116 protein-coding genes and 1 pseudogene (2 of these 117 running past the window's edge) are annotated in these 115343 nt (G+C 49.0%); 57 read left to right on the top strand and 60 right to left on the bottom strand.

Annotated features, from left to right (window positions below; all coding sequences use genetic code 11):
* A protein-coding gene (locus ASC40_RS06580) for a peptidylprolyl isomerase (protein WP_483826413.1) crosses the window boundary here: on the top strand, positions 1–66 show its end. 252 nt of this gene lie to the left of the window's left edge; 66 of the gene's 318 nt are visible here — the last part of the coding sequence; its start codon lies beyond the left edge, outside the window; it ends in the stop codon at positions 64–66.
* A 4-nt stretch (positions 67–70) separates the two neighbouring features.
* Here the strand turns inward: ASC40_RS06580 and ASC40_RS11950 are convergent, their stop codons facing one another.
* Positions 71–613 carry a DUF805 domain-containing protein gene (locus tag ASC40_RS11950; protein ID WP_211256870.1) on the bottom strand — a complete coding sequence of 181 codons (543 nt, stop codon included), beginning with the start codon at positions 611–613 and terminating at the stop codon, positions 71–73.
* Positions 614–809: 196 nt separating this feature from the next.
* Between ASC40_RS11950 and ASC40_RS06590 the strand changes: the two genes are divergently transcribed.
* The 3 genes from ASC40_RS06590 to ASC40_RS06600 are packed head-to-tail and all read left to right on the top strand — an operon-like array spanning position 810 to position 2092.
* Positions 810–1415, top strand: a complete 606-nt coding sequence (locus tag ASC40_RS06590; RefSeq protein WP_055438998.1) for a hypothetical protein — start codon at positions 810–812, stop codon at positions 1413–1415.
* A 1-nt stretch (position 1416) separates the two neighbouring features.
* On the top strand, positions 1417–1623 hold the full coding sequence (locus ASC40_RS06595; RefSeq protein ID WP_055438999.1) for a helix-turn-helix domain-containing protein: 207 nt from the start codon (positions 1417–1419) through the stop codon (positions 1621–1623).
* Between the two features lie 10 nt (positions 1624–1633).
* Positions 1634–2092: a VOC family protein gene (locus tag ASC40_RS06600; protein WP_245622228.1), complete on the top strand. Its 459-nt coding sequence runs from the start codon at positions 1634–1636 to the stop codon at positions 2090–2092.
* A gap of 1 nt (position 2093) precedes the next feature.
* Here ASC40_RS06600 and ASC40_RS12085 read toward each other — a convergent pair whose 3' ends face one another.
* From ASC40_RS12085 to ASC40_RS06620, 5 genes are all read right to left on the bottom strand, one after another.
* On the bottom strand, positions 2094–2180 hold the full coding sequence (locus ASC40_RS12085; protein ID WP_072243407.1) for a DUF1653 domain-containing protein: 87 nt from the start codon (positions 2178–2180) through the stop codon (positions 2094–2096).
* A gap of 93 nt (positions 2181–2273) precedes the next feature.
* The gene (locus tag ASC40_RS06605; protein WP_055439000.1) at positions 2274–2720 is read right to left on the bottom strand and encodes a YaiI/YqxD family protein; all 447 of its coding nucleotides are present in this window, start codon (positions 2718–2720) and stop codon (positions 2274–2276) included.
* Positions 2717–3931 (bottom strand): type II toxin-antitoxin system HipA family toxin, encoded by a 1215-nt coding sequence (locus ASC40_RS06610; protein ID WP_055439001.1) that lies wholly within the window; start codon positions 3929–3931, stop codon positions 2717–2719. Before ASC40_RS06610 ends, ASC40_RS06605 begins: the two co-directional genes overlap by 4 nt.
* Positions 3921–4211: a helix-turn-helix domain-containing protein gene (locus tag ASC40_RS06615; protein WP_055439002.1), complete on the bottom strand. Its 291-nt coding sequence runs from the start codon at positions 4209–4211 to the stop codon at positions 3921–3923. Before ASC40_RS06615 ends, ASC40_RS06610 begins: the two co-directional genes overlap by 11 nt.
* Before the next feature lie 116 nt (positions 4212–4327).
* Positions 4328–6187 (bottom strand): DUF885 domain-containing protein, encoded by a 1860-nt coding sequence (locus ASC40_RS06620; protein ID WP_055439003.1) that lies wholly within the window; start codon positions 6185–6187, stop codon positions 4328–4330.
* Positions 6188–6399: 212 nt separating this feature from the next.
* Here ASC40_RS06620 and ASC40_RS06625 point away from each other — a divergent pair, with 212 nt between their 5' ends.
* The 4 genes from ASC40_RS06625 to ASC40_RS06640 all read left to right on the top strand — a co-directional run bounded on the left by ASC40_RS06625 (position 6400) and on the right by ASC40_RS06640 (position 9877).
* Complete coding sequence (locus ASC40_RS06625) at positions 6400–6819, top strand: secondary thiamine-phosphate synthase enzyme YjbQ (protein WP_055439004.1); 420 nt, start codon at positions 6400–6402, stop codon at positions 6817–6819.
* A gap of 109 nt (positions 6820–6928) precedes the next feature.
* A complete protein-coding gene (locus tag ASC40_RS06630; protein ID WP_055439005.1) occupies positions 6929–7828 on the top strand; it encodes a hypothetical protein in 900 nt (299 codons plus the stop codon).
* A gap of 36 nt (positions 7829–7864) precedes the next feature.
* Positions 7865–9031: an HNH endonuclease gene (locus tag ASC40_RS06635; protein WP_055439006.1), complete on the top strand. Its 1167-nt coding sequence runs from the start codon at positions 7865–7867 to the stop codon at positions 9029–9031.
* 117 nt (positions 9032–9148) lie between these two features.
* Positions 9149–9877, top strand: a complete 729-nt coding sequence (locus ASC40_RS06640; RefSeq protein WP_211256871.1) for a PmeII family type II restriction endonuclease — start codon at positions 9149–9151, stop codon at positions 9875–9877.
* Between the two features lie 33 nt (positions 9878–9910).
* On the opposite strand, the gene dcm is transcribed toward ASC40_RS06640, so the two are convergent.
* The 4 genes and pseudogenes from dcm to ASC40_RS12090 form a co-directional block, all read right to left on the bottom strand.
* Positions 9911–11182: a DNA (cytosine-5-)-methyltransferase gene (dcm, locus tag ASC40_RS06645; protein ID WP_055439008.1), complete on the bottom strand. Its 1272-nt coding sequence runs from the start codon at positions 11180–11182 to the stop codon at positions 9911–9913.
* Between the two features lie 390 nt (positions 11183–11572).
* Entirely contained in the window at positions 11573–13354 is a 1782-nt protein-coding gene (locus ASC40_RS06650) for a HEAT repeat domain-containing protein (RefSeq protein WP_055439009.1), read from the bottom strand.
* A 53-nt stretch (positions 13355–13407) separates the two neighbouring features.
* Positions 13408–13521, bottom strand: a pseudogene (locus tag ASC40_RS12010) (DUF4172 domain-containing protein); the annotation flags it as partial.
* 42 nt (positions 13522–13563) lie between these two features.
* The gene (locus tag ASC40_RS12090) at positions 13564–13716 is read right to left on the bottom strand and encodes a type II toxin-antitoxin system RelE/ParE family toxin (protein WP_141656123.1); all 153 of its coding nucleotides are present in this window, start codon (positions 13714–13716) and stop codon (positions 13564–13566) included.
* A gap of 517 nt (positions 13717–14233) precedes the next feature.
* On the opposite strand from ASC40_RS12090, the gene ASC40_RS06655 reads away from it, so the two are divergent.
* Both ASC40_RS06655 and ASC40_RS06660 read left to right on the top strand, forming a co-directional pair.
* Positions 14234–14557, top strand: a complete 324-nt coding sequence (locus ASC40_RS06655) for a type II toxin-antitoxin system RelE/ParE family toxin (RefSeq protein ID WP_055439010.1) — start codon at positions 14234–14236, stop codon at positions 14555–14557.
* A complete protein-coding gene (locus ASC40_RS06660) occupies positions 14554–14829 on the top strand; it encodes a helix-turn-helix domain-containing protein (RefSeq protein ID WP_055439011.1) in 276 nt (91 codons plus the stop codon). Before ASC40_RS06655 ends, ASC40_RS06660 begins: the two co-directional genes overlap by 4 nt.
* Here the strand turns inward: ASC40_RS06660 and ASC40_RS06665 are convergent.
* Positions 14826–15407, bottom strand: coding sequence for an SOS response-associated peptidase (locus tag ASC40_RS06665; RefSeq protein ID WP_055439012.1), 582 nt, complete (start codon positions 15405–15407; stop codon positions 14826–14828). The two genes, ASC40_RS06660 and ASC40_RS06665, sit on opposite strands and share 4 nt — an antisense overlap.
* 225 nt (positions 15408–15632) lie before the next feature.
* Between ASC40_RS06665 and ASC40_RS06670 the strand changes: the two genes are divergently transcribed.
* Both ASC40_RS06670 and ASC40_RS06675 read left to right on the top strand, forming a co-directional pair.
* Complete coding sequence (locus tag ASC40_RS06670; protein WP_055439013.1) at positions 15633–16460, top strand: putative RNA methyltransferase; 828 nt, start codon at positions 15633–15635, stop codon at positions 16458–16460.
* 147 nt (positions 16461–16607) lie between these two features.
* Positions 16608–16829, top strand: a complete 222-nt coding sequence (locus ASC40_RS06675) for a hypothetical protein (protein ID WP_141656118.1) — start codon at positions 16608–16610, stop codon at positions 16827–16829.
* Positions 16830–16833: 4 nt separating this feature from the next.
* Here ASC40_RS06675 and ASC40_RS06680 read toward each other — a convergent pair whose 3' ends face one another.
* The gene (locus tag ASC40_RS06680; protein WP_055439015.1) at positions 16834–17697 is read right to left on the bottom strand and encodes a YicC/YloC family endoribonuclease; all 864 of its coding nucleotides are present in this window, start codon (positions 17695–17697) and stop codon (positions 16834–16836) included.
* A gap of 116 nt (positions 17698–17813) precedes the next feature.
* On the opposite strand from ASC40_RS06680, the gene rph reads away from it, so the two are divergent.
* Together rph and pyrE are read left to right on the top strand one after the other, a co-directional pair.
* A complete protein-coding gene (gene rph / locus ASC40_RS06685; RefSeq protein ID WP_055439016.1) occupies positions 17814–18527 on the top strand; it encodes a ribonuclease PH in 714 nt (237 codons plus the stop codon).
* A 117-nt stretch (positions 18528–18644) separates the two neighbouring features.
* A complete protein-coding gene (pyrE, locus tag ASC40_RS06690) occupies positions 18645–19286 on the top strand; it encodes an orotate phosphoribosyltransferase (protein ID WP_055439017.1) in 642 nt (213 codons plus the stop codon).
* Between the two features lie 96 nt (positions 19287–19382).
* On the opposite strand, the gene ASC40_RS06695 is transcribed toward pyrE, so the two are convergent.
* On the bottom strand, positions 19383–21065 hold the full coding sequence (locus ASC40_RS06695; RefSeq protein ID WP_055439018.1) for a type 1 glutamine amidotransferase family protein: 1683 nt from the start codon (positions 21063–21065) through the stop codon (positions 19383–19385).
* 123 nt (positions 21066–21188) lie between these two features.
* Between ASC40_RS06695 and ASC40_RS06700 the strand changes: the two genes are divergently transcribed.
* Positions 21189–22616 carry a hypothetical protein gene (locus ASC40_RS06700; protein ID WP_055439019.1) on the top strand — a complete coding sequence of 476 codons (1428 nt, stop codon included), beginning with the start codon at positions 21189–21191 and terminating at the stop codon, positions 22614–22616.
* A 92-nt stretch (positions 22617–22708) separates the two neighbouring features.
* Here the strand turns inward: ASC40_RS06700 and ASC40_RS06705 are convergent, their stop codons facing one another.
* Positions 22709–23173: a tRNA (cytidine(34)-2'-O)-methyltransferase gene (locus ASC40_RS06705; protein WP_055439020.1), complete on the bottom strand. Its 465-nt coding sequence runs from the start codon at positions 23171–23173 to the stop codon at positions 22709–22711.
* Between the two features lie 80 nt (positions 23174–23253).
* Between ASC40_RS06705 and fieF the strand changes: the two genes are divergently transcribed.
* A complete protein-coding gene (gene fieF / locus ASC40_RS06710) occupies positions 23254–24225 on the top strand; it encodes a cation efflux pump FieF (RefSeq protein WP_072243408.1) in 972 nt (323 codons plus the stop codon).
* On the opposite strand, the gene ASC40_RS06715 is transcribed toward fieF, so the two are convergent.
* The 11 genes from ASC40_RS06715 to ASC40_RS06765 form a co-directional block, all read right to left on the bottom strand.
* A complete protein-coding gene (locus tag ASC40_RS06715) occupies positions 24158–25132 on the bottom strand; it encodes an alpha/beta hydrolase (RefSeq protein WP_055439021.1) in 975 nt (324 codons plus the stop codon). The two genes, fieF and ASC40_RS06715, sit on opposite strands and share 68 nt — an antisense overlap.
* The gene (locus tag ASC40_RS06720; RefSeq protein ID WP_055439022.1) at positions 25133–26524 is read right to left on the bottom strand and encodes a sensor histidine kinase; all 1392 of its coding nucleotides are present in this window, start codon (positions 26522–26524) and stop codon (positions 25133–25135) included.
* 12 nt (positions 26525–26536) lie between these two features.
* Entirely contained in the window at positions 26537–27214 is a 678-nt protein-coding gene (locus tag ASC40_RS06725; protein ID WP_055439023.1) for a response regulator transcription factor, read from the bottom strand.
* A gap of 151 nt (positions 27215–27365) precedes the next feature.
* On the bottom strand, positions 27366–28841 hold the full coding sequence (gene ntrC / locus ASC40_RS06730; protein ID WP_055439024.1) for a nitrogen regulation protein NR(I): 1476 nt from the start codon (positions 28839–28841) through the stop codon (positions 27366–27368).
* Positions 28838–29953, bottom strand: a complete 1116-nt coding sequence (glnL, locus tag ASC40_RS06735; RefSeq protein WP_055439025.1) for a nitrogen regulation protein NR(II) — start codon at positions 29951–29953, stop codon at positions 28838–28840. Before glnL ends, ntrC begins: the two co-directional genes overlap by 4 nt.
* Positions 29937–30521, bottom strand: a complete 585-nt coding sequence (locus ASC40_RS06740) for a DUF4124 domain-containing protein (RefSeq protein ID WP_055439026.1) — start codon at positions 30519–30521, stop codon at positions 29937–29939. Before ASC40_RS06740 ends, glnL begins: the two co-directional genes overlap by 17 nt.
* A 23-nt stretch (positions 30522–30544) precedes the next feature.
* Positions 30545–31957 carry a glutamate--ammonia ligase gene (gene glnA / locus ASC40_RS06745; RefSeq protein WP_072243409.1) on the bottom strand — a complete coding sequence of 471 codons (1413 nt, stop codon included), beginning with the start codon at positions 31955–31957 and terminating at the stop codon, positions 30545–30547.
* 347 nt (positions 31958–32304) lie between these two features.
* Positions 32305–35442 carry an efflux RND transporter permease subunit gene (locus tag ASC40_RS06750; protein ID WP_055439027.1) on the bottom strand — a complete coding sequence of 1046 codons (3138 nt, stop codon included), beginning with the start codon at positions 35440–35442 and terminating at the stop codon, positions 32305–32307.
* Positions 35435–36394 carry an efflux RND transporter periplasmic adaptor subunit gene (locus tag ASC40_RS06755; RefSeq protein WP_055439028.1) on the bottom strand — a complete coding sequence of 320 codons (960 nt, stop codon included), beginning with the start codon at positions 36392–36394 and terminating at the stop codon, positions 35435–35437. Before ASC40_RS06755 ends, ASC40_RS06750 begins: the two co-directional genes overlap by 8 nt.
* A gap of 122 nt (positions 36395–36516) precedes the next feature.
* Positions 36517–38217, bottom strand: coding sequence for a PepSY domain-containing protein (locus tag ASC40_RS06760; protein WP_055439029.1), 1701 nt, complete (start codon positions 38215–38217; stop codon positions 36517–36519).
* Positions 38214–38942, bottom strand: a complete 729-nt coding sequence (locus ASC40_RS06765) for a hypothetical protein (RefSeq protein ID WP_055439030.1) — start codon at positions 38940–38942, stop codon at positions 38214–38216. The genes ASC40_RS06760 and ASC40_RS06765 overlap by 4 nt, the downstream gene beginning before the upstream one ends.
* Before the next feature lie 165 nt (positions 38943–39107).
* Between ASC40_RS06765 and ASC40_RS06770 the strand changes: the two genes are divergently transcribed.
* A complete protein-coding gene (locus tag ASC40_RS06770) occupies positions 39108–40136 on the top strand; it encodes a CNNM domain-containing protein (RefSeq protein WP_055439031.1) in 1029 nt (342 codons plus the stop codon).
* Between the two features lie 106 nt (positions 40137–40242).
* Positions 40243–42081 carry a translational GTPase TypA gene (gene typA / locus ASC40_RS06775; RefSeq protein ID WP_055439032.1) on the top strand — a complete coding sequence of 613 codons (1839 nt, stop codon included), beginning with the start codon at positions 40243–40245 and terminating at the stop codon, positions 42079–42081.
* Positions 42082–42206: 125 nt separating this feature from the next.
* Here typA and ASC40_RS06780 read toward each other — a convergent pair whose 3' ends face one another.
* The 3 genes from ASC40_RS06780 to ASC40_RS06790 form a co-directional block, all read right to left on the bottom strand.
* Entirely contained in the window at positions 42207–42539 is a 333-nt protein-coding gene (locus tag ASC40_RS06780) for a GreA/GreB family elongation factor (protein ID WP_141656119.1), read from the bottom strand.
* Between the two features lie 271 nt (positions 42540–42810).
* A complete protein-coding gene (gene trhA / locus ASC40_RS06785) occupies positions 42811–43467 on the bottom strand; it encodes a PAQR family membrane homeostasis protein TrhA (protein ID WP_055439034.1) in 657 nt (218 codons plus the stop codon).
* Between the two features lie 12 nt (positions 43468–43479).
* Positions 43480–43764 carry a DUF3081 family protein gene (locus ASC40_RS06790; RefSeq protein WP_055439035.1) on the bottom strand — a complete coding sequence of 95 codons (285 nt, stop codon included), beginning with the start codon at positions 43762–43764 and terminating at the stop codon, positions 43480–43482.
* A gap of 155 nt (positions 43765–43919) precedes the next feature.
* On the opposite strand from ASC40_RS06790, the gene ASC40_RS06795 reads away from it, so the two are divergent.
* A complete protein-coding gene (locus ASC40_RS06795; protein WP_055439036.1) occupies positions 43920–44543 on the top strand; it encodes a TetR family transcriptional regulator in 624 nt (207 codons plus the stop codon).
* A 44-nt stretch (positions 44544–44587) separates the two neighbouring features.
* On the opposite strand, the gene ASC40_RS06800 is transcribed toward ASC40_RS06795, so the two are convergent.
* The 3 genes from ASC40_RS06800 to ASC40_RS06810 all read right to left on the bottom strand — a co-directional run bounded on the left by ASC40_RS06800 (position 44588) and on the right by ASC40_RS06810 (position 46510).
* Positions 44588–45100, bottom strand: coding sequence for an NADPH-dependent FMN reductase (locus ASC40_RS06800; RefSeq protein ID WP_055439037.1), 513 nt, complete (start codon positions 45098–45100; stop codon positions 44588–44590).
* 2 nt (positions 45101–45102) lie between these two features.
* The gene (locus ASC40_RS06805; RefSeq protein WP_055439038.1) at positions 45103–45753 is read right to left on the bottom strand and encodes a DUF2959 domain-containing protein; all 651 of its coding nucleotides are present in this window, start codon (positions 45751–45753) and stop codon (positions 45103–45105) included.
* 64 nt (positions 45754–45817) lie between these two features.
* The gene (locus tag ASC40_RS06810) at positions 45818–46510 is read right to left on the bottom strand and encodes an SDR family NAD(P)-dependent oxidoreductase (protein ID WP_055439039.1); all 693 of its coding nucleotides are present in this window, start codon (positions 46508–46510) and stop codon (positions 45818–45820) included.
* 123 nt (positions 46511–46633) lie between these two features.
* Here ASC40_RS06810 and ASC40_RS06815 point away from each other — a divergent pair, with 123 nt between their 5' ends.
* The 4 genes from ASC40_RS06815 to ASC40_RS06830 are packed head-to-tail and all read left to right on the top strand — an operon-like array spanning position 46634 to position 49158.
* A complete protein-coding gene (locus tag ASC40_RS06815; RefSeq protein ID WP_342666847.1) occupies positions 46634–47530 on the top strand; it encodes a virulence factor BrkB family protein in 897 nt (298 codons plus the stop codon).
* Positions 47527–47976, top strand: coding sequence for a D-aminoacyl-tRNA deacylase (gene dtd, locus ASC40_RS06820; protein WP_055439040.1), 450 nt, complete (start codon positions 47527–47529; stop codon positions 47974–47976). The genes ASC40_RS06815 and dtd overlap by 4 nt, the downstream gene beginning before the upstream one ends.
* A 2-nt stretch (positions 47977–47978) precedes the next feature.
* Positions 47979–48896, top strand: a complete 918-nt coding sequence (locus ASC40_RS06825) for a bifunctional GNAT family N-acetyltransferase/hotdog fold thioesterase (protein WP_055439041.1) — start codon at positions 47979–47981, stop codon at positions 48894–48896.
* 13 nt (positions 48897–48909) lie between these two features.
* Positions 48910–49158: a TraR/DksA family transcriptional regulator gene (locus ASC40_RS06830; protein ID WP_055439042.1), complete on the top strand. Its 249-nt coding sequence runs from the start codon at positions 48910–48912 to the stop codon at positions 49156–49158.
* Here the strand turns inward: ASC40_RS06830 and hutH are convergent.
* From hutH to hutC, 3 genes are read right to left on the bottom strand one after another with little or no spacing between them, the layout of a single operon-like run.
* Positions 49155–50696, bottom strand: coding sequence for a histidine ammonia-lyase (hutH, locus tag ASC40_RS06835; RefSeq protein ID WP_055439043.1), 1542 nt, complete (start codon positions 50694–50696; stop codon positions 49155–49157). The two genes, ASC40_RS06830 and hutH, sit on opposite strands and share 4 nt — an antisense overlap.
* Positions 50696–52372: a urocanate hydratase gene (gene hutU, locus ASC40_RS06840; protein ID WP_055439044.1), complete on the bottom strand. Its 1677-nt coding sequence runs from the start codon at positions 52370–52372 to the stop codon at positions 50696–50698. Before hutU ends, hutH begins: the two co-directional genes overlap by 1 nt.
* Positions 52373–52420: 48 nt before the next feature.
* Entirely contained in the window at positions 52421–53119 is a 699-nt protein-coding gene (gene hutC, locus ASC40_RS06845; protein ID WP_055439045.1) for a histidine utilization transcriptional repressor HutC, read from the bottom strand.
* Positions 53120–53205: 86 nt separating this feature from the next.
* Here hutC and hutI point away from each other — a divergent pair, with 86 nt between their 5' ends.
* Positions 53206–54414: an imidazolonepropionase gene (gene hutI / locus ASC40_RS06850; protein ID WP_055439046.1), complete on the top strand. Its 1209-nt coding sequence runs from the start codon at positions 53206–53208 to the stop codon at positions 54412–54414.
* Here the strand turns inward: hutI and ASC40_RS06855 are convergent.
* The 9 genes from ASC40_RS06855 to rpmE form a co-directional block, all read right to left on the bottom strand.
* On the bottom strand, positions 54396–55442 hold the full coding sequence (locus ASC40_RS06855) for a formimidoylglutamase (RefSeq protein WP_055439047.1): 1047 nt from the start codon (positions 55440–55442) through the stop codon (positions 54396–54398). The genes hutI and ASC40_RS06855 overlap by 19 nt on opposite strands.
* Positions 55443–55448: 6 nt before the next feature.
* Positions 55449–55934 carry a ribonuclease E activity regulator RraA gene (rraA, locus tag ASC40_RS06860; RefSeq protein ID WP_055439048.1) on the bottom strand — a complete coding sequence of 162 codons (486 nt, stop codon included), beginning with the start codon at positions 55932–55934 and terminating at the stop codon, positions 55449–55451.
* 99 nt (positions 55935–56033) lie between these two features.
* Positions 56034–57374 (bottom strand): ATP-dependent protease ATPase subunit HslU, encoded by a 1341-nt coding sequence (gene hslU / locus ASC40_RS06865; protein ID WP_055439049.1) that lies wholly within the window; start codon positions 57372–57374, stop codon positions 56034–56036.
* Positions 57367–57903, bottom strand: a complete 537-nt coding sequence (gene hslV, locus ASC40_RS06870) for an ATP-dependent protease subunit HslV (RefSeq protein ID WP_055439050.1) — start codon at positions 57901–57903, stop codon at positions 57367–57369. The genes hslU and hslV overlap by 8 nt, the downstream gene beginning before the upstream one ends.
* A 68-nt stretch (positions 57904–57971) precedes the next feature.
* A complete protein-coding gene (locus ASC40_RS06875) occupies positions 57972–58541 on the bottom strand; it encodes an SPOR domain-containing protein (protein WP_055439051.1) in 570 nt (189 codons plus the stop codon).
* Between the two features lie 2 nt (positions 58542–58543).
* Positions 58544–60286: an arginine--tRNA ligase gene (argS, locus tag ASC40_RS06880; protein ID WP_055439052.1), complete on the bottom strand. Its 1743-nt coding sequence runs from the start codon at positions 60284–60286 to the stop codon at positions 58544–58546.
* Between the two features lie 148 nt (positions 60287–60434).
* Positions 60435–62609 carry a primosomal protein N' gene (priA, locus tag ASC40_RS06885; protein ID WP_055439053.1) on the bottom strand — a complete coding sequence of 725 codons (2175 nt, stop codon included), beginning with the start codon at positions 62607–62609 and terminating at the stop codon, positions 60435–60437.
* 158 nt (positions 62610–62767) lie between these two features.
* The gene (locus ASC40_RS06890; RefSeq protein WP_055439054.1) at positions 62768–64012 is read right to left on the bottom strand and encodes a malic enzyme-like NAD(P)-binding protein; all 1245 of its coding nucleotides are present in this window, start codon (positions 64010–64012) and stop codon (positions 62768–62770) included.
* 235 nt (positions 64013–64247) lie between these two features.
* A complete protein-coding gene (gene rpmE, locus ASC40_RS06895) occupies positions 64248–64469 on the bottom strand; it encodes a 50S ribosomal protein L31 (protein ID WP_055439055.1) in 222 nt (73 codons plus the stop codon).
* Positions 64470–64786: 317 nt separating this feature from the next.
* On the opposite strand from rpmE, the gene argC reads away from it, so the two are divergent.
* The 7 genes from argC to ASC40_RS06930 all read left to right on the top strand — a co-directional run bounded on the left by argC (position 64787) and on the right by ASC40_RS06930 (position 71305).
* Positions 64787–65806: an N-acetyl-gamma-glutamyl-phosphate reductase gene (gene argC, locus ASC40_RS06900; protein ID WP_141656120.1), complete on the top strand. Its 1020-nt coding sequence runs from the start codon at positions 64787–64789 to the stop codon at positions 65804–65806.
* On the top strand, positions 65803–66570 hold the full coding sequence (argB, locus tag ASC40_RS06905; RefSeq protein ID WP_055439056.1) for an acetylglutamate kinase: 768 nt from the start codon (positions 65803–65805) through the stop codon (positions 66568–66570). Before argC ends, argB begins: the two co-directional genes overlap by 4 nt.
* Positions 66571–66618: 48 nt before the next feature.
* Complete coding sequence (argF, locus tag ASC40_RS06910; RefSeq protein WP_055439057.1) at positions 66619–67533, top strand: ornithine carbamoyltransferase; 915 nt, start codon at positions 66619–66621, stop codon at positions 67531–67533.
* Positions 67530–68762, top strand: coding sequence for an argininosuccinate synthase (locus ASC40_RS06915; protein WP_055439058.1), 1233 nt, complete (start codon positions 67530–67532; stop codon positions 68760–68762). Before argF ends, ASC40_RS06915 begins: the two co-directional genes overlap by 4 nt.
* Before the next feature lie 3 nt (positions 68763–68765).
* On the top strand, positions 68766–70607 hold the full coding sequence (gene argH, locus ASC40_RS06920; protein ID WP_055439059.1) for an argininosuccinate lyase: 1842 nt from the start codon (positions 68766–68768) through the stop codon (positions 70605–70607).
* Between the two features lie 105 nt (positions 70608–70712).
* Positions 70713–71003: a hypothetical protein gene (locus ASC40_RS06925; RefSeq protein WP_055439060.1), complete on the top strand. Its 291-nt coding sequence runs from the start codon at positions 70713–70715 to the stop codon at positions 71001–71003.
* Positions 71000–71305 (top strand): HigA family addiction module antitoxin, encoded by a 306-nt coding sequence (locus ASC40_RS06930; protein WP_055439061.1) that lies wholly within the window; start codon positions 71000–71002, stop codon positions 71303–71305. Before ASC40_RS06925 ends, ASC40_RS06930 begins: the two co-directional genes overlap by 4 nt.
* On the opposite strand, the gene metJ is transcribed toward ASC40_RS06930, so the two are convergent.
* Positions 71302–71619 (bottom strand): met regulon transcriptional regulator MetJ, encoded by a 318-nt coding sequence (gene metJ, locus ASC40_RS06935; RefSeq protein ID WP_055439062.1) that lies wholly within the window; start codon positions 71617–71619, stop codon positions 71302–71304. The genes ASC40_RS06930 and metJ overlap by 4 nt on opposite strands.
* A gap of 235 nt (positions 71620–71854) precedes the next feature.
* Between metJ and metL the strand changes: the two genes are divergently transcribed.
* On the top strand, positions 71855–74305 hold the full coding sequence (gene metL, locus ASC40_RS06940) for a bifunctional aspartate kinase/homoserine dehydrogenase II (protein WP_055439063.1): 2451 nt from the start codon (positions 71855–71857) through the stop codon (positions 74303–74305).
* A gap of 3 nt (positions 74306–74308) precedes the next feature.
* On the opposite strand, the gene ASC40_RS06945 is transcribed toward metL, so the two are convergent.
* Positions 74309–76774, bottom strand: coding sequence for a penicillin-binding protein 1A (locus ASC40_RS06945; RefSeq protein WP_245622232.1), 2466 nt, complete (start codon positions 76772–76774; stop codon positions 74309–74311).
* A gap of 213 nt (positions 76775–76987) precedes the next feature.
* On the opposite strand from ASC40_RS06945, the gene pilM reads away from it, so the two are divergent.
* The 13 genes from pilM to ASC40_RS11860 all read left to right on the top strand — a co-directional run bounded on the left by pilM (position 76988) and on the right by ASC40_RS11860 (position 87473).
* Entirely contained in the window at positions 76988–78055 is a 1068-nt protein-coding gene (gene pilM, locus ASC40_RS06950) for a type IV pilus assembly protein PilM (RefSeq protein ID WP_055439065.1), read from the top strand.
* A complete protein-coding gene (locus ASC40_RS06955; RefSeq protein ID WP_055439066.1) occupies positions 78043–78633 on the top strand; it encodes a PilN domain-containing protein in 591 nt (196 codons plus the stop codon). Before pilM ends, ASC40_RS06955 begins: the two co-directional genes overlap by 13 nt.
* Positions 78630–79220: a type IV pilus inner membrane component PilO gene (locus ASC40_RS06960; RefSeq protein ID WP_055439067.1), complete on the top strand. Its 591-nt coding sequence runs from the start codon at positions 78630–78632 to the stop codon at positions 79218–79220. Before ASC40_RS06955 ends, ASC40_RS06960 begins: the two co-directional genes overlap by 4 nt.
* Positions 79217–79750, top strand: coding sequence for a pilus assembly protein PilP (locus tag ASC40_RS06965; protein WP_055439068.1), 534 nt, complete (start codon positions 79217–79219; stop codon positions 79748–79750). Before ASC40_RS06960 ends, ASC40_RS06965 begins: the two co-directional genes overlap by 4 nt.
* On the top strand, positions 79750–81867 hold the full coding sequence (locus tag ASC40_RS06970) for a type IV pilus secretin PilQ (RefSeq protein WP_055439069.1): 2118 nt from the start codon (positions 79750–79752) through the stop codon (positions 81865–81867). Before ASC40_RS06965 ends, ASC40_RS06970 begins: the two co-directional genes overlap by 1 nt.
* Before the next feature lie 124 nt (positions 81868–81991).
* Positions 81992–82510 carry a shikimate kinase AroK gene (gene aroK / locus ASC40_RS06975; RefSeq protein WP_055439070.1) on the top strand — a complete coding sequence of 173 codons (519 nt, stop codon included), beginning with the start codon at positions 81992–81994 and terminating at the stop codon, positions 82508–82510.
* 30 nt (positions 82511–82540) lie between these two features.
* A complete protein-coding gene (aroB, locus tag ASC40_RS06980; protein WP_055439071.1) occupies positions 82541–83629 on the top strand; it encodes a 3-dehydroquinate synthase in 1089 nt (362 codons plus the stop codon).
* On the top strand, positions 83622–84488 hold the full coding sequence (locus tag ASC40_RS06985) for a Dam family site-specific DNA-(adenine-N6)-methyltransferase (RefSeq protein ID WP_055439072.1): 867 nt from the start codon (positions 83622–83624) through the stop codon (positions 84486–84488). Before aroB ends, ASC40_RS06985 begins: the two co-directional genes overlap by 8 nt.
* A complete protein-coding gene (locus ASC40_RS06990; RefSeq protein WP_055439073.1) occupies positions 84485–84928 on the top strand; it encodes a GNAT family N-acetyltransferase in 444 nt (147 codons plus the stop codon). The genes ASC40_RS06985 and ASC40_RS06990 overlap by 4 nt, the downstream gene beginning before the upstream one ends.
* Positions 84928–85596 (top strand): class I SAM-dependent methyltransferase, encoded by a 669-nt coding sequence (locus ASC40_RS06995; protein WP_055439074.1) that lies wholly within the window; start codon positions 84928–84930, stop codon positions 85594–85596. Before ASC40_RS06990 ends, ASC40_RS06995 begins: the two co-directional genes overlap by 1 nt.
* Complete coding sequence (locus tag ASC40_RS07000; protein ID WP_055439075.1) at positions 85589–86065, top strand: peroxiredoxin; 477 nt, start codon at positions 85589–85591, stop codon at positions 86063–86065. The genes ASC40_RS06995 and ASC40_RS07000 overlap by 8 nt, the downstream gene beginning before the upstream one ends.
* Complete coding sequence (locus ASC40_RS07005; RefSeq protein ID WP_055439076.1) at positions 86066–87256, top strand: BaiN/RdsA family NAD(P)/FAD-dependent oxidoreductase; 1191 nt, start codon at positions 86066–86068, stop codon at positions 87254–87256. It abuts the gene before it with no gap.
* Positions 87257–87329: 73 nt separating this feature from the next.
* On the top strand, positions 87330–87473 hold the full coding sequence (locus ASC40_RS11860) for a hypothetical protein (RefSeq protein WP_157558844.1): 144 nt from the start codon (positions 87330–87332) through the stop codon (positions 87471–87473).
* A gap of 9 nt (positions 87474–87482) precedes the next feature.
* On the opposite strand, the gene ASC40_RS07010 is transcribed toward ASC40_RS11860, so the two are convergent.
* From ASC40_RS07010 to ASC40_RS07035, 6 genes are all read right to left on the bottom strand, one after another.
* Positions 87483–88232 (bottom strand): DsbA family protein, encoded by a 750-nt coding sequence (locus ASC40_RS07010; RefSeq protein WP_055439077.1) that lies wholly within the window; start codon positions 88230–88232, stop codon positions 87483–87485.
* A 13-nt stretch (positions 88233–88245) separates the two neighbouring features.
* Positions 88246–88740, bottom strand: a complete 495-nt coding sequence (locus ASC40_RS07015) for a protein disulfide oxidoreductase (protein ID WP_055439078.1) — start codon at positions 88738–88740, stop codon at positions 88246–88248.
* A complete protein-coding gene (locus tag ASC40_RS07020; protein WP_055439079.1) occupies positions 88727–90715 on the bottom strand; it encodes a protein-disulfide reductase DsbD family protein in 1989 nt (662 codons plus the stop codon). Before ASC40_RS07020 ends, ASC40_RS07015 begins: the two co-directional genes overlap by 14 nt.
* A gap of 59 nt (positions 90716–90774) precedes the next feature.
* Positions 90775–91155, bottom strand: coding sequence for a hypothetical protein (locus tag ASC40_RS07025; protein ID WP_055439080.1), 381 nt, complete (start codon positions 91153–91155; stop codon positions 90775–90777).
* 58 nt (positions 91156–91213) lie between these two features.
* Positions 91214–91984, bottom strand: a complete 771-nt coding sequence (locus ASC40_RS07030; RefSeq protein WP_055439081.1) for an SDR family NAD(P)-dependent oxidoreductase — start codon at positions 91982–91984, stop codon at positions 91214–91216.
* A gap of 96 nt (positions 91985–92080) precedes the next feature.
* Positions 92081–92638, bottom strand: coding sequence for a TMEM165/GDT1 family protein (locus tag ASC40_RS07035; protein WP_055439082.1), 558 nt, complete (start codon positions 92636–92638; stop codon positions 92081–92083).
* Between the two features lie 175 nt (positions 92639–92813).
* Between ASC40_RS07035 and ASC40_RS07040 the strand changes: the two genes are divergently transcribed.
* The gene (locus tag ASC40_RS07040) at positions 92814–93380 is read left to right on the top strand and encodes a hypothetical protein (protein WP_055439083.1); all 567 of its coding nucleotides are present in this window, start codon (positions 92814–92816) and stop codon (positions 93378–93380) included.
* A 71-nt stretch (positions 93381–93451) separates the two neighbouring features.
* Positions 93452–94387 carry a surface lipoprotein assembly modifier gene (locus ASC40_RS07045; RefSeq protein ID WP_055439084.1) on the top strand — a complete coding sequence of 312 codons (936 nt, stop codon included), beginning with the start codon at positions 93452–93454 and terminating at the stop codon, positions 94385–94387.
* Here the strand turns inward: ASC40_RS07045 and ASC40_RS07050 are convergent.
* Positions 94377–95807, bottom strand: a complete 1431-nt coding sequence (locus ASC40_RS07050; protein ID WP_055439085.1) for a S8 family serine peptidase — start codon at positions 95805–95807, stop codon at positions 94377–94379. The two genes, ASC40_RS07045 and ASC40_RS07050, sit on opposite strands and share 11 nt — an antisense overlap.
* A gap of 182 nt (positions 95808–95989) precedes the next feature.
* On the opposite strand from ASC40_RS07050, the gene ASC40_RS07055 reads away from it, so the two are divergent.
* The 4 genes from ASC40_RS07055 (at position 95990) to fnr (ending at position 98578) form a co-directional block, all read left to right on the top strand.
* A complete protein-coding gene (locus tag ASC40_RS07055) occupies positions 95990–96490 on the top strand; it encodes an RNA polymerase sigma factor (RefSeq protein WP_055439086.1) in 501 nt (166 codons plus the stop codon).
* Positions 96481–97221: an anti-sigma factor family protein gene (locus ASC40_RS07060; protein WP_055439087.1), complete on the top strand. Its 741-nt coding sequence runs from the start codon at positions 96481–96483 to the stop codon at positions 97219–97221. Before ASC40_RS07055 ends, ASC40_RS07060 begins: the two co-directional genes overlap by 10 nt.
* A 2-nt stretch (positions 97222–97223) precedes the next feature.
* Positions 97224–97748, top strand: a complete 525-nt coding sequence (locus ASC40_RS07065) for a CC0125/CC1285 family lipoprotein (protein WP_055439088.1) — start codon at positions 97224–97226, stop codon at positions 97746–97748.
* Between the two features lie 125 nt (positions 97749–97873).
* On the top strand, positions 97874–98578 hold the full coding sequence (gene fnr / locus ASC40_RS07070; protein ID WP_245622234.1) for a fumarate/nitrate reduction transcriptional regulator Fnr: 705 nt from the start codon (positions 97874–97876) through the stop codon (positions 98576–98578).
* Between the two features lie 5 nt (positions 98579–98583).
* Here fnr and ASC40_RS07075 read toward each other — a convergent pair whose 3' ends face one another.
* Complete coding sequence (locus ASC40_RS07075) at positions 98584–99120, bottom strand: hemerythrin domain-containing protein (protein WP_055439089.1); 537 nt, start codon at positions 99118–99120, stop codon at positions 98584–98586.
* Positions 99121–99298: 178 nt separating this feature from the next.
* Between ASC40_RS07075 and norR the strand changes: the two genes are divergently transcribed.
* Together norR and ASC40_RS07085 are read left to right on the top strand one after the other, a co-directional pair.
* Positions 99299–100858, top strand: coding sequence for a nitric oxide reductase transcriptional regulator NorR (norR, locus tag ASC40_RS07080; protein WP_055439090.1), 1560 nt, complete (start codon positions 99299–99301; stop codon positions 100856–100858).
* Between the two features lie 20 nt (positions 100859–100878).
* The gene (locus tag ASC40_RS07085; protein ID WP_055439091.1) at positions 100879–101298 is read left to right on the top strand and encodes a YbaN family protein; all 420 of its coding nucleotides are present in this window, start codon (positions 100879–100881) and stop codon (positions 101296–101298) included.
* Here the strand turns inward: ASC40_RS07085 and ASC40_RS07090 are convergent.
* Genes ASC40_RS07090 through ubiU form a run of 3 tightly spaced genes read right to left on the bottom strand, consistent with a single transcriptional unit; the run spans position 101295 to position 104414 of the window.
* Complete coding sequence (locus tag ASC40_RS07090; RefSeq protein WP_055439092.1) at positions 101295–102500, bottom strand: NnrS family protein; 1206 nt, start codon at positions 102498–102500, stop codon at positions 101295–101297. The genes ASC40_RS07085 and ASC40_RS07090 overlap by 4 nt on opposite strands.
* Positions 102501–102527: 27 nt before the next feature.
* Complete coding sequence (locus ASC40_RS07095; RefSeq protein WP_055439093.1) at positions 102528–103406, bottom strand: U32 family peptidase; 879 nt, start codon at positions 103404–103406, stop codon at positions 102528–102530.
* Between the two features lie 12 nt (positions 103407–103418).
* Complete coding sequence (ubiU, locus tag ASC40_RS07100) at positions 103419–104414, bottom strand: ubiquinone anaerobic biosynthesis protein UbiU (RefSeq protein ID WP_055439094.1); 996 nt, start codon at positions 104412–104414, stop codon at positions 103419–103421.
* Between the two features lie 87 nt (positions 104415–104501).
* Between ubiU and ubiT the strand changes: the two genes are divergently transcribed.
* Positions 104502–104999: a ubiquinone anaerobic biosynthesis accessory factor UbiT gene (gene ubiT / locus ASC40_RS07105; RefSeq protein ID WP_055439095.1), complete on the top strand. Its 498-nt coding sequence runs from the start codon at positions 104502–104504 to the stop codon at positions 104997–104999.
* 141 nt (positions 105000–105140) lie between these two features.
* Entirely contained in the window at positions 105141–106520 is a 1380-nt protein-coding gene (hemN, locus tag ASC40_RS07110; protein ID WP_055439096.1) for an oxygen-independent coproporphyrinogen III oxidase, read from the top strand.
* A gap of 39 nt (positions 106521–106559) precedes the next feature.
* Here hemN and nrdD read toward each other — a convergent pair whose 3' ends face one another.
* Both nrdD and nrdG read right to left on the bottom strand, forming a co-directional pair.
* Positions 106560–108395, bottom strand: coding sequence for an anaerobic ribonucleoside-triphosphate reductase (gene nrdD / locus ASC40_RS07115; protein ID WP_055439097.1), 1836 nt, complete (start codon positions 108393–108395; stop codon positions 106560–106562).
* A gap of 61 nt (positions 108396–108456) precedes the next feature.
* Complete coding sequence (nrdG, locus tag ASC40_RS07120; protein WP_055439098.1) at positions 108457–108906, bottom strand: anaerobic ribonucleoside-triphosphate reductase activating protein; 450 nt, start codon at positions 108904–108906, stop codon at positions 108457–108459.
* A gap of 416 nt (positions 108907–109322) precedes the next feature.
* Here nrdG and ASC40_RS07125 point away from each other — a divergent pair, with 416 nt between their 5' ends.
* Entirely contained in the window at positions 109323–111602 is a 2280-nt protein-coding gene (locus tag ASC40_RS07125) for a nitric-oxide reductase large subunit (RefSeq protein WP_055439099.1), read from the top strand.
* A gap of 95 nt (positions 111603–111697) precedes the next feature.
* Here the strand turns inward: ASC40_RS07125 and tmpT are convergent, their stop codons facing one another.
* The gene (gene tmpT / locus ASC40_RS07130) at positions 111698–112333 is read right to left on the bottom strand and encodes a thiopurine S-methyltransferase (protein ID WP_055439100.1); all 636 of its coding nucleotides are present in this window, start codon (positions 112331–112333) and stop codon (positions 111698–111700) included.
* A gap of 104 nt (positions 112334–112437) precedes the next feature.
* On the opposite strand from tmpT, the gene ASC40_RS07135 reads away from it, so the two are divergent.
* Positions 112438–114243, top strand: coding sequence for an ATP-binding protein (locus tag ASC40_RS07135; protein ID WP_055439101.1), 1806 nt, complete (start codon positions 112438–112440; stop codon positions 114241–114243).
* A gap of 6 nt (positions 114244–114249) precedes the next feature.
* Here ASC40_RS07135 and ASC40_RS07140 read toward each other — a convergent pair whose 3' ends face one another.
* A protein-coding gene (locus tag ASC40_RS07140) for an MFS transporter (protein ID WP_055439102.1) crosses the window boundary here: on the bottom strand, positions 114250–115343 show its 3' portion. The gene runs 223 nt beyond the window's last position; only the last 1094 of its 1317 coding nucleotides appear in the window; its start codon lies beyond the right edge, outside the window — the gene reads right to left on this strand; the stop codon is at positions 114250–114252.

The raw sequence follows: 115343 nt of genomic DNA on the forward strand, positions 1-115343 counted from the left end.
GAAGTGCATGGGCCGATTAAAACCAAATTTGGTTGGCACTTAATTAAAACGCTTTCGCGCAGCTAAAGAATTACGGATCAGAGGGCTGTTCAGTATTTGGCGGCGCCTCTGATCCTGGCATGGCCCAATAGTACATCACTACCAAGATACCAAAAGGCACTAACATCATCAGTTGCCACCATGGGCTTGTTCCAGCATCACGAAGTCGGCGCGTAGATACCGCTAAAAATGGCAACAACAGAACAATAGCCACCATGCTCATTAAAACCGGGTGGATGAACTCCACTAAACCCAGCACCAGCACAAAAAGCACAAAGAACCACCAAAATTCATAGCGCGCAGCGCGACCACTGAAATCATCAAAGTTCTGCAAACTTGCCCAAACGCTTTGTAGCACAGCATTTTTTGCAGGGGCACTATTGCTACCGGCCAACGCATCAACCGACACTTCAAACACAGCGGCCAAGGCTTTAGCGGTTTCTAACGAAGCAGTACCACGTGTTTCTATGCGCTGAATAGTGCGCAGGTTAACACCGCACATTTCACTGAGCTGTTCCTGTGACCAATTACGCTCGGCGCGTAATTGCTTTAATCGGTTTGAATTAATGTTCATGATGCATATTCCACGAAATGGTTAGCCACAAGTTACCACATTCAATGAAATTCACTACGGCATCTTTACGGCACACAAGGTGACGGCTGGTTTTGTATAAGCAAAAAGCTATTTATTTTACGTTTATCATAAATTATTTATTGCAAAACATTTATTCAACGGCTATTTTATAAACACATCAATTTGGAGATAAATCATGGATAACACCAAATACAAACTCGCTGGCATGGCAGCGATAGCCCTCGCGGTATTGTTTCCCATTTATTGGATAGCCACTTTCGGATTGATGATCGATAACGCTGAAATGACCTTCAGCACTGATTTTCTTGAATTGAGCGGTTGGGATATTTTGTTTGTGACCATCGGCGCACTTGAGATTTACGTGTATTTCAGCCTCAGCAAGTACTTTCGTGACCAAATTGGCGGCGGTTTCATTGCCAATATGCTGTTGGCCATGGCGTTTTTTGTTGCGCTTTTTCATAGCACGGTGGCCGTCGATATTTTGCTTGGCCTGGGCCTATTTCCCAGCATAGCGGAAACCATCATTGACGTGACGTTAGTTGCCGGCATCGTGCTCTTACTACTGTACAGCTTTGCACTTATTGCTATGTGTTCAGCCATGCTTGCACGTTTTATTGCGCTACCAAACACGCTCAAACTATTTGCTGTCGGTATGCTTATTGCCGCAGTATTGCAATTAACGCTTGTACTTGCCGTGGTTAACATCGTTTTGTTTCCGGCGCTGATGTTACTATTAGCTTATCACTTTTTAACCGACGAACACGCTGTCGAAGTGGTTTAATATGGCCATTCAAATTAACTTAGATGTTGAGTTAGCCAAAAACAAAATGTCGCTTACCGAACTATCTGAGCGCGTTGGGGTGTCCATGACTAATCTGTCGCTGCTGAAAACAGGCAAAGTGAAAGCCATTCGATTCAGCACATTGGAGGCAATTTGTCGTGAGCTTAACTGCCAGCCTGGTGATATTTTGGTGTATCTTGACCAGTAAAGGACGAAACATGAACAAACTCAAAAATACCATCACTGCAGCGCTAGCTGCGGGCATGTTAACCACCGCAGCCGCAGCCGAACGTGAAGCCGTATTAGGCTTTGGTGGAGTATTTTTTAAAGCAGAAAACCCAGCCGAGTTAGCTAAGTGGTATGAAGAGCACTTAGGTGTTAAACAAACCCCAAAAACCTACGAAGAACAGCCATGGGTGCAAGCCGGCGGCAGCACAGTGTTTGGTGTGTTTAATAATAAAACCAAATATTTTGGCGCTGACGATCAGCAGTTTATGTTTAACTTTCGAGTGCGTGACTTAGATGCCATGGTTAAGCAGCTAAAAGCTGCCGGCATTGAAGTTAAAATTGACCCAGAAACATATCCAAACGGCAGGTTTGCTCGCCTAGCAGACCCTGAAGGCAACCCCATTCAGCTTTGGCAAGAAATGACGCCCGAAGAAGCCGCAAACCAATAGGCTATTCGGTTTCCGAATGGCGCACGGTGTCGATCACCTCATACATGGGACCTTTGTAGTGCTGATATTTACCGGGTTTCATTTTCATAAAAGCTACTTTTCCTACACTTTTCTGCGCGTAAAAATGTAAAATCCCGCACTTTTCTGCGCGTAAAAGTGCAATAACGAGCGCAATCAGGCTTTAGCGAACGCGCGCCAGCAGCTTGTCCAGCTCGTTGGCAAAGGCCATGCGATCACGCTGATGCAGCGGCGGTGGCCCGCCGGTGTGTTCGCCGCTACTGCGCATGGTGTCCATAAAATCACGCATGTTCAGACGGCTGCCAATGTTGGCGGTGGTGTACAGCTCACCACGCGGGCTAAGCGCCTGCCCGCCTTTTTTAATCACATCAGCCGCAAGCGGAATATCGGCGGTAATGACAATGTCGCCGGCCTCGCAGCTTTGCGCAATAAAATCATCTGCTACGTCAAATCCTGACGCAACTTGCTTGGTTTTTACCCACTTTGACGGCGGCACACGTAGTATTTGGTTCGCCACGAGTATCAGCTCAAGCTGCTTGCGCTCGGCCGCCCGGTACAAAATGTCTTTGATCACCGTCGGACACGCATCGGCGTCCACCCAAATTTTCATACTGGAATAATCCCTTTTAGGCGTTCAATGTCGCCATCTCCCACACCAAAGCGCGCCATATATTGTGGCCACTGCGCTACCAATTCTCGCACTTGGCTGACAATAGCTTTGGCTTTGAACTCTTGTAAACCAAAGCGGCTGGCTTGCGAAAGCACATTCTCAACCGAACCAAGTCGCCCTAGCTCACCAATACCCAACCCGTGAAGCTTAGACCTACTATTGGGCAATACGTCATAGGCCGGTGCCAAATGCCATGCCGGCTCGTGCCCCCCAGCCGCGATAGGTCGCAACCATGCATGATTACGCGCGTGATCATCGGTATTACCAATAAATACGTTGAACACCATTCGCACGAACAACTCGTGTGCATCGGCTGCCACCACGCTATGCAAGCGAAGCAATTCTGCAAGCCGCCCATAACTATAACCAGCCGTTAGGCTACGCTCACTTACCGCACCTTCAAGCAACAAGCTATTTGCACTTATAAAATGATGGCTAACACGTTGCTCGGCACGGTCGAAGCGCTTAACTAACAAGACATCTTCGCTACCACCAATGCCTTGTAATACCTCAGTTTCGGCTACACGCACGCCGTCTAACTCGGCCAACATACGCATGGTTGCATGTTCAACACGAGCTACATTGTACAAGTCATCAGGCTTGTTAAATTTAACCAAGTACTCTTCGTTATTGTGCGTTAGCAGCGTTTTGGGGCGCGCGCCCCCCATTGATGAGCCATATACAAAAGCTTGCTTTACTTCGTCAGAAACAGTTTCGGCGGCTAATATCGCGTTTTTGCCTTGTAATAATAGTTCGAGATCATTGATGGCATTGCGCGAATGCTTGGTTTTCGTTTTCTCGCGCGACAAGCTAAAAGTTAACGCGCCAACACCCATGGCAGCGCCAGCAATAAGATATTCAAGCTCGTTTTGGGGTTTGGTTTGGTGTAACTGTAAAATTAGTTTACGCCCCCAAGCATCGGCGCCAGCGTCAGCAAGCACGCCAAACAAGCCATTATTCACGTGACAATGCTGAATGGTGTCGGTTAGCGGCAGGTGTACGGGGTCTAATGCGAAGGCGTCTGCACGTTCTAAATAAGAACGCCCATATACAAAGCGGCCGTGTTTGGCTTGGCTGTCTAGCTCAAACCGCCCACAAATAACGGGCTGCTCGGCCAAGCCTTCAATAAACACATAAGCGCTAGAAGTCATTATCGAATGTCTCGCTGTCAGGCTGGCGTTTACGCTCGGGTAAATGCTTGGCAGCACGAAGCTTGTTGTCTGCTAGCGCAATAAAGTCATCTAATAGCCCCAATACAGCTAGCGCGTTAAACAAAGTTTCGGAGTTAACCGGCTGGCCTTGCTCAATGCGTGTCAGCGTGCGCTGGCTGCAACCAACACGCAATGCAAAGTCGCGCTGCGGCATGGTGAGTGCCCGCTGGCGTTTAATTAATTCGCCAAGTGTGGCATGAAAGTCGTCAACTGATTGCATGTATTCAGCCTTAGGTTGCACTATCGATTAAGAAACACACAAACAGAATAGCAAAATATGGCGAATTAGCAATTAAATCGCCATATTTTGCGTAGGTTAAGACTGACTGATTGGCGTTAGCCCTGTTTGTCAGAAATATAGTTGTCAACAAACTGCTCAAGCACGTTCAAAGGCACCGGCCCGTTGGCAAGAATCACGTCGTGAAATTCACGAATATCAAACTTGTCGCCAAGTGCGGTGCGCGCTTTTTCGCGTAGCTCAAGAATTTTCAGCATACCAATTTTGTACGCCGTGGCTTGGCCAGGCATGACAATGTGGCGCTCAACCATTTTGCGGGCATCGGCTTCAGCGTTTGGCGTGTTGCTTACGTAAAAATCGATACCCTCTTCGCGGGTCCATTTTTTCGCGTGAATACCGGTATCCACCACCAAACGTACCGCGCGCCATAGCTCCATGGCTAAACGGCCAAAGTCTGAGTATGGGTCTTTATAAAAGCCGTATTCTTTCGGAAGCATTTCGGTGTACAAACCCCAGCCTTCGCTGTACGCGGTGTAGCGGCCGAATTTACGGAACGACGGAATACCTTCAAGCTCTTGCTGAATAGCAATTTGCATATGGTGGCCAGGAATACCTTCGTGGTATGCCAAAGCTTCCATTTGGTAAGTTGGCATCGAGGCCATGTCGTACAAGTTAGCGTAGTAAACGCCCGGACGGGTGCCGTCCATAGAAGGCTGCTGATAGAACGCTTTACCGGCTGACTTTTCACGGAACGGCTCTACCGCTTTCACAATCATGTCGGCTTTCGGTTTAGTAATAAACAGCTCGTCTAAAAACTCGCGCATGGTGTCAATCAGCGCGGTGGCCTCGTCTAAATACTGCTGACGGCCTTCGGCGGTGTCTGGGTAAATAAAGTCTTGGTTGTTGCGCATGTGCACAAAGAACTCTTGCAACGTACCTTCAAACCCAACTTTTTCCATAATCACGCGCATTTCGTCGTGAATACGTGCCACTTCGCTTAAGCCAATTTCGTGAATTTCATCGGCGGTTAAGTCAGTGGTGGTGGTGCGTTGTAGCGCGTTGTTATAAAACGCTTCGCCTTCTGGGAACTTCCACGCGCCGTCTTTGGTGTCAGCTTGCTGCGCAAGTTCTTCTACCGCGCTAATTAAACCTTCGTAAGCAGGCTTCACTGACTGTATTAACGCTTGCTCTGCGGCGCTAACAAGTTGGTCATACTGCGCTTGCTCAATGTCTAGGTTGCCAATTTTCTTGGTGAAGTCTTCTAGCAATACGCTTGGCTCGCCGTCTTCAAACGGTGCGCCTTTAATAATGTTTTGGCTGTCGCTAATAACGTACGGGTACACAAACTTCGGCGCAATAATGCCTTTTTCAGCACGAATTTTGAGGTTTTCTTCAAGCTGCGCGAATAGCTCTGGCAGGCCGTTTAAGCGCGAAATATAGGCTTCTGCGTCGGTGGTATCGCTAATGCGGTGCTGGTTAATTAACAGCGAAACAACGCTTGAGTGCAAGCCAAACATTTGGTTAACCGGGTAGTTGTAATGGCGCCATTTATGGTCAGCAATTTGCTGCTCAAGCTCTTGCTTCATAAGTTGCCAGCTTAGGTAGGTTTGCTCATTGAGTTTGTTTTCATCAATGGCTTCAACTTTTTCTAGATTGGCTTTGGCAATGGCTAGCTCTTCTTCGGCTTTTGCGTCTGAAATGTCGTCCCACTTGTCTTGGTCTTGCTTAATGCCTAAGTACGACTGATACATAGGGCTGCGCATAACCGCTTCCATGAAGATGTCTTCAAACAGCTTATTGGCTTTTTCAGACTCGGCTTGGCGTTCTGCTTCAGTGACTTGTTGAGTGGCCGCTTGCTGTTGTGGTTGCTCGCTTGGGGCTGGGGCCTCTGAGCACGCGGCGGTGCCAAGCGCCAGCGCAACGGCTAGGGCTAAATGGGTTTTGGTGATGTTCGCCATGGGTGTTCTCCTTATTGTTGTATGGCGATAGATTAGCACTGTCTGCGCTTGGTGGTCTATTTGCTGCTACGCGGTTGGGGTGAATGGCGCATTTCGAGGGGTGTATGTGCGTGGGAGGTGTGAAAAATTTTTGTGTTCAGTTGCAGCAGAAAAGTTACAAATGAACGATAAACACTATAAGCTGAAGGCAATATGTAACATTAGGAGTCGGTATGCCGGTAAAACAAACCACCATAACCATTGCGCCCAAGCCGCGCGGATTTCATTTAATAACCGACGACATTGAGCGCGCGTTATTTGGGCTAGGCACGGTGGATGCCGGCATTTTGCATGTGTTTATTCAGCACACCTCGGCCTCACTCACCATTAACGAAAACGCCGACCCCACGGTGCGCCAAGACTTTGAAAGCCACTTCAACCACATGGTGCCAGAGAACGCGCCCTATTATCGGCATACCTTCGAGGGCCCTGACGACATGCCGGCTCATTTGAAGGCCAGTTTACTAGGCAGCTCGGTGACCATTCCGGTAACTAACGGGCGCCTGAACATGGGCGTTTGGCAAGGGGTGTACCTGGGCGAACACCGCGACCATGGCGGGGCGCGGCGGTTGGTGGTTAGTTTGAGTTTTTAGCTGAACAGGATTATTGTTGGATTAGCTTACAGATTAAACACTCCATCTTATTGGCGTAAAACATATAGGGAACATTAAGTTAGCGTTCTTTCGTGGGAAGGGTCTAGTCGTGACGAATCAGAAAACTTTAAGCTTCAGAAAGAGGATAGCACTTCGTCAAAAATTGGCTCGAGGCGAAAATAGAAAATTACTTGTTAATGAGTTAATTGGTGAAGGGTTGCACCCCATAGCTGCTGAGAATGAAGTCTTGTTTCAGCATGTGCGCCTTAAGAATCCTCTCGGTAATTTTCTTTTCCACTTGGTCGCCATTTATATATTGACTGTAAGTATCACCGCTTGTGCTTTTTTGTATTTTGGCGATATTAAAATGGTTTTACTGAGCTCAATAATTAGCAGTCTATTTGCATTGGCGTTTATGACTTCTTCCCCAAATAGCGACTCCGACTATTCGAGCATCGGCTTTGTCACCCTAAGGTGGTTGGCCTACGCAATTCTTCTGACGGCCTCTATTGCACTAATCCTAACTGAAGATTGGGACTTAGGTGCTCGCCCGAACGACAAACATATCATCATTTGGGGGATCCTGTATGCGGCGATGTTTATAGGACTGAAGTTAATCGGTGTAATTGTATTCATCCTGGTTCATATAAGCATTTTGTCGTTTTATCACAAACTTCGGTTAGCATTTATTCAGGAAGAGGCACAACGCCAACGCAACAATTACATGCTTCTACTAGCCTCTCAGCTGTCGTTAAAGCTAAAGTTGCCTTTCGAGAAATCTTTAGAACTAGGGAAAAAGGTTATGGATTCGTTAAATGGATATTCCCCACTTAAGGCTATTCAAGTTGACTTCGAAAACTATCCCCCGATAAGGGTTCATCTCGAGGATGAATCTTTAAGCTTAGGCGTATTGAACAATCAATCAGAATTGATTGAGGCGCTTACACCATTAACTGAAAAATCATGGAAATGGCGAATTAAGATACCTAGCACACCATATTTTTATTAGGCTATTCAATAATCAAGGACGAGGCGACAACGGCGTATGTCAACATTAGAGCAATACTGTCAGCAATTTAAAGACATTCGGCCGAACCGCGCAGGTGGCAACACTAGCCCCCATAAAATCTGCATGCTATTTGCGGTGATTGACCTCATTCAAGACGGACTAATTACCGATTCGCGCATTTATTTTAATGACACACTGAAGAACCGCTTTGCGCTTTATTTTGAGCAACTAAAAACCTCTCGCGACAAACTTAACGCTGCATTTCCGTTTTATTATTTGCGTTCATCAGCTTTTTGGCACCACTACATTAAACCTAGCGCGCAGACTCAGTACGACGCCATAAAAACGCCATCTGAAACATCTTTAGCCAATACCGTTGAATATGCTTTTATTGATGTTGAGCTGTTTGAATTTCTGCAAAACCCAACAACAGCCAACAAACTTAAAGCTGCCGTTGCTGAGAACCTCGATACACATGAGGCCGGATTTAAGATCTGGGCTAAAGCTATTGGCCACTCAGAAACAAAATTAGTCGAGTACGTGCTCGCTTTAAAAGAGAAAGTTGCTGATTTAATGATATTTGATGGTCTTGAACAGCCAAACATATTCGCTGTAAATGACTATTTTGATGTCGCGCGAATGATTAATAAATTACGCGGTATTAGCGATGCTACCAACGCAACTTACGGTGACCCTGCGACAGATTATGTCGCAACCTGCGTCAAAGCTTTAGAGTTGTACCGCGCATATTTAGACCAACTTAGCGATGTTGAAGCGCAACTAGACATTGACCATATTCAGCATGATGACAGCATAGCCGAAACGACCAAAGCGGTATTAGTACAAGCTCGCCGTGGCCAAGGTAAGTTCCGCGAGCGCTTGATTAAACAATGGGGAGGGTGTGCGGTAACCGGCTACAGCAATATTTCTCTGCTAATGGCGTCGCACATTAAACCGTGGTCAACGAGCGACAATGCCGAACGGCTAGACCCATATAACGGCTTATTATTAACACCCAACCTAGATAAAGCCTTTGATTTGCACTTTATTTCATTCAATGACAAAGGCGGTATTTTGATTTCTGATGCGCTTGGCGACTATTACGCACTTGGCATTCATAAAGATATGCAGGTGCCGCTGAGAGAGCAGCACCTGCCGTTTATTGAGCAGCATCGAGATGTTTATTTTGAGAAGTTGGGTTAGCAGTTGCGATTATAACAACTATGTGTTTTTAATAGTGCTTGGTTTTAATAGCTAAACGTATGTATTGCGGAATTTAATTGAAAGTGATTATGAAAATTTAACCTAGGGATGACCATAGTGATAAGTCATGAAAAAAAACAAGAAATTCTTGAAGCTTCCAAAGAATGGTTCCGTGAAAAAATCGCAAAAGGACATATACGAAATACATTGAAGCTAACGGATCCAAAGCACTTTAATATAAATCCATTTTTGGCTGCTTATTTAGCTAACTTTATTGAGGGTAATTCAAACCCCACCAGTATAGCCAGAGCTCTATTATTACCTCGCGTACTAGGTACATCTATTACGACATCATTTGGAAACCATATACAAGACTTCACGAATATTTTACTGGATGCCTTTGGTAGTACTACCGCCGGTATTGATATTGAATTTGAAGACCAAATTGACCATCAAAGAAAATATTGTCAGCTAAAATCGGGACCTAATACTATAAATAAAGATGACGTAGAAACAATAGCCGGTCACTTTCGCGGTGTGATCAATTTAGGCCGAACTAATAACCTGAGAATCCCTCACGATGATATGATTGTTGGTGTTGTCTACGGTGTACCTTCGGATTTGAGTAGCCACTATAAAAGAATCACAAGCCAATATCATCACCCAGTAATAATAGGACAAGAATTATGGCACCGAATCACTGGTGACCCGGGCTTCTATGATGATTTAATAGAAGCTATAGCATCAGTAGCTGTAGAATCTGACTTCAAACAAGAGTTTGAAGACGTTGTGAATCAACTGGCTCAATCTGAAGTCATTAAAGCACTCTCCGACACTAATACATGAAAGTGCTTTATATAACGACTTAATCAATACTAATCAGGCTGCTACAATTTCATTCTGGATATGATGTTGTTCACAAATCTCTAATAAATTTAAGGCAGTAACAACAGATTTTGCTACAGCTGTTGCTAAATTAACAGGAACTGCGTTCCCGATTTGTTTATATTGAGCTGATAAGGGACCAGAAAACTTCCAGTCGTCCGGAAAGGTTTGAATTCGTGCATATTCGCGAACAGTCAGTGGTCGAGTTTCATCGGGGTGACAACGTTCTGTTTGCTTTTGAGCGGGAGCACACGTCAATGTCAAACTTGGCTCGTCCCATGCCAGACGACGAGCCATTCCTGTCTTGCCGCCGCCAAGAAAATAGCTTTTTTGCATATACTCCCGCTGCAATTCATCTGGTAAATCACGCCAATAGCCTCCTGGGGGGATTAGATCAAGTACCCTTTTCTTTTTGTCTGGATATTTCTGCCCAGCTGAATCAGGTACATCTGATTCATAAAGCTCTCCAGCTTTCAAGGCATCTTTCAAAGTCAAAATACGTTTATAGGGCGACGGCCACTTAAACTCAAAATGTTTCGCCAAATCATTTCGAACACCAATCAAAAACAAGCGCTCCCGCTTCTGTGGTACACGGAAAAATATAGCTTTTAATACTCGAGGTTCGACTAATGTATAACCCAACTCATCAATTACATTTTTAATTGCTTCAAGCGTTTTCCCGCCTTCATGATTTAAAAGACCACGCACATTTTCCGCGATGAAAATTTTTGGTTTAATTTCCTTAATCGAACGAGCAAATTCGAAAAACAGCGTTCCTCGAGTATCTTCAAATCCCATTTTCTTTCCAGCGTAAGAAAATGCTTGGCAAGGAAAACCACCAGATACAACATCGGCTCCATGATATTTAGTAAAATCCACCTCACTAATATCAGAGTGGCAAACGTTCCACTTCGGACGATTAAAACGTAAGGTATCGCACGCGTGTTTATCAATTTCATTTAACAACAATGAGTTGAACCCAGCTCTTTCCATCCCTAGTGCGAGTCCTCCCGCGCCAGCGAATAATTCTACTAATGTATATTTTCTTCTGGGTTGAACTGCATGTTCTTGATCCCATGTGCTGCTAAATAACAACTTTGCTTGTTCAAACTCTTCTAGCTGCCCTCGATGATACATACGATAATTATTACCATCATTTCGAGTGGGTTTTAATGTGCCATTTTTATCCCATCTCCTCAGAGTTTCTTTAGAAACTCCTAGAATATCAGCAACCTGGGCAATACTGAAAAGTTCATTATTTTTCATTTTTGTTCCCTTTAAATGCTTGGCTACAAGACACATTACATCAAACATGTCGCAACAAATTTACAACTTGAAAGTACTGTATAAACACTTAAAACACTGTATATCCATACAGCTTAATTGTCAAACATTGGTCATGGTTATTAAACGGCTATTTTGCCACTAGGTCAACACCCTTCTGGGACTAAGCATCTAAAAAGAATTCAATAAAATCATCAGATCATTATCTATCGATCATTTTTTGAACACCTCGATAAGAGCTTATTATTGAGCTCTACTGACGTTGGCATCTAAGTGACGAAAGAATGGACGTGGTCGTACGATGGCAATCGCTAACGAGAAGGTTTACTTATATTCGAAGTCAAATCTCATCAGCCAATATGTAATTTATTGTTATCTGTAGCCACTCTCACACCCATCCGGTGTCCGCAGCCCAGTGGCCGGGTTAAAAATAACGGGCCCAGAATAGGTGTTAATCAATATTTCCTGGGGGTTAATTTTCCATGAGCTCATGGGCGCGCCAGGCAGGCGGTATATGGGTTCTATGGCGAAGCCTTTGGCTATTTCGGTGGTGCGGTACAGCACGCCGTTATTCATGCCTAAATGCGCCAGCCCGGTAGGAACATACGCAGTCGAGCCGTAGCTGTATATGTCTTCAATGTTTTCGTTCAAAATCAGCTCGGTGCTGCCGTCTTGGTACTGCGCCATCATTTCGCCGCCCCATTCGCCGCGGTTGGTGCCGGTTAGCCAGCTGTCGCCTACTTTGGCGGCTACATTGGGCTGTACGGTGCTTTCGGGTGATGCGCAGAATTGCGCTAAGTCTTGCGCTTCGCTGGTTGAATCTTCGGCGCACCACGGGTGTTTGTAACTAAATTGGTTTAGGCTCTTAAATTCGCGGTCGTAAATTTTTATCTGCTCGGGCTCTGCCATGATGGCAAATTGCTCGGCACTGCAATTGCGAGCGCGGTGTGAGTAGTAATGCTGAGCGTCTTTTTCTAATGGCGGTTGGTCTGCGCGCAGTCGTTGTGCGGTCACTGCGGCAAAGTCACGTACCAAGGTATACCAATGGCTGGTCGCAACATGTTCAATGTCGTCTATTGCTGGCTTGTGTTGCAACCAATGCAAGGCTTGCAAGGCGGCGTGCACCTGTAGCCAGTCTTGGTCGTTTTGCAGCATGGTTTGTAGCCGTGGCGTGGCTTTTTCATAACCAATAAAGCCGAGGGCTCTGGCTACGGCGGCGCGGGTGTTCCAGTCTTCTGCATTTAGGTAGTGCTCAAGTTCGGCGCCCACGTGCTTCGCGGTATGGCCAAGGTGGCCAATGTCACGCAGTATCCACTCGCGGTACAGGCCCTCGCCTTGGGCTAGTTTGGCCACTAACAAGTCCGCCGCATAGGGGCTTTTCAGTACTTTTAGCGAGGTGAGTACGTGCTCACTCAGCTCGGGGTTGGCTTTTACCATGCGTATTAACTCGGCTTCAACGGGCGCGCTTTCGGCGGTTATGTAGCCTACCCACCCTAATGCTAGCTTGCGCATGTCTGGGTGAATGGCGTTGTTTTTGGCCATGGCTAAAAGCTGAAGTGCGCTTTGTTGATCGGCAACGTCGCGTTCATACAGGTTTTCAAACACTTCATTAAAGCCGCCGTAACTTTCGGGGTTGCAGTTTTTCTTACAGGCTATAGCGTTAAGTAAGTGCGGTATGGCGGGCTGGCCAATGGCTGCTAGCGCAAACACAATTTGGTTGCCGCCGCGCTCAACACGTAACAGCTCGCTGACTAAAAATGCCGCGGCTTGGTCACCGCCCATGCGGCCTAGCAACCGGTATGTCCAGCCGCCACTGCCATCTAATTTTACGTGGTTCTGAATAACCTGGCGCACCAGCTCAAAGTCGCTTTGGCGTATGTCTTTAATGTCGGCAATAAGGGTATCGGCTAACTGGCGTTTGTTGCTGTTGGGGTGTGCAGAAAGCTTGGCTAAGGGCTCTAGAGCGTCGCGACCAAAGGCGCGCAACTGGGCTTTAACGGCTTCATCGGCTTCGCCGTTGCTATAACTAGGCACGTCTTTTTCGGGAATCAGCGCAATGCAGGCGTCAACGGTGGTGCAAGGGCTGGCTTGGTCGAGCGCGTGCGACAGCGGCGTGGCTAGGCCTAAAAAAATAGCAAACAGTGCTCGTTTCATGGGTTCCCTCTTTTTGATTTGTTCCAAGTACCAGTTGTGCTGGTGGCGGTATTATTAAACCACTTAACAAACTGCGCTAACTCGCTTTTTAGTGTTGCACGTGGTGGGGCTTCAAAGTGTATTTTGGGCTTGAGTATAGGCCCTGAAACAATTTGCATGGGTGCATTCTGGATATTGCCAAAGCCATTGTTGTACGTGCACTTTGGTCGCTATATAAGCGCTTCTATGGTTCTATTTGAATCTCTTTTACTTTGCCCTGGAGAGGCAATTCGCTTCTTGTAAAGTTTTCCCATATCTAAGTTGCCATCGTGCAACCCTTGAGATAACTCTGTAGCAGCTACAATCGACGCTAAATCGTCGATTTTGCCTTACACATAAAACGATCAAAATCGTCCGTTACATAAATTTTCATTTCGGATATCCCTTCCAAAACTATGGTGCATATTACTACACTTTTTTGTTTTCTAATCAATAAATGAGAATAGCCTACTTTTTATCCTCGAGTGCGCAATTAGCTGTATGTATTACGATTGAACTGCATCATGACTTACGTCGGTGAATTTAATGGTGGTACATTAGAGCTGGCCTAACCAACTGGAACGCCCCTGATGCACCAACCTTCTATTTTCGTCACTGGCGCGGCAACCGCGTGCATTGGGCAGTTGGCCTACAAACTAAGCTCATGGTCATTGCTAGCAAGCTTACGCCAGCCTGGCTGTTGCGACTAAGCAACAAGTGGATTGCCGGCTAAGTTATCAATCCTTATAGTCAATTATTACTATTTCCTACCCAAAACAAATGACATTTCGTACATGTTTATAAATTAGACAACCTTAACTATCAGGGTTATCATAAATGATAACAAGGAGGTTGTTTAATATGTCGTGGATGATCACGTTTTATCGCGGAGTGGACGAAGATTTATTAAGTATTCCGCCTAAAATTCAGGCGAGAATGATTAGGCTTTTAGAGTTGATGGAAACGCACGGTCCTAACTTAGGCCCGCCGCATACAAAATCCTTAGGAAATGGGTTATTCGAGTTACGAGTTAAGGCTCAAGAGGGTATTGCTCGAGGGGTGTTCTGCTACTTAAATGGGGAACGGATCTGCGTACTTAGCGTATTTGTAAAAAAGACACAGAAAGTACCGCAAAATGAAATTAAGATTGCTCGTAAAAGGCAAGCAGAGGTAAAAACATTATGAACTTAGAACAGCTAAAAAATCAGGCTCTTAAAAACCCAGAAGTCAAGGCCGAGTACGACAAGCTTGAAGATGAGTTCAACCTTATACATCAGCTGTTAAGCATGCGTGCCCAGGCAGGCCTTACACAGGAGCAGTTGGCCAAACGAATGCACACAAGTAAAAGCAATATCAGCAGGCTTGAGCGGGGTAATACTAACCCAAGTTGGGCTACGTTAGTGAAATATGCACAAGCATGCGGCTTTGAGCTTTCGTTGACGACACACAAAGCCTAAACAGAAATAACCAGCTCAATATCCGCCGGCGCTTGCAACAGTGGCGCCAGCGCTTCGGCTTCGCTATTTAGCCAAAATTCTACTTCGTTAGGGCGAATAAGCAGTGGCATGCGGTGATGGTATTGAGCACACTGCGCGGTAGGGGCGGTGGTAAGGGTAACAAGCTGTGCGTGATGCACAACGTGCGGAAAGTAAATGCCAGCCATGTAAAGTGGCTGATTATGCGCTTGCGCAAATAGGTATTTGGTTTTTCGGGGTTGCCCCTCTTCTTGCTGCCACTCATACCAACCACTGCACGGCACCACGCACCGAAACTCTTTAAACGCGCGCTTAAACGTGGGCTTGCTTGCCACAGTTTCGGCTTGGGCATTAATGATAATGCGCTTAGACCATTCCGGCTGAATACCCCATAGCGTGTTGAGTTGGTGCAAGCCATTGTGGTTTATGGGCGTGGTAATGGTAGCGACCATTTGCGTTGGCCGCAGATCGTGGTTGGTTGGCGTGTTGAAGTTAAAGCCCAACTGCTCGGTGACCAGTTGGCATAACGGGTCACTGACTACGTTAAGTCTTCCGCACATGGCATCCCCCCTAGAAAAATAGGACTATATTCCAGTTAATGCTTAGAAAACAGGATAATCGTCCAAGGTGTTTATGGCAAAGCGCGACTTACATAAAGTTTTTTCCGGCGACCCTGGTGTGGCTATTAGCTCATACTTAAAAATAATGGCGGTACTTGGCATGGAGGATAATGATGCAGTGAAATGGTATAGTTCGTGTATTCGAACTCACAATGATTTATCGAAATGCTAACTCTTAACTGCCCTATCTGTGCACAACCACTGCGGTGTGATAATTCCCATCGAACATGGTGCTGCGACGACGGCCACAGCTTTGATGTGGCGAAGCAAGGCTACGTTAATTTGTTGCCGGTGCAGAACAAACGTTCAAAAGACCCCGGCGACAGCAAAGCCATGGTGCAAGCTCGCGCCGAGTTTTTACGCGCCAAGTATTATCAACCATTGGCCGACAAAGTCGCTCAGGTGGTGCTAAACGGCAAGCCGCAAACCGTGCTAGACGCCGGGTGTGGTGAAGGCTATTACCTACGCGAACTTTTGGCTGAAGCCGATTTGCGCCAGCAGCCATTGCGCTGTGTTGGCTTAGATATTTCCAAGTGGGCGGTGCAGTTGGCGGCTAAACAAGATCCGCGAGTCACTTGGCTAGTTGCCTCAAACAGCCAAATTCCGTTACCAACAGACAGTGTGGACACGCTACTGTGTTTGTTTGGGTTTCCGGTATCTGCTGAATTTAACCGCGTTCTGAAGCCCGATGGCCGTTTAATTATGGTCGACCCAGCCAGTGAACACCTGCTAGAACTCAAGCAAATTATTTATCCGCAAGTACACACGAAGCCTGAGCAATTGCCAGTGCCGAGCGACACTTGGCAATTGACGGACAAACAGCGACTAACCTTTACACTAGAGCTCACCGAACGCGAGCATATACAACATTTACTCACCATGACACCGCACCTATACCGCGCCAGCAGCGAAGGCCGCGAGCGGGCTGCTGCGCTAGAGCACCTTACCGTAACTGCCGACATGTGGGTGCGAACTTTTGTGTCGGTGGAATAGCATTGCTGAAGGCTAAAAATTAACTAGAATGGATTTATCTTTGCTGGAGGCGGCGGCATTGCCCTGCTTATTATTGCAGTGAACTCTAGCTCAACGCTTATTCTGCACTATGTATTCGGCGGTTTAGGGGTGTTTATTGGCGCTAGCATGGGCCATTTTGCATTCAGGAAAAATCCACCGCGCAAAGTTTGGTTAACCGAACACATTGGCGCCATTCTTGGCTCTGGCATAGCCGCCTACACCGCATTTTTAGCCTTCGGCGCACGCCATTGGCTCAGCTTTTTGGGCGACTGGCAGTTGGCCGCCTGGATACTTCCCAGCATTGTCGGCACCGCAGGCATTATTTGGGCAACCCGCCGCTGGGGGTGACGGGTTATTCGATATTTTGGATCTGCTCGCGCATTTGCTCAATCAACACCTTCAGTTCCACCGCAGCAGCGGTGATGTCGGCGTTAATTGACTTTGAGCCCAGAGTGTTCGCTTCGCGGTTAAACTCTTGCATCATGAAGTCTAAGCGGCGGCCGCAGGCGCCACCTTTGCGCAGTATTTTGCGGGTTTCTATAACGTGGGCGTTTAAGCGGTCTAGCTCTTCGGCCACGTCCACTTTTTGCGCTAGCATCACCATTTCGGCTTCAAGGCGGGTTGGGTCCAGCTCTACGCGGGCCTCTTCAAAGCGCGCTAGCAGCTTGTCGCGTTGCCACTGCAGCACTTCTGGCATGCGGCCGCGCACAAAAGTAACTTGCGTAGAAATGCCTTCAAGGCGCTCTTCAATCATGCGCTCAAGGGCTTTGCCTTCGCTGCCACGGTTTTCAATAAACTCGCTCACGCAGGCTTCAAAAGCGCCGAGTACGTCGGCTTGAATCACATCCATGTCGTCTTCTTGCTGGGCCACTACACCTGGCCAACGCAACACGTCTAGCGGGTTCAACTGGGCACTTGAGCTTTGGTTGGCCACCCAATTGGCCGAAGAAATAACGCTGCGCGCTAACTCTTCGTTCAAACTCAAACCACCTTCGGCTTTTTGCTCAATGTGTAGGCGCAAGTTGCACTCTACTTTGCCGCGCTGCAGCTGCTTGCGTAAGCGATCTCGCAGGCTGTTTTCTAATGAACGAATTTGCTCTGGCAAGCGAAAATAGGTTTCTAAAAAACGTTGGTTTACCGAGCGCATTTCCCACGTGGCGGTGCCCCACTCGGCTTTGAGTTCGTGACGCGCGTAGCCGGTCATTGATTGAATCATTGCTATTCCTCAAGTTTGTCATGCGTGTAGTTTAGCACCTCTCGCAAAGCAACGGAATTTCACATCCATATCTGATATAATTGCCGCCAATATTTTGCGCAGCAGAGGAATTCAACATGCGTCCAAGTGGTCGTACAGCCCAACAAATTCGTCCGGTAACTATTACTCGGAATTTTACTCGTCATGCCGAAGGTTCGGTGTTAATTGAATTCGGCGACACCAAAGTATTGTGTACGGCTAGTGTTGATCGCAGTGTGCCGCGCTTTTTGAAAGGCAAGGGCCAAGGCTGGGTCACGGCGGAATATGGTATGTTGCCGCGCTCTACCCATTCGCGCATGGACCGTGAAGCAGCGCGCGGCAAGCAAGGTGGCCGCACGGTTGAAATTCAGCGTTTAATTGGTCGCTCGTTGCGCGCTTGTGTCGACATGGCGGCGCTAGGCGAAAATACCATTACCATTGACTGCGACGTGTTGCAGGCTGACGGTGGCACGCGTACAGCTTCAATTACCGGCGCTTGTGTGGCCTTGGTTGACGCCCTGAACTGGATGCGCAAAGAAGGTATTGTTAAAACCAATCCTTTGAAGGGCTTGGTGGCTGCGGTTTCTGTGGGCATGTACAAAGGCAACCCGGTAGCTGACTTAGACTACCCGGAAGACTCAAAGGCCGAAACCGACATGAATGTGGTGATGACCGAAGCTGGCAAATTCATTGAAGTTCAAGGCACCGCAGAAGGCGAACCGTTTTCAAGCGAAGACATGAACGCCATGTTGGACCTAGCCAAGCACGCCATTCGCGAGCTAATGGACTTACAAAAACAAGCCCTGGCGTAACCCGGCGTTTTACGCCGGGACGGCGCAGCCGGTGAATGTTGGGGCATGGTTTGAGGATTGGAAATGACGGCGCTTTGCGCCACCCGGCGTGGAACGCCGGGCTACGGGTGAGTTGAAATGAAACAATATCAAAAAGAATTTATTGAATTTGCCATTGAACGTGGCGTATTAAAATTTGGTGAGTTTACCTTGAAGTCGGGCCGCACTAGCCCGTATTTCTTTAACGCCGGCTTGTTTAATCAGGGCTCTGACTTGGCACGTTTAGGCCGCTTTTATGCGGCGGCGTTGCAAGACAGCGGCGTGAATTACGACGTGCTGTTTGGCCCGGCCTACAAGGGCATTCCTATTGCCACGGCGGCCGCCATTGCGTTGTATGACACCTACCAAAAAGACGTACCCTATTGTTTTAACCGCAAAGAGAAGAAAGACCACGGTGAAGGCGGTAACTTAGTGGGTTCGCCGCTGCAAGGCCGCGTGATGTTGGTTGATGACGTGATCACGGCGGGCACGGCTATTCGTGAGTCGATGGATATTGTGCAAGCCAACAATGCTAGCTTGGCTGGGGTGCTGATTGCGCTTGACCGCCAAGAAAAAGGCAAGGGCGAGCTGAGTGCTATTCAAGAGGTTGAGCGTGACTACGGCGCAACTGTTATTAGCATTGTGAAGCTAAATGATGTGATTGAGTATTTAAAAAACTCGCCCGATTTTGCGCAGTACTTAGATAAAGTGACTGCGTATCGGGCGCAGTACGGGGTGTAGCCCGGCGTTGTACGCCGGGACATGACGAAGTCATGATTATTGCTGATGGTATCGGAGATTTACGGCGCGTTGCGCCACCCGGCGTAGAACGCCGGGCTACCAGGTGTCGGGTTGCCAAGAAATGCCAATGCGAGCATTGGTGACCTGACATTCACCGCCGGCTTTCACCCGTTTGGTGGCTTCGTCGCCCACAACCATTAAGCGGAAGTCTTTTTGCAGCAGGTTAAAACTGTTGCGCTGCTGACATAACAAACGTAATGAGTCGACCATGCCACGGTTGTTTAAAAACTGCGTGGTTGGCTCTTCAAGTACCACTTCGTCGCCGCTTGCTAGCTTCATGTCTACCACGTTGTTGTCACTAAAACGTCCACTGGCGCCAGCCACTAAGTAATGGAAGGTTGCTGCCACGGCGTGCTCGGTTTGCTGTGCGCCAAGACCAAAGAACACGCCTCGTTCGCCAATAATTTCAAATGCCCCCGTTAACACATTCACGGCAAGCGCTGTGCGGGTGTCTACCCCCACGGCTAATGGCGTGTTGGTGGTTGCGGCAACGCGCAACAGGCGGCCATGGCGGCCAAGTTCAGAAAACTGACCATCTAGACTGGCTGGCGTGAACAACCCAACGCCGCCAAGTGGGTGGTATGTGGCGCTTTCAGAGTTCATGTTGCGCGGGCAGGTGGCGTCTTTTTCGCAACCAAACGGCGGCGCCTCTCCGGCAATCACTTCAGCGCGTAACGCTTCAGCACTGCTACCGCTGGCCACCATAGAGCGTGCGGTCATGGCATTCATGGCGTCGCTGGTGGCGCCGACAACTAATTTATTGGCACGCATTTTTAAATAAATGCTGGTCATTAGGTCGGTAGGTTGACTCATGGGGTCTAACAGGGCTTGGCGCACCAAATTGGCGTCGTTACCCACCATAAATACTGCGTCGGCCCAGTCAACAATGCGTGGGCCTTCTAGTTTGTCTTGGCAAAATGCCACTTGCTGTTTGTGCAGCTCTGGAAACACCCGAGCGCGCTTCCAAGTACCTAGCTCTTGCTCACGCAAGGCGTCTAACTCGGCACATTTGCCAGTACGTTGGGCGGCATTCACAGCGGCATCTATAGGTAGCCAGCGCACCTGTGCGCCTAAGCTTTCAAAGGCACTCATAAACGGCTGCGCAGCGGTTAATGGGTCACGTGCACCAACCGCAGCAATGGCAATACGAGGCATGTCATCGCCACTGCGAACCAAGTCGGCTTGCTGCAAAAATGCCTGCAAAATGTCGCGTTTGGCTTCTATTTTCGTCAATTTAATGCGTGCTTGATCGGTTTTGCCTTGCGGCGCTGGCATTTCTAAGTGATCAACAATTAAGTTCCATTCGCGCTCAGACAAACTGTCGTATAAGTGGCGCGTGGCACGACGGGTGAATTCTTCTTGAAAACTGCGCTCTGGCACTACGTCTGAGCGCATGCGTTCGTATAAAATTTCAATAGCCATTTTTACATCGTCACGAGCTTTGCGACGGTGAACCGGCCATAAATCGTCGTTGAGTAATGGCGTGACATAGCTGTCGGTTAAATTAATATAACGGTCGGTGCGCATTTGAGTACCGTCTAACCAGTCGGTATCGCTGCAGTGCGTCCATGCCATACTTGAACACAGCGCCATTTCGTCGCCCATTAAAAATAGCTGATAGTTTGGTTTGCTAGCAGGTGCTGCAGTTTGTGCAATGGCCGTATTCGCAACCACCCACAGGGCAGCACTGACAATAATTTTAGACAACGATTTGTTCATGATTCACTCCTACAACTTAAGCGCTCAACCTAACGGCAATAGGGGTTTGAGTCAATTTAAGTTTCACTTCAATTAGAGCTTTGACCTGATATACTGCAAAAGGTTTTATGTACTGAGGTTGCCATGTTACGTCATAAACTAGGTGTTACCCGTTTTAACTGGGTTTTGATTGGGCTGCTGCTTTTGGCAGTGCAACCGAATGTGAGCGCCAAACAAAGCACCCTAACCTTTCGTGCACCCGATCCTGGCCCTGTTGGCGACGCGGTTAAAGAAATTCTTGAAGAAGCGTATCAAGAACTCGGCATTTCAATGCAATATGTAGATATGCCTCGCAACCGTAGTTTGGTTGAAGCTAATAACGGCCGTATTTCTGGTGAACTTGGCCGTCTACCCGACCTTGAAGCGCGCTATAACAATTTGCAACGCGTACCCTTTGAGTTATTTGCATTTGAAACGGTTTTAGTGGCCGACCGCCGCGACTGCGGTTTATGCACACTAGACGACGTTGAAAACTTAGCCTTTGTTAGCGGTATGCAGACTATTCTGCAGGCTTTAGAAAACGCCAATTTTAAACGCCCATCGGTGCAAGCGATTGACATTAACCAACTTCATTTAATGTTCAGCAACCGCCGTGTGCAAGCGGTGTTAATGAACGACTTTGAAGCACGCCAGTTAGGTTATTACGATGAACCACATCTCATCATTACACCCATTCGGCAACAACTTGGTTACCATTATTTGCACCAAAAGCACGCACATTTAATTGAACCGCTGGCTGAAATATTGGAGGTCATGCATGATCGTGGGCGAGTTACCGACATTTATCGCGCTTATGGGGTTCGTTTTCAGCGCACCAACGCTTTTGAACAGCCGCCTTTCTTTAGTCAAATTTCTGCCACCGCTGGGTTATGGCGAACGCTGACCCATGTCGACGGCAGCGGGCGCTACTGGCAGTTAGTGAAGCGAATTTTTGAGCCGGTAACCGACAGCCTTACCCTAAATACCAATAGTTACCAACGTGCTGTGCTTGGCTTAAACGAACAGCGTTTTGATTTTTTAGTTGGAGGAGTAAAAAACCAAGCTTCTATTCAAGGCATTGAGTCGCTTACCCACTTAGACTATGACCGAGACCTGTACGCTTTCACCATGGATCAAGCTGCGATGGATGCCCTACTTGAGGGCGAGTTAAAGCTACCGGTATGTTACGTGGCAGGCTACGGCTATCATGCGTTGTTTAAAGGCGAAATGGTGTTTTACCAAGCCGACAGTAGCTTAGACTGTTTTGCGATGCTGGATATGGGCCGCATGGGCGCGGTGGTGAATTACCGAGAAAACATGCCCGACTGGATAGCCACCCCATATGTGCAGCACAAGTTGCGCGCGGCGGTGCCAGTGCATCTTATTTTTCACGACACCCCGCGCGGGCGTGAGCTACGTGACTGGTTTGACTACCGTATGCGCCAGCTAGTTAAAAGTGGCGAAATTCAAGAAGTTTTCACTGACACTATGTTAGAGCGTTCACACCTTATAAAAAACGTGCCGCAAGATTAGTCACCTATCGTTGCCAATACGCACGGCAAGAAAAAAGAAGTCAAAGCCATTACGGTACATGATTAAACGAATGGCCTTGATTGTATTGTTTACTATAACCCGCCAGCGAAATTGTGCTGCCGCCAAGCCTCGTAGCTAACCAACGCCACGGTGTTGGATAAATTTAATGAACGATTATTTGGCATCATGGGCACGCGCAAGCGCTCGGTGGGTTGTATTTGCGCCATGACCTCAGGCGCTAACCCGCTGGTTTCAGAGCCAAATAACAACACATCGTCAGCCTTAAATGGCGCCTCGGTGTAATTTCGCGTGCCTTTGGTGGTTATGGCATAAATAGTGCGCGCCCCCATGGCTTGCTTAAACGCATCAAAATTTGGATAACGCTCAACTCGGCTAAGATCATGGTAATCTAGCCCCGCGCGCCGTAATTTCTTTTCTTCTAAGTCAAACCCGAGTGGCTCAATAAGGTGCAGTGTGCAGCCATTGTTGGCACACAACCGAATAATATTGCCGGTATTAGCGGCCATAACTGGGTTGAACAAGGCAATATGAAACATTGCTTTAAATTCCTTAACCAATAAACTAGTGCTTGAACGTTAGGCGCTATTATCAACTATTCACGCAGGCAACACCAACCATGACGCAAGCAAAACAACGTGATTATGCTTTTTGGGTAAAACTAGCCACTCGTGCGTCGGTGTCGGTGGCGTTTATTCTTATTGCGGTGAAAACGGCGGCTTGGTTGCTCACAGATTCCGCCAGTATGCTGGCTTCGTTAACCGACTCTATGTTGGACAGCTTGGCCAGCCTGTTTACGTTTTTTGCGGTGCGTTACGCGGTACAACCCGCCGACAACGAACACCGTTTTGGCCACGGCAAAGCGGAAGCTATGGCGGCCATGGTGCAGTCAGCGTTAATTACCGGCTCGGCCTTGCTGCTTGCCGTACATAGTGTACAGCAGTGGATTCAGGGCACACCGGTGCAGCAAGCTGAAGTTGGTGTGTATGTGTCACTGTTTGCAATTGCGTTAACTTTGGCGCTAGTAGTACTGCAGCGTATTGCCGTTAAAAAAACGGGGTCGCAAGCCATTACTGCAGACGCCTTGCATTTTTCGTCTGACTTATTGCTCAATAGCGCTGTTATTGCCGCGCTTGTATTGAGCGCTTATGGCTGGTTGTGGGCCGACAGTGTATTTGCAATATTAATTGCCGTGTTTTTAGCGCAGGGTGCTATTCGCATTGGTTGGGAGGCGTTTCAGTCGCTGATGGACCGTGAACTGCCCGACGCTGAGAAGCAGCAAATTGTTGACACCATAAAAGCGGTGCCCGGGGTGCGTGGTTTACATGGCTTAAAAACCCGTTCAGCTGGGCCAACGCGTTTTGTGCAATGCCATATTGAACTGGATGACTTTCTGAATTTACGCCAAGCCCATGACATTGCCGACTCAGCAGAAAAACGCGTTGAGGCGTTATTTGAGCAAACCGAAGTGATTATTCACATGGACCCCCTTTCGGTGGTGCCCCAAGAACTTCACCAAGAAGTTACTCAGGCTGAAACCAGTGTAATAGAGCCTCAAGTGCCGGCTGACGATAACGGTCCGACTCAATAAAAAGCTCGTGGCGCGCGCCGTCTATTTGCTGAATGCGGCTTTGCGCGTTGCCCAGTTTGTTAAAAAACGCCAGTTGCCCCTGGTTGTCTACCACGGTATCTGCGCCTGACTGCAAAATTAACACCGGCACTGCAATTCTATCCGCCTGCTGGTGCGCTGCATTGATGGCTGAAAACGCCTGCGCTAACCAGTTAAATGTGGGTCCACCTAACTGCAGGTCTGGGTTACTCTCATAAGCATCACGAAACATTTGATAACGCGCTTCGCTGTGGGTGAGTTCGTTTTCGTCAAACGGTACGTATCGGTAGTCTTCCATACCAATGAAATACCACGGCTTGCGTGGGCTAAATAAACGGTTCAGCAAAGCACCACCCACCGCAATAGTGCGCGCCAGCCATTTGGGCGTAGTACCGGTTTGAATACCGAGCATAGGCGAAGACAGCACGGCTTTTTGAATGCTGTGCGGGTGTTGCGCAAGGTATAGTGCGGCAATGGCACCGCCCATTGAATGAGCCAACAAATACTGCGGCAATCCTGCGACATATTTTGTCGCATGCTGCACCACAGCTTCAAGGTCATCGACAAAGTCTTGAAACTGATCAATATGACCATGATGCGGATTATTACTCAAACGGTCTGAAAAACCTTGGCCTCTATGGTCTACCACCACCACGGCATAGTTTTCTTGGGCAAACTGCCACACCAGCTCTTGGTACTTGAGTGCAGCTTCAATGCGGCCGGGGCAGATAAACACCACGGCTTTTGGCTGTTTGGGTTGGTGCAAATACCAATGCAAAAGCACACCGTCGGGGCGTCTTAAATGGTGAATGGTCACTTGCTGTTGCCAAAATGGCTGCACTTGGCGAGTAAAAAACGTGATCCATTGCGGATGATCGTCGGCGTACATCTACGCGGGCTCCTGCTGCTCCTGCTCGGTTTCTTGAAGGTGCTGTATGGGTAGGTTTATCGACACTTCTAGGCCACCATCGGGGTGGTTGCGCGCCGTTACTGAGCCACCGAGCACATTCGCTGCCCTTAAGCTTAAAGCCATACCTAAGCCAACGCCAGCTTTATGATTGCGCGAGGGGTCACCGCGATAAAAGGGTTCAAATAATTGTTGCAGCTGCTCTTCGGGTACGCCATCGCCGTGGTCACGCACCAAAATGGTGCAGCGGTCGTTGTCATGTCGCACACAGCTAAGCTCAATAATGCCGTCGGTGTACTGTAAGGCATTACGCACTAAGTTTTCGATAACCAAACGCAGCAGCTCGTCGTCGGTTGCGGTAACCGGCCATTCGCCTTTTAACACCAACACTCGTTTGCCTTGCTGTTCATCGACGTACGTTAGGTCGGCCGCTAGCGTTTGCGCCAACTCGTACGTATTCACCGGTTCTGGGTGCAGCTTCACTAGGCCATTTTCAAGCCGCGACAACGACAAGATGCGTTCAATAATAGTGCCTAAACGGTCAACATCGCGGCTCATTTGCACCAGATGCGGGTTAGCATCAGCGTTGGCATCCGGGTCATCGTCTTGGCTGAGCATAAGCGCCACTTGCATGCGCGCCAGCGGTGAACGTAATTCATGAGAAACGTCACTCAATAAGCGGCGTTGGGCGTCGCGTGATACTTTCAAGTCATGGGCTGCGGTTTCTAGTGCGCGCGCCAACTCACCAAGTTCATCGTTACGTTTGGGTAAGCGTTTCAAATGTAGCTTATCAGCGCCTGCAGCAATTTCGCGAGTAGCGCCAATGAGTTTTTTCAATGGCCGCACTAGCCAAAAACCAAGCAGTACCGCAATAAGTAACGAGCCAAACAACAGTACCAATGTTTGGGCGTCTTCAGCTTGTTTGGCTGATATTTGCTGTTGTTCACGCTCTGCTTCGGTTAACGGTCGAATTAATAAAATGCGCTGCGCTTCAAAGCCAAACGGGCCAAGCAGCATGCCGTTGGGAAGCCGCAGCTGTTGCGGTTCGTGCGCATCTAACAAGCTGAGCAGTTCACGCCGGTGAGTATTGGCCAAGTTAGGCTCTAACTGCAGCCGCGTGGGCCCTTCTTCTGGGGTTACCGCGGCGGCCACCCGGTAGTTTCCGGCTAGAATGCGCCCAGGTGTTAACGAGCTAAAAATAGAAGGGTCGCTGAGTATAGGCGACAGGCTGTTGGAAATTTCTGCCGATAATGGCTCAGGTGTTTCAGGTTGTGAGTACCATATTGCTAACAAGAAACCGCTGCTGGCCACTGCAAATAACAGTGCCCAGAACAGCAGTAGTAACCGTAAGGTTAGCGAATGGTACCAACGCATACGCTCAGCGCCTTAGGCAAGCTGAAGTAAACGATAACCTCGACCACGAACGGTTTGAATACGCTCAGGGTTATGCTCAATTTTCTTGCGGATATTACTTATGTGTACGTCTAGGCTGCGATCAAACGGCGCTAACTGGCGACCCAGTGCGGCAACCGATAGTTGATCTTTGCTGACCACTTGGCCTTTGCCTTGTACGAGTGCACGCAAAATATCAAACTCTGTTGGGGTTAGTTCAAGAGTTTGCTCGTCGCAACGTACTTCGTTTTGCAATGGATTTACATGAAAACCGGCAAATTCCAACGGTTCTGGGCGCACTGAGGTATTTGGGGTGCGACGCAATAGAGCCTTCACACGAGCAACTAGCTCACGTGGGTTAAATGGTTTTGGCAAGTAGTCATCAGCGCCAAGCTCAAGGCCTTGCACGCGGTCATCGTCGTCACCGCGAGCTGTTAACATGAGTACTGGCGTGCTACGCAACTGCTGGCGCAAACGTTGTAATAACTGAAAGCCGTCGATACCCGGTAGCATAACGTCAAGCAAAATAAGGTCATAAGAGCCACTCAGCGCGCGCTGAAGGCCGGTTTCACCATCTGGGGCAAGGGTTAACTGGTAGCCTTCTTTGGTGAGAATTTGCTCTAACATACTGCTTAATTCTGCATCATCATCTACAAGTAGAAGCTTAGTCATGTTGTTGTCCTGCATTTTGTGGAACAGCGATGAGTTCATGTTCTTAGGTAATGTTCTTACTTAATGTTCTTAATTATGTAAAGATTCGAGACGGTAATGAACCCTGTTTACTGAACTTTTACCTCCAGTAAACCCTCAGGCTATTACTGGCCTACTTGTCGCTGCTCTTGTTTTTACTCTTGTTGTCATTATTTTGGCTGCCATGAAACTCGGTTATTTTGCGGGCTAAAGTATTACGCCCCCAACCGAGTAGCTCGGCAGCATTTTGCTTGTGACCGTTGGTGTGCGCCAAAGCGGTCTCAAGCGCAAGTTGCTCAATGCTTGGCAATAGGTCATCTAAGATGTGGGTATGCCCTGCTTCGCAACGTTGTTTTAGTTCGTTGCTTAATAGTGTATACCATTGGGCGGAATTTGCCTGTGTTAAATCGCGGTAATTGGGGGATAAATCTTTCGGTAAATCAGCAACATCGATAACTTGCCCTGGTGCCATGACGGTTAACCAACGGCAGGTGTTTTCTAGTTGTCGCACATTTCCTGGCCACGCTGCATCCACTAATCGTTGCTCTGCAGCAGGGGTTAGCCGTTTGGGCGCACCCCCGAGTTCGGTTGCTGCAGCCTGCAAAAAATGCTGCGTTAGTTGCGGAATATCTTCACGCCGCTCGGCTAAACTGGGTAGCTGCAAGCGAATAACATTCAAGCGGTGAAATAAGTCTTCACGAAAGTCGCCTTGCTTCACCCTGCTTTCTAGATTTTGATGGGTGGCTGCAATAATGCGCACATCGACAGTGGCCGGTTGATAGCTACCTACCGGATAGAATTGCCCTTCGGCCAATACCCTCAGTAAGCGCGTTTGCACGGCGAGTGGCATGTCACCAATTTCGTCTAAAAATAAGGTACCGCCGTGCGCCTGTTCGAAACGCCCTTGGCGTTTTTGGGTGGCGCCCGTAAATGCGCCTTTTTCATGACCGAACAACTCAGACTCCACCAAGTCAGCAGGAATAGCGGCCATGTTCAGCGCAATAAAAGGCTTTTCTGCACGCGGACTGTGCTGGTGTAGCGCGCGCGCCACTAACTCTTTACCGCTACCCGAGGCGCCAGTAATCAATACCGTAACACTAGAGTGCGAAAGCCTGCCAATAGCGCGAAATACGTCTTGCATGGCCGGTGCATTGCCAATAATTTCGCGCACCTTGGTTGCCGTTTGCGTCGCTTCGCTCTTTGCTGCTGGAGTTTCACGCGCCAGTGCACGGCTGACCGTGTGCACCACTTCGTCTATATCAAATGGCTTCGCCAAATACTCAAAGGCCCCGCCTTGAAAGGCATTTACCGCAGAATCGAGATCAGAGTGAGCAGTCATCACTATCACAGCAATATGCGGAAATTCTTTATTGAGTTTACGCAGCACCGCCAAACCGTCTTCACCAGGCATACGAATGTCGGTCATGAGCACTTTGGGCTGCTGCTTGCTCAGCTCCGCATACAAAGTTTGTGCATCGGCGAAGCTGCGACTATTCAAATTAGCCCGCGCCAGCGCTCGCTCGAGCACCCAACGAATGGAGCTGTCGTCGTCTAGTAACCAGATGTCACTAGCCGACCGGCCGTTCTCATGGATATCCGTGTCATTCATGACAAACTCCGTTCGGTAACTTGGCCTGGGGTGTGACATATGGTGTCGCTATAGGGCAAGTAAACATTAAATTCAGTGTGACCTGGCTCTGAGCGTACCTCTATTTTGCCACCATGTTGGTGTACCAAGTTCTGCGCAATAGAAAGGCCTAAACCCGTACCACCAGCACGACCGCTAACCATAGGGTAAAACAAGGTGTCGCGAATAGTGTCGGCAATACCAGGGCCGTTATCTTGCACCGTGACAACGGCGCAGTGACGATAGCGCTTGCCATGAATGGTTTGCTGCAACGCTATGCGCGTGCGCACTGTTATTTGCGGCTGTTTGGTTTGGTTTTCTAACATTGCGTCGCAAGCATTCATGACCAAATTAAGCAGCACCTGCTCCATTTGTTCTGCCGCCATATTCAGCTCAGGCAAGCTAGGATCATAGTCGCGCACCCAGTCAATGCTCGGCCCCACGCCAAGACGCACCACGTCGATGACATGTTCAAGCAACTCGTGAATATTGCTTAGTTTGCGTTTAGGGAGTTCGTGCGAGCCTAACAAACGATCAACCAGCAGACTCAAGCGGTCGGCTTGGCGAATAATTAAGTCGGTATATTCTTTTAAAGACGGGTCTGGGAACTTTAAAGAAGGGTCTACCAATTCAGATGCCAATAGCTGTGCCGCCCCGCGCAAACCACCCAACGGGTTTTTTATTTCATGTGCCAACCCACGTACCATGCTTTGTGCCGCATGCAACTGCTGTTGCTGGTTGTTTTCTTGATTAATACGACGAATTTGATCAATTTGCCGCAGCTCTAACAAAATACTCAAGCTACCATCGGCTTGGCGAAGCGGCTGCGCAATAAACTCAATGGTAATGCGTTGACCGTCGTGCAAAATTAAAGTGACGTCGCTATCTGACACCGACTGCTCGTCATACAACGCGTGTTGAATAACCAGTGGGTCAAGACTGCTGAAATGAAATAAACTGAAAAATGGCTGTAACTGAAAACGCCGCAGACTGCCATCCAAAATGGCCTCTGCGGCAGCATTCATAGACCGAATACGAAGCTGATCGTCTAACAGCACGACGGCTGTTAATAATTGATCAAGATTGGGTTGCATTCGGCTGCACCACACTGGCGCGCAGCACAAATACCGCCACAGTATCTGAACGCGCCACTTGCTGATTATTGACGTCGACAATGCGCACAAATAGGCGCCGTTCACCGCGATCAATTTCAGCTAAGGTGACTTGTTGACTGTTGAAGCCACGCCATGCAGTAGCACCGTCAACCACCAGCTCGTAGTTGTAGCCGTCGGGCAGCTTCGATGGCTGCGACTGCCAGCTAACTTGCAGTTGGCCGTCGTTTGCTCGAATCGCTTGATTATGCTCAGGCGCTGTTATACTCACCCCAAACTCAACCGCTTTAGCGCTCGCCTCAGCGTTTTGGCTAATGCCAGCTTCCGCTTGCATAGCCGTGCTTGCAGCAGGCCCTGTCGGCTTCGCAAATTCAGTCACCGGAGCCGGCTCAACATCCACCTTCTCAGCACCACTAATGGGTTTATCTGAATAGGTTACCGTGCCATCGGCATTGCGCTTCTTATAAACTTGCGCTTTGCTTGAGTCAATGTGCAAACCGACGCCCACAAGGAACGTCAGCAGCACAGCAAGAATAACTAATGGTTTCATCGCTTCTCACTTCACCCGCGTAATTAAACGCTGTAATAAAGATCAAACTCAATTGGGTGCGTGGTCATTTTAAGCTTCATCACTTCTTGGTGTTTCAGCTTAATGTACGCATCAATCATATCGTCAGTAAACACACCACCGGCAGTTAAGAAGTCACGATCAGCATCCAACGCTTCCAAAGCCATTTCTAATGAATGACACACTGTTGGAATTTCTTTCGCTTCCTCAGCTGGCAAGTCGTATAAATCTTTGTCCATAGCATCGCCAGGGTGAATCTTGTTTTTGATACCGTCAAGACCAGCCATCAACAACGCCGCAAAACACAAGTACGGGTTCGCTGCCGGGTCAGGGAAACGCACCTCAATACGACGAGCCTTCGCACTAGCCACCACAGGAATACGAATTGACGCCGAACGGTTACGTGCAGAATAAGCCAACATTACTGGCGCTTCGTAACCAGGAACCAAACGCTTGTACGAGTTAGTCGTTGGGTTACAGAACGCATTCAGAGCACGAGCATGCTTGATAATACCGCCAATGTAATACAACGCCATTTCGCTTAAACCACCATACTGGTCGCCAGCAAACAAGTTCTTACCGTCTTTACTAATCGACATATGCACATGCATACCCGAACCGTTATCACCCACAATTGGTTTTGGCATAAAAGTTGCGGTCATACCGTATGAATGCGCCACATTGTGCACAACATATTTGTAAACTTGAATCTCGTCGGCTTTCTTAACCAACGTGTTAAAGCGCGTCGCAACTTCGTTTTGACCAGCGGTCGCTACTTCATGGTGATGTGCTTCGACCACTAAGCCCATGTCTTCCATTACGGTGCTCATGGTGCTACGAATATCGTGCGCTGAGTCAACCGGTGGCACAGGGAAGTAACCGCCTTTCACACCAGGACGGTGCGCCAAGTTACCTTCTTTGAACTCTTTACCCGAGTTCCATTTCGCTTCGTCTGCTTCAATTTTGTAGAACGAGCCACTCATGTCGGTGTGGAAACGTACGTCGTTGAATAAGAAAAACTCTGGCTCTGGACCAAAAAACGCCATGTCGCCAATGTTCATGCTTTGCAAATACTCTTCTGCACGACGTGCAATTGAGCGTGGATCACGGTCATAACCTTGCATCGTGTCTGGCTCAAGAATGTCACACACCACATTCATGGTGATTTCGTCAGTGAACGGGTCAAGCACCACAGAGCCACAGTCTGGCATGAGCACCATGTCTGACTCGTTAATGCCTTTCCAGCCGCTAATGGACGAACCGTCGAACATTTTGCCTTCTTCGAAGAACTCTTCGTTGATCTGCGAAACCGGAATGGTCACATGTTGCTCTTTACCTTTAGTGTCGGTAAAGCGTAAGTCCACGAATTTGACTTCGTTTTCTTCAATAAAAGCCATAACGTCTTGTGGTGTTGCCATGTGATCCTCCGCGATCGTACAGGTGCTTGAATGCAAGCGTGTAAAAACAATTTGGTTAGTATAGCAGCAAAAATAGTTGCTGATAGCGTCTTTGCCTAAATTTGCAACTTTTCGCCATTAATTGCACCAGAATAAAGCAAAAATAATGCCAACAATTTATTCTTCTTTTATTTCAGTTATTTGAGTGTTGAGCGGGGTTGGGATCGGCGCTTGAAAGTCATATCTTTGCACCATTATAGTGCATTTTATTGCGCCATACTGGTGCAACGGCCTGCCCCGGCGTGAAACGCCGGGCTACGTGCTTGGGTGATGACGGCGCTGCGCGCCACCCGGCGTGAAACGCCGGGCTACGTGCGTCGCAGTTGCGACGCGTATAGCAGCGGGATGACTACGAGGGTGAGAGCGGTGGAGACGGCGATGCCGAAGATAAGGCTGACTGCGAGGCCGTTGAAGATGGGGTCGTCTAAGATAAAGAACGCGCCCATCATGGCGGCGATGGCGGTGAGCGTTATTGGTTTCGCGCGTACGGCGGCGGCTTCAATAACGGCGTTATTGAGGTCTTTGCCGGCGGCTACTTCTTCGCGAATAAAGTCCACTAACAATATGGAATTGCGCACAATTATACCGGCCAGTGCAATCATGCCAATCATTGAGGTTGCGGTGAACTGCGCACCTAGCAATGCATGACCTGGCATTATGCCAATTAGTGTGAGCGGTATTGGTGCCATAATCACTAGTGGTGTCATGTAGCTGCCGAAGTGGCCAACGACTAACAGGTAAATTAGCAATAGGCCTACTGCATAAGCTAAGCCCATGTCGCGGAATGTTTCATAGGTGATTTGCCATTCGCCGTCCCATTTCATGGCGGTTTGGTTCCAGATGTCGGGCTGGCTGATAAAGGTTTGGGTTAGCTTAATATCGCCGGCTGCGTCGAACAGGCCATACAATGGGCTGTCGAGTTCGCCGGCCATGTCGGCGGTTACGTATACTACCGGGCGTAGGTCTTTGTGATAGATTGGCTGGGCAAATGGTACTTGCTTGCGTTCAATTAGCTCGGCAATTGGAATAGGCTGGCCGCTGGTTTGGCTAGTAACGGTTAAGCTTTCTAGTTGGGCTAGCTGTCCTTGCCAGTTGGCTGGTAGGCGTATTTTTACTGGCACGGGTTGAACTTCGTTCGGTAGGGCTAAATAAGTTACGTTCATGCCGCCTAGCGCGGTTTGCAGTACGTGCACTACTTGGCCGGCGCTGACGCCTAGTTGGGCGGCGCGCTCGCGATTTACTTGCCAGGTTTCTTGGCGTGCTTGGGCGACTAATGTGCTGTCGATATCAACCACGCCTTCGGTTTGTGCTAGCTGGGCGAGCACGTTGCGTGCGCCCTGCTCGCGCTGTTCGGCCGTCGGGCCATATACTTCGGCGACTATGGGCGCGAGTACTGGCGGGCCAGGTGGCACTTCGACAATTTTAAGCGACGCGCCAACGGCTTCGGCTATTGGTGTCAGCATTGGGCGTATGGCCAGGGCGATTTCGTGGCTTGCGCGATCTCGTTCGCCAAGTGCGGCTAGGGTCACTTGAATGTCGCCCATATTGGGCCCTTCGCGTAGGTAATATTGGCGCACTAAGCCGTTGAAACCAATGGGTGAGGCGGTACCTGCATATATTTGCGTTGCTTCTACTTCTTCCACTTCATCGAGCTTTTGTGCCAGTTGCATCAGCACGGTATTGGTTTGTTCGAGGGTGCTGCCTTCGGGCATGTCTAACACCAGCTTAATTTCGCTTTTGTTGTCAAACGGCAGCATTTTCATCACTACGGCTTGCACTACGGCTAAACCAAGCATAGCGACAATAAGAACAATTAAGCCGAAGCCCATGAAGTAACGACGCTTGCGGTGTGTCAGCAGCGGCCGCATAAGTTTTTCAAAGAAATTATGCAGCTTGCTAGCTTTGGCGGAGCTGCCGTGTTCGTCACCATGCTGCTCGTCTTTCAGCAGGTGTCGTGCTAACCATGGGGTTACGGTTAAGGCAATAACTAATGAGAGCAACATGCCCAACGACGCATTAATTGGGATAGGGCTCATGTACGGGCCCATCAGGCCGCTTACAAAGGCCATGGGTAGCAAGGCGGCAATTACGGTAAAGGTGGCAAGTATGGTTGGTCCGCCAACTTCATCTACGGCTGCGGGAATACCGTTTTTTAGTGACTTACCTAAGCCTAAATGGCGGTGGATGTTTTCTACCACCACAATGGCGTCGTCTACCAAAATGCCGATCGAAAAGATTAATGCGAACAGCGACACGCGGTTCAGGGTAAAGCCCCACGCCCACGAAGCAAACAATGTCATGGCAAGAGTGAGCACCACGGCGCTACCCACTACCACGGCCTCGCGCTTACCTAGCGTTAAGAGTACAAGGGCAACCACAGAAATTGTTGCGAAAATAAGTTTTTGAATAAGCTTCGAGGCTTTGTCGTCTGCTGTTTGCCCGTAGTTTCGTGTTACTTCTATGCTGATTTCTTCCGGCAGCCATTGTTGCTTCAGCGTATTAAGGCGCTGCAGCACTTGCTCGGCCACAACCACGGCGTTCTCGCCCGCCTTTTTGGTAATGGCCATAGTAATAGCTGGTTGCGCTTCGCCGCCGGCAGGGCGTGACCATACATAACGCGACGGCACCACAGCGCTGTCATGAATTGTGGCTACTTGCTCTAAGCGCACCGGTTTGCCTTCAACGTGCGCAACAATAAGCTTGCGAAGGGTGTCGGCACTGTCAATAAAACTGCCTGCTTGCACAGGAATGAGTTGGCCATCGCTAAACCGGTAGCCGGCTTGGCCACTTTGGTTTTGGCCTACAAGTGCTTGCGCTACCGCGTTGAAGTCTATGCCAATACGGCTAAGAGCGGTGTTGTCTAAAGCTACGTTAATTTGTTCTGGCTCGGCGCCAATCACTTGAATGCCGCGCACACCACTGACGTTTTGCAATGGCTCAACTAAGGTGTCGGCAACGGCTTTTAGGTTTTGCGATTGGGCTTGCGTTTCCAAAGTAATGGTTAGCCCCAAAATGGGCACGTCGTCTATACCGCGAGCTTTCACTAACGGCTGTGAAAAGCTAGGGTGCTGGCCTTGCCAGCTTGCTAGCGTGTCAAACAATTCAACCAAGGCTTTTTCGCGCGGCACACCCACTTCAAACTGTACCGTCACTAACGCTTGGCCAGGCTGCGACACCGAGTAAATATGCTCAATACCACTCATGCGAGCAAAATGCTGTTCTAACGGGGTGGCTAACTGGGCTTCAACTTGAGCCACTTCAGCACCCGGAAAGGCCACCATCACGTCGGCCATGGTGACATCTATTTGCGGCTCTTCTTCGCGTGGGGTAATTAGCGCCGCCATAATGCCTAGAATAAGCCCGAACACGGCTAACAGTGGGGTTAACTGCGAGCGTTCACCCCAGGCCGCAAGTTTACCTGCTATGCCTAAGGGTTTATTACTCATGGATGATCACCTCACCATCTTGTAAGCCACTAACCACTTCGGTCATACCGTTTGAGCTAGCGCCTAGTCGCACTGCACGCCAGCTATTGTTTTGCATACGCACTAAGGTTAATTCGCCTTGGCGGTGAATAGCTTGGTATGGCACTAGCACGCCAGGGTGCTCACCTACTTTAATTTTTACGGGCTGCCACTGGCCCGGAATAAAGTTGCTTTGTTGCGGTAACACTAAACGTATGCGCACTGTACCTGACTGGCTATGCACGGTTGGGAATACTTGCAACGAAGTGGGTTCAACGCCGTTAACACGGGCCCAGTTGAATTGTTTTACCGCACGGGCATAGCTAGCTGGAATGTCCACATGTAGGCGTAATTGGCTGGGGTCGAAACCTGACATAAGCGGCGTGCCTGGCTGTACTAGTTCACCGGGTTCCACCATGCGAACGCTAACGACGCCACCATAAGGGGCCTTCACTTCGGTGTACGATAATTGCTCTTCAGCACGCTCAACTGCGGCTTGCGCTGATCGCAATTGCGCTTTGGCATTATCAAGACGGGCTTTGGCACGGTCGCGTTCCGCGACAGACACTAACTGGCGTTCAACCAAACTGCTTATACGGTCAAATTCTTGTTGCTCGGCCACTAAGCTAGCATTCGCTGCAGCTAGCTGCGCTTGAGCTTGAGTTAGCATTTGGTATTGCTCAACCGAGGTTATGGTTACGATAGTTGCACCAGCGGCGACCGTGTCACCCACGTCAACCAACACTTTCTCAACGCGCCCAGACACTTGCGCCGATACCGTTGCACTATTGGTGGACTCAACCACACCTTGCAACTGCACATAATTTGCAATGGTGGTTTCATTCACTGTGTAGTCGGCAGCATTCGCTGTCATGATGACTGTGTTTGCACCGGCTGTTATAGCGAGTGCGGCGAACCAAAAACGTAAGGACATAATCACTCCTTGCCAATTCATACCCATGCCGAAACGGCTATTTGCTAAAATTATAGGGCACAAACTGGCAAGCGTGTATTATTTATTTCGTATTTTTCTAAATTAATGCTCTAGGCCACGTTTTATATACCAAAGTCATCAAACTTGATGTGCTTTGCCGGCACCTTCAGCTGATCTAACATAGCCAACGTAGCGCGTAGCATTGGCGGTGGGCCGCACACATAAACATCGACCTGATTCGGGTGCTGATGTGCCAACCACTGTTCTGCCAACTCGTGCACCATCATGGGTTTATCGTGCTTTGTTGCGGTTGATTCCGCGTCCTCAGACACCTCTGAAACACAACTGTGATAGTGAACGACACCCTGCGCGTGCAGCGCACGAAACTCTTGTTCATAGCACAGCTCTTCTGGCGTTCTCGCACCGTAGAAAAAGTGTATGGGCCGTGCCGACGACTGCTTTAGCTCACTTTGAATAAGCGCTCGCAACGGCGCCACGCCGACCCCGCCGCCAATGAATACCTGCATGCGTTGGCTGGTATTTCTGTCGGTTAGTAAAAACTCACCCATGGGCCCTTCGGCTGTCATTGTGGCACCAGGCTGTAAACCAAGCAGATAGCTTGAACCAACCCCAGGGTTTAGCCCTGGCTTTGGCGCTGGCATGCAGCGCACCGCCACCATAAAGGTGTTGTTTGGCATGCGGCTCGGCGCCGCAGCAAACGAGTAATTACGCCGCAGCGGTTCATGTTCATTGGCGGTTGGAATAATAAACTGCAAGAACTGGCCGGCTTGGTAAGCAAATGGTTCGGTACGATCAGCACAGCTAAATGTCAGTTCGCTCACACTTGGCGACAGCTGACGCTTGTGCTGCAGTACCAAGTTTAGTTGCTCGGCACCTTGATTCACCACACTAACCTTGGCTTTAGCATCAAACCGGTGCTGACAACCTAAGCGAATGCCTTGCGCAAGCTGACTATCCGTTAGCAACTGCTTATCGGCTGCATTGGGGGCTGGCACATTCGCGTTAAAACGAACCGTGCATAGGCCACAGGTACCGCCGCCACCGCAGGCACTGGCAATGGGTTGCTCACGCTTCTGAAAATACGCCAAATAGCTTGGCCGTTGGCGCGGGTTTAAGTCGCCACGGGCCAGGTTGCGGCCCAACAAAATCAGCCCAGACAAGGCAAACCACAACATGAACAGCGCCGCGCTTACCATCAATAAATGGTTAAAGTTACGGCCACCACTGTAGTCCATAAAATGCAGGCGGAAGGCCCAGTCGCCAAACACCCAAAGTTTATTGCGATGATCAACAATAGTGCCTGAGGCGCTGTCGACATAAATGCGAGTAGCCAAGTCGTCGGCAAAATTCACCCGAAAACCTGGCCCTTGCCAACCATAAATCTCGTCGCTGTTTGCCACCGCAGAAACGTAGCTAACACGGCCAGGCCCACGGTAACCAGCCTGAGCAATTTGGGTAGCCAGTTCGGCAGACGTATGCCAGAGGGCCCCTGTGCTGGCATTGAAATATTCAGTGCCGCGCTCGGTGCTAATGACATATTGCGGCACGCCATGCACAAGGCGGACCGACACACTTTGTATGGTGTTCGCCGTTAACGGCAGTTGCTTAAGCGGCACCATAGCAGTGCCCGTTGATGCACTCTGTAAGGCATCATGAAAATGAGTTTGCTGACGATACTGGTGCGCTTCAAGCGTACGATGCCCAGCAATCGAGAAATACATGCCGGTGATCAGCCAAATCATGACCTGCATACCAATAATCAAGCTTGTCCAGCGGTGTAGCCATTGTAAGAAGCGCATCATGAGCGCCCCCTAACGGCTTGGCGCCGAAAAATGGTGACTATGATCAGCAGTACGCCGGTAAACATAAACAGCGCGTTGCCAATAATGACCGCTCGCAACAGGTTGTTCTGAATGTCTGAGCGCGTGTCATAGTCCATAATGTGCAACATCCACATAATATCGAAACCACGCCAATAGGTGTGCCGTTTGCTCACGAGTTCGCCAGTTGTGGCGGAAAAATACAAACTGGTGCTGCCGCTGTCCGCAAAATTAGCCTGCCAAACCGGCAGTAAGCTTGGGCTTATTTCATTAGGGGCATTTTCGGTAAGCAAGGTTAGTTGTGCTAATGGCGCATCGCCCAGTGCATAAGTACGTTTAGCAATCGCACGTATCGCGTCTGCTGTAAGCGCAATGGGTTGCATTGTTTGGGCATCGAGCAGCTGCGTTTTTCCGCGCCGTGTTATGTGATACACCGCCTGCGGTTGCTCATTCAGCCACAAGCTGGTGAGGGTAATCTGCGTTGCTCGTGGAAAGCGCTCAACCACCGCAGTAAACTGCTCTGTAGTTGGCTGGGCTATGCTGCTGTGGTGGCTTGGCTTTACTAAGTGGTTACCGTGAATAAACGGCAATTCAAACAGCACCATGTAGGCGCCGCTAATGCTCCACAGCACCATTTGCAAGCCCACTAATAAAGCTAACCAGCGGTGCCAATGGCGCCACCGCTTGGCGTTTAAACGTTGTGTCATCTCGTTACGCTTTTTTATGATTGTAAACGACGCTTAAAGTACCTCAAATTGGATTAAGCCACCACCCCGACAAGTTCGCATGCACAGTTTTGTCTGACGCTTTTCATTGCCACCGCCGCACAACAATGCCAAAATTCAGCACCGTTTTAACATTTTGTGAGTGACATGTTTTTACTTATCGTTTTTGCTTTTATTGCTGTTGGTATTTCGTTTTTATGCTCTATTTTAGAGGCCGCGTTACTTTCTATTACGCCCAGCTATGTGGCCCAATTAAAAGAGCAACAGCCGAAGCTACATGCCAAATTGCAGAAGTTAAAAACCAATATTGATCAGCCGTTAGCGGCTATTTTGACCTTAAATACCGTCGCGCACACAGCCGGTGCAGCTGGTGTAGGCGCTCAAGTAGGGGTGGTATTTGGCGATGGTTACTTAGCAGTGGCCTCAGCAGTCATGACGGTGCTTATCTTGGTGCTCTCCGAAATTTTGCCAAAAACCATCGGGGCTAAATTTTGGCGTCAGTTAGCACCCATGCTGCCAGGTATTTTGAATTTCTTGATCATGATTTTGCGCCCGTTTATTTGGATGTCTGATCAAATTACTAAACGCATTGGCGGCGAAGAGCATGTCGATGTGCGCTCAGAAATTAAAGCACTTTCAACCCTTGGCCATGAACAAAAACTGATTGATAGCGACGAGCGCCGTGTGATTAACAATATGCTCGACTTGCACACGATTCGAGTACGTGACGTCATGACACCGCGCACGGTTTGTGAGTCGGTGCGCCCAGATGAAACCATTAGTGAGTTTTTGTATCAAGTGAAAGCCATGCCGTATTCACGCTTCCCAATTATTGACGCAGACGAAGTGCCACACGGCATTATTTTACGCAGTGAAGCGCTGGAGTCGGAAACCGAAAAAACCGTGAACCAGTTGGCTCGCGATGTTGAAGTCGTGTCTGAAACTGTTGACGTTGAACAAGTGATGCGCTTGCTACTTGAAAAGCGCCAGCACATGGCCTTGGTATTTGACGAGCATGGCACTTGGATGGGGCTAATTACTCTTGAAGATATAATCGAGACCATTTTGGGCCAGCCCATTATGGACGAAACCGATACCATTCCAAGTCTACGTCGCTATGCTCAGCAACGATGGGACAAGCGTCTTAAACAAAGCCAACCACAAGACAATTCATAAGCCGTCGAAAAAAACTAGCTTGTATAGTGGGGGACGCGTATAATACGCCGCTATTTTAACCAATGGCGGTTCACCCCGTCCCCTCGTGTTTTTACAGGCTTTATTAATGACTATTCAAGCGACTGAACTTTCCAAGCTGCGCAATATTGCAATTATCGCGCACGTAGACCATGGCAAAACAACCCTGGTTGATAAACTTCTGCAACAATCGGGCACTTTAGAAAGCCGCGGTGGCGTAGAAGAGCGCATCATGGACTCCAACGATCTTGAGAAAGAGCGTGGCATTACCATTTTGGCCAAAAACACGGCGGTTAATTACAAAGACTACCGTATTAACATTCTTGATACGCCAGGGCACGCCGACTTCGGTGGCGAAGTAGAGCGTGTACTGTCTATGGCTGACTCAGTATTGTTGGTGGTTGACGCGGTTGACGGCCCCATGCCACAAACCCGTTTCGTAACGCAAAAAGCGTTCGCACACGGCTTGAAGCCAATTGTGGTTATTAACAAAATTGACCGCCCAGGCGCGCGCCCAGATTGGGTTATGGACCAAGTGTTCGACTTGTTCGACAACTTAGGTGCTACTGACGAGCAGTTAGACTTCCCGGTGGTATATGCATCGGCATTGAACGGCTGGGCTACTCTGGATTACAACGACGTAACTGACAACATGGAAGCGTTGTTTGAAACTATTCTTGAAAAAGTATCGCCACCAGACGCTGACCGTGACGGCCCATTGCAAATGCAAATTTCACAGCTTGATTATTCAAGCTACGTGGGCATTATCGGTATCGGCCGTATTAAGCGCGGTACCTTAAAGCTGAACCAGCAAGTCACTATTGTGGGTGCTGACGGCAAACAGCGTAACGGTAAAGTTGGCCAAATTTTTGGTTACTTAGGCCTTGACCGTATTGAAACTGATCAAGCTAGCGCCGGCGACATTGTTGCTGTGACTGGTTTGGGCGAGCTTAAAATTTCTGACACCGTGTGTGCAGCTGGCAGCGTTGAAGCCTTACCAGCGCTTACCGTTGACGAGCCAACCGTGACCATGACGTTTCAAGTAAACACGTCACCGTTTGCTGGTAAAGAAGGTAAATTTGTTACCTCGCGTCAAATTCTTGAGCGTTTGCAGCAAGAATTGAAGCACAACGTGGCGTTGCGCGTGCAAGAAACCGACAACCCTGACCGCTTCCGCGTGTCTGGCCGTGGTGAGTTGCACTTAGGCGTACTTATTGAAAACATGCGTCGTGAAGGCTTTGAATTAGCGGTATCACGCCCTGAAGTTATCATGCGCGAAGTAAACGGCGTAAAAGAAGAGCCGTTTGAAAACTTAACTGTTGATATTGAAGAGCAGCACCAAGGCTCGGTGATGGAAAAACTCGGCTTACGTAAAGCTGAAATGACCAACATGACGCCAGACGGTAAAGGCCGTATTCGTATTGACTTTGTGGTACCAAGCCGTGGCTTAATTGGCTTCCAAACTGAGTTCATGACGTTGTCGTCTGGTACGGGTTTGATGTACCACAGTTTTGACCATTACGGCCCATTCAAAGGCGGCAACATTGGTCAGCGTATTAACGGTGTGTTGATTTCTAACGCCCAAGGTAAAGCATTGGCTTACGCGTTGTTTAACTTGCAAGAACGCGGCCGCTTAATGATTGGTCACGCCGAAGAAGTATACGAAGGTATGGTCATTGGTATTCATAGCCGTTCAAACGACTTAACCGTAAACTGTTTGAAAGGTAAGCAATTAACCAACATTCGTGCGGCTGGTACGGACGATGCGTTGTTGCTAACTCCGCCAATTCGTATGTCACTTGAGCAAGCACTTGAGTTTATTGATGACGACGAGCTGGTAGAAATTACGCCAAAATCAATTCGTATTCGTAAGCGCATGCTGACCGAAAACGAGCGTAAACGCGCTAGCCGTAGCAAAGACGACTAAACTATCAGCTTTACGTTAAAAAAGGGCGCCCATTTCGGCGCCCTTTTTGTTAGTCGCGGTTTTTGTTTTTCTTCTCACGACGTTTTTCTTTTAGTGTTTTTTGTGGTTTCTTTTTCTCTTTCTCTTTACTCATTACTCGCTCCTTTACGGTTGAGTGCTATTAAACGCCAACGACTTTCGCTGGCCCCTAAAACGACCGAAAATTCTGCGCCTAGCGGCAATGCAAGCAGTGCCAACCCAATCGGCGACAGGTAGGACACTTGCCCCCGATCTGGGTTGGCACGGCTTGGCTCGACAACTTGAAACGTTAAGGCCTGACCCGCGCGGCCATGGGATAAAATTTGCCGAACGGTCACTTCAGACCCAACTTCTGCTAATGGGTGAATACGTGATGAGCGCTGCTGCAATTGCTCAAAACGATGCATGAGATCAGACAGCAGCAAAGGGTGCTGCAACACGCGGTGTTGCTGGCACTGAAACAAACGATGATTAAAACACGAGGCTGAGTTGCAATAACTCAATACACGCGCAAGCACGGCATTTACTCCTACCGAACTGAAACACGAACATTTAGAATTAGGGAATTAACGAAACGGCCGACTGCGGATGCGCAATCGGCTTAAACTGGAAAGGTAAGTGCGGTACTTTGAATTGAAAAATCAGCTTTAAACATGGCTTCCTCTCTATGCGGAGCAGACCATAGCCCTTTCCGATAAGAAAGGCAAGCCCTTACACTACGTCAGAGTGAGGCAGCACAAAATAGAACACCGAGAAGAAGTGCAACACACTGCCGGCTAACACAAATACATGCCAAATAGCATGGTGATAACGCAGTGATTTCCACACGTAAAATATCACGCCAAAGGTGTAAGCAAGACCACCCGCGAGCAACAGCCACAAACCGCCCGGCTCGACGCTGTCTATCATGGGCTTGATCATAATTAACGCCATCCAGCCCATGCCGAGGTACAGGCTTAAAGAAAGCCATTTTTTACGCTCTTTCATGGCCACTTCCATAATTACACCAACCACAGCAATGCCCCACACCACGCCTAATAAACTCCAGCCCCAAGGGCCGCGTAGGTTTACCAAAGCAAAAGGTGTGTAAGTACCTGCTATCAATACATATATAGCGGCGTGGTCCATTTGCTGAAAAAACGCCTTAATACGCGGCCACGGAAATGCGTGATACAAGGTTGATGCTAAATACAACAAGATAAGGCTGGCACCATAAATGGCCGCACTGACAACATGAAAGGTGTCACCATACGAAACTGCCCATACCAACATAAAAATTAAGCCGACAATGGCTGCTATGGCTCCCACGCCGTGGGTTAACGCATGGGCTATTTCTTCGGCAACTGTGTAGGCTTTGGTTTTACTCACTTCACGGCTTCTCTATTTAGTTTCGCGCTCGGGCGTGTAATGGCCTTTGCTAATATTTTCGAGCGCTTTCATAAAGTTCTCGAACTGGCGTTCATTGTCATAATCAAGGTGGTACTTGTTATGAAACTCAAGTCGCATTTTAACACCATGCCCTTCAAGAAAAACCGTATACCCGTCAAAGTCTGTGTAACCGGTAATACCGTCTAAGGTTCGGCGCCCTTCATCATCGGCTTTGCCGTGTTCATGAATAGTTTCAAATGCGTCCAGTACAAGTCGTTGGTCAATATCATTTTTCATGGCCGACCTCCATTAAGTAACTGCAGGTTAAGTTGAATTCAGCATAGCACTTTAGCTGTGACTATATGATGAAATTTTCGTTCACTTACATACATGCATGCATGTTTGTTTAATTTCGACTATAATGTCACCACTTATACGGTACGAGGTGAATTGTGGTTCGTCGAACGAAAGAAGATGCGTTGACAACACGCCAAGAGTTGCTTGATGCAGCCGAACGCTTGTTTAGTGAAAAAGGGGTGTCGAATACGTCCATGAACCAAGTTTCGGAAGCAGCGGGGGTAACACGTGGCGCTATTTATCACCACTTTGAGAATAAGCTTGATCTTATTGATGCACTAATGGAGCGTGTGCGCCTGCCTGTTGACGACATGCGTGACGAACTTGCGCAAACTTACCACGGCGACCCCATTTCACTGTTGCGAGCCCGCTGTTTGCATATTATTGGTCAAGTGCAAGATGATCCGCACACCCAAGCTTTAGTCAATATTCTGCTGCACAAATGTGAATATGTTGACGACGCTTTGCCGATTCATTTACGCCATTTAAGCGGCCGCAATGCCTGCATTACCGAGTGCGTTGCGCTTGCCGATAAAGCCAAACAGCAGGGCTTGATTGACGAAAAATACGACTCAAAGTCGTGCGTGGTTGCGTTATTTAGCTTGGTTGATGGCTTAATGTATAACTGGCTGTTAGACCGTGACTATTTTGACCTATCCGCCACGGCCCTACAGGCCATTGACACCTACCTTGCTGGCTTAAAACCACGCGGCGCCTAAGCAGCACCTAGGCCGGCATGCAAGCCTACTCGCAAGGCGATCAACTAGTCGCCTTGCTTTAAAAAGTTCTTAATTTGTTCACTGTCGAACTTTGCAATGGTGTCGTCGCTAGCCTGGGGGCAGCTTAAAAACATGGGTGCCACCCAGCTTTGTACTGCCCCCATAACCACCATTAAGTGTGTCATAGCGCGCATAGCACCAAGGCGACCTGGCGAAGCACCAGCTAACAGCACTGTTTTACCAACCCACGGGTTTTGTTCAAGGCGCGTGGTCCAGTCAATTGCGTTCTTCAGCAATGGTGGTATTGAGCTGTTGTATTCAGGAGTGACAATAACCACTTTGGTGGCGTCGTTAATGGCACTGGCTAACTTTTGAATATTTGACGGTACGCCGTTTTCTTGCTCGTCGTCACCGTTATATATTGGTGCATCAAGTTCTGCGGCTTGGTAGGCGTAACAGGCTCGACCATCGGCTTCCGCCACCTCACAAATACGTTGTTGTAATTTACGGTTTACCGACTCGCTACGGCTACTACCAGCAATAATTAATACACTCATGCTTAACCCTCTTTCATTGCAGCAATAAACTGGTTCGACTCGTTTATAGCTGCTTCCATTTCGCGAATTAACGCCTGAATATCTGTTTGTAAGCTATTGTATTCACCACGAATGGCATCAACTGCCGAAGCGTTTAGGTTGTGCTTCAAAAACAATACGTTGTCCTGCAATTTTGCCAATACGGGGTCCATGGTTGCGGCGGCACGCTCCATACTGCGCAACAAACTGTTGTAGCGGCGCTCGGTGTCGCGTAGTGAGCGTTCGCTTTCTCGGCGCATTGTGTCGTTACTATACAGCTCGAGTTCATCTTGCCATTCGTCAAATAACGCTTGCGCCACATCGTCAATCGCTTCAATGCGATCACGTACGCGTTCGGCAGCGCTTTTACTGCTTTCATAGTCGTCATTCAGCGCGTTGTAGCGTTCTTCAAGTTCACCACCATCAAATTTCAATAGCTCATCTAAACGTTGCAATGCTGATTTGAACTCTTGCTGAGCGTCGGCTTGGGCATCGCGTGCGTCATCAACACGGTCAACCAAAATATCACGCTTATGTACACCAACTTTTTCCATGGCGCCGTAGTAGGCACTCTGGCAGCCCCCTAGCGCTAACGTGGCCGTCGCTAGCCACATTACGGTAACGAATTGACGCATAATTGCTCCTTGCTGATTGGTATTTTTGCTCTAAACGTGAACAAAACGATGGTTCGAGTATAGCTTAATAAGGCAGTGGCGCGCCATCCCAATGCCAAAAACCACCTGAATTTTCAGCATGTAACTGCTCAATCACTGCGGCAATACGTTGCGCTGATTGCGCCGGTGTATACAGTTTGTCTGCCGCTAAACGTTGTTGAAACGGCTCAGACAGCGCCGTGTCTGTGGTACCTGGATGAATAGCCGCTATACAGAGCTGCTTATGCGTACGTTTTAGTTCAACCGCCGCGGTTTTTAGCAGCATATTCAAGGCCGCTTTGCTGGCTCGATAGCTGTACCAACCGCCAAGGTAGTTATCACTAATACTGCCGACTTTAGCACTCAACTGCGCCCATATGCACGCCGACTTTTTCGGTAGCAACCCCAACAGCTGTTGCAGCAACAAAATAGGCGTGATGGCGTTCACTCGAAAGCTCTCGTGTAGCTGTTCTAAGTTCACGTCTGCCAATCGTTTTTCGGGCATAAAACTGTCATTGTGAAGCACACCCAGCGTACTAATGACCACGTCGGGCTGATACAGCTGTGGTAACACTGCCTGTAATTGTGCCGCGCTGTAGTCTTCAACTTGCAGCCAGCATACCTCTGGCAAACTACTAGCCTGGCGGCTTAGCGCCTGCACTTGGTGGCCAGCTTTGTGATAATGTGACGCCAATGCTGTACCTAGGCCGCCCCCAGCACCAATAATAAGAACATTCATAGAAACCCACTTTGGTACGTTGCAATTCATTAACCTATTTACGCAATGGCTCGGGTTTGGGATTATAGTGGTAATAAAATCAACGCTTGGCCGTAGAATAGACCATGCAACAGGGATAAATACATGAGCGATAACAACAGCGAAGCAACAGCAATGACCGCGTGGAAGGAACGTGGCCGCAAAGCATGGCGGTTCACCAAATACTTTGGTAAACGCTGTTTAGATGATCGTGTCACTATTGTTGCTGGGCATTTAACTTTTGTCAGTATGCTAGCTTTAGTGCCGCTGCTGGTTGTCATGTTTAGCGTATTTTCTGCATTTCCTATGTTTGAGCAGCTCAAAGAAGAGCTGGAAAAACTATTGTTCGCTAATTTATTGCCGACCTCGGGCGAAGAAATCAGCGAATACTTAAACCAGTTTGTGAGTAACGTTTCTAAAATGACCACCATTGGTGTGGTGTTTGTGATTGTCGTGGCAGTGAATCTCATTAGTACCATTGACGCCACCATGAACCGCATTTGGCGCAACCATAAGCGCCGCCGCATGGTGGTCGCACTTGCCGTGTACTGGATGATATTAACCCTAGGCCCTATTTTAATGGGCTCTGGTATGGCGGTAACCTCATACCTTATTTCACTAACAGCGGCGGCCGAAGAATATGTGTCGGGGGTACGCACAACGCTATTAAGCATAGTGCCTTTGGTGACATCGCTAGTGGCCTTTATGCTGCTGTATATTATGATGCCGAACCGTATTGTGCGGGCTAAACACGCCGTGTGGGGCGCCCTGCTAGCTGCCATTTTATTTGAGCTGAGCAAGAGTGGTTTTGCTGCTTACATTACTGCGTTTCCTAGTTATCAAGCCATTTACGGCGCATTAGCGGCCATTCCTATTTTGCTGCTGTGGATTTTTGTGTCGTGGAACATTGTACTACTTGGTGCCGAGTTAACCGCCAGTATTGAAGAGTTCTTCGACCCACCAGAAAGCACTGAAGCAACAGAGGCCAATGATCAATCATGAAAGCACTCATTCAACGTGTTAGCCAAGCGTCGGTAAGCATTAATGGCCAGCAAGTGGGTGCTATTGGTCAAGGTTTACTGGTTTTACTTGGTATAGAGCGTGACGATACCGCACAAGACGTGACGAAATTGGCACACAAAGTAGCCGGTTATCGGGTGTTTTCAGACAGCGATGACAAAATGAATTTAAGTGTGCAAGATATTCAAGGTGGGGTTTTGGTGGTGTCGCAATTTACCCTTGCGGCCGATACCAACTCGGGCCGACGCCCTAGCTTTTCCAGCGCGGCAATGCCCGACCAAGCCGAACCTCTCTACCGCAGCTTTGTTGCGGCACTGCAGCAGTTGGGGTTAACCACCGCCACCGGTGAGTTTGGGGCAGATATGGCGGTGTCATTGGTCAATGACGGGCCGGTGACCTTTATGCTGCAAACCAACAATAAAGGATAAATATGTACCGTGTGATAGCACCAGAAACTCCGGAGCAATTCGAAACCTACTATGACCTGCGTTGGCGTGTATTACGTGAACCCTTTCAGCGTCCACGTGGCTCAGAGCAGGATGAATATGACCAAGTTGGCTATCATCGTATGGTTGTGAACAGCGCTGGCAAGGCGGTTGCTGTTGGCCGTTTACATTTTAACAGTCCAGACGAAGGCCAAATTCGCTTTATGGCGTCAGCGCCAGAACATCGCGGCGAGGGCCACGGCGTGGCCATTGTGTATGCGCTTGAACAGTTAGCCCGCGCTGAAGGGGCGAAGCATATTGTGATTAATTCGCGTGACAACACCTTGGGCTTTTATATTAAGTGTGGTTATGACGTGGTGGAAGAAGCCGATACCGTGAAAAATCCACAAGCTGAGCACCAGTTGCGTAAAACCTTAACCGAATTTAACCGTATTATTTATCGCCCCGACTGGTGCACCGAGCTGCAAAAGACTTGGCACGAAGAAATACCTATTTCTGACACCATGGGCATTCGAATTACGCAATACACTGGGCGCGAATTTGAAACATCGGCTACCTTGTCTCGCAATATTAATGTGCATGGCACTATGTTTGCCGGCAGTATTTATTCGTTGGCAACCTTGACGTGTTGGGGGTTGTTGCATTTACAATTGCGCGAGCGACAGCTGCAGGGGGCGGTGGTATTGGCTGATGGTCAAATTCATTACCACAAACCAATTAGCCGTGAACCGCGTGCATTAGCTCGTTTGTCGGCTATGACGGGTGACTTATCCAGTTTAGAAGTTGGTAAAAACGCACGCATGACACTAAAGTCGCAAGTATTTGATGGCGATAAACCGGTTGCTGAATTTACCGGCCAGTTTGTTGTTATCGCCGATAAAGAAGACGAAAAATCCAAATAAGAAGGACGTTAACATGAGTGAATCGTTATCCGCCCAGCAGTTGTTACGTATTCGCAGTAAACTAGAAACCGTGGTCAATGACCAAGCGGGTTCGCGCCAAGCCGACAGCGCTGCTGCAGCGTTACAACGTATGCGTAGCGGCGAATATGGTTACTGTGTGGAGTGTGGTGAAGAAATTTCTGCAGCACGCTTAGCAGCCAAACCAGATGTTGCGCTGTGTGTTGACTGCCAAGCATTAAAAGACGAAGAAGAGGACGCTTAAGCGTCCTCAAGTACTGCCCCTTCTTGCACTAAACTGTGCAACTGCCCCTGCTCAATTAATGTCGCAACTGCGGCGATATCCGGCGAAAAATACCGATCTTGGTCATAAAAACTGACTTTTTCGCGAACAATTGCATGTGCTTGTTCAACCGCTTGCGACGCTTTTAACGGGCGACGGAAATCTAAACCTTGCGCCGCTTCAAGCAGCTCAATGGCGACAATGTCCCGCACGTTGCGTGCAATATCGGTTAACCGGCGCGCGGCAAACGTAGCCATCGACACATGGTCTTCTTGATTCGCCGAGGTTGGCAAGCTATCCACCGAGGCTGGGTGGGCCAAGGTTTTGTTTTCTGAAGCAAGTGCCGCTGCGGTAACTTGCGCCAGCATAAAGCCCGAGTTTACACCGCCGTCGTTCACCAAAAACGGTGGCAAATTACTTAAATGATGATCAATCAGCAAGGCACTGCGGCGCTCTGACAATGCGCCAATTTCACTGGCGGCAATGGCGAGAATATCGGCCGCCATAGCCACTGGTTCCGCGTGGAAGTTCCCGCCAGAAATAATGTCGCCATTGTCGCTAAACACTAAGGGGTTGTCGGTAACGCCATTGGCTTCACGCACCAAAACTTGACTGGCGTGTTGCAACTGATCAAATACTGCGCCCATCACTTGCGGCTGACAGCGCAGCGAGTATGGGTCTTGTACTTTTTCGCAATCAGCGTGGTTTTCGGCAATTTCCGAGCTGTCGGCCAATAACTGCCGGAAGCTTTGGGCCACTTTAATTTGGCCTGGTTGACCACGCACTGCATGAATACGTGCGTCAAATGGTGACCGCGAGCCCATCGCTGCTTCAACCGCCATAGCACCGGTAACCAAGGCAGCATTAAACACTCGCTCAATTTGGAACAAGCCATGTAAGGCCAGCGCGGTTGATGCTTGAGTACCATTTAGCAAAGCCAAGCCTTCTTTGGGCGCTAAATTACTCAGTGGCTTTAAGCCGGCTTTGGTCATGCCTTCAACCGCTGGGTAAATGTTGCCATTCACGCGCACTTGGCCTTCGCCAAGTAATGGCAGTACCAAGTGAGCTAATGGCGCTAAGTCGCCAGACGCGCCCACTGAGCCTTTGCTTGGCACACATGGATACACTTGGTGGTTAACTAGGTCAATTAACGCGTCAATAACTTCACGGCGCACCCCAGAGAAGCCACGGCTTAGTGAATTAATCTTCAGCAATAGCATTAGGCGCACCACGGTGTCGTCCATCAGATCTTGTGTGCCTGCGGCATGTGACAACACAATGCGGCGTTGCAAGTCTTCTAATTTTTCAGGTGGAATTCGGGTGTTCGCTAGCAAGCCAAACCCTGTATTAATGCCGTACACCACTTTGCCCGCAGCTAACACGTCAGCGACGGTTTGGTGCGAGCGCGCAATGATTGCATCGGCGTCGTTATGCAGGCTAAGCTGCTGTGGCTGCGCCCACCATTGGCGCAGCTGGGTCAAACTTAAGGTACCGGGTTGTAGTTCAAATTGTGTCTGCATTAGTTGTTCTCCAACATCGGTAAGTCTAAGCCTTGTTCGGTTGCGCAGTCGCGCGCAATGTCATAACCAGCGTCAGCATGGCGCATAACTCCGGTGCCCGGGTCATTCCAAAGCACACGGCTTAAGCGTTGGTCGGCAGCCGCAGTTCCGTCTGCAACAATAACCACACCAGAGTGCTGCGAGTAGCCCATACCTACACCACCGCCGTGATGCAGACTAACCCAGGTGGCGCCACCGGCAGTATTCAATAACGCGTTGAGCAATGGCCAATCGGACACAGCGTCTGAGCCGTCCATCATGCTTTCGGTTTCGCGGTTTGGGCTCGCCACAGAGCCCGAGTCCAAATGATCACGTCCAATCACGATAGGCGCTTTAAGCTCGCCATTTTTCACCATGTCGTTAAAAGCGCGGGCAATACGTGCGCGGTCTTTCAAGCCTATCCAGCAAATGCGTGCTGGTAACCCTTGAAAACTAATACGTTCACGCGCCATGTCGAGCCAGTTGTGCAAGTGCGGGTCATCTGGAATTAGCTCTTTGACTTTGGCGTCGGTTTTATAAATATCTTCTGGGTCACCTGACAGCGCCACCCAGCGGAAAGGCCCAATCCCTTGGCAAAATAGTGGACGAATATAGGCTGGTACAAAGCCCGGAAAATCAAATGCGTTGGTTACGCCAACGTCTTTGGCCATTTGCCGAATGTTGTTGCCATAATCAAGCGTTGCTGCGCCGCGCTCTTGCAACGTCAACATAGCACGCACCTGCACGGCCATGGACTGTTTCGCCGCAGCAACGGTGCCGTTGGCGTCGCTTTGCTGACGCTGTTTGTATTCTTCAAGCGTCCAACCTTGTGGCAAGTAGCCGTGCAATGGGTCGTGCGCTGAAGTTTGGTCAGTTACCACGTCGGGGGTAATATTGCGCGCAACTAAGTCAGCATAAACATCTGCGGCGTTGCCTAACAAACCAACCGACACCGCTTGGCCTTGTGCGCAGGCTTCGTTAATAATCGCCAATGCTTCGTCCAGCGAAGTTGCTTTATGATCTAAGTAGCGTGTACGTAGGCGGAAATCGATACGGGTTTCATCACATTCCACCGCCAACATGCTATAGCCAGCCATGGTTGCCGCTAACGGCTGCGCGCCGCCCATACCGCCCAAGCCACCGGTTAATACCCAACGGCCTTTGGTGTCGCCATTAAAATGCTGACGAGCAACCGACACAAAGGTTTCGTAGGTGCCTTGCACAATGCCTTGCGAACCTATGTATATCCATGAACCTGCAGTCATTTGGCCGTACATCATCAGGCCTTTTTTATCGAGCTCGTTGAAGTGTTCCCAGGTTGCCCATTGCGGCACTAAGTTTGAGTTGGCAATAAGCACGCGTGGTGCGTCTTCGTGGGTCGGGAATACACCAACAGGTTTACCAGACTGTATCAACAAGGTTTCCGTTGGCTTTAAACGTTCAAGTACTTCAACAATTTTGTCAAAGGCTTCCCAACTGCGGGCTGCACGGCCAATACCGCCATAAACCACTAGTGCTTGTGGGTGCTCAGCCACCTCGTCATCAAGGTTGTTCATAAGCATGCGTTTGGCTGCTTCAATCTGCCAGTTGGCGGTGGTGAGCTTGGTGCCATGATCGGCACGAATTTTTCGGGTTTCGTCTAGTCGTGTAAAAGACATTACTGCGTCCTTTTTAGTTAAATATATGCGTCAAACAATCGGTCAAATTTACGGTTTAAACGTGAGGTGACCACCCAATACAAAGCGCGACCCTGGGTGCGTCAACACCGCGTAAGTCACCACGCCGGCATCACTCCAGGTGCGGCGGATAATGCGTAAACAGGGCTCTGGCTTGGTCAATTCAAGCCAGTCACACACTTGAGCCGACGGGGTTACCGCCTCTATTTGATGGCTGGCCTCGGTTAATGGCGCTACTGCACTGAGATATTCATGGGGCGTGATGTAGGTAAAGTCTTGGCGTAAATAGTCGGCCGCAACCATGGGGTTCACGTAACGCTCTTCAACTTGCACAGGTAAGCCATTTTCACTGTGCGCAATAACTGAATAGAACACCGGTGCACCTGGCTCTAACCCAAGCTGCTCGGCAACTTGTAAACTTGCAGGCACTTGCTTAAGCGTGTGCACATGCGCTTCGTAATCATGATTGCGTGCACGAATTTCATCGGCAATATTACGAATAGCCATGAATGACGTTTGCGATTTAAGTGGCGCCACATAAGTGCCTGAGCCCTTGCTACGAATCACTAGGCCTTCATCGGCAAGCTCTTGCAAAGCACGTCGAGCCGTCATGCGGCTAACACTAAATTGGTTAGCCAGTGCGTTTTCCGAGCTAACGGGGTGGTTTTCTGGCCACTCACCCGAAGCAATTTTGCTATAAATGTGTTGCTTAATTTTGGAAAATTTCACGAATACCCTCGCTGCAGCACTTCAAAGAGTGTGCTAAAGTGTAGGCAGATTTAATTGTATATACAAGTTATGGCGGAGGCTTTTTTATGGCATTAGTACCACAGCGCATTCATTCGGTTCGTTTGGCAACTATGGTTGGTGAGGGTTACGGCCTTGTTGACGACGGTGTGGTGGTATTTGATGCGGAACAAATTATTTATGCCGGCCCTGCAGCTGATGAGCCAAGTCATTTGCGTTCCATAGCAAGTATGGATGGCAAGGGCGGCTTAGTTACCCCTGGGCTGATTGACTGCCACACGCATTTAGTTTGGGCTGGCTCGCGCGCCGATGAATTCGCCAAACGCCTACACGGCGTTAGTTACGCCGATATTGCTGCCCAAGGCGGCGGTATCACCGCAACCGTACGCGCGACTCGTGCCGCCAGCGAAGACGAACTGATTGCCGCCACCTTGCCACGCTTGCAAGCCTTGCTGCGCGAAGGCGTGACCACTATTGAAATAAAGTCAGGCTACGGCTTAAGCCTTGAGCACGAACGCAAACAGCTGCGCGCGGCGCGTGCCCTAGGTGCGCAGTTGCCAGTTTCGGTGCTTACCACTTTGTTAGCGGCCCATGCGGTTCCCCCAGAGTTTAAAGACAACGCCAATGGCTACATAGATAGCGTGGTTGAGGAAATTATTCCCCAGCTAGCCAACGAAGGCTTGGCCGATGCTGTTGATGCGTTTTGTGAGTCTGTTGGTTTTAGCACCACACAAACTGAACGTGTATTTCAGGCTGCTAAACAGGCTGGTTTGCCGGTTAAATTACATGCCGAACAATTAAGCAATCAACATGGCAGTGCCTTAGCTGCGCGCTACCAAGCGTTAAGTTGTGACCATTTAGAGTATTTAGACGAGGCCGGTATAAAGGCAATGGCGGCTGCTGGGACCGTTGCCGTGTTGCTACCCGGTGCGTTTTATTTTCTGCGCGAAACCAAGCAACCGCCGGTTGAGTTGTTGCGTCAGCACGGCGTACCTATTGCTGTTTCCACCGACGCTAACCCAGGTACTTCACCGATTTTAAGCCTACAGTTAATGCTGCAAATGGCAGCAACCCTGTTTCGTTTAACCCCAGAAGAATGCCTGCGAGCAGTGACGGTTAACGCCGCAAAAGCGCTTGGCTTAAGTGACCGTGGCCAGTTAAAACCAGGTTTACGTGCGGATATTTGCTTGTGGAATATTGACGACCCAGCTAGCTTAACTTACCAATATGGCACTAACCCGCTAGTGGCGTGTTGGCATCAAGGTGAGCGGCGCTGAAAGCCATGCAAGTAAGCAAGCACTAACTCACTTAGCAGTTGCGCGCATGCCATGTCACCAGCTTCGCGCCCTGCTGGGTGCAAACTTGGCGCGGCCTCAGCTAAATGCACATAGCGCGTTCGCGGTAGGCTAGCTAAGCACTCAACGAAGCTATAGCCTTGCGCAATAGACAACCCGTTAAAGTTAATCGCGCTGGCCGGCACCCCTTGTAAGGCATCAACATCAACCTCAATGCCCAAGGGTACATGCCAGGCTTCGGCTTGCGCTGCTGTTGCCTGCAATTCGGCGCGCCAGTCGCTTACGTATAGTTCATGCACACTGCGGTAGGTAAACTCAGCGTCGCTAAACTGCTTCAAGCTATCGGCGTTGTTTTTACCTTCATGCAAGCCAACCACGTGATAATGTTGTAACGCGTCTTCCATGTAGGCATAGCTAAAACCATTACCGCTATGACGACCTTCGCGCGCGCGAAAGTCGGCGTGGGGGTCTAAATTTACGGCGCCTACGGCGGTGCCGCTGGCTTGTTTTAGCGCCCGAATTAGCGGGTAAGCATTATTGTGGCCACCACCAATAAGAATCACGTCAAAGCCGCACTCAAACAACGGCTGCACCACTTGCTGCACTCGCTGATCAAGGCGTTCAACTAATTCTCGCAAATGCGCTAACTCACCTATATCGCTGTTGCGTAAGGCATCGCCTTGTTGCTGTAAGTCGGTGACATCAACTTGCCCAACAAGCAATAACTCGTGGTCGGCAATCATGGGGTTAGACTGTAACGACAACAGCCCTTTTAGGGCCGCACCAAATGCGTGCTCAGCACCGCCGCGGCCTAAGTTTGCACGTGGCCCGATAGACTCTGGCACACCTACAATGGCAATGCGTTGCCCTTGTTGCCAGGACTCTTCAATGGCGTGATGATAAACTGACATGTCTTGCTGCTGCGCTAAGCAGGCAAGCGTTTGCCCGAGACGAATTTCACCGGCGCGTGGCGTAAACCACGCACTGGGATCAATAGCCGTTAAAAACATGGGTCGCTATTCAATATCTAACGGTTCTGGAGAAATGATAACACCGGTGCTGTCGGCATATAAGTGGTCTTCTGGCAAGAAGGTTACACCACCAAAATTCACCGCGACATCTACTTCGCCAACGCTTTCGTTGCCAGCGCCAACAGGAATAGACGCCAGCGCCATAATACCCATATCAAGTTCATCAAGGGCATCGACATCACGCACGGCACCGAAGCAGACAATACCTTCCCAGTCGTTTTCAAACGCTAAGTCAGCAATTGCAATATCGATTAACGCGCGGCGGGTTGAACCACCACCGTCAATGAGCAACACCTTGCCGGTACCCGGCTGCTGCACCACTTCTTCGATAATGCCTTTGTCTTCGAAGCACTTCACGGTGACCAACTGGCCGCCAAACGAAACCCGACCGCCGTAGTGAATGAACATGGGTTCAACCACATCGACCATATCTGGGTATAAATCGCAAAGCTCAGAGGTGTTGTATTCCATTGCCGTACTCCAGTTGCTGTGACAAAACTGTGGCTTAACAGATTGAATGTTAAGCCACTTGCGTGTTTAGCCTGTAGTGTAAAGCAAAAGTATAGCTGATTACAGAATAAAGCGTGAGAGGTCTTCGTCTTGCGCCAGCTCGCCTAAGTACTTATCAACGTATGCCGCATCAATTTCGATGGTTTCGCCTTGTAAGTCACTTGCTTTAAACGAGATTTCTTCCATTAACCGCTCAAGCACTGTATGCAAACGGCGTGCGCCAATATTCTCGGTGGTTTCGTTTACCTGAAACGCAGTTTCAGCAATACGGCGAATACCGTCTTGGGTAAACTCAACGTTAACGCCTTCAGTGGCCATAAGTGCCTTGTATTGCGTGGTTAACGACGCGTTGGGTTCGGTTAAAATGCGAATAAAGTCGGCACTGGTTAACGCTTCTAGCTCTACGCGAATGGGTAAGCGGCCTTGCAACTCAGGAATCAAATCAGACGGCTTGGACATTTGGAAAGCACCCGATGCAATAAACAAAATATGATCGGTTTTCACCATGCCGTGCTTGGTCGATACCGTGGTCCCTTCAACTAACGGCAACAAATCACGCTGCACGCCTTCACGCGACACATCTGGGCCCGATACGTCGCCGCGCTTACAAATTTTGTCAATTTCGTCTAAGAACACAATGCCGTTTTGCTCAACTGAATTAAGCGCCTGCTCTTTGATTTCTTCCGGGTTGAGCATTTTTGCCGCTTCTTCTTCAATCAATTGCTTTAACGCATCTTTGATTTTCATTTTCTTCGGCTTCGACTTACCGCTACCAAGGTTTTGGAACATGCTTTGCAACTGCGAAGTCATTTCTTCCATGCCCGGTGGTGCCATAATTTCAACGCCCATTTGTGGCGCGCTAATTTCTATCTCTATTTCTTTGTCGTCTAGCTGCCCTTCGCGCAATTTTTTGCGGAACACTTGGCGCGTGTTTGACTGTTCGCGCGGCTCTTCCTGCTCGTCAGCCCAGCCGGTGGTTTTCTTGGCCGGCGGCAATAAAGCATCAAGCACGCGCTCTTCTGCGGCGTCTTCGGCGCGGTGACGCACTTTTTGCATCATTTGTTCACGTGTTTGCTTCACTGCAGTGTCGGTAAGATCGCGAATAATCGACTCAATTTCCTTACCAACATAACCAACTTCGGTGAACTTAGTGGCTTCTACTTTAATAAAGGGTGCGTTAGCAAGCTTTGCTAACCGCCGTGCTATTTCAGTTTTACCAACGCCCGTTGGGCCAATCATAAGAATATTTTTCGGAGTAACTTCCTGACGCAGCTCTTCGTTTAGCTGCATGCGACGCCAACGGTTACGCAACGCCACCGCAACTGCTTTTTTCGCATTATCTTGACCGACAATGTGTCGGTTTAATTCATCAACAATTTCACGTGGGGTCATATCAGACATTGCTTACCGACTCCTGTTCTTCAATGGTTTGGAAACTGTTGGTGTAGACACAAATGTCGCCTGCAATAGTCAGGGCTTTTTCAACAATCTCACGTGCGCTTAATTCGGTGTTTTCCAGCAAAGCGGTGGCGGCAGCTTGGGCATACGGCCCACCCGAGCCAATGGCAATGAGGTCATTTTCAGGCTGCACCACATCACCGTTGCCGGTAATAATTAATGAGGTATGCTTGTCGGCAACAGCCAATAGGGCTTCAAGGCGGCGCAGCGCGCGGTCTGTTCGCCAGTCTTTGGCCAGCTCTACGGCGGCCCGCATCAGGTTACCTTGATGGGCTTCTAGCTTCTTTTCAAAGCGTTCAAATAGCGTGAAAGCGTCGGCAGTACCGCCGGCGAAACCCGCCAGCACTTGGTTATTGTATAAACGGCGCACTTTGCGTGCGTTGCCCTTCATCACGGTGTTGCCAAGTGAAACTTGGCCATCGCCACCGATGACAACTTTGTCACCGCGACGGACTGATACGATTGTAGTCACAAATACGTCCTCTTGGTTGCTATGCTCCAGTTATGAGGTCGTATTTGTGATTTTCAATAGGCGAGTGATTAATTCCAGTTCCAGATTTGGCAACCGTGTATGTTTCCGCGCTCTAATTTATGGCGATCACGCTCGGCATCGCGTTTCGATTCGTAAGGGCCCAGAATAACTCGGTGCCAAACGCCGTTACCGCCGTCGGTGCTCCGAATCTGTGACTCTAGCCCTATCATGGCAATCATGGCGCGCATTTGTTCCGCGTCACTTTTGTTACGAAACGAGCCGCACTGCATCAGCTTTGGTGGCCCCAACTCACGTTCAGGCACGTCTACCACAACTTCTTGGTTTTCCAATACTTCAATGTAGTCCCAAGGTTCTTCGGGTTGCTCTGGAAGTGGGTCTTTTTGCGGTTGGGCTTGTGGTTGCTGCTGTGCCGGCGGTACGTCAACCGACTGCGGCGCAGACTGTTGCGAACGCCCAGAAATAGCACTTAATAACCACGCAAACCCACCTACCAAAATAATGGCTAATAGCACCACTAACCAAGGTACAGCAGGTTTGGTTGGCTGCTGGCTTTTGCCGCGTGTCGATTTTTTCGGTGGCGTGCGCTTTGGCGGCCGCTTACGATTTGCGTAGTCCATGCTTACATCTTCTCAAGCGTTGGAATACCAAGCAGTTCTAAACCTTGGCGTAAAGTTTTTGCCGTTAACGCGGCAAGTTTCAAGCGGCTTTGACGGACGTCTTGGTCGTCACCCTGCAATATTGGGCAGGCCTCGTAAAAGCTGGAAAAAGCACCGGCAACGTCGTACAAGTAACCGCATAAGAAATGTGGCATGGCTTTGTCGGCAACCGTGTGCACCACTTCGTTAAAGCGCACTAAAATATTGGCCAACGCAATTTCACGCTCGTCATTCAAAATAAATGGTGCGGTAATGCTGCTTGGGTCAACGCCTGCTTTGCCAAATACACTGTTAACCCGAGTATAAGCGTAAAGCAAGTATGGCGCAGTGTTACCCTCAAAGCTGAGCATTGTGTCCCAGTCAAAAATGTAGTCACTGGTGCGGTTTTTCGATAAATCAGCATATTTTACCGAGCTAATACCCACTACTTTGGCCACATGAGCCTGCTCATCAGATGTTAGTTGCGTGTTCTTTTGTTGGACCAACTCGAGTGCACGTTTTTCCGCTTCATCTAGCAAGTCAGCTAATTTCGTGACACCGCCGTCGCGGCTCTTGTATGGACGGCCGTCTTTGCCCATAACCGTACCAAACCCGTAATGATCCATTTGTAGGTCTTCACGCGCAAAACCTGCTTTGCGCGCTAGGGTGAAAATTTGCTGAAAGTGCAAGCCCTGACGCTGATCGACAAAATACATTAAATGGTCGCCTTTAAGCACATTTTGGCGATAACGCACAGCAGCCAAGTCGGTCGTTGCATACAAATAGCCACCGCCTGATTTCTGCACGATAACCGGCAACGACTCACCGTCTTTGTTCTTAAACTCATCCAAGAACACACACTGCGCGCCTTGGTCTTCAACCAATAGGCCTTGCTCTTTTAAATCGGCCACAACTTGTGGGAGATCATCGTTGTAGGCGCTCTCAGCCATGACGTCTGCGCGAGTTAACTTCACCCCTAAACGGTCATAAACTTCTTGGCAGTGGCTTAATGACACGTCAATAAATTGCTGCCAAAGCGCTCGGCATTTCGGCTCGCCGGACTGCAGCGCAACCACTAATTCGCGTGCTCGCGCAGCAAAGGCTTCGCTTTCATCAAAGCGCTTTTTCGCCGCTTTATAAAAGGTTTCTAGGTTGCTTAGCTCCATGTCCAAATCGGCATTATCAAGCTCTTCCATGTGCGCCAGTAACATACCAAACTGGGTACCCCAATCACCTACGTGGTTCTGGCGCACCACCTTGTGGCCAAGCACCTCTTCTACACGTGATACCGCGTCACCAATAATGGCAGAACGCAAATGGCCAACGTGCATTTCTTTAGCTAAGTTCGGCGATGAATAGTCAATCACCACGGTTTTTGCCTGCGCCGCAGCCTGAATGCCTGCGTGCTCATCTTGATAGGCATGTTCAAGCTGATCAATCAGTTGCTGTTGGCTAATAGTGAAGTTAATAAAGCCAGGCCCGGCAATTTCGGTTTTCGCCACTAAGTTATTTTCTGGTAACGCCGCAATCATTGCTTCCGCCAATGCCCGTGGGTTCATTTTCGCAGGTTTAGCCAACATCAGCGCTAAGTTGGTAGCGAAATCCCCATGACTTTTGTCGCGCGGGCGGTCTAGCTGAATGCGTGGTTGTACGTCAGCTGCGAGGGTACCTTGTTGTTGCAGGGTAGCAACGGCCGCGGCAAGGAGGGATTCCAACTGTTCTTTCATTTAATTTAAACCTTAATGCGATATTAGATATTAGATATTAGATATTAGATATTGGATATTAGACAAAGCCCAAAACATCAGATCCAATATCCAATATCTAATAGCTAATAGCGTTTTTGCTGTTCAGCATTTTATATGTTTTTGCGGGTTAACAGAAGTCTTGTGGGTCAATGTCTAGCGACCACCGCACTTTTCTTAACATTGGTAACGACTCAAGCTGCGGCAATACATAGCGCAACAGTTGTGCACGCAACCCGCGGTGTTGCGTTTGCAGCAATAATTGGTATCGGTAACGGCCTGCACGACGTTCCATAACTGCGGGCAAAGGCCCAAGCACAAAGGCGTCCTCGCGCTGCGGAAACAAATTAGCAATGCTTTGCAGCGCTTCAATAACAGCCGCTGCATTGTTGGCCTCGGCCCGAAACAAGGCTTGCTGGCTAAACGGTGGTAATTGTGTGAGGTGACGTTCTTGCAGCGCACTTTTGGCAAAGTGACTGTAGCCATTATTGACTAGGTCTTGCACTAGCTCGTGTTCGGGGTGGTGAGTTTGCAACACCACAGTACCCGGCTTACTGGCTCGGCCTGCACGCCCAGCAACTTGGGTAAATAGCTGCCCCAAGCGCTCTGCCGCACGAAAATCTGCGCTATACAATGCCCCATCAACGTCTAACAACGCGGCTAATGTGACTTCCGGAAAGTGGTGACCCTTGGCGAGCATTTGGGTGCCAACCAAAATGGGATATCTATTATCACGGGCGTCTTCTAAATGCTGATTTAAGCTACCCTTGCGACGCGTGCTGTCGCGATCAATTCGCAGCACAGGGTACTCGGGAAAGTGTTGCTGTAGCACTTGCTCGAGTTGTTCGGTTCCTACCCCACGGCCAATTAGCTGTGTCGAGCCGCAGTCGTGGCACTGGCGCGGCAAAGATTGCTGGCTTCCGCAATGATGACACTGTAATTGCCGCTGCCCTTGGTGCACGGTGTAATAAGCATCACAGCGGCGGCACTTTGCAAGCCAACCGCATTCATGACACATTAGCGCCGGCGCATAACCACGGCGATTCAAAAACAACAACACTTGTTGACCGGCTTTTAGGTGCTCCCCCATGAGGTCAAGCAAGGGCTTGGACAAGCCGGCTTTTAATTGGGTGTTTTTTATATCAAGTAATACATGGCGAGCCGATTTAGCAGCCCCAGCCCGCATGGTGAGCGTTAAATGGGCATAACGCTTATGCAGCGCGTTATTTAGGGTTTCTAACGAAGGTGTCGCTGAGCCCAAAATAACCGGTACGCTCTCTTCATGCCCGCGCATAACTGCAAGGTCTCGGGCATGGTAACGAAAGCCTTCTTGCTGCTTCAGTGAGCTGTCATGTTCTTCGTCAACAATAATCATGCCCAGCGCTTTACACGGCGTAAAAATAGCCGAGCGCGTACCAATAATAATTGCCGCGCTGCCAGCACGCGCGTCAAGCCAGGCATCTAGCCGCTCGCGGTCAGTCAATGCTGAATGCAACATCACCACAGGCACATCAAAACGCTGTTTAAAGCGCCGTAATGTTTGTGGTGTTAAACCAATTTCGGGCACCAGCACGAGCACCTGTTGGCCGCGCCGCAACACGTCGGCCATGGCCTGCAAGTACACTTCTGTTTTACCACTACCGGTAATACCTTCAAGCAAATAAGTCTGCGCTTTTTTAGCAGCACCAATGGCGGCCACGGCAAGCGCCTGCTCAGGATTTAACTGTAACGGCTCGGCAGCTATTTTTAACTGCCAACTTTGCACTGCCGCGGGTATATGCTCTACCGCCTCAACCCAGCCTTTGTTTTGCAGTGCTTTAAGCGCCGATGGCGAAAACTCTTGCGTGCGAATATCGCGGCTTAACAAGGCTTCTTTTTGCAATGCAGCCAATAACCGCTGTTGCTGGGGGGCGCGCTTTAATGACTCTAGTGCTTCAGCTTTACCTTCTGCCGTTACCTGATACTGCGTGGTGGCTTGGTAACTCGCCCGCTCACCTTGGCGCAATAACACCGGTAGCGCATTTTGAATCACATCACCCAAAGCATGATGATAATACCCAGCCGCCCAATTTAATAAGCGCCACACCGGCGGTGACCATAACGATTCTTGATCAAGTACTTCAACGATCGGTTTACGCACATAGCTGTCATCGGGTTGTGTACTTTCACCCAAACAAACACCGACGAGTTGGCGATTCCCAAATGGCACACGCACGCGCGCGCCCACAACTGGAAGTGTGGGGCTGTCATAATCGAATAGGCGCGGCAGGGGAACGGGCAGCGCAATTTGAATTACATGCGTCATACCCGAAAGTGTACCGCGAAAAGCGTTAAGCGTTAATCGTTATTCGTACGTTCGCTTCGCTCACTGTTGGTACGCGATGCTGTTCGAAACGACTTCGAACAGTGCGTCGCACGCACGAACAGCGCAGCGTACGAACAGCGCAGCGCACGAAAAACGGTTTATTCAGCCATGTAGTTTTTGGGGAGCTCGATGCGGGCAGCGCCTGACGCAACAGCCGCTTCTGCTACCGCCCGCGACACTCGGGTACGCAAACGCGCATCAAGTGGTTTCGGAATAATATAATTAGGGCCAAATTCAAGCTTGTCGACACCTGACGCTTTTAATACAGCTTCTGGTACCGGCTCTTTAGCCAGTTGGCGAATTGCCTCTACTGCAGCTAACTTCATTTCGTCATTAATGGCTTTGGCGCGTACGTCCAGTGCACCGCGGAAAATAAACGGGAAACACAATACGTTATTAACCTGATTGGGATAATCTGATCGGCCGGTGGCCATAATCAAATCGTCGCGAACCGCCAGTGCCAGTTCTGGCTTAATTTCGGGGTCTGGGTTTGAGCAGGCAAACACAATTGGCTTTTCGGCCATAAGTTTAAGTGCATCTGGTGCTAATAAGTTCGGCCCAGATACACCCACAAACACGTCTGCTTCGGTGATAACTTCTTCAAGCGTGCGTTTGTCTGTGTTGTTGGCAAATAGCGCTTTGTATTCATTTAAATCGTCGCGGCGCGTATGAATAACTCCTTTGGAGTCGAGCATATAAATGTGCTCGCGTTGGGCACCACACTTAATCAATAGCTCCATACAGGCAATGGCCGCAGCGCCAGCACCCAAACAGACAATTTGTGCTTTGCGTAGGTCTTTGCCTTGAATTTCTAGTGCGTTCAGCAAGCCAGCGGCTGTCACAATAGCGGTACCGTGCTGGTCATCATGAAAAATCGGCACTTCGCAGCGTTCAATAAGAGCCTGCTCAATTTCAAAACATTCGGGCGCTTTAATATCTTCTAGGTTTACGCCGCCGAAACTGTCAGCAATATTCGCTACCGTGTTGATGAAGTCTTGCGTGGTGCGGTGTGTCACTTCAATGTCGATGGAATCTAGCCCTGCAAAGCGCTTAAACAACAATGCCTTACCTTCCATGACCGGCTTTGACGCCATCGGCCCTAAATTGCCCAAGCCCAAAATAGCCGTGCCATTAGAAATAACCGCCACCATATTGCCTTTGGCGGTGTACTTGTAAACATCTTCCGGGTTTTCAGCAATGGCTCTTACCGGCTCCGCCACACCCGGGCTATAAGCTAACGCGAGATCTTTACTGGTCTCTGCGGGTTTTGTTAGCTCAATACTAATTTTGCCAGGGGTTGGATACGCATGGTAATCCAAGGCTTGTTTGCGGAAGTCGGTCATATTGTGGCGCACCTATTTTTTCAAGTTATTCCGAGTATTGTAGTTTGAATCTTGCGAATAAGACATCTTACCTGATAAGGCACGCCATATTAGCTCAAAATAGGTAGTAAGATTTTAAATTGTTTAAATTGGCACCATCGAAATTTTCAATGAAACCGCAGCATTCCTTGTTTTGTGGACACAAAAAAGGCGCCTTCTGGCGCCTTTCTCGTTAATCTGCTTAAAAGGGTCTGAATTAAGACTCTTTCTTGCCACCCAACACGCTGAAACGCTTGTTGAATTTCTCGATACGACCGCCAGTGTCCATAATACGCTGTTTACCAGTGTAGAACGGGTGACACTCTGCACATACGTCCAAGTGCAATTCGCCGCCTTTAGTAGAGTTAGTCACAAAAGAGTGACCACAAGAGCATGATACTTTCAGCTCTTTATATTCTGGGTGGATACCTTGTTTCATGGGGTTACCTCGTTAGGCTGCATCGCCATCCGATCTATTGCCGGACACCATACAAATTACTGTTAAAAAATGTGCTGCTTTTATAAGCAACACGTCAAATTAGGGCGCGAATTATAAGCCGCAAGCGGCTCAAGATCAAGAGCGATATCGGATATTGGATATTAGATATTAGCGGGCGGGGGGGCTCGAAACGCCCTAACCAATATCTAATATCTAATAGCCAATATCGTTTTTGATTTTTTATTCTTGTTTTGTGCATTTTTATTCACTATAATTCGATCACGTTTTGACCATAAAACAACGAGTGATTTAATCTAGTGGAACTTGATAAAAGCATACCATGCGCGGTTTTTGGCGCTAGCGGCTATAGCGGCGTTGAGTTGGCGTGGCTGCTGCATAATCACCCACTCTTTGTGCTTAAACATGCTTATTCTTCTAGCGCACGTGAAGAAGCAGAGCCCCTTGCTGGTTTGTACCCACAAATAGCGGGTCAGCTTGATATTATTCTGCAACCTTGGCACTCGGATTTGTTGCCGCAGCTTGCGCAGCAAGTTCGGGTGGTTTTTTTAGCGCTACCCCATGAAGCGAGCGCTGAACTTGCCCCTGTATTGATCAAAGCTGGGTTGGTTGTATTTGATCTCTCAGGTGCATTTCGGCTTCGCGACCCACATCAACACCTGCAAGCTTATGCTTTTGAGCAACCCGACATTGGGGTTGCCGATGTTCCTTATGGCTTAGCCGAATGGACTATACTACAGGGCAACGAGCCTTTGGTGGCGGTGCCTGGCTGCTACCCTACTGCAGCGGCATTGGCTTTAAAGCCGTTAATGCACTTGGTGCAAGGCACGCCGCTAATTAATGCGGTAAGTGGTGTGTCTGGCGCGGGCCGCAAAGCGGCTGCGCACACCAGCTTTTGTGAAGTAAGTTTGGCCGCGTATGGTGTTGCGACGCACCGGCATCAGCCAGAAATTTGTCAAAGTGTCGGCTGCCCTGTCATTTTTGTTCCGCATTTGGGGAATTTCAAGCGGGGTATTTTAGCCACTATTTATGCGCCTTTAGAGGCCGGTACTACGCAGCAAGACGTTGACTTAGCCTTGCAACGTGCCTACAGCGCACAGCCGTTAGTTCGGCTATGCCAAAAACCACCTGCTGTTAACGACGTGGTAGGCACGGCGTTTTGTGATATTCACGCAGTGGTACATAACGGGCATGTCATTTTGTGCGTGGCTATCGATAATTTATTGAAAGGCGCTGCCGCCCAAGCGGTACAACTGGCTAACATGTATTTTGATATCCCCGCCAGCACTGGCCTAACGGGGCGTGGTGGTGTGATATGAGTACGCCATTAGTGATTAAACTTGGTGGCCGCGTGCTGCAAAGTCACAGCAACTTAAATGCGCTGCTAACCATTATTGCGCAATTGGCTAAGTTACGCCCGTTGGTGTTGGTGCATGGCGGAGGCGATCAGGTCGAAGCCTTGTTAGAGCAATTGGGCCACACCAGCTTGAAAGTGGATGGCCAGCGCATTACCCCGGCGGTGCAAATGCCGATTGTGGCGGGTGTACTCGCGGGTGATGTGAATTCGCAGCTAGTTGCCGTTGCGCAGCAGCATCAACTAAACGCTGTAGGGTTAACTTTATCAGCCGGGCACTCAGTGCGTTGCGACGTGGACGCCACGCGCGGCGCGGTGGGTATTCCACACCCCAATCAACCGGCGCTGTTACAGTTTTTGCTAGACAAAAACTTCTTGCCTATTTTGAGCTCAATTGGCGCCGACGACGCTGGTAACCGCTTGAACGTCAACGCGGACTTAGCCGCGGCTGCTATTGCTCAGCTCTTACATGCCGATTTAATTCTACTCACCGATGTGCCAGGCATTTTGGACCAAGACGGTGAGCTTATCGAGTCTATATCGGTTGACCAAGCGCCCGCGCTTATTGCCGACGGCACCGTGCGTGACGGCATGTTGGTCAAGCTTAACGCCGCTGTGCAAGCAGCAACCGCCTCGCGACGAAGCATCGCGGTGGCCGGCTGGCAAGATGCCAAAGCGCTCACCCGCTTAGCAAAGGGTGAAGCAGCCGGAACCCGCATCCGCTTTTAATAGCTAACACAATTTAACACCTCAGTTTTATATGAAAGGTTCCAACACATGAATGATTTATTGGCTATGGGCGACTTGTCCCCGCAGCAAACCAACGACCTATTACAGTTAGCGCACACCATTAAGCAGCGCCCCACCGCGTGGTCGAATTATTTGCAAGGCAAAAGCATTGCCCTGCTGTTTGAAAAGCCATCGCTACGCACCCGCGCCAGCTTTGCGGCCGGTATTAATCGCTTGGGCGGGCACAGCATTTATTTAGATGCGCAAAACCTCATGGGTGCGCGCGAGCCAGCTAGTGACGTGGGTGCTAACTTAGCTCTTTGGCACGACGCCATAGTTGCACGGGTTTATTCACAAGCCACTTTGAGTGAGCTTGCAGCCGCTTCGGGCAAGCCCGTAGTGAATGCCTTAAGTGACATTTGCCACCCCTGCCAGGCGTTAGCCGATTTACTGACCTTGCAAGAACAGCTCGGTGATTTGTCGCAGGTACACCTCACTTACATTGGCGATGGCAACAATGTCTGTCATGCGTTAATGGCCGGCGCCGCTCAAGTAGGAATGCAATTACAAATAGTCACACCTGAAGGGTACGCGCCAAATACTGAATTACTGACTGCAGCGCAAGAAGTCGCCAACCAAACCGGTGGCACTATTCATGTAGCGCACAGCTTAAACGAACTGCAACAAACCGATGCTATTTATACCGACACTTGGTTTTCTATGGGGCAAACGCGCGATAGCAACGACGTGATGCATGACTTTGCACCGTTTCAGGTGAATAGCGACTTAATGAAACGCCTTGGCGCCAAGCATTTTATGCATTGTTTACCTGCTTACCGCGGGCGCGAAGTAACCGCAGAGGTGATTGATAGCGCGGGCAGCCTGGTGTTGCAGCAAGCCGAAAACCGTTTACACGCACAAAACGCTATTTTAGTGAAATTAATTGAAGGAGCTGCCGCATGAGCGCCGTTAAAAACACCTCTGTGAAAAAAGTTGTACTGGCTTACTCGGGCGGCTTAGATACCTCGGCAATTGTGCCTTGGTTAAAAGAGAACTACGACTGTGAAGTGGTGGCGTTTGTGGCTGACGTTGGTCAAGGCGACGACGAATTGGCTGGGGTTGAAGAAAAGGCCATCGCCTCGGGCGCAAGTAGTTGTTATGTGGTTGACTTAAAAGATAAGTTCGCCAGCGAAGTGATTTATCCAACCCTTAAAACCGGTGCTATTTATGAAGGCCAATATTTACTCGGCACCGCACTCGCGCGGCCAATAATTGCTGAGGCGCAAGTTGCCGTCGCGCGCCAGGTGGGTGCAGACGCGGTCGCTCATGGCTGTACCGGTAAAGGTAATGATCAAGTGCGCTTCGAGTCGGCGTTTGCTGCGCTAGCCCCTGACTTAAAAGTCATTGCGCCATGGCGGGAATGGACTATGCGCTCGCGCCCGCAACTGTTAACCTATTTGGCTGAACGCAATGTACCGTGCAGTGCGTCGGCCACCAAAATATACAGCCGCGATGCCAACCTGTGGCACATTTCAACTGAAGGTGGCGAACTAGAAGACCCATGGAACGAGCCAACTGAGCAAGTATGGACTTGGACCGTGGCGCCCGAGCATGCCCCTAATACTCCAGAGTATTTAAAATTGACCTTTGCCAACGGTGAGTTGACGCAGATTAACGATAAGGACTATCAGCCGGTCGACGCTATTTTACACCTCAATAAAGTAGCGGGTGCCCATGGAGTGGGCCGTCTCGACATGGTAGAGAACCGTTTGGTGGGCATGAAATCGCGCGGTTGTTATGAAACACCTGCTGGTGCTGTGCTGTACGCTGCGTTGCAAGGTTTAGAAAGCTTGGTGCTTGACCGCACCACGCAAGACTACCGTATTCGCTTAGGCAATGAGTTTGCCCAGCTTATGTATGACGGCCGTTGGTTCACGCCGTTGAAAGAAGTGATGTTAGCTGCTGCGACCAAAATTGCTGAGCCGTTAACTGGCGACATTGTGGTGAAACTGTACAAAGGCCAAGCCACTGTGACGCAGAAGCGTTCGCCCAACAGCTTGTACTCGAATGCATTTGCGACCTTTGATGAAGACGAAGTCTATAATCAAAAACATGCCGAAGGCTTTATTCGTTTATATAGCTTGGCAAGCCGTATTCGAGCACTTCACAAACAAGCAGACGAGGCGGAGTAACACATGAGTTTATGGGGTGGACGGTTCAGCGAGCCAAGCGCCGCTGAATTTAAGCAATTTAATGACTCGTTGCGCTTTGACTACGTGTTGGCGCCATTTGATATTCAGGCGTCACAGGCGTGGGCGGCTGCTCTGCAACACGCTGGACTCATTAATGCCGACGAGAACCAGCAATTACAGCAGGCTTTAAAAGAGCTAGCCAAGCGTGTCGCGCAGCAACCCGAGCTGCCGCTAAAAACTGACGCCGAAGACATTCATAGCTGGGTGGAGGCTCAGCTCATTGAAGCCATTGGCGCAACCGCGAAAAAGCTTCACACAGGGCGTAGCCGGAATGACTTAGTTGCTACCGATTTACGTTTGTTTTGCAAGCAGTTTGCACAGCATTTGATTACTGCCAATTTGGCTGCAATAGAGAATTTAATCGCCTTTGCTAGCCAATACAGTGATGCGATGCTGCCTGGCTACACCCACCTACAACGGGCCCAACCAATAGTGGCTGGGCACTGGGCTATGGCCTATGTGAGCATGCTGCAGCGTGACGTTAGCCGGTTACGCGAAACCGTGCGCCGTATGGATGTCAGTCCACTTGGTAGCGGCGCCTTGGCGGGCACCACAGCAGCTATTGATCGGGAAGCGTTGGCACACGAGCTAGGCTTTCGTAACGCCTGTGAAAATAGCCTTGATGGCGTGTCCGATCGGGATTTTGTGCTGGATCTGCTAAACGCCGCCAGCACCGGCATGATTCACTTGTCGCGCATTGCCGAAGACGTGATTTTTTATTGCTCAGGCGAGTCGGGCTGCTTCAGCATGAGCGACCGCATAAGTAGCGGCTCGTCTTTGATGCCACAAAAGAAAAACCCAGATTTATTTGAGTTGCTGCGCGGTAAAACTGGCCGCGTCATGGGTCATCAACACGCTATGCAAATCACCCTTAAAGGGCTGCCATTGGCTTACAATAAAGACATGCAAGAAGACAAAGAAGGCTTGTTCGATGCCTTGCATACCTACTTGCAGTGTTTACAGATGTTGGCGTTTGCCGTACCTGAACTGCGTGTAAACCGCGAACATGCCGCGCAACAAGCCGCGTTGGGTTACAGTAATGCGACTGAGCTGGCTGATTATTTAGTCAGCAAAGGCGTACCTTTTCGTGACGCCCACCATATGACTGGCGAGTTGGTGGTTGTAGCGCAACAGCAAGGCGTTGCACTTGAGCAACTTAGCCTAAGTGATTACCAGCAAGTGTGTGCACTGGTTGAAGACGATGTGTATGCCACCCTTGATTTGCAATACGGTTTACAGAAGCGCGCAGCTTTAGGCGGCACCTCGCCCGCAGCAGTTAAAGTTGCTATTAAGCATGCACAAGACTGGCTGCACGCCGCTGAAGCGGCAAGCAAGCACGTGCGCCAGGCACGCTTAAGTGATGTCGATAAAATTTGTGAACTAATCGCTTATTGGGCTGATCAAGGTGAAAACCTGCCTCGCGACAAAGCCGATATACTGCAAGCAATTCAAAGCTTCGCGGTAGCTGAAATCAACGATGAGGTCGTCGGCTGTGCCGCGCTTTATGTGTATAGCACCGGTTTAGCCGAAATTCGTAGCTTGGGCTTGTTCCCAATTGCGCAAGGCAAAGGTTTAGGCGCAGAACTCGTGGCATTCTTGCTTTGGAAAGCGCGTGAACTGGGTATTAGTCGCACCATTGTCTTAACCCGTGTGCCGGAGTTTTTCGGCAAGCTTAATTTCCGTATTACCTTGAAAGAAAAGCTGCCCGAAAAAGTCATGAAAGACTGTGACTTGTGCCCTCGCAAAGATAATTGCGACGAGACCGCGTTAGAATACATATTGTAATGACACTAATCGACCACAGCTTTGGTTTGACAAAATACGTCACCACGACCAAAATGTAACTAATATAGTTACACCAAATCGTTAACTATGAACAAGGAGGTTCAGTTGATTGATTCTTTCACATCATCGGTATTGCAGACATTTTACGAGGTTGGTGAATATAGTGATCTGCCATTTCCTCCCACTGCATTACAAAATGTGTTCGATATTTTAGACGACCTGAACGACCCGTACTTTTCTTATCGTGATTTTAGCGGCGTTTGGACGGTTCATCATTATGAGGGTATTGAACAAGCGGTCGTCACCGTAAACGGCGTTGAGCCTTGTGGGGCGATCACGTTTACATACCAAGGGAATCACGTATTCAATGTTGACTGTTTCGTGGAGGGCGTATGACTAAGCAATTCAAACCAACGATAAAGCGACGCATTCGCCATCCCGGTGAGATTTTTAAACAGCAGTTTATTGTTCGCTACAACCTTAAAATTCAAGACGCTGCTAATAAACTACACATCAATCGCGTTCAATTATCTCGTTTTCTCAACGGACATGATGCGGTTACGGTCACACTTGCGAGAAAACTTGAAGTAGCCACAAACGTGAGCGCTGAATACTGGCTAAATCGCCAAGCTCGATTTAATTTGCAAGAAGCACAACGGCAACAACAAGAGGTACAAGCCGAATCACTATTCGGCTAGTCTTCAATGTCTTCCGGAATAGGCAGGCCGCGGCGGGTTAGCTCGTCGCGTACTGCTTGTGGAATACGATTAGGATTGTCTTTGCGTAAATCGTCGTCGGTTGGCAACGGTTGGCCGGTGAACGCATGCAGAAACGCTTCGCACAGCAATTCGCTGTTGGTTGCGTGACGTAAGTTTTTGATTTGGCGGCGAGTGCGCTCATCAGTGAGCACTTTTAGTACGCGAGTAGGAATAGACACCGTGATTTTTTTCACGTGCTCGCTTTTTTTACCGTGTTCCACATACGGATAAATATAATCGCCGTCCCATTCCATACTTCACCTCGTTGTATTCGACTGTTTTCTGTCAAAAACCATGCACAATGTGATGAATTGTACTGTGCAAATTCGCGCAGTCAACTTTATACGCATAGCTGTCTATACGTCTTTTTGTGCTAACCTTGCGTAATCAAGCTTTATTGGTGGAAAAACGCACCGTATAATCGATACTTTATTTTTAGCATTGTGAAACACATTCAACCCTTGCCCCACAGGAGAAAGCACACGCATCATGACGGTTGAGGTTCAAGTTACCCCAGAACAAATTCAGGCTGTTGCCGACACAGTACAAGTTCACAAATTTGGTGGCAGCAGCTTAGCTGATGCGTATTGTTACCGCCGCGTAGCACGTATTGTGACCGAGTATGCTGGCGCGAGCGACTTAGTTGTCGTATCAGCCGCTGGCGATACCACCAACCGTATTTTGGCGATTATTGACGCCAAAGGCGACGACTTAGGTGTGGCTGAAGTACTGCTCAAACAGTTGGAAAAATACCAACAGGGTTTAATTCTTGAATTGCTCAATGGCGATGTACAGCAGCGCGTGCTCGAACAGTCTCAGCATGACTTCAAACGTTGGTACGCTTGGTTAGCTGGCGAGGAGGAAATAACACGGCGCCCTGAGCTATTGTCGTACGGTGAATTATGGAGCGCACGACTGCTTGCTGCATTGCTTGAGCAGCAAGGCGTTACCGCCGACTACATTGATGCACGCACCTTCTTGGTCGCCGACGACGCGCCAGAGCCGCATATTCGTGTTGAAGTGTCACGTGCTGGATTGCTGAACCGCATTGCACCGCACCCGGGCACACGTTTTATTGTCACCGGCTTTATTTGTGCAGACCCACAGGGCAATTCACTTATTTTAGGCCGTAACGGCAGTGATTACTCGGCAACCCTAGTCGGTAGCCTTATTGATGCCAAGCAAGTCACTATATGGAAAGACGTTGCAGGGGTGTATTCGGCCGACCCGCGCAAAGTTGAGCGTGTGGTCAGCTTACCAACCATTGATTGGCAAGAAGCCGAAGAGCTCGCGCGTTTAGGTAGCCCAATTCTTCATCCACGTACCTTTCAGCCAGTAAACCGTGAGCGTATGGTTATTGCCGTGCGTTCAAGCTTGAAAGTAGAAAACCAACAAACGCGCATTGGCCAATACCAAGACGCCACACCACAGGGCAAAGTATTAACCTCGCTAACTGACGTCGTACTATTTCGGGTTGATTTAAGCGATGCCAAATTAGTTCAGCAGTTTGAAGAGCTTGAGCTTGTGCCGTTAATTAGCTGGAACGAAGTTGCCCAGCACCATGCTTACTATGCGTATCACCAAAACCATTTGGATTACTTAGAGCGCTGGTTAGAAGAAGTTGATAAAGCTGATCATGTGGTGCAAATGCAAGGCTATTCAATGATTGCCTTGGTGGGGCATCGCATTCAAGAAACTAATCAGTACAGCACCTTTAAAGCAGAACTGAGTGCGCAAAACCTGCGTCGCTTGGCATTTTCGCCTGACAGCACCTCGGTTATTGCCATTTTAGAGCAGAAACTTGATAACCGTTTACTGAACCGCTTGCACAGCCAGTTGTTTAATTACCGCCGCAGCTTGGGCGTATTGGTGGTTGGGCGCGGTAACATTGGTAGTGCGTGGTTATCACTTTACCGCCGTTTGCGCGAGCGCATTAACGAACAAATGGATGTGCGTATTATCGGTATTTTGAACTCAACCCGCATGTGGCTTGATTATAATGGTTTGGAGCTTGATCACTGGGAAGCCAGTTTTGATAAGTTCGCGCGGCCTTATGAACTCAGCCAGCTGATTCCTGAGCTGCCAAATGCGCCATATGACGAATTGGTCATGCTAGATTTAACCGATGCAGTGCCCGTTGCACAGCTTTACCCAAGCTTTTTCGCCAACGGCTTGCATATTATTAGCGCCAACAAGCGCGCTGGTGCTTCAGGTGAGTCACAATACAACGAAATTCGCACTATTCAACGTGAATACGAGCGTGAGTGGTATTACAACACCACGGTTGGCGCGGGTTTGCCGTTAAATTATGCATTGAATGACTTACGCAACTCTGGCGACACCATTCGCAGTATTTCAGGTATTTTCTCAGGTACCATGAGCTGGCTGTTCGAGAACTTTAATGCCGAGGTTAAATTCAGCGACCTTGTACGCGAAGCCAAAGCCCGTGGCTTAAGTGAGCCAGACCCTCGCGAAGACTTAACTTGCCAAGACATTGTTCGTAAGTTGCTTATTTTGGCCCGTGAAATTGGCTTGAAGTTAGACTGGAAAGATATCGATGTTGAGAGCTTACTGCCTGAGCAACTTGAAGAGATTCCACTCGATGAGTTTATGCGTCGTTTGCCAGAGCTAGACGACAGCATGCACGATCTTTATTTGGATGCGCAAAAAACCGGCAAAGTACCGCGCTTGCTCGCTAGCTTTGCTGTGCAAGACGACGACAGTGTACGTGCACGCGTCGGTATTGAGTACATTCCTGAGGGCGACATGCTGGCAAATTTGATTCCGGGCGAGAATATTTTCGTGATTTACACCGACTGGTATCACGAAATGCCGTTAGTCATCAGCGGCCCTGGAGCCGGTAAAGAAGTGACCGCGGGTGGTGTGCAGTCAGACCTAAACCAGTTGCTTAGTCGCCTAAGCAACCGGCATAGTCGCTAATCGTTAAAAAATAGAGTCGTCGTCAGCAAAGATATCTTTGTTTGACGACTTCTGTTCGGCATATTCAGTCGGCGCGGTACCTGGTAAGAAATACTCGAATCGCGTCGTGTAATCATTCTTACGGCTTAATTTACCGGTAGCTAAGTCAATACGTGCCATAACGAGCCCTGGGGGCACTTGAAACGGCTGTATATCGGCGTCTTCAAGCGCAGTTTCCATATAGTCTATCCACATTGGTAGCGCCGTTTTGGCGCCGCCTTCAGCGCCGCTGATAGGCTGCTCTTGTTGATCAAGGTTTTCGTTCATGGTGGTACTACCGAGCGCCCGTTCCAAGTTGTCAAAACCAACCCAAGCAGTTGTCACCAATCCACTCACGTAACCTGAGAACCAAGTGTCTTTGCTGTCGTTGGTAGTCCCTGTTTTACCAACAATATTTCGCCCTGCTAACTCTACAATTTTGTCTGAGCGTTGAATACGCCAAGCGGTACCATTCCAACCGGTGCGGTGCTGCCAACTACCACCACCCCACACGGCAGACTGCATAGCTTCCGTTATTAAATATGCGTTCTGTTCGGTAATCACCCGCGGCGCTTGAACCACCTCACGATCATTTTCTTCTTCGCACAATACACAAGCCACGGCTGGGCGCGCGGTATAAACCACCTCGTCATCGTCATTCACAATTCGGTCAATGAAATATGGGTTCACCAAGTACCCGCCGTTGGCAAATACCGCATAACCCCGCGCAACTTCAAGCGGGGTTTGTGACGATGAACCCAGCGACAACGATTCATTACGAGGCAGCTCGTCAATTGGAAAGCCAAAGCGCGTTAAATACTCAACGGTAGTATCAATACCTAACGCGCGTATGAGCCGCACTGAAACCACGTTTTTAGATTTTGCCAGTGCTTGGCGCACACGAATCGGCCCCTCATAAACATCGGGTGAGTTACGCGGCCGCCAAGCGATACCGCTACCCGGGCTCCATTGATTAATTGGCGCGTCGTTCACTAAGGTTGCTAAGGTAAACCCGTTTTCTAGTGCTGCCGAGTAAATGAATGGCTTCACGTTTGAGCCAATTTGCCGCTCGGCTTGAATGGCTCGGTTAAATTGGCTCATTGCAAAGCTATATCCACCCACAGCAGCAGCAATACTACCGTCTTGCGGGCGCAACGAAATAATCGCACCACTGGGCTCTGGTATTTGGGCTAAGCGCAAGCCTTGTTCTGTTGCACGCACTCGAATCAATTCACCCGGCGCCAATATGTCTCCGGCAGTTTTCGGTGCCGGACCTTGACGGTCTGCATGCATATACGGGCGTGCCCAAGCTAACCCCTGCCAAGCAATTTCTCGCGGGCTGCCGCTTGCCGTAAGCACCAACGCAGCTTGCTCGGTCACACCTAGCACCACAGCTGGCACCGTTAAGCCAATGGTTTGCTGCTTGTTTAGGTAGTCACGAATGTCATCGTGTTGCCAGGCCTCTTCATTCGGTTGCCACAACACCGCTTCTGCACCACGATACCCATGGCGCTCGTCGTAGCCGTGCAAATTTAGCTGCACCGCACGCTGCGCAGCCCGCTGTTGCTTCGCGTTCACAGTGGTGTATACCTTGTAACCGGCATTATAGGCAGTTTCTTCGCCGTAGCGAGAAACCATATCGGCGCGTACCATTTCCGCCAAATACGGGGCACTCATAGTCACTTCAGCACCGTGTAGCCGTGTTTCAATGGGTTCATTCAGAGCCGCTTGGTATTGCGCTTGTGTGATAACGTTTTCTGCCAGCATTCGCCCTAAAACGACAGCTCGGCGCTCACGTGCACGCTCAGGGTTAGAAATGGGGTTCATGGTGGACGGTGCTTTGGGCAAACCTGCGATCATGGCCATTTGCGCCAAGGTAAGATCTTTCACGTCTTTGCCATAATAAACTTGCGCTGCCGCCCCAATACCATGTGCGCGGTGACCAAAGGTGATTTTGTTCAGGTATAACTCGAGTATTTCGTCTTTGCTAAGCTCGCGCTCCATGTGCAACGAGATAAACGCTTCTTTTATTTTTCGTGTCCAGGTTTGCTCGAAGCTTAGATAAACATTTCGCGCCAGCTGCTGGGTGATGGTGCTACCACCCCCTTGAATTTCACCAGTGGTTAACAGCAATGCGAATGCTCGCGCCACGCCTATAGGGTCAATGCCGAAGTGATCATAAAAGCGCTGGTCTTCGGTGGCTAAGAAAGCGTTGATTAATGGTTGCGGAATCTCCTCTAATTTCAGAGGAATACGACGAATTTCGCCAAACTGTGCAATGAGTTCACCGTCTGATGAGTACACCTGCATAGGTGTTTGCAACCGCACGTCTTTCAATTCAGCTACGGTGGGCAGCTCATCTTGCCAATAGAAGTACAAGCCAACAACTGTGATTGTCCCTAGAACTGTTAGCGCTGCAAAAACTGCCAGCATCCACTTTATAATTTTCAAGAAACCGCCCCTTTTTTTCCTTTCGGCTATACTGTTTTACAGGTTGCGCAAATTACGTTCATATTATAGAAAGATAACAGTAGAAACGTAATGTTTATTTAGATTGTGCAAAGAACTTTGCACAATGCTTACCTTTCTGCTTAATATGAGGTTCGGCATAGAACAATTTTAATAATATAATGCCGGAACACCGGTCCACTTTAGGGGAGCATTATGGGGCTATTTGGTCTGGGAAAAAAGCCAGGTCTAGGAATTGATATCGCTTCGGATGCCGTAAAAGCAATTGAACTTGTACCAAGCGGCGACACCTATGACATTACGCAGGTTGCTGAAGTTGCTTTACCGAAGAATTTAATTACCGACGACGAAATTGCTGATATTGAAAAGCTTGCAAAAATGATTACGCAGGTACGCAAGCGTATGGGCAGCACTCGGGTTGCTGTCGCTGCCGTATCTGGTAACCAAGCCATTTCCAAACAAGTACCGATGAGCCTTGATCTGGATGACGAAGCAATTGCCGAAAAAATAGAAAGCGAAGCCGAAGCATTAATCCCGTTCCCTATTAACGAAGTTCGCTACGATTTTGAAAGCTTAGGTGAGCATCAAACCTTGCCAGGACAACAGCGCGTATTGGTCACCGCAACACGTACTATTAGTGTCGATAGCCGAGTGCAAGCACTCGAGGCTGCCGGTTACAAGGTCGCCATTATGGATGTCGACAACCAAGCTATTGCAAGGGCGTGCAGCCACTTGCTGCCTCATATGCACCCAGAAATTCTTGACAGTAAACTGCCTTATTTAATTTTAGATATTAGTACCAGCGCCATACAAATTATTGTGATTCACCAGGGCGAAGTGGCCTTCCATCGCTTTCAGTCAGGTGGGCTTTCGCAACTCCTCAGCGCACTTGATGAAGACGGCAGCATTGACCATGGAGAAATCATGGCCAAATTGCGTTCTGGTGATATTGACGAGTTTCCATCGTTAATTATTCAAGATTTCTTAAGCAACTTATGGAACCAAGTTAGCCGTGGCGTACAAATGTACCAAAGCAACGCCGCGGATAAAGGCTTTTCTTCAATACTCCTAATTAATACTGGCGCTATGTTGCCAATGATTACTGAAGCTTTGAGTGAGCAAGTTGACTACCCAGTGCATGCACTGAATCCGTTTGAACACTTCATTTTGCCGAGTAAGTTTTCCCATTTACAAAATCACGGGCCGCGCTTTGTTGAAGCAATTGGTCTTGGGTTACGGAGTTTTGCGACATGGCACATGTAAACCTACTGCCTTGGCGCGAAACAGCGCGCCAAAGGGCCAAAACACGATTTGGTATTCATGCCGGTATAGCGGTGGGCATTGCAGCTGTGCTATTTGGTGCCGCTTATATGGTCATCGGCGACTACAAGAGTTATCAACAGCGCCGCAATAACTATTTACAGTCGCAAATTCGTATTCTAGATAGTCAAATTGCGGAAATTAGCTCAATTAACAAGAAAAAGAGCGAAATTTTGAATCGGATCAAGCTAATTCAGGCGCTACATGAAGATCGCAACACCGCAATTACTATTTTTAACGAGCTTACCGAAAGAACGCCGGATGGGGTTTATTTGCACGCTTTAGAAAAACGCGATATGCAGCTCATTATTAGTGGTCGCAGTATTTCCAACAACCGCGTATCTGAGTTTTTGCGTAATTTAAGAGAGTCTGCCGTGTTTGAACAACCAGACCTACGCAGCGTTGTTTCGGCAGATGCCCAATCGCGTGGCCGCAATGCGCGCGCTAGCGGCGATTACGATGCATTTTCACTGGTGGTTAATATTGTACCGCCAGCTAGCGCGGAGGCACCTAATAAATGAGCATGAACAGCCTACGTGAATTAGACATTAACGAATTGCCGTTTTGGCCACGACCGTTTCGTATGGCGGTGTTGGTTATTATTGGTATTGCCGTGTTAGCTGCGGCCTATCATTTTATTTTAGCGGACGAATGGGCGGCATATAAACGCGAAGTCGCCAAAGAGACCACGCTGAAACAAGATTATGAAACCAAATACTCAACGGCTGTTAACTTACCTTTATATCGAGAGCAACTAGAGCAACTTAACAGTGACTTAGAAACCTTGTTAAGCATGCTGCCAAACGATGACGAAACGCCAAAACTACTGGACGATATTAGCTTGATTGGTACCCGCAGTGGCCTGCGCTTTGACCGTATTGAGTGGCTAAACCCGCAACCTCGCGAGTTTTATACCGCCCTGCCCATGCGCATTGAATTACGCGGCGAATACCATCAAGTTGGTGATTTTGTCGGCCAAATGTCGAGCCTTGATCGCATCATTAGTGTGAAGAACTTCAAAATGCAGCTACAAGACGATGGCGGCACGCTAAGCCTATCGGTGAACGCAGAAACCTATCGTCAACAAACCTTGAGGGCGAAACCATGATGCGATTGCTGATTAGTCTTGCCGTAATAGGTGTGTTGGCCGGCTGCGCGCCAACTGGTCATCAAGATCTTGAGCAATTCACGGCACAAGTTCAGCAACGTGCCAAGCCCGGTATTAGCCCGCCGCCGCAGCTGCCAGAACTTGAGCGTATTCAATATACTGGGGCGAATATTCGCAACCCGTTTCAGCCCACACCATTGCGTGCTGGCCCCGAACCTGGGGTTGGGCAAAATTGCCCGCAACCCACGCTTGGCAATCCGCAGGGCAACCTTGAAGGTGTTGCACTCGATCAATTGTCATTGAGTGGAACCATGCGCTCGAACGGCCAGCTGGTTGCACTATTGGTGTCAAACGATGGCAAACTATTCCGTGTGGAGCGAGGCGACTTTATTGGCCTTGATAACGGCCGTGTTACCTCGATTACCAACCAACAAATTTCGATTCGTGAATGGTTAGCAACTGGCGACGGTTGTTGGCAACAACGTGACGTGTCGTTAACCTTGCTGAACTCGCAAAGGAGCTCGAACTAATGAAGCACTTAATCCGTACCTTTTATTTTCTGTTGTTGATGCCGTTGGCGGTATCCGCAAATGAGCTTCTACGGGTTGAGCAGATTGCGCTGAACAAAGATCGCTTTAATTTAGAAGCGCATTTTTCGAAACGCGTCGAGTCGCCTGTCGTGCAGCGTAGCAGCAACCCCAATTTGCACGAGTTTTTACTACTCGGCACCAAAGCCAACATAGCTGACGGTCGTTTGAACCTAAATGACCACCCACTGTTAGACTATGTTGAAGTTGAACAGCAACGCGAAGATTTGATGCTGCGCGTGCACACCAAACAGCCGTTAGAGCACCTAATGAGTCGTTTTGGCGAAGTCATGGTCCTGGTGTTTATTGCCAGCAAAGATGACCAGCCCAAAGCAACCACCGCAGCCAGTAAGCCGCCAGCTAAGAAGCCTACAGCTAAACAAGCGAGCAAACCAAAGCAAGAACTCACAACAACGCCAACAGTTGAACAACAGCAACGTGCTGAAGTTCGTACCGAGACGCAGTCGAAGCCTCTCGTGCACGCCACCCGAAGCGCGGTAACTAATATTAACTTCTTCCGCCTATCAAATGATGTCGGTCAGGTAAGTATTGCGCTCAATAAAGACAACGTTGAGCACGAAGCCCGCATGAAAGGCAATGACCTTGAAGTAATTCTGTATGACACTGAATTACCCGAAGACTTGCTATACGTGCTTGATGTGAGCCAGTTTGCGACACCTGTTGCGTTTGTCGAAACTTTCCGCGATGGCCGCCATAGCCGCATTAAAATTGCCGGTAAAGCCAAGTTCAAACATCAACTTGAGCAAATTGATGGCTACCTGCGCTTAAATTTAATGCCGGCACCTCAAGCCTCGGCACAAGAAGCACAAGCAAAATCAAACCAGAAACCAATTTCTCTGAACTTCCAAGATGTTCCCGTTCGCCAGTTGCTGCAAATTTTGGCCGAAGAGAACAATTTAAACTTGGTGGCAAGTGAGTCAGTCACTGGGAACATTACCTTACGTTTAGAAAATGTTCCTTGGGAGCGAGCTCTGGAAACTATTCTGCGCGTCAAAGGGCTAGATAAGCGCTATGACCAGAATATTCTGATAGTTGCACCGGCTTCTGAGTTGGCTCAACGTGAAGCAGAACAACTGGAAAGCCAGCAGCGCATGCAAGATCTCGCGCCACTTGAAAGCTCTTATATTCAGATTAACTACGCTAAAGCAGAGGAGATTGCTCAGATACTGCGCACCGATAGTTCTGATTTGCTTTCGTCTCGCGGTGCCGTAACAGTAGATGAGCGCACCAACACCTTGTTAGTGCGCGATACTTCAGAGCAAATTGCCACCGTTAAAGCCATGGTTAACGTGCTTGATGTACCGGTTAAACAAGTGATTATTGAAGCACGCATGGTGACTGTACGTGACAATATTAGCGACGAGCTCGGTATTCGCTGGGGCGTTACAGAGCCTTCCGTAGATACCTCGCAGCCGCTACCTTGGGGCACTGGTACCAGCGTCACTGGCGACTTTAACGTGAACTTGCCAATTGCCTCGCCGGCCGCCACCATTGGCTTCCAAGTCGCTAAACTAGCCGACGGTCGGCTATTAGACCTTGAGCTGTCAGCGCTTGAACGAGAAAACAAAGGTGAAATTATTGCCAGCCCGCGCATAACCACCGCAAACCAAAAAGAAGCCTATATTGAGCAGGGTACTGAGATTCCGTACGTTGAAAGTGCATCATCAGGCGCTACCTCAGTACAGTTCAAAAAGGCCGTTTTAGGTTTAACCGTTACGCCACAAATCACTCCAGATAACCGTGTTATTTTGGACTTAGTAATCACCCAAAACACTCGAGGTGAAACCGTCAGTACGCCAACAGGCCCTGCGGTGTCAATTGACACGCAAGAAATCAGCACACAGGTGTTGGTGGAAAACGGCGAGACCATTGTGTTAGGCGGTATCTATCAGCAGCAAATTTTGAATGACATTTCAAAAGTACCGTTGCTTGGCGATATTCCATACGTGGGCGTGTTATTCCGCACCGACAGTCAGGTGAACGAAAAGCGCGAACTGTTAATCTTCGTGACACCACGAATTGTAACGAATACGCCGTAAACCTTGCTTATGTAGCTGTGACTTGCGATAATCGCGCATCTTTTTGGTTGGGTAAAGGAAGGTCTTGAGACACTCCGGATTCCGTGAGTCACAGCTAGTTAAATAAGTGAAGTAACACATCAATATGGCTGAAAAACGTAACATTTTCTTAGTTGGCCCTATGGGCGCTGGTAAAAGCACAATTGGGCGGCAACTTGCTCGCCAACTCCACCTCGAATTTTATGACTCTGATACAGAAATCGAACGCCGTACGGGCGCCGATATCGCTTGGGTATTTGAGCTAGAAGGCGAGGAAGGTTTTCGTTTGCGCGAAGAAAAAGTTATTGAAGAACTTACTGAAAACACCGGTATTGTGTTAGCGACAGGCGGCGGCTCAATTCTCAGCAAAGAGAGTCGCAATCGTCTATCTGCGCGTGGCGTTGTAGTTTATTTGCAAACCACCATCGACAAGCAACTTGCTCGCACCCAGCGTGACAAACGTCGCCCATTGATTGCCGAAGCGGACAACCCGCGTGAAGTGCTTGAAAACTTAGCTGAAGCGCGTAATGCTTTGTACGAGGAAATTGCCGACATTGTGGTACGCACTGACGAGCAAAGCACAAAAGTGGTCATTGACCAGATTATTGAAAAGGTTGGCTTATAACAGCCCATTAATTGCCACGCGGAGGCGCTCATGCAGAAAACCACACAGCAGATTATCGTGGGCCTGGGTGAGCGCAGCTATGCAATTGATATTGGCGCCGGGTTACTTACGCGCACCCCCCTATTCAACGCATTACCTCAACAAATTTTGCTGCTGACAAACACTGTCGTCGGCCCGCTATACGCGGAGCAAGTGCTTGATCAGCTAAGTCAGCACAAGGTCATTGTACACACCATAGATGATGGCGAGCAGGCCAAAAGTCTCGTCAATTACGGTGCTATCATGGACACCCTCATTCAGCACAATTTTAATCGAGATTGTGCGATCATTGCGTTAGGTGGCGGCGTGGTCGGCGATTTAGCCGGTTTTGTAGCCGCAACTTATCAGCGTGGCGTGCGCTTCTATCAAATTCCGACCACTTTATTGGCTCAAGTGGACTCGTCAGTCGGCGGTAAAACCGCCATCAATCATCCTGGTGGTAAAAATATGGTAGGAGCATTCTACCAACCGCAGGCAGTTCTCATTGACACTGAATGTTTGCAAACCCTGAGTGACCGAGACTACGCCTGTGGCTTAGCCGAAGTTGTCAAATACGGGATTATTGCTGATGCCGACTTTTTCACTTGGCTTGAAGCCCATGTACAAGAATTAAATGCGCGCGAAAGCGCAGCGCTAACCTACGCTATTCAACGCAGCTGCCAAATAAAGGCTGAAGTTGTTGCGGCTGATGAACATGAACAGTCGGTACGCGCCTTGTTGAACCTAGGCCATACCTTTGGTCATGCCATTGAAGCTGCACACTATGATACCTGGAAACACGGCGAAGCCGTTGCTGCCGGCACCATCATTGCGGCGCAACTTATGTTTCAGCTTGGTGAACTGACCGCGGTAGAAGTTACGCGCATTGAAAATTTACTGCAGTCATTGCACTTGCCCGTACGTGCGCCCCTGATGCAGCTTGAGCAGTGGCAAGCATTTATGCAACGTGATAAAAAAGTACAAGACGGTACCATTCGTTTAGTGTTACCCACAGCAATTGGCTCCGCCACTATACGGCCAATGGCTGACTGGCAAATGATTGGTGAAGCAATAAAAGCGATGAGCACTAGTGATGATTAAGCAGCGTGCCTTCCTCAAGTGGGCCGGCGGTAAATATAACCTTATTGAACCTATTACTGCGGTGCTTCCGGCAGGCAATAAGCTTATTGAACCATTTGTTGGCGCTGGGTCAGTGTTTTTAAATACTGATTATCCAAAATATTTGCTGAACGACGTTAACCCCGATCTCATCGGCTTGTTTAAAACCGTTAAACGCCGTCCAAAACGTTTCATTGAAGACGCTCGCAAACTATTTAGTCAAGCAAATAACTCCGCCGAAGCATATTATGCGCTGCGCCAGCAGTTTAACCAAAGCACCGACCCTTATGAGCGTTCACTGTTATTTTTGTACCTGAACCGTCATGGCTACAATGGCCTGTGTCGCTACAATTTATCTGGGCAGTTTAACGTGCCTTTTGGGCAGTATTTACGCCCTTATTTTCCACAAGCCGAAATTGAATTTTTTGCAGAAAAAGCCAAACGCGCTACCTTTACCTGCATGAGTTTTGAACATGTATTTCGCCGCGCTCGTCAGGGAGATGTGGTTTATTGTGACCCTCCCTATGCGCCGCTTAGTTTAACTGCAAACTTTACCAGTTACGCCTGTGGTGGGTTTGGTATGGATGACCAAACTGAACTTGCACGCCGTGCTGAAAAAACCGCCCGAAAACGCGGAATTCCAGTAGTTATTAGCAACCACGACACTGAATTCACCCGTTTGCTTTATAAAAAAGCGCAGCTTGAAACCTTGCAGGTATCACGCTTTATAAGCCCCAAGGGCGAAAGCCGAGGTAAGGTCGCTGAGTTGTTGGCGGTTTATCAGCATCGTTTAGGTAATGTAGTCACTTTGAACCCGCAGTTACGGAAGCGCGCTCGATGAACTGGTATTTAAAAAGCTTCTCTGACCTAAACACCACTGAGCTGTATACCATTTTGCAACGCCGCGAAGAAGTATTTGTGGTGGAGCAAACATGCCCCTATTTAGACGCCGATGGCGCCGATGATAAGGCTTTGCATTTGTGGGCAGACAGCGACAAAGAAAGTGTGGTTGCATACGCCCGCATCTTTTTGGGCGAGAGCAGTAACGGGTATAGCCGTATTGGTCGCGTGTTGACGTCGCAGTCCGTACGCCGCCATGGTTATGGCCGTGAGCTGATGCTGCGCGCCATTGAGGTGTGTGAACGCTATACCCCGCAGTTGCCGATTCGATTAGGCGCACAAGTGTATTTGCGGGCGTTTTATGAAAGCTTTGGGTTTGTCGCCATCAGCGACGAGTACCTTGAAGATGATATTCCCCATATTGATATGGAACGCCGTTAATGAGCGACACTGGCTTTGTACTCGAGCAAAGCGACGACGGCCTGCAATTACGCTGGCTAGCGCAGCCAAAAATGTTGCCGCTTCGCATCGATTTTTTAGCCGGTAAAAATGCTTTCCGAGCCGCGCACGCACGCATTAAAGACGAAGCTATTGCTCGTGCCTGTGCACTGCACAAATTGAAAACTCCCAGTATATTAGATGCCACGGCTGGCCTTGGCCGTGATGCTCTCGTGCTTGCTCAGTTAGGTGCCCATGTCGGGCTGAACGAACGCCACCCCATAGTGCGCCAACTGTTACAAGACGCTCTGCAGCGCTTGCATGCGGCCATGCCAGATTGGCAACAGCGACTATACTTTGTGGATACTTCCGAACTAGCGGCGCTTGCAGATGACAGTTTTGATGTGGTGTATTTAGACCCGATGTACCCTAAAGGTGATCGCAAAGCCAAAGCCGCCGTAAAGAAAGACATGCAAATGTTTCAGCAACTTGTTGGCAGCGACGAAGACGCCGACGCCTTGCTAGAGCCTGCATTACGTATTGCGCGTCAGCGCGTTGTGGTCAAACGCCCGCAACATGCTGACTTTTTAGCCGGTGTAAAACCTCACGCGCAAGTGATCAGTAAAAAACACCGCTTTGACCTTTATTTTCCGGAGCAACAAAATGATTAGAACGAATGACCGTATTCCTGCTGGCACATTAACGGCACTTGGTGAAGTGGGCATGCAGCAATTTGATCCAGCGGAACTTTTTGCCAAAGGCACGCATATTTTGTTTGCCGTACCTGGCGCCTTCACGCCTACTTGTTCAGAGAAACACTTACCTAGCTTTGTTGAACACGCTGCCAAGCTACGCGCCAAAGGCGTACAAACCATTGCCTGCGTTGCGGTTAACGATGCGTTTGTCATGAAAGCATGGGGTAAAGCCTTGAACGTTGGTGATGCCGTGATGTTATTGGCTGACGGCGATGCGTCATACCACCGCGAGCTTGGCCTGATTAAAGAAACAGGCAGCTTTGGCGGTACCCGCGCCGAGCGTTACGCCATGGTGATTACTGATGGTGTGATTAAGCACTTATTTGTTGAAGACGAAAAAACATACGGCGTCAGCAGCGCTGAGCACGTACTTGAAGCACTGTAAATGTCGCAACACGCTGTGCATGATGTGATTGTCATTGGGGCCGGCGCTGCCGGCCTTCATTGCGCTGCCACCGCCGCCAAACGAGGCCGACGCGTGGTGGTGCTTGATCATGCCAAACAAGCAGGTAAAAAAATTCTTATCTCTGGTGGCGGTCGTTGTAATTTTACCAACATGTATGCCAGCCCCGAGAACTATTTGTCGGAAAACCCTCACTTTTGTAAGTCAGCCTTAAGTCGTTACACCCAATGGGACTTTATTGGGTTAGTTAACGACTACGGTATTGCGTACCACGAGAAAACTTTAGGCCAGTTATTTTGCGACAATAGTGCCAAAGAAATCGTCAATATGCTTATGAAAGAATGCAGCAAATACGGCGCTCACGTACAGTTGCGCACCGAGGTGCGCAGTGTTGAGCATGGCCCCGATGGCTACGTGGTAAACACATCACACGGGTTGCTGCAGGCCGAAAAAGTGGTGGTAGCTTGTGGCGGATTGTCTATGCCAAAACTTGGTGCGACACCTTTGGGCTACCAGCTCGCTGAGCAGTTTGGCCACCGCATTGTGCCCGTGCGTGCCGGCTTAGTGCCGTTTACCCTGCACGATGCCGACAAACAGCGGTACGCTGAGCTTTCGGGCTTATCGGTAGATGTTGTAGCCAGCAACCAGCGCGCCAGCTTTAAAGAAGCCATGCTGTTTACCCACCGCGGTGTTTCTGGGCCGGCTATGCTGCAAATATCGTCGTTTTGGTACCCTGGTGAAACCGTTGAAGTCAATTTGTTGCCGCAAGAGAACGTGTTTGAAAACTTAGCCGCGTTACGCCAAAGCCGCCCCCGTATGAGCCTGCGTAGCGCTATTCAGGATTGGTTTCCAAAACGCTTAGCCATAGCCTTATGCGAGCAATACAACTGGCCCGACAAAAATCTAGCCGACTGCAGTAACGCCCAATTGCAGCACGTTGCAGACACTCTGCACCAATGGCCGCTAAAGCCAAATGGCACCGAAGGGTACCGCACCGCCGAAGTGACTCTAGGCGGCGTTGACACCAACCAAGTCAGCTCGAAAACTATGGAAAGTCGCCTACAGCCCGGCTTGTATTTCATTGGTGAAGTACTTGATGTAACCGGCTGGTTGGGTGGCTACAATTTCCAATGGGCCTGGAGTAGTGGTTGGGTTTGTGGTGAAAGCGTTTAGTACGCTGCGGACCACTGCTGAAAGCCTAATTGGCGAGTCAATTTAGGACAAGTTTCCGGAAGCCGTTGGCTCGGTGACTGATGTAGTGATGCCCGGTATGAACGGCCCGCAATTAGCTGTCGAAGCCCACAAACTTTACCCCAGCGTGAAACTGCTGAGTAAACCATACCGCCGCCAAGACCTCGCGAATAAAATTCGCGAAGCCTTAGACGACTAATTGGGTAGCTTAGTTTGAAGGCGCTTGTTCTAGCGCCTCAACCACCACTTTTTCTAAGTCTGCGTACTCTACATAACCAGGAATAATGCGGCCACCGATTATCATTGCCGGCGTTCCGTTAAGACCAAAATCACGGAACACTTGATAGTTACGCTTTAGAATTGTCGGCGTTGCATTCACACTCTGCAACTGCGAGCGAGTGCCCGTGCGACGCGCTATTTGTTCGAGTGACCTTTGCGTATGCAACCCGCTTTTGGCGTACAGCAGCTCGTGAACTTCAGCAAATTGCTTCGGTTGGTTTTGCCACACATTGAGCGCATAACCGGCTGGGTTTAACTTGCCGCCTTCCACTTCGCCTTGACGCAATGGCGTCATGATATTAATCACCTTAAGCTGCTCGTATTCGCTAACGAGCTTTTGCAAATGCGGCTCTAAACGCTTGCAGTACGGACAGTCATAGTCAGTGAACACCACAATTTCAAGTGCTGACTCTTTTGCTCCAAACCAAGGGTGAGTATCGTCATTTTCAAGCAACCAAGCGCCATGCTCAGCACTGCGCTTTTGCGCAGCCGCTTTATTTTCTATATAGCTTTTCAAGCTATCTAACACACTCGGAATAACTTCAGGGTTTTGCCGCAACAGCTGCTCAATTTCTTGCAATTGCGCGCTTTGGTCGGTGTTTTGCTGTTGTGCTTGAACAGACAAAGCCAAACTCAAACTTAATGTGATACTCAAAAATACTGACACTAAAAACTTCATAACATCTCCAAAATTAGTGCATAAGTTGCGCCCACTGCAGGCGCAACCATAACCCCACTGGCGTTGACGCGCCAGTGGTATAAGAAACAATTTCACCGTTGGCAACAATGGCAACCGTTGGGGTTGCCGTTATTTGCCAGCGCTGAGCTAGCATTCCCGTGCTGTCATTCACGGTTTCAAATTGGTAGTCATTTGCGCTGAGGTACTGCATGAGCTTCGCATCATCGCCGGAGCGAATAGCAATACTAATTACCGAGGAGTCTTCCGCTAGCCAGTCAATTGACGGTGAAACCAGTTCACAGACGGGACACCACGTGCCCCAAAAGTAAATAACAAGCGGCTGTTCATGGCTGCGCTGAAACACGTCCACTTTGCTTTCAGACAAGGTCGTAACAGTCAATGGCGCAATAGGCCCACTGGGCAAATGACGACCTCGCCAAGCGTCTACAGCGAAGCTAATTGCAAGAAACAACACTAAGTACAGAAGTATTTGCTTAATTCGCTTCATGATTGCCTCGCTGCGTGCCACCAGCTTGCTCAAGCGCGTCTAATACCGCTTGCTCGGTCAAAATAACTGGCAAAATGATACCTTCCGGAGCACTAGGCCCATACACTTGATTAAATGGCACGCCAAATCGCCCATTCGCCTTCAAAAAATCGGTAATGCGTTGGTTGGGGCGCGTCCAGTCGCCACGAATGGCAACCACGTTCTCCTGCTGCAGCGCACCGGCTACGGGTTGCTGGGTCAACACGTTGTATTTATTCGCTTGGCAGGTTACGCACCAGTCGGCCGTCACGTCGACAAACACGACTTTGTTCGCTGCTAAAGCTTGAGCTATCGCCTGCCCACTCAACGGCAGCCACTGCGTTTGCTCGGTGTCCACTTCATACGCAGAGGCATCACTTTGACTTAATTGGCTGACTAAAATACTCACCAGCCACAGCGAAGTCAGCATAAGCAACACCGCGAAAACCCGATTTACCCACTGCAACCAAGCACCTGGTTTCGGTAGCTTGGTGGCCAGCTTGGGCCATGCTGCCACCAATAACCACGGCAATGCCATACCCACGCCAAGCACAATAAAGACCAGAATTAGAGTGACGTTTGAGGCTGCTAGCGCAAAAGCGACTGCGGTACCCAGAAACGGAGCGGTACAAGGCGTTGCTAATAGCGTGGCAAACATGCCCTGTACAAAGTGCCCAAGCGTTGAGTTATCACCGCGACTGGCGACCCATTGTTGCAGCCCATGGGGTAGCTGAATACGCCATAAGCCACTCACCGATATTGCAAAAATCGCGGTAACGAATGCCATGAAGCCAACAAAATAAGGGTTTTGAAATTGAATTCCCCAGCCAATGGCATGGCTGGTTGTCTTTAGCACCATCACCATGACAGCCAGCAGCACAAACGAGAACACGATGCCAAGCGCTGAAGCAATAAAGTGTTTACGTATGGCGGTTTGCTGCGCTGGGGCGACAATAATAGAACGCAGTTTTAGCCCTAAAACAGGCAGCACACAGGGCATAATGTTAAGAATTAAGCCACCAAGCAAAGCAAACCCAAGAATTACTCCCAAACTAGGCATATTAGGTTTGGCAGTTTGTGGATTAATGTGAGCCTGCAGTGAGCCCGCGCTGACCTGACTCGACAGCTCAGCTTGCAGCGTTTGGTCGGCCACGGTCACCTGTATTTGCTTACCAACAAGCTCGGGGAGCTCTAGCCAGTGAGAAATGGCGAAACGCGCTGTGAGAGTGTTGCCATCAACGCGTTGCGCTAGTTGTTCAATAGCTAAATCAGTGAGCTCTGGATGCAAGCTATCTACAAATAATCGCGGTTGCTGCCACGCTTTTTGCTGCGTAACACTCACTTCGAGCTGTTGCTGTTCGGCTGACCAAACCATGCGCGATACTTGAACAAGCGGGTGATTAACGTGCGGCAGGCGACTCTGGGCCTGTTCAAACACAAACATGGCATCCATGTCGGCGGTTAATTCACTTGGCGTAAAACGTAGCTCTAACGGAAAATCAGAAATCACACAAATATCGGTACAGCTGGCAAGTGTCAGTGTGCCTTTTATGGTGGTTTCTTGCTCCCAGTCGGCCACGTCAATTAGCCAAGGAAAGCTTACATCGCCTTGGTAACCAACGGTTTCAATGCCTTGCACACTAAAACGCTGCGGCACTGGAAACTGCCAACGAATATTACTGACGTTAGTCGACGCGTCTTGCCAAGAGAAGTCAGGCGGAACACCACCTTCTCCGGGCGTGCGCCAATAAGTTTTCCATGGCTCGGTAAGTTTGACCTGCAGCAAGCCATGCACTGTATTTTCGGTGCTATCGGTTTTACCCGGCAACAGTAAACGAACCTGTACGGCATCGTGCTGTTCTAGCTGCACCCACGAGGTGCTCACCTGCGCTTGAGCAGGTAAAAGCATCATCGCAACGGCGAAGGCCAGTACACGTATTAAATTTTGAATGTTCATTAAAATTATCTCATGTGTTTACAACATAACGTATGGACGAAAACTGAGGTTCAGTTCGTCTATTCGTTAAACACACAAAATACGAGGTGGGGTCGGTATCGCCTAAGTGGCGGTGGCGATTGTGCAACTGGTGCGGGAGCCTGCCGCGCGAGCACCAACAATACCAGCACAATAAACAAAGATAAGGCAGCGCCGCCATCTAAAATATTCGCATGTGCTTGTTGCAACAAGTGGCCAGAAGCATCGCAGTCAGCCGCCAAGTGTGTCGCAGTGCTGGCATCGGCTTGGTGATGCTGAGCTTGCTGAGCCTTCTGAACCTTCAAAGGACAGCCAGCTAACCCTAAGTTACTCTGCTGGCTCCAGCATAAAAACAGCACGCAAGCTATCGCCAACAAGGCAATATAAGCTCGAAACTGTTGTTGTGCCTGACCTCTATACATCGTCACCCGCTAGCTCTCGCTAATATCTAATATCTAATATCTAATATCGCTTTTGTTTTCAACCAGCTCCCATACCGCCGTCAACGCGATACTGGCAACCCGTAATAAACTGACTCTCATCAGACGCCAAAAACAACATTAAGTTCGCGACATCCAATGGCTCGCCATAATGCCCCATCGGAATCATTTGTTCAAATTGAGCTTGTGCTTCAGTTGCACGCCCCGGGTTTAAGGTTTCTTCAATAGCCCGCATCATACGAGTATGAATTGGCGACGGATGTACCGAGTTAACACGTACACCATAAGGTCCAGCTTCTAAAGCTGCTGATTTCGTGAGTCCAACTATCGCATGCTTTGATGCCACATAAGGGCTTAAATTCACGAAACCATCAAGGCCTGCCACTGATGACATGTTCACAATGCTGCCCGATTTTTCTTTCAGCATGTGCGGTAGCACATACTTCAAACCTAAAAATACGCCACGTAAATTTACCGCAATAACTCGGTCAAAGTGCTCTGTTGACTGTTCTTGCAAAGGGGCAGTAGCAGATTCAATACCGGCGTTATTAATAAAGATATCTAACCCATGAAAGTGCTTAATAGTGGCATTGACATAGTTTTGAGTATCGGACTCATTCGACACGTCAGCGGCAATGGTAAACACGCGGTCGGGGTGGCCTAGTTCATGTTCAGCTTGAGCTAAATCTTTTTCGTGCAGGTCAACCAATACGACATTTGCGCCTTCACGCAAAAACAACGCGGCAGTGGCTAAGCCTATACCGGCCGCACCGCCTGTAATAATAGCGGTTTTATTATCTAAACGGCTCATTTCGCACCTCCAAAATAGCCAGTGGGGTGCGATTAACTATAGGTTATTTTATAAACAATGCCGTGATCTGGAATAACTTTCTTCGTTGCGCTGCATTTACCAAAATAACGCCACAACGCCAAGCACGATGAAGAGTGCAGAGGCCATGTAACGAGCTAGGTCGAGTGGTAGTTTTTGCATGAGCTTATTACCCAACAAAACCACGGGTACATTAGCTAACATCATGCCAATAGTGGTGCCTAAAGTGACCAACCAAACGTTACTGTATTGGGCTCCAAGCACAATTGTTGCAACCTGCGTTTTGTCACCTATTTCAGCCAGAAAAAACAGCACAGTCGTCGCCACAAATGCGCCATATTTGCGCACCACACCCATGTCATCATCGTCAGCTTTGTCGGGAATAAGCACCCACAAGCCTACGGCAATAAAGCTGCCAGCAACCACATAAGTCGCTGTGTCTTGCGGTAACACGCTAATTACCCAGCTACCAAACCAGGCGGACACAAAATGGTTTAACACCGTGGCGACAAATATACCGGCAATAATGGACCATTTGTGCCGATAGCGCGCCGCCAAAAACAGGCTAAGCAATTGTGTTTTATCGCCTATTTCAGCAATTGCGACAGTTAATGTTGAGGTTAAGAATGCGTCCAAAATACAGCTCCAAAATGGTAGGCGCGCATTTTATCGACTCTGGACTAAGCCTGCAAACAATCTGACCAAAACATATGAATGTAGCCTTTACCGTGCCTTTACAAATAAGTATGGAATAACATGCGCCGGCAGCTCGTTATCCAGGTGTCATTACGACAAAACGGAGGAATGTATTATGAATACTGTACTTAAACCGAGTGTTGTTGCTTTATTATTTGCTTTTTCTTCTGCCGGCGCCTTTGCCGACACCGTGTCAGCTTCAGTATCTGCTGAAGCACAAGTTTCTGCGTCAATGCAGAGCCAACAGTCTGCACAGGCCAATTCGCAAAATGGCGAAGCTCAAGCGCAAAGTAATCAAAGCCTTGAGGCCGATGCCAATGCAAATGCACAAGCGAATGCTCATGCAGACACTGAGCAAACGGAGCAGCAAGCCGAAGAAGGTATGAATGAAGGTGCTGAGCAAGTATCGACTACGGTCGACTCGGCAACCGAATTAACCTTAGACACGGCGGCCACTGCGCAAAACTCTGCAAATTCAGCAATTGATAGTGCAACTGGCACAGTTGAAGGCGCAGTAGAAGGAACAGTAAGCACTGCGGTAGATTCTGCAGTGAATGCTACGTCAGAAGCGGCCGTACTCGACAGTGTGAATGACAACGTAGCAACAACCGTTGAGTCAGCTGTCGAATCAAGTGTTGAGTCAACTGTTCGCAATAGTATCACCGGTGGCATCGGTATCTAATTGTCACTAGATATACTCAGACAGCCGGCCCTAGGGTCGGCTGTCTGCTCACCCGTCTACTTGGAGAAAGGATGATGATTTCACGAAACTTTTCTGCAAAACCATATTCTGCATTTTTGGCGCTGGCATTATTGCCTAGCCTAGCGGCACAGGCTACGGAGTCGGCCGAAACATTTTCATGGCAAGGTGACCTAGAAGCGGGTTATTTGTACGACAGCAATGTGAATATTCGCGAACTAGACACCACCACCAATAACGCAGACCGTGCGTGGTTGGTTAAAGCGTCGTTGGCGGCGAAGTGGAACCCCATACAACCGTTAACGGTGAAAGCTGGTGTTAACCATTCCGATCAGCGGTATGACACCTATGACGATTTTGACCTCGCCATTACCACCATTCATGCTGACCTAAGTTACGATTTTAACTTACTCACGGTTGGCTTAAGCAATCACCGCGCTGATGCAAAACTGGCCGGTGATAGCTTTATGGACTACACCCAAAACACGCTATACGCATCGCGTTTATGGACAAATCAGTGGTTTACCCGCATTGAATGGCGAGATATTGATAAAACTTTTGCCACCAACAGCGAGCGCAATGCGCAAGCGACGGCCTATAGCGCTGATGTGTATTGGTTTACGCCAAGTGCAAACAGCTTTATCAATATTGGTTACGGTGTGCATGACGAAACCGCCACAAACAACCTGTATAGCTATGACGGCGACGAGTTGCGGGTAAAATGGCAAACCAAGGAAATTATTGGCGAGCAGCAGCATACTTGGCAAATAGCTTGGCAACGCAGCACCCGAGACTATCAGCAGTTGCAGCCAGATTTAACGGCGCCGCGCTACGAGCAACGACAGTCGGTTAGGGCCCAGTGGCAATTGCCGCTGATGGATGCGTTGGTGCTTACACCCCACGTTGAGTATGTGGATAACCAGTCAAATGTCGACGCTGTTGACTATCACGAAACCGTGGCAGGGGTGAACTTAACCTTTAGTTTTTAGTCGCGACAAGGCCGTAGCCAAACTGCGGATCACGGCCTTTTTCACCTAAGTCTTGTGCCATGCGTTGCAGTTGTTGTCGCAGCTGCTGGGCCGATAGCTGCGGCGACTGCGCCCATAAACATGCCGCAGCAGCGGTTACCACCGGTGCTGCCATTGACGTTCCCGTTTCATGCCCCACAGCACCGTTATGGCGCGTGGTCATAACCCGCACCCCCAACGCAGACAGCTCAATATGGGCACCTTGATTTGCCCATCGATACAACTGGCGCTGCTGATTCACGGCCGTAACCGCTAACACTTGCTCATATCCTGCTGGGTAAAGCACACGGGCCATCGGCCCGTCATTACCGGCGGCAGCTACCAGCACAATATCGCGCTCAGATAATTTCTCCACCGCCGTTTGTAACAGCGAATTCGCTGGGCCCGTTAGCGACAAATTAATGACTTTCACCTGCTGCTCGGCTAACCAATTCAAAGCCTGCAACAACGGCATCAATGCCGCCCCCTGGTGCAAGTCGCCTTGTCGGTAAAATATTGCCCCGTTGTAAAGCTGAGCGTTTGGCGCCAAGCTTTCGAAGTTCTGCTGCTGAGCCACCAATAAACCTGCAACAGCCGTACCATGCGCAACCGGTTGTGTGAGTGCATCGGTCACAAACTCACGTTGCACTAGCTGGCTTTTTGCAAAGCCAGGGTGACTTGTCTCAATGAGGGTGTCGACCATGCCAATTCTAACTGGCGTTTGGCACCAAGTTTTTTGCTGTAAGGCGCTACCTGGCGTAGCGGCCGAATTCGCAGCAGCGGCTTGCGCAGCATAAATATAGTGTGGTGTAAGTGTTTGCTGTACCGCGCTTTGTAAGCGGCTACGACGTGGCTCAAACATGTCTGCGGCAGCGATTGCCTGCTGCATATGGCGTTGCAAAGTTTCGGCAGAAAAGTCCTGCTCAGCACGAAAGTGAATCACCGTTAAGCCTAGCGCCGGTAAGGTTTGCGCGGTCTTTAATTGCGCCCCTAATTGTCGTAATACTGCGCGCATATCATCCAAGGCGTTTGCATCAATATGCAGCAACCATTCGTGTTCAATAGCGCGCGAGCCGTTCGCTAAGCGCACTTCATTGAACGCTAACGTACCGTCCTGATTGGTTACTGCCAACAAGCCATTGACGTCGGGCCGCGCCTGCTGCGTAACACGTTGCAAATCGACCGAATTCATATCGACAATATCGTCAACCACTGTTGCCGAAACCCGTTGCTCAACACGACGTGATATTTGCCCGTGCACCTGATCAGTCACACGCTGTTGAATAACCTCGTCAACTTGTCGGGTCACCGGTGCAATTTGCCCGTGGGCGCTTGCAATAGCCGTAAAGGCCGCTGCCACTGCCACGAGCTGTGCAATATATGCTAGTTTTAAACGAGACATTATTAACCTCTACTTAGCCTTGACAGTGGCCAGTTACGTGTCGGATACATGTCAGGTAAACGTTTATGCCCCCAGAAAATTCCATATTTTGTTATTTTTTTAAAATATCAGGGAATAAGTTCGACGCTCATTCGTTATCACAATAACACAACCGAATGGACTGCAAGCGAGTTGACCAAATTATGACGAGTAAAGAGTTAAAACAACAGCTTCATGACATTTTGCCGCCTTTGCGCCGCTTTGCTATTTCGTTGTGCGGCTCGGTAAGCGACGCCGATGACCTTGTACAAAGCACCGTTGAACGCTTGCTGACACGCACTAAGCCAGATGACTTGGAGCTTATTGCTTGGGCATTTAAAGTATGTCGCAATATTTGGATTGATGACTATCGTGCTCGTAAAGTTCGTGAAAAAGCCACTCATCACGTTGAGCTGCAGCGCACACAAAGCGCCGATAACGAAGAGCGTGTTACCCACGCCATGCAACTTGACGAGGTGAATCAAGCGTTAGCACAACTGCCTGATGACCAACGTTCAATGATTGCGTTAGTGGCGGTGCAAGGGCTGAGTTATCGCGAAGTGGCTAGCATTCTTGGCGTGCCAACAGGCACTGTTATGAGCCGTTTGGCCCGCGCGCGCAGCAAGCTTGCTGAGTATTTTGAAGGGGTATCGGTATGCTCATAAATGACCAAATTTTATCTGCATTTTTAGACGATGAACTTAGTGCCGACGAAGCTGAGCAGGTACGCGACTACATTGCAGAACATGACGAGGCGGCGGCACGGCTTGCACAACTAGCCATGACTGATCAGCGTGTACGCACTTATGTTGATGATCTAAGCGCAACCCCGATGCCAAGAAAAGTATTTGCGCTACTTGATGACGATGCCGCGCACAACGTTATTCCGCTTCACTCAAGCCGCGGTTTTAAAGGAATTGTACAGCAACATTTTGCAGCAGCAGCGAGTGTGGCCTTAATGGTCGGTTTTGGGTTCGGTTATGCCTGGCAAAGCGAGCCGACTAGCTCGCTACAAACAGAGATAGCGCAGGTGCTTGAACAGCAATCCAGCGGTATTAGCTATACCATAGCTGATGGCAAACGATTGCTACCGCAGCTAACCTTTACCAATAGTGACGGCGAATTTTGTCGCCAGTACCAGTTACAAGATGAGCAACAGAAAACTGCCGAGGTCGCCATTCAATGTCGCCGAGGCGAGCAATGGCAACTGGTTGCCATGGCTGAAGTTGCCTATACGCAGGCGACCGAATACCGCACTGCCAGCGCTTCACATGCGCTCGATTCGGTCCTTGATCAAATGATGTCGGCGGCGCCGCTTAGTGCAGAGCAAGAACGTGCTCAACTGCGCTCAGCGTGGCAGCTGACACCTAATCGCACTCAAACTGAGGAGCATTAACCATGAAAACGATGAACTTTTTAGCGGTTATTTTCGCCAGCTTAATGGCCATTGGTTGCAGTTCTCAACCGGACTACCGACAAGCCGAGGGTAATGGCTATGGCTATCAAGCAACCAAGATCACTGACAAACAATACCGCATTAGCTTTAAAGCGCGGGGCTCTGATCAAAACAAAGCTATGGACTATGCCCTGCTGCGTGCAGCAGAAGTAACTGTTGAAAATGGCTACGATTGGTTTGTAGTCACTCACAGAGAAACTTTTGTTGACCGCGAGCGCATAAGCCCGCAAAGCAGTATTGGCTACACGAATTCTTCCAATATGGTCACCCGTTGTGGTTTAGTCAGTTGTACCACCACCCATTACCCTCGCTCGACCTTGAGCGCAGGTATTCATATTGGTGGTAGCGAATCCAGCGACATTCAAACCGTGCTTGAAATACAACTGGGCGCTGGAGTTCAACCAGACTCAGAGCATAGCTTTGAGGCCCAAGCGGTAATTGATAATTTAAGCCCGAAAACCGAATAATCTCTCGCGATCTACCCCTTGAGAGGGATCTCAGGGGTACTCCATCAGCACAAGGTTAATTTCTAGCCGTAGCGCGTATACTGCATGCATCACTTACTGAATTTGATCTGCATCAGGAAATAGTTATGGCAAATATGACCTCACACATTCATTGTCAAAATTGCAGCATGGCCGCACTGTGTTTGCCTTATCAGCTTGACCAAGACGGCATGGCTCGCTTAGACACCATTATTCAGCGCCACAAGCCTATTCACAAACGCGATGTGTTAGTTAACGCCGGTGAGTCGTTAAAATGCTTGTATGCGGTTCGCAGTGGTTCGTTGAAGTCGTACACCATTGATGACAACGGCGTTGAGCAGATTATCGATTTTCACTTACCTGGTGATGTGATTGGTTTCGATGCGTTAGCCAACAGCCAACACCGTAGCTATACCCAAGCATTAGAAACCGCCATGCTGTGTGAAATTCCAATGAGTTCGCTTGACGAGTTAGCTGAACAAATGCCTGGCCTGCGCCGCCAAATGTGGCGCTTAATGAGCGGCGAAATATACAGCAGCAAACAATTGCTAGGCACCTTGAATAACCGTTCTGCGCAGCAACGCCTAGCGCATTTTTTAATCACTCTTGCTGATCGTTTTAAAGAACGCGGGCTATCCAACCGTTCTTTTCGACTAACCATGACGCGCGCAGACATTGGCAACTATCTTGGCTTGTCGGTCGAAACCATCAGCCGCATTTTGTCAGCGTTGCAAGCCGAGGGCGTTATTGACGTACAAAACAAACTGGTCAACGTACTTGAGCCAGAACGCTTACGCGAACTGGCTCAGTAACGAAATTACTGACATCCACCACAGCAGTGGCCGTTACCATGGCCGCTGCTTTTTTGTTCTGGCTGCTTAAACAACACCGCGTTTTCAATAGCAATATGCTGGTGCAGGTCATTCACAAATTCGTTAATTCCCTCATACAACATAATCCAGCTACCGCAGGCGTCACGCGGCGCATTGCATTGATTAGTTAGCTCTAGCAGCTGCGCTATCATTTGTTCGTGCTGGTCATGCTCTTCTTCCATCACCGCAATTGGGCCCTTCGGGTAAATGTCACCGGCTAACATTGGAAACAGAATTTGCTCTTCTTTCATCATGTGGCTTTCAAGCTCTTGGTACATCGCTTGTAAGTGATCAGATAAACCGGCAGGGCAATCGCCATGGTCGTTATGCACATCTTCAATTTTGCGCGCTAAGTTAATTAGATCAGGTAACTGGGCACGGTGTTTTTCATGAAAATGATCAACCATAAATTCGGTTAAGGCTTTTTTCGGCATCGCTTGGTAAACCGCTAAGGCTTCGGCATGAACTGTTTGTGTGGTCATGGGTCGTCTCCTTCAATAGACTCACATTAAGAGTGAAATTGGTTGCTATACACCCACTAGCTACTGCAATTTAGATGCCAAAACTACCCACTTTGATTTATATCGAGTTTTTCTTAGTAATGGTAAATTACACCCATGTTTTTCGGGTCATTCAGGCCCAAATAGGGTTGTTTATACCATGCATGATGTGACGTTATTAGAAACCTTAATTGCCGATTTAGTGACCGACTTGCCGGCGGTGATTCGCTTAGAAAAAGTGGTAAAAACCCTGCGCACCCACTTTCACTGTGGCGCTGTGGTTATTCTAAAGCATGACCAAGACATGTTGCGGCCAATTGCCAGTGTGGGCCTTGCCCGCGAAGCTTTGGGCCGACGTTTTTTGGTGTCACAACACCCTCGATTGGCGTGCATTTTAGGTAGCCGTGAAACGGTGCGCTTTGAACCCGACAGCCCCTTAGCAGACCCCTACGATGGGCTAATTGAAGACAGCCCTGACGGCCACTTGGCGGTACATGACTGTATGGGTATTAGCTTGCATATTGAAGGCAAAATTTGGGGCGTACTTACGCTTGATGCGCTGACACCAGGCACCTTTGATGAGCAAACTATGCAAGCCTTGCAACGCGCAAGCCTACTGGTCGAAGCTGCCATTCGCATGGGCTTGATTGAACAAAACATTCGCGCGCTACGCAATAATCGCCGCGATGGTGAGTACACACTCACCAGTAACAATGCCGATGCGCAAGACATTATTGGCCATAGCGCTGCGTTAATGACGGTACTGCAAGAACTTGAAGTTGTCGCTGGTTCAGATTTACCCGTGCTGTTGCTTGGCGAAACCGGCGTTGGTAAAGAGCTGTTTGCCCGCCACTTGCACCGCTTGTCGCCGCGAAATAGCCAGCCCCTAGTTTATGTAAACTGCGCTGCGTTGCCCGAAACCCTTGCCGAAAGCGAGTTATTCGGTCATACCCGCGGCGCCTATTCAGGTGCAACCCATGAACGGGCTGGCCGTTTTGATAGTGCTGATGGCGGCACCATTTTCTTGGACGAAGTGGGCGAATTACCCTTATCTATTCAGGCCAAACTGCTACGAGTTCTGCAAAATGGGGAAATTCAACGCTTAGGTAGCGATAAGTCGCATCAAGTGAATGTACGCATTGTTGCGGCCACCAACCGCGACTTGAAACAGCAAATTAAAAACGGTGATTTTCGTGCAGATTTATATCATCGGCTATCGGTGTACCCATTGCCGATACCGCCACTGCGCGACCGAGACGACGATATTGCTGTACTCGCCGGACACTTTCTTGAACTGAACCGAGCTAGGCTTGGGGTGCGAGCGTTACGGCTTTCGCCGGCGGCCGAACAAGCCTTACGTAGCTATGACTGGCCGGGTAACGTGCGCGAACTAGAGCACACCATTAGCCGAGCAGCCATTAAAGCACTAAGCTTGGGCGCGCGCCGCGATGACATTGTTAGCATTGACGCAAACTTACTTGATTTACCCGGTGTTGCAACTGATTCACAAGCCATGCAGCAAGTAGCGGGTAACGTGGTGAACTCTAGCCTTAGCGACAGTGGCTCATTGAACCTAAAACATGCAGTGCAAACGGTGCAACGCGAACTTATACAAAAAGCACTGCAACAGGCAGACTACAAATGGACACAAGCAGCCCGTATACTTGACCTTGATCCTAGCAACTTACACAAATTAGCTAGCCGGCTTGGCTTAAAATAGGCACAGGGGTTTCGTTACGTATGACTGTGATTCTGCGCATTTTGGTGTGGCGAACTATTGCCATTTTAGCGCTCTTGTTAGGGGTTATTGGGCTCATGCTACCCATTATGCCAACGGTTCCGTTTTTATTGGTTGCTGCCTGGGCTGGCGGTAAAGGCTGGCCGGCGCTAGAAGCCAAACTATTGTCGCACCCCAAATATGGCCCGCAAATTATTGCGTGGCGTAAATACGGCGTAGTGAAGCGCCAGCCCAAAATCATTGCTAGCGTAATGATGGGTGGTAGTTCAATCATGTTGGCGTTTAGCCCCGTTCATTTGGGGCTAAAATTCGGTGTTATTGGAATTATGGCAACCGTTGCTTTTTGGCTTTGGTTGCGCCCCGAGCAAGTTCCTAAGCAAGATAATGAGGCGACAACCGAGCCAACAGACTCCCCCAATTAGCCTGGGCGACCGTCTGGGCGTGGGGTGGTTAAAATGGGCAAGTAAACCACCACGTATATGGCGTAAGCCAAAATCCAAGCTGCGGCACCTATGGCGTACCATGGCAAGCTGAACTCAGGCAGTAACCAAACAAAAACCACGCGTGTAAGCGCCGCAGTAAACACCAACAAAAAGGCTACTGACATAATCGCTTTCGGTTGCAAGGGGCGGCCACTGTGGCCTAACGATACCCGCGCAATCATGGCTAAAATCATATTACCCATAGCGCCAGCAGTTAACGCATGAATGGCCACCGAGTTACTCACATCAAAACCTAACTCGCGTAGCGCAAATAACGCCAAGCCAAAGGGGATAAACAAATAAGCAATGTGCAACGACCATAACAATGGCACGCTTAAGGTAATCCAGATACGCCAGCGTAAGCAGCGAATGGCTAATGCCACGGCACAAATGCCATAAATTGCTGCCATCACCTCATTCGGTAGTTGGGCGCTAAACAAGGTAATATTAAGTACAAAAATCAACCATAAGCTGCCTAAAGCTATGCGATCTAGCCACACAATAGGTTCAGCTTTTTTGGTCATGGTTCCGTTGGCAGTAAACATGGGTAGCACGCGGCCACCCACAATGGCCATGAGTAACGTGACCAACCACACTGCATTTTGACTACCTAGTTGCTGCAAGTCGAAACGGTTTTCTACTAAACCGTAGTGCATTAGCGCGTTACAGAACGTGAGTAAAAACAGTACCGGTACAAAGAACAGGTTACGTTGTTGCTTCACTTGAATAAGCGGCACCGCCAATAAAATTGCAGCGAGCGGTAAAAACAATAAGTCTACAGCGGCAACCAACCAAACCGGTAAGTTCGCACCAAACAAAAATGCCAAGCGCCCCAGAACCCACACCGTGGTTAAAATACCTAAAGCTCGACCATGGGTCGCTCTTAGGCCGGTCCAGTTTTGCACGGCGGTAAGCAAAAAGCCCACCACAATGGCGGCGACAAAGCCAAAAATCATTTCGTGGCTGTGCCACACCAACACGTTGCCATACACGGGTAAAGTAATAGTGCCGGCAAGCGCTAAAATCCATAGCAACATGGCGAGGGCGCTAAAGCTGGCACCGAGCAAAAACATTGGGCGAAAAGCTTGGCGTAATAACGGCCACATTTTTTGTTCTACTTGTAAGTCAGTAATTTGTAGCATGGGTAGTCCTCTTTTGTTTTCGCGCTGTTAATCTAGTTGCTGCACCAGGCCCGCAAGGGCTAGCCAATAACCATTGCTGTCATTTGTGGCAAGCTGTTGCGGGTGTTCACCCTGGCTGTTGGCACGAAACTTTTCTAACCAGTCAAAGGTTCCCGTTAACTGTGGACTTAAGCGTACCACATCGACCAAACCTTGCATGTTAGGTAGTTGATTGACCAAGTTATAACGGGTGCCAGATTGGGTTTGAATGCCATTGAGCACAAATACTTGGGTGCCATCTTGGCTGGTAACTTCGCGCCCCTCTGGATACTTAATGCAACAAAGTTCACACTGATCTTTAGCACGGTTTTCTGAGCGCGCAGTAAAGCATCGCCCTGACCAGGCTAGCGGCATATGGCCGAGCGCAAATACTTCAACTTCAAAACAATCGCGTACATCTTTTACCATAGGCTGTGCCAATAGTTTGGCAAGCCATTCGCGCGAAAGCTCGACCGGCATAACCCAGCGGCTCATACCCATACTCATTAATTTGCGCAACGTATGTTGGTTGTAACAATTGATGGCCGCACCGGCCACAAAAGGCACCTGATGCTCCTGCAAGTAAGGAATTGCGCCCACGTCGTTTGCCTCGACAATAAAGTCTCCGTTGTCACAGTACTTGCGCAGCTCACGCAGCTCTGAAGGCGCCTCAAGTAAGGTCATGGTCGACAAACACACCTGTTTGCCGGCTTCACGTAACATATGGGCAATACGCATGTAGTCATCAAATTTCAGCTCGCGCCGCTTACTACAAACGGTTTCACCCAAATAAACGATATCCACAGACGAGTCAGCAGCCTGTTGATAAAAGTTTTCGACCACTTGTTTTGGCCAAAAATACTGAATGGCTCCAAGAGAAAATTTCATATCAGTTCCCAATTATTTCCATTTCCGGTGGTAGGCACCTAGTGTGGTTTGGCTGCCCTCAGATAAGCCAGCCAGCACATGGTCCCATTGCTGCTGTACTTCAAAGTTGTCCGGCTTGCTCATAACCGAATCAATGGCCTGGCGCCAAACCTGAGTAATTTGTGCGACATAAGCTGGGCTGCGTTGGCGACCTTCAATTTTGAGCGACGCAATGCCCTCTTTGTAAAGCTCGGGCAGCAAGCTTAAGGTGTTTAAGCTGGTCGGCTCTTCTAGCGCGTGGTAAGTGTCTTCACCAACCGTAAAGCGCCCCTTGCATAAGGTTGGGTAGCCGGCGGTTTCATTCGGTGCAAAACGGTCTATCAATATGTTGTTCAAGCGCGACTCGAGGGTGCCGTCATCAGCTTCATCCCAGCGCACAAACTTGGCCGGCGAGCATGCACCTGCGGTGTTCGGTGACTCGCCTGTCATGTATGAACTTAAGTAGCAGCGCCCCTCGGCCATAATGCACAAGCTACCGAAAGCAAATACTTCAAGGTCCATATCGGTGGTGCGCGCAATTGAGCGTACTTGATTCATAGACAGCACGCGCGGCAACACCACGCGCTTCACGCCAAACTGCTTATAAAATTCAATGGCGGCAGCGTTGGTTGCTGACGCTTGTACCGATAAATGCACTTCCACTTTCGGATAGCGCTCAGCCGCGTAGGCCAGTACAGCCATGTCGGCCAAAATAAGCACATCGGCGCCCGCTTTGACGGCCATGTCCACCGCGCGGCGCCAGTGTTCAAAAGTATCGGCATGGGCAAAGGTATTAATTGCCACGTGCAATTTTTTACCATGCTGGTGCACATAGCGCGCAGCTTCAGTTAAACCGGCTTGGTCTAAATTTAAGCCAGCGAAGTGACGCGCATTGGTTTCATCTTTCAGCCCGACATAAACGGCATCGGCACCATGTTCAATGGCGGCTTTTAAGGCGGGCATACTGCCTGCTGGGCACAGAAGTTCCATAATTATTGATCCCGTCGATAAACATGCATTCGTAATGAGCATTATAATCTTCTGAGAATTTTACGGGACATTAATGGACGGCAACTTATGGTTATCCCAAAAGTGGTAGACAACTGGTCACAGCTAATTAGCGGCCTTGGTGTTATGGTGCGAATAACACCTAAAGTTATTTTAGAACAAATACTTAGCGCTTCATTAAATCAGTTTTTGCAGGCTGAAATTAAGCAGCAGCGATTTTCATTTTTGCCCAAACAATGGGTTCGTATTGAAGTTCCCGATTTGGCCTTTCATTTCTCGGTAACGCTTAACGATCAAGGTCGTTTAAAGGCATCGTTAACGCCACAGCCAGCTGCAGTAACCATGCGTGGTAACAGTGCGTCACTACTCCTTATGATAAGTGGAAAAGTAGACCCCGACACCTTGTTTTTCAAGCGTAAGCTTATGATCAAAGGTGATACAGAACTTGGTTTAGAGGTTAAAAATTTACTCGACACTATTGAACTTGAAGGGCGTTTACCAAAGCCATTATTTCGCGTTACTCAAGCGACTGCTGACGCCATTGTTGCAAGGCCAGAACTGCGATAATGGCGAGACAAGCAGGTACCTAAAGGTCGTATCAAAAACACATGGTTATACCCCTTCAGATGTATCAATTTTCTGATCTGCATCATATAAACTGCACTCAGAAATTCACAGGTAAGGGGTTTAGCCCCACGAGGTACGACAATGACAAGCAGCGCAAACCAAATTGTTTGGAGCCAAGAGCTCATCGATAAGTACAACATTAACGGGCCGCGTTATACGTCGTACCCAACCGCTTTGGCGTTGCATAATAAGTTTCCGCTAAGCACCATGGAGCAAACTCTAGCGAACGCTCCCGATGAATTGAGCCTGTACATTCACTTACCATTTTGTATCAAGCTTTGTTATTACTGCGGTTGCAACAAGGTCATTACGCGCCACCAGCACAAAGCCGATATTTACTTAGATTACTTGGCCAAAGAAATGGCCATGTATAAAGCTTTGCTAGGCCAGCGCAAATTTGAGTCGGTGCACATGGGCGGTGGTACACCAACGTTTTTAAGCGAAACTCAGTTGTCGCGCCTCATGGACTTGCTGCACGAGCATTTTGACTTCACTGCGGACGCTGAATGGTCGATTGAAATTGATCCGCGCAGCTGCAGCGATGACAAACTGCGGCACCTACGCAAGCTTGGTTTTGATCGTGTCAGTTACGGCGTACAAGACTTTGACACCAAAGTGCAAATTGCCATTAACCGCGTGCAAGACACCGACATGATCAAGCATCAAGTGGCATTGAGCAAAGAGCTTGGTTTCCGCTCAATTAACCTCGATTTAATTTACGGTTTGCCTTATCAGCGCCCAGAAACCTTTGCCGCTTCAATTGACCAAGTGATAGAGCTTAACCCCGACCGTGTGTCACTGTTTAGCTATGCGCACTTGCCTTCACGCTTTGCGGGGCAGCGAAAAATTGACGAGTCTAGTTTGCCAACAGCGCCGATTAAACTGGAATTACTGCAGCTAGGCATTACTAAGTTTACTGCTGCTGGCTACCAGTTTATTGGCATGGACCACTTTGCCAAAACTGACGACACTTTGGCGCAAGCACAGCAGCGTGGCAAGCTGCAACGCAACTTCCAAGGCTATACCACCTCGGGCCAAGACGCCTTGCTCGGTATCGGTGCGTCATCTATTAGCCAAATAGACGGCGTGCTTTGGCAGAACGTGAAAGAGTTACCTTCTTATTACAAAGCCATTGATAGCGGCACGCTGCCCATTGTGAAGGGTTTTGAATTAAACGGCGACGACAAGTTACGGGCGGCTTTAATTTCGCAAGTGATCTGTCACTTTGATTTAGATATTCAAGCCTTCGCAAAAGAATGGAACATTGAGAGCTTCTGGACTTATTTTGCCGACGCCAAGCGCAAACTCGCCCCATTTGTTGAAGACGGCTTGGTTGAGCTTGATGACAATAGCTTAAAAGTAACTACCTTAGGGCGTTTGTGGGTGCGCAGCATATGTGCCTGCTTTGACGCCTACTTAGATGACTCAGCAACAGCGCCGCGCTACTCCAAAGTGGTGTAACGCAGCGCCATTGTTCACTGAAACTCTGCTGCAGCAGGCCTAGCTCGCCTGCTTCAGTGCGTTTGCTTGAGCACGAGCACCGGCAATACTGGTGTCTTGCTGTTTACGGTGGTAATGGCGGGCTTGATGTTCTTTACGGCGCCCCTGGCTAAACGAGCTTACGCGCTTCAAGTAACCAATCACACGAGTGCCATAATCAACGTCGGCCGAGCCACATGATGAACACGCGCACAAAGTACGCTTGTCGATATGCTCACAGTCATTACAAATGGTAATTTTCACATTAATGCAGAAGTAATTACAGCCGGTGGTGGCAGCAATGTTGAGCATGGATAAATAGCCATCTTCGTTTAGTTTCTCATCAAGGTTTAAATGCAACGCCGAGCCACCATCTAAAAACTCAATCAACTCGTTACCGTGCATTACGAACTTATCCAACGAGTTGGTTTGCTCGTCTTCAACCACGTAAAAGTACGAGTTGTAGCAATCACGTGGCACAAAATAGCCGTCTTCGCGGTCCCACTTGGCGTTTTTAACACCTAAGTTTTCAGCAGGTACAAACTCCGTATTAAACATGTAGCCGTATTCTTGTTTTGCACGTTTGTTTGCGTCGTAAATCACTTTCAAATGGCGCTGCACAAATTCAATATAGTCGCGGTTATTGCTCGCGGTTAGTCCTTGTGACTCGGCCGCTTCAACCATGCCGTTAATACCAATGGTTAAAAACTGCTTGTCGAGCGAAATAAAACCAGCGTCGTACACCGTGAGCAATCCCGCTTCTTTGTATTCTTCCATAATACGGCGGTAAGCCACCTGGTACTTATGAATTTTCTCAATTTCGGTGTTCAAGTCGCGGCCATCTTGCACCAAACGGTTCATATTAATTGTAATGACGTTAATAGAGCCGGTCGCCACGCCACCTGCACCTAACGTATACGAAAACGTATTGTCAGCAATTTCACTACGCAGGCGGCAGCATGAGGCTAACGAGTCAGCATTCGGTGACAAGTAGACAAAGAATGAGTTGCCGTCAGCGAGCTCGTGCGCAATATGGCGCGCAAACTGCTGATCTTTACATTGGCCATCTTCGGTGAGCATGGCCACGGTAACAACAGGGAACGTTAAGATAGTTTTCTTGCGCTCTTCGTTAAACCAATGCAAGAAAAAGTCTTGGAGTTTGCTGACCGAGTCCCAACTGCTTTTTGAAAAATCTGGGAATACAAAGTCACCAAACATGCTGTCAAAATAGTGTTGATCATACACCGAAATATTCCAGAACACGCTCTGGTAGCCACGTGCTGCAGCAGGTTGGTTTAATGCATACACCACATGTTGCAAATGGTTTTCAATTTCGTGGCGGTGGGTTTCTAGGTAGTTGTCACCATAATCTCGACGCGCAAAATGGTCGAAATATGCTAAGAATTCAACCGTTGCTACCGCGCCAGCAAATTGCGAACTCACCGCAAAAACAAAGTTCACAAAGGTACCGCAGAAGCTTTCAAGGTGCTTCGGTGCTTTTGACTCGCCACCAAGTTTGGTTAAACCGTCTCGCAAAAACGGATACATGGTCACCGACACGCAGTATGGCTTCAAGCTTGTTTCGTCATGAACGTAAATTTCGTGGTCTTCAATTTGACGAATATATTCTTGGCCTAGGTCGGCACCAAACAACTCGCTAATTTTGGTACTCACTTGTTTGCGGTTTACCTGCACAAAAAAGTCTTTCATGAGTTCTGCTTCAAGTGTCGCAATATTTTTCTGCGTCACATTGGCGTTGGCATCCATTTTTGAACCATCGGCCGCATTTTGGGCCGCTACATACTGGTTAATAAATTCCATTTTCGCGTTAACTTGGTCTGGGTGTAAGCGCAACATAACTGTTCTCCTTGATTATTATTTGTGGTTCCGGCTTAGCGCACGGCGTTAGCCTGTTGCATTAAGAAACAAACCGGCAATTCAATAGCTGCTGGTTGCGTAAGTCATAAAACTTCTGGTTGGTGGTGGGGCTGTCTAAACCACCAAGATCTGCAATCCAAGGCCCCGTTTTGAGGTACGTCAATTGTTCTTTAATTGCCAAAGACACATCGTCGTAACCCGTGTATAAACAGGTATTAAGCCCAGCTTCTCGGGCTTGCTTTAGGTGGGCGATGAGCGCTTCTGGTTGCCATTCGCCGCCTAAAAACAATACGCAGGTAATCAGGTTGCGATACTGTGCCAAACGCGCTGTGAAGTAGTCGTTCGTCAGCGTCTCACCACTTCCAACTGGCCAACTATCAACGCTGTGGCAACCCTTGCATCCCACTGGACAGCCGGTGATGGTATAGGCAAGGGACACTTCACCTGGAACCTCTTGAAACACCACTTGTTCAGCACTGTATCGCAACATGAAATACCTATATATTGTGTATTTGTATTTATTTATCACCATATATTGTGTTTCAGCATAGTCTTCACACACGAATATGCATTGATCGAGATCAATAAAAACTACCTACAATGGGTATACCCCCAATGCACCCCTTTATTACCCCTTCAGCGCAATTTTCTATAGACGTACTACATGCGATTCTTGTACTCGGGTAGTTTCTACCGACGTGGTGTATTTCACCGCTGAAGAACTGGGTTGAATTAACCCACACAAATGAATTTTCCGTGGGTTTTCAGTCAGGTAAAAACTGGCACGGAGCTTGCTAAAGAGACGGGGTGAGCGTTTCGCTTGCGCACAAAATAACGCAAGTAAGCGCAATCTTGATTAAAGGGAGAATCAACTCATGCAACAACATCAACAGCCGGAGGTGCCAAATGGCCGGTTATAAAAAGTTATGGTGGATACTAATTGCCATTTTGGCGATCACCTTTGGTGTCCTAGGTTATTTCGGTAAAGAAGTTTACCGTGTCGCGCCGCCGATTCCTGATCAAGTAGTGACCGAGTCGGGTCAGCTACTGATGACGGAAGAGACGATTTTAGATGGTCAAACCGCTTGGCAATCTGTCGGTGGTATGCAATTAGGTTCTATTTGGGGTCACGGTGCGTATCAGGCGCCAGACTGGACTGCTGATTGGTTACACCGTGAATTGTTAGCGTGGTTAGAAATCTCTGCGCAAAACCAGTATGGCCAAAGCTATGAAAGCTTATCGCCTGCTGAGCAGAATGGCCTGCAATTTGCGCTAAAAGAAGAGTATCGCACCGCATCACAATACGATGCGGCAACCGATACTTTGACCGTTAGCGCAGTACGTGCAGAAGCCATGGCGCAAACCGCTGAGTACTACAGCCGTTTGTTTAGTGACGATATTTCACTACGCAGTACTCGTGAAAACTACGCCATGAAAGAAAACACATTACCAAGCGCAGAACGCCGCGAAGTAATGACTCAGTTCTTCTTCTGGACTGCTTGGGCCGCTGCTACTGAGCGCCCTAATAGCGACGTAACCTATACGAACAACTGGCCACATGAACCATTAATTGATAACAAACCAAGTGCAGAAAACCTGATTTGGTCATTGGTGTCTATTATTCTGTTAATTGCAGGTGTTGGTGGCTTGATCTGGGCTTGGGCATTCTTGCGTGATCACGACGAAGAAGAACCTGCTGCGCCAGCAAAAGACCCTATCAGCTTGGTTAACTTAACCCCTTCACAAAAAGCATTGGGCAAATACCTGTTCTTGGTTATGGCTCTGTTTATTGTGCAAATTTTCTTGGGTGGTTTCACGGCTCACTATACCGTTGAAGGTCAAACGTTTTATGGCATCAACGTGTCTGAGTGGTTCCCGTACTCACTAGTACGCACCTGGCACATACAGGCCGCATTATTCTGGATTGCCACCGGCTTCTTAGCTGCGGGCTTATTCTTGGCGCCAATTATTAATGGCGGTAAAGATCCGAAATTCCAGAAACTTGGTGTTGATATCTTGTTCTGGGCCTTGGTAGTTGTTGTTGCCGGTTCGTTCATTGGTAACTACTTAGCTATTGCGCAAATCATGCCTGAAAACCTAAGCTTCTGGTTAGGTCACCAAGGTTATGAGTACGTCGACTTAGGTCGCTTGTGGCAAATTGGTAAGTTCTTAGGCATCGTGTTCTGGTTAGGCTTAATGTTGCGCGGCGTTGTTGGCGCGTTCAAACAGCCTGGCGACAAGAACTTGTTAGCCTTGTTAACCGCTTCAGTGGTTGCTATTGGCCTATTCTATGGCGCGGGCTTCTTCTACGGTGAACGCACTCATATTTCTATTATGGAATACTGGCGCTGGTGGATTGTTCACCTGTGGGTAGAAGGCTTCTTTGAAGTATTCGCAACTGCAGCATTGGCATTCATCTTCCACAGCATGGGCTTAGTGTCTCGCCGTATGGCTACTGCTGCTTCATTAGCATCAGCGTCACTATTCATGTTAGGTGGCGTACCAGGTACTTTCCACCACTTGTACTTCTCAGGGACTACTACACCAATTATGGCTGTAGGCGCGACTTTCTCTGCGCTTGAAGTTGTACCTTTGGTTGTACTTGGCTACGAAGCTTGGGAAAACTGGAGCCTGCAACGCAAAGCAGAGTGGATGCAACGCATTAAGTGGCCACTATTGTGCTTCGTTGCGGTAGCGTTCTGGAACTTCTTGGGTGCCGGCGTATTGGGCTTCATGATCAACCCACCCATTGCGCTGTACTACATTCAAGGCTTGAACACTACACCGACTCACGCTCACGCAGCACTATTTGGGGTGTACGGTTTCCTAGCTATCGGTTTCGTGTTGTTAATCTTGCGCTACATTCGTCCGAACTTCGCGTTCAATGACAAGATTATGAAAACCGGTTTCTGGTGGTTAAACATCGGCTTATGCCTCATGTTGTTCACTAGCTTGTTACCTGTTGGCTTTATCCAGTTCTTTGCTTCAGCCTCTGAAGGCTTGTGGTATGCACGTAGCGAAGAGTTCATGCAACAGCCGTTGCTACAGAGTTTACGCTGGATTCGTACCGTAGGCGACGTGGTATTCATTATCGGTGGTTTAGCGGTTGCTTATCAGGTTGTTATTGGCTTGTGGGGCAAACAGCAAAACGCTGAACTAGATGCCAAACCTGTCACAGTTAAATAACTGTACGTGACATAACACACGTTAAAAAATGTTGTTGACCGTGGAAACCCCACGGTGGTGTTAGCCCGAGGCCTCCCAACCGCCTCGGGCTTTTTTTATAAACGTTTAAGCCGATAACAATATTCGCTAACCTGCGAATCGCCATTCAGCGTAAAGCCCGCATTTGGGCAAAGAGCCTCTACCGTAAACCTAGTGCTGTAAGCGTTCATAACTTCTTGCTGCGGAATTGAAAAAGGCGGACCTTTCCAATAGTTCTCAGGATATTCCACAGTAACTAGCAGGCCATTGCTAAGTTGCGGCAAAATTTTTAATAGATGCTCAACATAAGCGGTGCGCATGGTTGGCGGTAACGCCACCATAGCCGCTCGGTCGTACCAAGCATCAACGCCGTGCAGATGGTTATTGGTGAGCTGAAAAAAGTCGCCTTGATACAAGGTAATGCCCGGCACTCGGTAAGCGCGGAAAGAGCCCTCACGATGCACACTTGGTGTGAGCTTTTGTTCAGCAAAAAATTCTTCAACAGCCGACTGGTTCAGTTCAATTCCGAGCACTTGATAGCCCTGCTCTTGCAGCCATTGCATATCTAATGATTTACCACATAGCGGCACAAACACCGTCGACCCCGGCTGGGCTATGGTTTTGCAATGCTGCATGAGCAATGGGTGCACGTCGTGGCGATGAAAGCCAATTTCACGATTTTTCCACCGCTCGTGCCAAAATTCATGCTCCATGGCGTACTCCTTAATTCGCACATCGAATGATTTGGCTGTAAACTATACAGCTATCGACTAAAAACCACCAAGCGCGTAGCCTTGGTGCTCTTGAAAAAGGCTTTATGAATAAATTTTCTATAGTCACACGTATTGGTATTGCACTAAGTGCGATGGTTGCACTAACCATTTTGACACTTTTGGCGTCGTATTGGCTTTCGGAAAAAGCCGATCACGATGCCCTAGCCATTAACGTGGCCGGCTCGTTGCGTTATCAGGCGTACCAATACAGTTGGCACGTTATGCATTCGCCTGAGCAGGCGCCTGCGGTGGCACAAGCCCTACAAGACAGCTGGAACCACAGTGTTTTTAATCGTTTTGAACACGAGCAAAGCGAACTCACGGCGTTATATCAAAATACTCAAGCCGACTGGTTAGCGTTCCAACAGCGCGTTGAGCAAGGCGTTATACCAGCAAACAACCTGATGGTAGAAATTCAGCCACAAATTGACCAAATCAACACCTTCGTGAGTGCTATTCAACAAGATGCCGAACAGCGCATTCGCTCTATTCGCTCTATTCAAGTATTGAGCTTATTTACCAGTATTGGTTTGGCGTTTGTTATTTTTTACTGGCTGCGTACCCGCGTTCGCTATCCGCTCGAAGTGCTCACGCAAGCAGCGCGCCGCATTGGGCAAGGTGACTTTACCGCGCGAGTTAAGCACCCGATGAAAGACGAGTTGGGTGTGTTGGCAAGTACCTTGAACAAAATGAACGAAGCCATTGGCTTTATGTACGGCAACTTAGAAAAGCGCGTTGATGAGCAAACGCGTGCTATTCAGCAGTCGAACGTGCGCTTGCAGTTTTTGTACGACACCGCGCGCATGATCATTGAGCACTCGCCGGGTTATCACGACTTTACGGAAATAGTAAACGGCTTGAAGGTAGCCTCTGAAGTTGACGATATTGAGCTGTGCTTAATTACCGAAGCTGGCAATAAGCCTTATTTGCAGGTACAGCCGGTTGGCGCACCAGAAGACCCGTGCGAAGGAGTTGATTGCAGCCAGTGTGTGAATGCCGGCGGCGGGGTGTCGGTACAAGACGGCCAACGCATTTATCGCTTCACTATTGAACGCGAAGATCACAACTATGGTGTAGTGGTCGCGCGCTGCCCAGTGTCTGAACAGATCAGCGATTGGCAACAACAATTAATACAGTCAGTGGCTGACCAATTAGCTGTGGCCTTAAGCTTGAAACAAGAAGAAGAACAAGTGCGGCGCTTAGCGCTTATTCAAGAGCGCACAGTGATTGCGCGCGAACTGCACGACTCTTTAGCGCAGGCGTTGTCTTACTTGAAGATTCAGGTAACCCGGCTCAATAAAGCCATTGAAAAAGACAATCGTGAGGTGATTGAAGACGTTGCAGAAGAGCTCAAAGAAGGCCTCAATGCAGCTTACCGGCAGCTACGCGAATTATTAACCACGTTCCGCTTAAAAGTTGACGGCGCCGGCTTGCTGCATGCGCTGCAAACCACAATTCGGCAATTTAGTGAGCAGTCTGACATTGCGTTTCGCTTGGACTATCAACTAGAAAGCACGCCGTTAGTACCCCATGAAGAAATTCACTTGCTGCAAATTATTCGTGAAGCATGCCAGAACGCTATTCATCACAGTCAAGGCTCTGACGTGGTCGTACAATTGTCACAAGATGCGGAAAATGGCATTCACTTGAGCATTGAAGACAACGGCGTGGGCATTCCAGAAAATGCTGAAAAGCTAAATCATTACGGTCTTGCCATTATGCAAGAACGCAGCCGTCACTTGGGTGGCACTATTCGTATTGAGCGCCGAAAACAGGGCGGTACCGGCGTGTATTTTGAATTTACCCCACAATACATACTTGAGCGGCAAAGCGAGCCATACCCCGCCTAGTCACGATTATGGGTTATAAAACTCGGCGCGGTTGCGTAAGTACATGTAGCTGACTAGCACCGCGCACACCACATAAAAGGCGGCGAACACAAACAACGCATAGGCCGGTGTTTGGGTGGTGCTGTTTACATACCAAAGGGTTGGAATATAAGCCGCGCCAGCGGTGGCAATGGTGGTTAACCAACGCAGTGCCAACGGCAGTTGATCAAGCGGAAGTACCACACTAACGCTACGGAAAATAGCACTGCTTGCTGCACCGGTGGCAATAAAAATAACCAAGAAAACCAATAAATACCCCAAAAACCACTGCTCTGGTAACGGGCTATTCATGGCATTGTAGGTAATGACGCCAGCCGCTACACAGCTTATTGCCAACACAATGGCACACCACAGCGTGACTTTTGCGCCACCAAATAAGTCTGCTAACCAACCGCCGAACGGCCGCGCTAAAACACCAAGTAACGGCCCTATCCACGCGTAGGTGAGCGCGCTTGGCGAATAAGTGGTGCTGAATGTTTGCAGGCTTAGTGGAAAGGTAATGGTAAAGCCAATAAACGAACCAAAGGCCATCACGTAGAGTAATGTCATAAGCCAGGTGTGTTTATTGCGTAATATTGCAGCGTAATGAGCGCGGTTAGTTGCGCTACCTAGTGGCGCTTGTGGTACTTTGCTGGGCCGCGCAAGCTGCCACGTCACCGTTGCCAGAATAACGGCGGCAATAGTTAACCAACCGCTGTTACCAAGCCACAGCTTAGTTCCTGGCGCAATAACGCCGACAATATCGCCACTACCGTGCACGGTGGTCCATGCTGTTGAGCTGGTAAACCCAAATAAATTAATACTGGTTAAAAATGGTAATGCCGCTTGAGCAATAACAATACCAATACCTGCCACACCGGCGTTAACGGCTAACGTCCAGCCAATGCCACTGGTGTCGACTTTTTCACTGCGAGTAAATGCAATAAATTGCGCGCCGCCCAAGCCATAAGCGGCAGCTAACCACTGCAACTCGGTATACGAAAGGGGTGGGTTGCTGAATACCCATATGGTCATACCGGCCGGTATAACTAATGCGGCGGTTGTTAGGTAAATAAAGCGCG

Source organism: Pseudidiomarina woesei (assembly GCF_001418345.1).
Taxonomy (GTDB): Bacteria; Pseudomonadota; Gammaproteobacteria; order Enterobacterales; family Alteromonadaceae; genus Pseudidiomarina; species Pseudidiomarina woesei.

Bases quoted from the DNA above. Each gene is read 5' to 3' on its own strand.
- ASC40_RS06805 (WP_055439038.1), bottom strand. From the start codon at position 45,753: ATGCGTCAATTCGTTACCGTAATGTGGCTAGCGACGGCCACGTTAGCG.
- ASC40_RS06700 (WP_055439019.1), top strand. From the start codon at position 21,189: ATGTTACGTCATAAACTAGGTGTTACCCGTTTTAACTGGGTTTTGATT.
- tmpT (WP_055439100.1), bottom strand. From the start codon at position 112,333: ATGGAGCATGAATTTTGGCACGAGCGGTGGAAAAATCGTGAAATTGGC.
- hemN (WP_055439096.1), top strand. From the start codon at position 105,141: ATGACAAGCAGCGCAAACCAAATTGTTTGGAGCCAAGAGCTCATCGAT.
- ASC40_RS06740 (WP_055439026.1), bottom strand. From the start codon at position 30,521: ATGAAACCATTAGTTATTCTTGCTGTGCTGCTGACGTTCCTTGTGGGC.
- ASC40_RS06765 (WP_055439030.1), bottom strand. From the start codon at position 38,942: ATGACACAACGTTTAAACGCCAAGCGGTGGCGCCATTGGCACCGCTGG.
- ASC40_RS06990 (WP_055439073.1), top strand. From the start codon at position 84,485: ATGAACTGGTATTTAAAAAGCTTCTCTGACCTAAACACCACTGAGCTG.
- ASC40_RS07020 (WP_055439079.1), bottom strand. From the start codon at position 90,715: ATGAACATTCAAAATTTAATACGTGTACTGGCCTTCGCCGTTGCGATG.
- ASC40_RS06810 (WP_055439039.1), bottom strand. From the start codon at position 46,510: ATGAATGTTCTTATTATTGGTGCTGGGGGCGGCCTAGGTACAGCATTG.
- ASC40_RS06725 (WP_055439023.1), bottom strand. From the start codon at position 27,214: ATGACTAAGCTTCTACTTGTAGATGATGATGCAGAATTAAGCAGTATG.
- pilM (WP_055439065.1), top strand. From the start codon at position 76,988: ATGGGGCTATTTGGTCTGGGAAAAAAGCCAGGTCTAGGAATTGATATC.
- ASC40_RS06715 (WP_055439021.1), bottom strand. From the start codon at position 25,132: ATGTACGCCGACGATCATCCGCAATGGATCACGTTTTTTACTCGCCAA.
- ASC40_RS06705 (WP_055439020.1), bottom strand. From the start codon at position 23,173: ATGTTTCATATTGCCTTGTTCAACCCAGTTATGGCCGCTAATACCGGC.
- ASC40_RS06720 (WP_055439022.1), bottom strand. From the start codon at position 26,524: ATGCGTTGGTACCATTCGCTAACCTTACGGTTACTACTGCTGTTCTGG.
- ASC40_RS06675 (WP_141656118.1), top strand. From the start codon at position 16,608: ATGGGCCATTTTGCATTCAGGAAAAATCCACCGCGCAAAGTTTGGTTA.
- nrdG (WP_055439098.1), bottom strand. From the start codon at position 108,906: ATGTTGCGATACAGTGCTGAACAAGTGGTGTTTCAAGAGGTTCCAGGT.
- ASC40_RS06670 (WP_055439013.1), top strand. From the start codon at position 15,633: ATGCTAACTCTTAACTGCCCTATCTGTGCACAACCACTGCGGTGTGAT.
- ASC40_RS07060 (WP_055439087.1), top strand. From the start codon at position 96,481: ATGCTCATAAATGACCAAATTTTATCTGCATTTTTAGACGATGAACTT.
- dcm (WP_055439008.1), bottom strand. From the start codon at position 11,182: ATGAAAAATAATGAACTTTTCAGTATTGCCCAGGTTGCTGATATTCTA.
- ASC40_RS07030 (WP_055439081.1), bottom strand. From the start codon at position 91,984: ATGAGCCGTTTAGATAATAAAACCGCTATTATTACAGGCGGTGCGGCC.
- ASC40_RS06750 (WP_055439027.1), bottom strand. From the start codon at position 35,442: ATGAGTAATAAACCCTTAGGCATAGCAGGTAAACTTGCGGCCTGGGGT.
- ASC40_RS07015 (WP_055439078.1), bottom strand. From the start codon at position 88,740: ATGAAGCGAATTAAGCAAATACTTCTGTACTTAGTGTTGTTTCTTGCA.
- ASC40_RS06800 (WP_055439037.1), bottom strand. From the start codon at position 45,100: ATGAGTGTATTAATTATTGCTGGTAGTAGCCGTAGCGAGTCGGTAAAC.
- ASC40_RS06600 (WP_245622228.1), top strand. From the start codon at position 1,634: ATGAACAAACTCAAAAATACCATCACTGCAGCGCTAGCTGCGGGCATG.
- ASC40_RS07050 (WP_055439085.1), bottom strand. From the start codon at position 95,807: ATGTCTCGTTTAAAACTAGCATATATTGCACAGCTCGTGGCAGTGGCA.
- ASC40_RS07075 (WP_055439089.1), bottom strand. From the start codon at position 99,120: ATGACCACACAAACAGTTCATGCCGAAGCCTTAGCGGTTTACCAAGCG.
- argF (WP_055439057.1), top strand. From the start codon at position 66,619: ATGAATGATTTATTGGCTATGGGCGACTTGTCCCCGCAGCAAACCAAC.
- ASC40_RS06615 (WP_055439002.1), bottom strand. From the start codon at position 4,211: ATGCAATCAGTTGACGACTTTCATGCCACACTTGGCGAATTAATTAAA.
- ASC40_RS06770 (WP_055439031.1), top strand. From the start codon at position 39,108: ATGTTTTTACTTATCGTTTTTGCTTTTATTGCTGTTGGTATTTCGTTT.
- fnr (WP_245622234.1), top strand. From the start codon at position 97,874: ATGGCAAATATGACCTCACACATTCATTGTCAAAATTGCAGCATGGCC.
- glnA (WP_072243409.1), bottom strand. From the start codon at position 31,957: ATGGCAACACCACAAGACGTTATGGCTTTTATTGAAGAAAACGAAGTC.
- norR (WP_055439090.1), top strand. From the start codon at position 99,299: ATGCATGATGTGACGTTATTAGAAACCTTAATTGCCGATTTAGTGACC.
- ASC40_RS06655 (WP_055439010.1), top strand. From the start codon at position 14,234: ATGTCGTGGATGATCACGTTTTATCGCGGAGTGGACGAAGATTTATTA.
- ASC40_RS06625 (WP_055439004.1), top strand. From the start codon at position 6,400: ATGCCGGTAAAACAAACCACCATAACCATTGCGCCCAAGCCGCGCGGA.
- ASC40_RS06930 (WP_055439061.1), top strand. From the start codon at position 71,000: ATGACTAAGCAATTCAAACCAACGATAAAGCGACGCATTCGCCATCCC.
- ASC40_RS06960 (WP_055439067.1), top strand. From the start codon at position 78,630: ATGAGCATGAACAGCCTACGTGAATTAGACATTAACGAATTGCCGTTT.
- ASC40_RS06660 (WP_055439011.1), top strand. From the start codon at position 14,554: ATGAACTTAGAACAGCTAAAAAATCAGGCTCTTAAAAACCCAGAAGTC.
- ASC40_RS07040 (WP_055439083.1), top strand. From the start codon at position 92,814: ATGAATACTGTACTTAAACCGAGTGTTGTTGCTTTATTATTTGCTTTT.
- ASC40_RS06590 (WP_055438998.1), top strand. From the start codon at position 810: ATGGATAACACCAAATACAAACTCGCTGGCATGGCAGCGATAGCCCTC.
- hslU (WP_055439049.1), bottom strand. From the start codon at position 57,374: ATGTCTGATATGACCCCACGTGAAATTGTTGATGAATTAAACCGACAC.
- ASC40_RS06680 (WP_055439015.1), bottom strand. From the start codon at position 17,697: ATGATTCAATCAATGACCGGCTACGCGCGTCACGAACTCAAAGCCGAG.
- dtd (WP_055439040.1), top strand. From the start codon at position 47,527: ATGAAAGCACTCATTCAACGTGTTAGCCAAGCGTCGGTAAGCATTAAT.
- ASC40_RS06955 (WP_055439066.1), top strand. From the start codon at position 78,043: ATGGCACATGTAAACCTACTGCCTTGGCGCGAAACAGCGCGCCAAAGG.
- typA (WP_055439032.1), top strand. From the start codon at position 40,243: ATGACTATTCAAGCGACTGAACTTTCCAAGCTGCGCAATATTGCAATT.
- ASC40_RS07005 (WP_055439076.1), top strand. From the start codon at position 86,066: ATGTCGCAACACGCTGTGCATGATGTGATTGTCATTGGGGCCGGCGCT.
- ASC40_RS06605 (WP_055439000.1), bottom strand. From the start codon at position 2,720: ATGAAAATTTGGGTGGACGCCGATGCGTGTCCGACGGTGATCAAAGAC.
- ASC40_RS06825 (WP_055439041.1), top strand. From the start codon at position 47,979: ATGTACCGTGTGATAGCACCAGAAACTCCGGAGCAATTCGAAACCTAC.
- ASC40_RS06650 (WP_055439009.1), bottom strand. From the start codon at position 13,354: ATGAAACGAGCACTGTTTGCTATTTTTTTAGGCCTAGCCACGCCGCTG.
- ASC40_RS07125 (WP_055439099.1), top strand. From the start codon at position 109,323: ATGGCCGGTTATAAAAAGTTATGGTGGATACTAATTGCCATTTTGGCG.
- aroB (WP_055439071.1), top strand. From the start codon at position 82,541: ATGCAGAAAACCACACAGCAGATTATCGTGGGCCTGGGTGAGCGCAGC.
- ASC40_RS07055 (WP_055439086.1), top strand. From the start codon at position 95,990: ATGACGAGTAAAGAGTTAAAACAACAGCTTCATGACATTTTGCCGCCT.
- ASC40_RS07000 (WP_055439075.1), top strand. From the start codon at position 85,589: ATGATTAGAACGAATGACCGTATTCCTGCTGGCACATTAACGGCACTT.
- aroK (WP_055439070.1), top strand. From the start codon at position 81,992: ATGGCTGAAAAACGTAACATTTTCTTAGTTGGCCCTATGGGCGCTGGT.
- ASC40_RS07085 (WP_055439091.1), top strand. From the start codon at position 100,879: ATGACTGTGATTCTGCGCATTTTGGTGTGGCGAACTATTGCCATTTTA.
- ASC40_RS07010 (WP_055439077.1), bottom strand. From the start codon at position 88,232: ATGAAGTTTTTAGTGTCAGTATTTTTGAGTATCACATTAAGTTTGAGT.
- ASC40_RS07090 (WP_055439092.1), bottom strand. From the start codon at position 102,500: ATGCTACAAATTACTGACTTACAAGTAGAACAAAAAATGTGGCCGTTA.
- argB (WP_055439056.1), top strand. From the start codon at position 65,803: ATGAGTACGCCATTAGTGATTAAACTTGGTGGCCGCGTGCTGCAAAGT.
- priA (WP_055439053.1), bottom strand. From the start codon at position 62,609: ATGACGCATGTAATTCAAATTGCGCTGCCCGTTCCCCTGCCGCGCCTA.
- ASC40_RS06610 (WP_055439001.1), bottom strand. From the start codon at position 3,931: ATGACTTCTAGCGCTTATGTGTTTATTGAAGGCTTGGCCGAGCAGCCC.
- fieF (WP_072243408.1), top strand. From the start codon at position 23,254: ATGACGCAAGCAAAACAACGTGATTATGCTTTTTGGGTAAAACTAGCC.
- hutI (WP_055439046.1), top strand. From the start codon at position 53,206: ATGGCATTAGTACCACAGCGCATTCATTCGGTTCGTTTGGCAACTATG.
- ASC40_RS06620 (WP_055439003.1), bottom strand. From the start codon at position 6,187: ATGGCGAACATCACCAAAACCCATTTAGCCCTAGCCGTTGCGCTGGCG.
- rpmE (WP_055439055.1), bottom strand. From the start codon at position 64,469: ATGAAACAAGGTATCCACCCAGAATATAAAGAGCTGAAAGTATCATGC.
- nrdD (WP_055439097.1), bottom strand. From the start codon at position 108,395: ATGTTGCGCTTACACCCAGACCAAGTTAACGCGAAAATGGAATTTATT.
- ubiT (WP_055439095.1), top strand. From the start codon at position 104,502: ATGGTTATCCCAAAAGTGGTAGACAACTGGTCACAGCTAATTAGCGGC.
- ASC40_RS06830 (WP_055439042.1), top strand. From the start codon at position 48,910: ATGAGTGAATCGTTATCCGCCCAGCAGTTGTTACGTATTCGCAGTAAA.
- ASC40_RS12085 (WP_072243407.1), bottom strand. From the start codon at position 2,180: ATGAAAATGAAACCCGGTAAATATCAGCACTACAAAGGTCCCATGTAT.
- ASC40_RS07025 (WP_055439080.1), bottom strand. From the start codon at position 91,155: ATGTATAGAGGTCAGGCACAACAACAGTTTCGAGCTTATATTGCCTTG.
- ASC40_RS06755 (WP_055439028.1), bottom strand. From the start codon at position 36,394: ATGTCCTTACGTTTTTGGTTCGCCGCACTCGCTATAACAGCCGGTGCA.
- argH (WP_055439059.1), top strand. From the start codon at position 68,766: ATGAGTTTATGGGGTGGACGGTTCAGCGAGCCAAGCGCCGCTGAATTT.
- ASC40_RS06985 (WP_055439072.1), top strand. From the start codon at position 83,622: ATGATTAAGCAGCGTGCCTTCCTCAAGTGGGCCGGCGGTAAATATAAC.
- ASC40_RS06595 (WP_055438999.1), top strand. From the start codon at position 1,417: ATGGCCATTCAAATTAACTTAGATGTTGAGTTAGCCAAAAACAAAATG.
- ASC40_RS11950 (WP_211256870.1), bottom strand. From the start codon at position 613: ATGAACATTAATTCAAACCGATTAAAGCAATTACGCGCCGAGCGTAAT.
- ASC40_RS06665 (WP_055439012.1), bottom strand. From the start codon at position 15,407: ATGTGCGGAAGACTTAACGTAGTCAGTGACCCGTTATGCCAACTGGTC.
- ASC40_RS06915 (WP_055439058.1), top strand. From the start codon at position 67,530: ATGAGCGCCGTTAAAAACACCTCTGTGAAAAAAGTTGTACTGGCTTAC.
- ASC40_RS06695 (WP_055439018.1), bottom strand. From the start codon at position 21,065: ATGAACAAATCGTTGTCTAAAATTATTGTCAGTGCTGCCCTGTGGGTG.
- ASC40_RS06760 (WP_055439029.1), bottom strand. From the start codon at position 38,217: ATGATGCGCTTCTTACAATGGCTACACCGCTGGACAAGCTTGATTATT.
- ASC40_RS06875 (WP_055439051.1), bottom strand. From the start codon at position 58,541: ATGGACTACGCAAATCGTAAGCGGCCGCCAAAGCGCACGCCACCGAAA.
- ASC40_RS06965 (WP_055439068.1), top strand. From the start codon at position 79,217: ATGATGCGATTGCTGATTAGTCTTGCCGTAATAGGTGTGTTGGCCGGC.
- hutU (WP_055439044.1), bottom strand. From the start codon at position 52,372: ATGTCTTTTACACGACTAGACGAAACCCGAAAAATTCGTGCCGATCAT.
- ASC40_RS07135 (WP_055439101.1), top strand. From the start codon at position 112,438: ATGAATAAATTTTCTATAGTCACACGTATTGGTATTGCACTAAGTGCG.
- metJ (WP_055439062.1), bottom strand. From the start codon at position 71,619: ATGGAATGGGACGGCGATTATATTTATCCGTATGTGGAACACGGTAAA.
- argS (WP_055439052.1), bottom strand. From the start codon at position 60,286: ATGAAAGAACAGTTGGAATCCCTCCTTGCCGCGGCCGTTGCTACCCTG.
- hutH (WP_055439043.1), bottom strand. From the start codon at position 50,696: ATGCAGACACAATTTGAACTACAACCCGGTACCTTAAGTTTGACCCAG.
- metL (WP_055439063.1), top strand. From the start codon at position 71,855: ATGACGGTTGAGGTTCAAGTTACCCCAGAACAAATTCAGGCTGTTGCC.
- ASC40_RS07045 (WP_055439084.1), top strand. From the start codon at position 93,452: ATGATGATTTCACGAAACTTTTCTGCAAAACCATATTCTGCATTTTTG.
- ntrC (WP_055439024.1), bottom strand. From the start codon at position 28,841: ATGAATGACACGGATATCCATGAGAACGGCCGGTCGGCTAGTGACATC.
- ASC40_RS06995 (WP_055439074.1), top strand. From the start codon at position 84,928: ATGAGCGACACTGGCTTTGTACTCGAGCAAAGCGACGACGGCCTGCAA.
- ASC40_RS07095 (WP_055439093.1), bottom strand. From the start codon at position 103,406: ATGAAATTTTCTCTTGGAGCCATTCAGTATTTTTGGCCAAAACAAGTG.
- ASC40_RS06855 (WP_055439047.1), bottom strand. From the start codon at position 55,442: ATGTTTTTAACGGCTATTGATCCCAGTGCGTGGTTTACGCCACGCGCC.
- pyrE (WP_055439017.1), top strand. From the start codon at position 18,645: ATGAAACAATATCAAAAAGAATTTATTGAATTTGCCATTGAACGTGGC.
- rph (WP_055439016.1), top strand. From the start codon at position 17,814: ATGCGTCCAAGTGGTCGTACAGCCCAACAAATTCGTCCGGTAACTATT.
- ubiU (WP_055439094.1), bottom strand. From the start codon at position 104,414: ATGGAACTTCTGTGCCCAGCAGGCAGTATGCCCGCCTTAAAAGCCGCC.
- ASC40_RS06815 (WP_342666847.1), top strand. From the start codon at position 46,634: ATGAGCGATAACAACAGCGAAGCAACAGCAATGACCGCGTGGAAGGAA.
- ASC40_RS06970 (WP_055439069.1), top strand. From the start codon at position 79,750: ATGAAGCACTTAATCCGTACCTTTTATTTTCTGTTGTTGATGCCGTTG.
- ASC40_RS06635 (WP_055439006.1), top strand. From the start codon at position 7,865: ATGTCAACATTAGAGCAATACTGTCAGCAATTTAAAGACATTCGGCCG.
- ASC40_RS07065 (WP_055439088.1), top strand. From the start codon at position 97,224: ATGAAAACGATGAACTTTTTAGCGGTTATTTTCGCCAGCTTAATGGCC.
- rraA (WP_055439048.1), bottom strand. From the start codon at position 55,934: ATGGAATACAACACCTCTGAGCTTTGCGATTTATACCCAGATATGGTC.
- ASC40_RS06890 (WP_055439054.1), bottom strand. From the start codon at position 64,012: ATGACCGACTTCCGCAAACAAGCCTTGGATTACCATGCGTATCCAACC.
- glnL (WP_055439025.1), bottom strand. From the start codon at position 29,953: ATGCAACCCAATCTTGATCAATTATTAACAGCCGTCGTGCTGTTAGAC.
- ASC40_RS06790 (WP_055439035.1), bottom strand. From the start codon at position 43,764: ATGAAAAATGATATTGACCAACGACTTGTACTGGACGCATTTGAAACT.